Below are 115,343 nucleotides of genomic sequence, written 5' to 3'. Positions count from 1 at the left end.
CAAACGGTGTCTGATATGCGTTGTACGAATGTGGACGAACCTGCTTGTACCAGCCATATGCATATTCTGACACAGCATGATTATATTCTCATTTCTGGATATGAATTCAATATCTTAATAAGGCATAATGATACTCTTTTCTTCTATCTATTTTATGTACCTTGGATTATTTAAGCCCTGTTCAAAATAAAATTAAACAAGGCTTTTGGATCACTTTCACCTCTAATAAGTGAACAAGCTTAGGCTATATTTCTGTCATGAACATGCGTGCCACACTTAATTTCCAAGGTGTTTCTGCTGTATATTCCACCGTATTGCTGTCCGTTTGTTTTGCTCCTGGATACCAAGATGCTCTTCTGGCATTTTGATGCTCTTTGAAATTAATAATCATATTATATTCCTTTTCAATGGGCATTAATCCGATTCCGGCTTCCAATGCTTTTTCCACACCTTTTTCGATTTTTTCTATAGACTCTTCCGGATGAATATTCCATACAGCATTACCAATTCCCTTCTTTGTGGCTACGGTAAAGATTTCTGGATGGCTCTTTTGAGCCAAACGGCACATGCCGTCATCTCCCGAAAGAAACACAGAGGCAACCCCATGAGCTGTTGCCCAAAGTGCATTCAATAAAAACTCCGAAGCTAACTCTCCATTAATTTTTATCCAGTTGAATAAATCATGTTCCATGGTATGCGCTAATGGACTTGCATCGCTTCCTTCAGGAGAATGGTATCCAATGTAAACAGCTGCGGCAAAACTCTCATCCAGTCCACCCATCATAGATGCCGGAGTGGTCATCCATCCCCGAATTAACTGTACACCTTTTGGCAATTGTGTCAAATCGATATTTAAAGCATCTTCATGTCCATCCTTAACCACCACTTCGTATCCCAGTTTCATGGCTGCTCTACATGCCGCTGCCACCTCCAAAGTCATTTGCCTGCAGGCTGCTTCATACCCCTGTCCGCCATATCTCGTTTCACACCAACTGGTAACACCAGTTACGCCTTCTATATCAGCGCTGATAAATACTTTCATCTTTATCCTCTCATCCATCCTATAAAAATTCTTTTAAAGCAAATACTTCTTTATCTCTGATGCCCTTTACCGTCTCTGCATGATAAATCGAACTGATTACCGCTTCTTCCACCGCTTCTGCCGTTGCTTCAAATACTTTGTCTATCGCATCATCATGGAACATTTTAGTGTCAATAATATTTTTTTCACTGTAATGGGGCATTATATTAGTGTTGGAAAACGCAATTGCAATGTCTCCGCTGCCGTTTCCTAGGAAGGAACCGGTCCGGCTCAAAGATACAGTGGCTCGTTTTGCCACACGCTTCAACTGTCTCTCATTAAGGGGTATATCTGTTGCAATGATGATAATAACCGATCCCTGTTCAGCCTTGCATCTCGGCACCGTATGCTCTGTATCAATTCTTCGGCCATCTATCATCAGGTTTCCAGACATTCCAAAATTGGACATCAGAATAGTTCCGATAGTATACTCTTTATTGTCACAAGATACAAGTCTTGAAGCAGATCCTATTCCGCCTTTGATGCCCATGCAAATCATGCCGGTACCGGATCCCACTGCACCTTCTTCAAATACATCCCCACAATTGTCTAATGCCTGTAACACATTTTCCTCTGTGACATGCATTCCTCTGATGTCATTCAGTTCTCCGTCATTGCATTCTGTAACCACACAGTTTACTGTGCCTGTGGTCGTTCCTATATCCTCATTATCCTTTAACATATATTTTGTCAATGCATTCATGGCCGTTCCCACGCCAAAAGTATTTGTCATGATAATCGGTGTCTCAATATTTCCTAATTCTTCAATCTGAACCAACCCGACACTTTTACCAAAACCATTTATCACAGAACTTCCTGCTAACACTTTATCTTTAAAAAGATTTCCCGTATGGGGTAAAATAGCTGTAACCCCCGTATGTATATCTTTTTCATTATTTTTTAAAGTCACATGTCCTACTTTTACACCGGGAACATCTGTAATCAGATTTCGCTCTCCTTTTTTAAATCTGCTTCGAATGCTCACTTCACAATCTTTAGGTAAACCCATCTCTTATGTCTCCTCCTCTATACTCTGTTTTTTTCTGCTTTTAGCTTCCTGTCAAATATAAAATAAACCACTGCACCCATAGCCGGTACGATTAAACCAATTAAAGCGGTAAACGGGTCTTCCATCAGGGTATTGATCATCAACCCCGCAAACAGGGCAATGGAAATAATGACCGTGACCGGATATCCCCAGGCCTTGTACGGACGTTCAAGTGTTGGGAATTTCTTCCTGTACACAATAACAGCCACTACACATAATACATTGAACAGCATCCCCGCAAATACTACCAGAGAGGTCAGCTGATCCAAATTTCTTAAAAGAACTAATACCGTTGCGATAACTGCCTGCCAAATTAATGATGTGGTAGGAACATTATATTTAGGGTGCAATTTTGCATAACTCTTAAAGAAGTGTCCCTCTTTTGCCATAGCATAATAATTACGAGGAAAGGCAATAATCATCCCATTCAGAGCACTGAACATGGCAATGATCATGGTCACAAGCACCAGTCCTCCGCCGATGCCACCGAAAACACGCTTTGCTACTTCTGTTCCCAGATATAAATTTCCACTTTCAATCATACTCACAATCTCTCCATGGGGAAGAACTTTGTATAAAGCAAAGTTGAATAAAGTATAAATCACGGTGATAGCACCGATACCAATCAGTAATGCTCTTGGTAAGTTCTTAGCCGGATTTTTCATCTCTTCAGCAAGAGAATTCAGATTCGTCCAACCTTCATAGGCCCACAAAGTAGCTACTGTAGCAAAAGCAATCATACCGATTATGGCACTGAAGCTGACATCTCCGCTGCCGGTAGGGACTAGGCTTAAATCGGGATTTTGCTTACCTAGCACAATTGCTCCCAAGATAATGATAATAATAGGAATTAATTTTGCAACCATTGAGACATTCTGTAATATGGTTCCCTGCTTGATTCCCATTGAATTATATGCCGTCAATAGAATAATCAACGCGATAGCGATTCCTTTTATTGTAAAATCGGATAATGAGATGTAACCTCTCAATGCGGTAGGCAATGCAATGGCTAATGCCGCAATGGATCCTGCACCACTAAGAAGCCAGCTTGTAAAACCAAACATATAACCCACAACTGGGTGATAGGCTTCATCTAAATAAATAACCATTCCACCGGATTTCGGGCAAGATGCTCCCAATTCGGCAAAGCACAAACCTCCAAGCAGGGACACGATTCCTCCCACTATCCAACATAGCAAGGCCAATCCCATACTCATTTGAGTTCGTTCCAATACATATGAACCTAAATAAAAAATTCCCGAACCAATCATGATTCCGCCAATGATGCTTACACCGCCAAAGAGACCGATTTCCTTTTTAAATCCAACTTCATTGACTGTTGCATCAAAATTACTTTTTGAATTCATAATTTTTCCTCCTTAATATTTTGTAGTCTGCGACTATATATTAAGATATTGCAAAAACAGTGCCAATTAATAATTGTTGAAAAAAAGCAGAATCTGCAAGCATTTCAGGCTAAAATAACTTTTTTATCCTATTAAATCCAATTTAACACTATTTATATTATCATATGTGGTGTTACACTAATGTTTTAATTTCTCATTGGAGGATGAGTTTCCTATCTTATCCTTTCATTCAATAACAGAGTATGGCTGATGTATACCTTCTCTTTTGCCGTCCCATTTTATTGGTATAATAATTGCATTACTTTATCTTAATTATTATCAATTAGGAGGTACTAATCAATATGAAAAACAGGACTACTGTCAACGAACTACTTATTCAACGGGAAATGGATTTCTGGAATGTTCCAGGATTATCTTTGAGTATTGTAAAAAAAGGCCATGAACCTTATACGAAATCCTTTGGCTGGAGAGACAAGGAAAACAAACTGGAGGTAATGGACACTACACTTTTTGGTGTAGCCTCCTGCTCAAAATCCATGACCTCTGCAATAATTGCCATGTTGGTGGCTTCTGGGAAACTGGACTATGATATTCCCGTCATAAACTACATTCCTGGATTTGCAATGATGGATGAAGAAGCGACTGGCAGCATGACCCTTCGGGACATGCTGTGCCACAGAACAGGACTTGGCGGCCATGATGCCATTTGGCCCGTCCCAAAAACATTAAAAGAATTCTCCCAAGTTTTTCCATATCTTCTGCCCAGCGCCCCCTTCAGAAGCAGGCCGCAATACAGCAACATCATCTATGCTGTAATCGGTTATATTGCAGAAACCGTAACTGGACAATCATGGACCAATTTGATGCAAAATTATTTGTTTGATCCATTAGGTATGACCTCGGCCAATTGTCAGGCAAAGGCCATGATCGATTCTGACAATTTTGCTCATCCATACCAGGTATTAGACGGCAAACTTACCAAACTTCCCGTCTGGAATGTAGATGTAGTCGCCCCGGCAGCTTCCGTTAACTGTACCGCAATAGATATGTGCAAATGGCTGTCTTTCCTGATTAATAAAGGCCGCACAGCGGACGGCACTCAATTGATTCCAGAAAATATCTTCCAAGCCATGATTACCCCACAGGTAGATTTTTCAGATGATATAGGACCCGATGCGAAACTATATCCCTCAGACGGATATGCTATGGGGTGGAAAACCGGTAAATACAGAGAAAAATTAATTTGTAAGCATACGGGCAAAATCGAAGGATATACCTCTATCCAAGCCTTCATGCCAGATGATGATATTGGAATCTCCCTTATGATGAACCTTCATTCACCCACCGTTGCCATCATGCATACGATTCTTTATACTCTCATTGACTCATTGCTGAATCTTCCTTCGGTTGACTGGACCTGGAAATTCAGAGATGACAGGAAGCCTACGGCAGAAGATTATAAAGATTGCCACGTGGACATCTTTCATTCCATTTATCCAGATGCCATCCCTAATGAAATGCCGTCACAGCAACTTATGGCATCCTATAAGGCTCACTTATATGAAGGTACATACCATAATCCCGGATATGGTTTTTTAACAATAGTATCCAAGGGTGACAAGTTATATATGAAATATCGGGATATGTTTTTACCTGCAACACCTTATTGGACCGGTAATTTCCGAGTGGATAACGTAAAAGAAGATATATTCACGCTGTCCATCCCACTTACCTTTATCTGCGATGAGAAACATAAAAGCATTGGCTTAAGAGTCCGTTTTGAGCCCCTGATTGATGATATTGTATTTCTTAAGAAAGATTAACTTACACCTGTTTGATAAATTGGATACCCTTTTCCGTAATCTGTGCCCCACAGCGGCCGCGCTTTATAGATATAAAGCCCTGAGATTCCAGGTCAGACAATATTGTCCGCAGTTTGCCGTCACTGATTTTAATACCCTGCATATTCAGTTTTCCAATCATTGCACTGCGTCCAATCCCATGATAAGCCTGGGTAGCTTTGTAGATTTCTGTTAAAACCTTTTGGGAAACAGCATTTACGTCAACGGGTATTCTTTCATCAACAGAATTCTTTTCCTTAGCAGAACCTGCCGGTTCGAAAGAATCTGCGGTCGTTCTGCTTTTTATTTCATACAAATACTCAGGGAATTTTCCAAGTGTTTTATAGTACAGGCTGGCACTTTGAAGCTGTCTGATGTTCCCAGGCCATTGGTACTCTACCAGCAATGTTTTCTCGCTCTCAGTAACATTACTGTATGCTTTCCCGAGAAAAAACTTCAACAGGGGTAAAATATCATCTTTTCTCTGACTTATGGATTTTAAAAATACTGGAATCACGTTTAATCGATAAAATAAATCTGCACGGAATTTTCCCTTTTGCACCGCTTCTTCTAATTTTGAATTGGTTGCTGCTATAATTCTAATATCCACGTCGATTACCTTTTCACTGCCTATCCGCATAATCTGCTTTTCCTGAATCGCCCGCAGCAGTCTCGTTTGAAGATTGGCTGAAATATCTCCTATCTCATCTAAAAACAAAGTTCCCGTATGCGCTTTTTCAAAAAAACCAAGCTTTCCATTTTTTTGTGCTCCCGTAAAAGAACCTCCTTCATAGCCAAACAGTTCACTTTCAAGAAGAGTCTCTGGTATTGCTGCACAATTTACGGCAACAAAAGGCGCATTACTCCTATTAGAATAATTGTGTATGGACTGGGCCATTAATTCCTTTCCAGTCCCAGATTCTCCTCTTATCAATATTGTATAATCTGTTCTTGCTACCTGCTTTGCCACATCAATACATTCTGCCATGGAATCAGACTTAAAAATTATATCCTGAAAAGTATGTTTAGCAATCAGTCCCTTCTTCGCGTTATAATTTTTTAAATTGATCTCTATATCATGTAATATCTTTTCACTTTGCAAATTTAATAAATAGCCTATGGTCTCATCCATGAGCTTTATGGTAGTTTTTTCAAATATATAGTTTTCATCTGCGAGGACTAACGGATAATTTTTTAAATCTTCCCCTCGTATAAGTTCCGCATCAATATATTTAAAGGGAGCATTCACATTTGTCTCAAATAGTACATTCGCTTTCTCATTAAAATATACCACTTCCAGCTTTTCATTCAGCATAATGATAACTGCTAAAGAATTATCCACTACACGGTTTAACAATTTCCCTTTCAAATAACTGTTATAATAATTATCATGATAATCAGTATTCGGTTCGATGATTGTGTGTAAATGCCTGATCAGATTTCGATTTACCACATCATTTTCAAGATCAAGCTTTCTCATTAATTTCAGCAATGTATCAAAGCTTATTTCTCGATACCCTATATTTACTATTTTCTTAACTGTCTTGGGTACTAGACTCTCTTCATTAGGTGTAATAGCGTACTCTATCCCATTGTAATTTCCGCTTGCCGTCGATTCCTTGTCGTATGGAATTAAATTCAAATGACTAATACCGAGTTCATAAAGAGTATAGGTGGTTTGTATGGTCGTTTCATAGGAATCATTTACAACGAGCACGTCCGTATCTTTAGGAATCTCCAGCATGGCGTGCAGAAATTCTTTTCTTATACTTCTTCCAAGTAAAATCAATTTATAAAAATTTGATATATGATTTTTAAGCTGATAAATCATATCCTCATAAACCATCAGATATGCATCTGCTTCAATTTGTTCATTAGGTAACAATTCGCTGATAAAATAGCTTTTTATTTCTATATACGCTTCAAATATGTGATACAGAGCATTTTCCAAATAAGTAATAACTTCTTGATTTTCTCTATTTTTATAGATAAGTGCAATCTTTTTCATTGACATGACCTCCTAAACCGTATTCTCCATTCAATTTAACTATACAAGGCAAGAAAGAATAATACAACTAAAAAAGTAGCTGAGTTTGTATTACTCAGCCACCTCCATTAATTTTAAAGATATTTTGATATTAGTGATTTTCAGTCCATTCTTCTACATAACCTTCCATAACATCATGAAGAACTTTTCCTATTTTAGAATAGGATTCGTCACAGAGATTTGCCAGTGATATCCTTATAGACCATTCAGGACCATTGAAACCATTTCCGTCTAGGAGCACAATTGAGGACTGCTCTGCAAGCCTTATAAGTATATCTACAGTTTTATAGTTATCCTTTAGGTATTTTGTGAAATCCTCACTGTAGTTTTGGCTTGCCCACTCAATGAGATCGAATTGAGTATAATATGCTGCGCTATATTGATCTTTTTTCACATCAAGTCCCAACCCTTCAAACAATAGCTTCTGCCTACGGCGGCAGATATTCTTTGTAAGATTTTTGTACTTGTTCTCCCGATCCGTTATAGCGAACAAAGAAAAGAAAGCCATCTGCACCTGCTGAGGTGTTGAAAGTCCTGCAGTGTGGTTAAGAGCAACCTGTCTGCTATCCGCCACTATCCTGTCTACAAACTTTATGCTGTCTGGATTCGTTGAAAGCCCGGAGTATCTTCTTCTTGCCCTTTCCTTCTTGTCCTCATCCTGCTCCTTTAGAAGTTTATCAAATACATTGTCCTCATAGATAGCGATAGTTCCAAGCCTCCAGCCTGTGACTCCGAAGTATTTAGAGTAAGAGTAAACCCCTATAGTGTTATACGGCAGGTCAGCCATCAGAGATCTGAAGCCGTCCACAAAGGTACTGTATACATCATCTGATATGATCATAAGGTCTGGGTTATCCTTATGGACAATGTTTTTTAGGAGTTTAACTGATTCTGGCTTCATAGCAACCGAAGGAGGATTGCTTGGATTTACAATGCATAGGGCCTTTATTGATTTGTCACTAAGCTTATCTATTTCCGAATCAGGATACTGCCATGTCCTGTTACCTTGCTCATCCACTTCGTTTGCACAAATATTTACCACTTCAAAGTTATATCGCGGCAGATGCGGTATCTCTAGATATGGCGTAAACACTGGTGTCATGATAGCAATTTTATCCCCCTTTGAAAGCATGTTGTTTGCGATGAGGGAATCGAACACGTAGCACATCCCTGCTGTAGCTCCCTCTACTGCAAAGGTCCTGAAAATACCTTCAAGCGGTTCATTATAGCATAACTCCTGTATAAGATAGTCGTTCACTACCTTTTCTATATGCCAAAGCATCCTGTCAGGCATAGGATAGTTATCCCCGATTATACCGTCTGCCAGCTCGTATATCCATTCGTCCGGATTGAATCCTTTCATTGTTATTCCGTAGTTTATTATCCTCTTAAGTTGCTCTGCCCCTGGAGCGCTGCTGTTTTTGTTGATATATTGCTTGAAACGTTGTGCAATCCCTTCCTTTTTGGGCATTCCCCCTAAGTCCCCCTCGTTCCAGACCCTTCTGCTTTCCGCAACTGCGAACTGACCAAATGTGAAGAATGCTTCTCTAGGTGTTGCTGCTATCCAGTTAGGATTTCCCCTTCCCGCATCCAGCAGCGAGTGCGTTCCACTCTTGTTTGACTCTTCTGCAAGACTTATTAACTTGTCTTTGAGTTCGAATGGGCTGATTTTACCATATACTTTTTCTATTTCTTCTCTTTGAAGACTCATTTTATCCATTAATATTTACTCCCTATTATTTTTATGTAGTTTTATATATTCTAATTATCATTAATTATATTCTGCTTATACTATAGAGTTTAATCCATAGCTTTTCTTCCCACCATTTCAATTGCGCTCTGGGCTAATATTTTAGTTGGGTCAATAAAATTGCCTTTTATATTCATCATCTGGAAAGCTACAGGCAGTTCTGTGCAACCTAATATTACAGTATCTATGTTCTGCAATTCGAAATAAGAAATTATAGAATTGATATCGCCCGAGTTGTATTCTGTTCGTCCAGCTTTAATGCCATATATTAGATCACTAATTTTGTCCTGATCTGCACCATTTGGTTTTATAACTTTAATACCATACTTTTTTAATATCTTATCGTAAACTCCGGACTTGCAGGTTCCTGCTGTGGCTAACAATCCTATCTTACTGGCATCAGGTTTAACCTTTTTTATTTTTTTAGCAACTTCTTCAATCATATTAATAAAAGGTATACGAAGGTATTTTACTATTTCATCGTAAAAGTAATGGGCAGTATTGCATGGCATTATTATGACATCAGCACCCATCAATTGCAGTTTCATAGCTGCCTCTACCATGTATTTCGTCGGATCCTCCCCATAACCTAAAATATAACTAGTTCTATCAGGTATGGCAGTATAATTATCAATCAGTATATGGATATGTTCATTATCATTCTTAGCTTCTGTAAGAATAATAATTTTATGGAAAAGATCATCCGTTGCAAGTGGCCCCATGCCACCTAGTATTCCAATTGTTTTATTATTCAAATGCTCATTATTAAAATTTATATCAGACATTATTAAATCACCACCGAATTTATATTTATTTTTATTTTCAAATTATGTTAATAAGAATATGATATCGCGATTTTCAATTATTCTGATTTACAACATCATTATAGCACCGTATAATATATATGAAAAATACTATAAATATATCTTATTTATACTTTTTAAATATAAATCAAAGGAGTGATTTTCTTGGATATTAAACAACTTAATTATTTTCTTGCAATTATTGAGGAGGGCAGCATAACCAAAGCTGCTGAAAGACTGCACATAGCTCAGCCACCTCTTAGCCATCAATTGAAGCTTCTTGAGGAGGAACTTGAAATAAAACTAATAGAAAGGACTACTAAAAAACTCCAAATAACAGGTGCTGGGGAACTTTTACAATATCGCGCTGAGCAAATTTTGCAGTTAGTAGATACTACTATCAATGAATTAAAAAATTATAATAAAGAATTTTTAGGTGTATTATCAGTGGGTACTGTACCATCTTCAGGTGGAATACTTTTACCAGAATTGCTATATTCTTTTCATGAAAAATACCCTAGCTTGAATTTTCAAATACGGGAAGGCGATACCTATAGAATATTAGATATGCTGACTAAAGGAATAATAGATATTGGAATCGTTAGAACTCCATTTAATTCTGAGATTTTTGATTCAATTAGCTTACCATTTGATCCAATGATGGCTATAACCAAGAATGATTTGTACTTACAGGGAGAAAATGAATTCATATCGGTAACTAATCTTATCAACACCCCCCTAATAATAGATCGCAGATTTGAATTAATGATAGTTAGCTCATGTAAGAAGGCCGGATTTAAGCCTAGAATACTTTGTGAATGTGATGACGTTAGATCGATAATATCATGGGCAGAAACAGGGATGGGCGTTGGAATTGTGCCTAAACCAGCTACTGGGCTTATCTCAAATCCCAATATAATTTGTCGAGAGATCAATGAGTTATCTTTGGAAACAAGAACAACTCTGTTATGGCTAAAAGACAGACATTTATCATACATCGCCAAAGAATTTTTACAAGTTTTCGAAGCTGATATATAGACTATAGACACCAAGGTATGGAATAGTGTAATGGTATATTAAACTTGTGACGCTCCGATCTAATAGATTAAAATATTTATTAGAAAAGGAGTGTTTTATGAAAACAGTTAGTGAAGAAACGAAAAGAAAAAATGCCAAGAAAATGATGCCGCTAAATCCGAATATGAATTAATGCAGGGGTTCATAAGCTAAGGCAGGGCCTAGGATTCTCTAAAATTGAAAAATAAGAATATAACATAAGTGTTTTATTTGTATAGTCATACTCACTTACTCCTTGATAAATAAGTAATTCTGTAATCAACCTATTGCAATTACTCTGGAGACACATTGTGCTCTTTTCTATAATTAGATAAATAATATCATAGTCTTGATTTGGAGAGGTATGTATATATGATGAATAATATATAGAACTCCTATCATTTTTAATCATCTTATACACCAAAAAATCTAAATTTTCCGTTTTTTCTTTAATTCTCTCATTTCGTAAACTATGAATAACATTATAAATTGACCCAGATCTTATATTTTCAGGTAATATGTTAAAATTAATTTGTTCTATATCTACTTTATTTTTTAAAAAATCAATTATTTGATCTAATGATTTTTCACCAGGCAGCACCTGTTCTTTATACTTAGCGTACAGTTTGTCTTTATCCATTAGTTTAGCACTACATTTCTTACAACAGTACCAAAGTGGTCAATTTCTTGTTCAGACACATTTTCGCTAACCTCAATAATTTGTATATCAGTCGGTACATTCTCTACCAATATTTCTGTCGCAGATGTGACAGAAATAGAAGAAAATACAATCGTTAGCATTAGCAACATACTTAAAATCTTTCGTTTACTTGTTTTCATCTTTATTCCCCTTTCTTAAAAAACATAGCTACTAATTCCCAATTTAGTTTATTTTATATCAATATTATTAAAGATTCAATCTTTTTTATATTTCCAAAAAAACATCAAATATTTTATATTATCATTTTAAATATTGCTATTCTAAATCCGAAAGGGGGATTGATATCTTAGGCTTTTATCAATATATAAATACAAATCTACTTGTTTATTTTTTATTCTCATAATATTTTCTTAAAAAGGATTCTCTATGTAACGGACAGGCTCCGTAAAGGTCAAGACCTGCGTAATGTGCTTTTGTTCCATAGCCTTTATTTTTAGCAAATGCGTAGTAAGGGTATTCTTTCTCATATTCGCCCATCATACGGTCTCTTGTGACCTTTGCTAAAATGGATGCGGCAGCGATGGAAACGCTGGTGCTATCGCCGTGTACAATCCCAGTTTGTGGAATATCTATATTTTTTAGTGTCAATGCATCAATTAAAATATGCTCCGGCTTTTTCGACAGACCTTCAATTGCCTGTGACATTGCTTCTTTTGTCGCTTCTAAAATATTGATTTCATCAATTCGTTGATTGTCTATGAGCCCAATCGCATAGCAACTCGCTTCTTCTTTTATTCTCTCAAAGAGCTCTTCTCTTTTTTTCTCAGAAAGCTTCTTTGAGTCGTCTACGCCAAGTACAGAAAAATTCTCCGGTAAAATGACCGCGGCAGCTACTACAGGCCCGGCTAACGGGCCTCGTCCCACTTCATCTACTCCGGCAATGCTTCGAATTCCCTTCTCATAAAGCGCCGCCTCTACCCGTTTCATCTCAACAAGGCGCACCTTCAATGCTTCGAATCGTTCTTCCTTTGTCATATGCACTTCTCCAATGTAATATTTCCAATCTGTGCGCTGCGAAATTCATCCATGACGGTTCTTCCGGTTCTCTCATAATCAAAGCGGTTGCCTGATTGAATAAATCCACGCTTCTTTGCAATCGCTTCCATCGTCGCGAGAGGAGTTTCTTCGATTTGCTCCAGCTTATACCGTTCAACCAGCAGTTCCGGGTAATCCCTGCATAGGATTGTAATCAGCTCCAGTGCAAGCGTTGCAATATCTAAAACCTCATCTTTAATGGAACCGCAAAATGCCAGATCAAGTCCTGCCTTGGGATCTTCAAATTTGGGCCAGAGAATTCCGGGAGTGTCTAAAAGCTGCATATCGTTTCCTAGGTTCAGCCATTGTTTTCCTCTCGTTACGCCCGGCTTGTTTCCGGTTCTCGCGCTTTTCTTTCCCGTCAGGCGATTGATTAAGGAAGATTTTCCAACGTTCGGCACGCCGACAATCATCATTCGGAGTGGTTTTTTCCGGAGTGAGTCTTTATTCTTTTCATCCCTCAAAGAGGAGAGCAGCTTTAAAAGCTGAGAAACACCTCCGCCGCTCATGCAGTTCATCGTAAGCACATACGCCCCCTGCTCTTTAAAATGCCGAATCCAATTTTCTGTCGCCCTTTGATCTGCCAAATCGCTCTTATTTAAAATGATGATACGCTGCTTGCTTTTTACAAGCTCATCAATGATTGGATTTCGGCTGGATATCGGAATTCGTGCGTCGATTACCTCAATCACCGTATCGACTGCCTTTAAATTTTCCTGTATCAATTCTCTGGTTTTTTTCATATGCCCCGGATACCAGTTAATATGCTCCATCTCTATTCTCCTTCCTCTTTGAAAAAATCCCTTATTCCTCTTTTTTCTATATCATGCGAAACTGCAGTAAAGGTTCTCTTCGACGATAGCCAAAACCACTTGCAGTTTACAGCTTCTACTCCAATAAAAAAACAAGGGGTACCTAGCGGCCCCCTATCGTGTTTCTTATACTTATTTTGCTTCTTTCGTCTTGATTCTTGCTGCCTTACCGGTTCTCTGACGCATGTAGTTCAGCTTCGCACGTCTTACACTGCCCTTACGAATTACTTCGATCTTGGCAATCAACGGTGAGTGAATCGGGAAAGTTTTTTCTACACCAACACCGGAAGCGATTCTTCTTACCGTAAAAGTCTTAGATAATCCACCGTTTTGTTCTTTTAAAACAAAGCCTTCAAAAATCTGGATTCTTTCACGAGTTCCTTCCTTGATTTTGATGTGTACTTTTACTGTATCGCCCACTCCAAATTCAGGTACCTCTGCTTTTGCATAGTCCCGTGCAATTACATTCATAATATCCATTGCTGTATCCTCCTTCCTCCATAGACGTTCTTGGTATCCCAACGTGTATTCTCACACTTTATCCAGCGGACCGCCCGTAATACATCACTAGATAATATATCATGTCCTTTTATTATTTGCAAGAATTATTTATTTCATTCTAGCTGATTCTATGTAAAATTAGCATCAAATCCGGTCAAAAGTCACTACTTTGCTCAAGCTCTCGGGTGTGTCCGGTCATAAACGTCCTTAATGTGATTTTTCGCGACCGAAAGATAAATCTGCGTTGCCGCGATATCTTCATGTCCTAATAAATCCTGCAAGGACTTTAAATCCGCCCCGTTTTGTATCATATGCACCGCAAAGGAGTTTCTGAGAATCTGTGGTGTAAGTTTATGCTCAAGCCCTGCGCCTTTCGCATATTCTTTCATCAGTTTCCAAAGTCCCTGCCGCGTCATGCGTTCTCCATAATAGTTTAAAAACAAGGCCGTCTCTTCTTGTGATTTTTCTCTTAGAAATTTAGGACGCACTTCATAAATATACGTTTCCAAGGCTTGTCTTGCCGGTCTTCCAAGCGGAATAATTCTTGCTTTTCCATGCTCTCCTGTACAGGTGACAAAACCGATACGCAAATTGATATCTTCCACATTGGTTCCGGTAATTTCACTCACTCGAATCCCCGCTGCATAAAGCAACTCTAAAATTGCCTGATCTCTAAGTCCCTTCATGGAAGTATCCGGCTGGTTTAACAATCGCTCCACTTCCTCAATGCTTAAATATTCCACGCTCTTTCGTTCAATTTTCGGTGAGCGGATATGAAGCGTCGGGTCTTCCTTTATCACACCTTTCTCAAATAAAAACCGAAAGAAAGAACGCAACGACGCAATTTTACGATTGACGGTTGAACCTGATTTTCCCTCATTTTTTAATTTTAATAAATAAGAGACTATGTCTGTATTACTGGCTTCACAAATGTCGGTTGCGGCTCTTCCTTTAAAAAAAGTAAAAAATTCTTCCACATCCCTCCGATATGCAGTTAAGGAATTTTGGCTCAATTTTTTTTCCCCTTCAAGATAGCTCATAAAATCCATTAAATAATTTTCCATAAAAAACAACCCCTTCTTTTCCGCCTTATTCTCTAAAAAAAGTATATCTTACTGAAATGATGTTTACAATCATAACTTTTAAGTATATTCAGGACTGGCTGTTCATAAGTATAAATGTAAAGGAGTGATTCTCATGAAAAAAAACATGTATAGCAAATTGATTCCTCTTGCTATTGAAAGAAATACGACTATTTTTTCTGTCCTTTTTTTCTTTCTAGTGGGTATTTCTATTGGAACGTTTATGGAACTGATGCTTTCTGCTCAGGATAAAAATGAGCTGTCTCAATATCTAAATGCTAACCTTTTCGCAGAAAATATAACTTCTTTGCCACAGATATTTATAAATTCACTCGGAAACAATCTGGGGCTGTTAATTCTAATTGCACTTTCGGGAATTACTGTCATTGGGTTTCCGGTTGCCTTGCTTTCAGTAGCATACAAAGGCGTCACCCTTGGTTTTTCATCCGCTCTTCTCTTAGAGACCTTGTCTTTAAAAGGTATTGTTTTAATTTTGTTGACCATTGTTCCTCAAAATATCATTTTAATTCCGACTTTTTTATTAGCCGCAGCTTGTGCAATTAATTTTGCAGGAAATGCCATCTCCGCTCGCAAAACCGGAATTAAAAAGAACCTGACAAACAATGTCGGTTCTTATCTTGTATACTATATTCTTTTCTCAATCGTCCTGCTGGCAGGATGTCTGATTGAGTCTTTCATATGCCCAATCTTGCTGCAACTAATAGGATAGCATTGATCGTTTTTCCATCAATGATTTCCCCTTCAATTACCATTTTTTTTAGCTCTGCCACATCGTATTCAAATAAATCAATGGCTTCATGTTCATCAAAGTTTGTTTCCCCTGCGTTCAATCCAGTGGCAAGGTATAAATAAATGATCTCGGTAGAATATCCGATCGAGGAATAAAATGCAGATAAAAAGGTAACCTGATCCGCCGAATATCCCGTTTCTTCCTTTAATTCTCGAATGGCAGTAATCATGGGTTCTTCTCCCATTTCTTTTTTACCTGCGGGAATTTCAAGAACCACTTTTTCCGCAGGTTTTCGAAATTGTTTAATCATCAGCATTTTACCTTCGGAAGTAAGCGCAGCAATCCCAACACCACCATTATGTTCTACGATCTCACGATAAGAGGTTGCTTCCCCTTTCACTGTAACTTTATCCTTCCTTAAATTTAAAATAGCTCCCTTATATATCATTTCGGATGAAATGGTTTTTTCTTCATAGGTCATGACACAATCCCCTCTCTGTATTTTATTTACTCATGCTCCTCGACTTTTCTGCACAGGTATGTACCGCTTCTATAATAGAAGAACGAAATTTATTTTTCTCTAAGGAACGAACGGCTTCAATCGTCGTTCCTCCGGGTGAGCAAACCTGATCCTTCAGTTCCCCTGGATGCAATCCCGTTTCTAAAACCATTTTCGCCGCTCCTAATACCGCCTGTGCTGCAAAAATATAAGCCTGCTTCCTTTGCATACCCTCTAAAACGGCTCCGTCAGCCAAAGCCTCGATAAACATATAAGCATATGCAGGACTGCTACCACTGACTCCAACCACAGTATCAATCAAGGATTCCCCTATTTCCTGAACTCTTCCGATACTGGAGAACAAATCCATTACTTGTACAAATGCTTCTTCACAGACCGATTTATTTCGGCTGACAGAAGTCATTCCTTCACCAACCAAAGACGGCGTATTCGGCATAACTCGAATGACACCGACACCACGAAGCATAAAGCCTTCTAAATAAGAAATGGAAACACCTGCTGCAATGGAAACCAGAGTTTTTTGCACACTTACAGAAGCAGCAACCTGAGGCATTACCTGTTCAAATGCATTTGGCTTCACTGCCAGAACCACAATATCCGTATTTTCCACAAGTTCTTTTATGCTCTCCGTATTATGAACGCCCAGTTCTTGACTTAGGATTTGTGCCTTTTCTACGTGATGATTATAGACATAGATAGAATCCGCTTTTTCAGGGTTCACTGCCAAATATCCTTTTATAATCGCACCACCCATATTTCCCGTTCCAATAAAACCGATCTTCATCGTTCACCTCTATTTCTTGTTACTATTCTGATCCATAACCTAATACTCACGATTTCCCAAAAAAAACCGTGCCTTTTTCAGTATCCGCTGTAATTTTTCTAAGAATATCCATCTTCTTTCCGTTTACAAGCACCATCGGAATTCCATAGGCATTCACACGTCTTGCGGCTTCGATCTTCGTTAAGATACCGCCGGTTCCAAACTGGTTGGTTCCTCTTGTATCAATCTCCTGAAGCAGTCCATCGATGTCATAAATCTCTTCAATCAGCTCCGCTTTCGGATCTTCCTTTGGATTTTTTTCATACACACCGTCAATATCACTGAATAAAATTAAAAGATCCGCATTCCACAAGTTTGCAGTTAATGCGCTTAACGTATCATTATCCCCTATTTTTATTTCATCGACACTGACACTATCATTTTCATTGATAATCGGAACCACACCCTCATCGACCAAAGTAAACAGCGTGTTTCGTATGTGTAAATTTCTTTTAGGGTCTGCAAAATCGTCTCTGGTAAGCAAAAGCTGCCCTACATGGATACCATATTCTATAAAAAACTCCTTATATGCCATCATTAATTCCACCTGACCGATTGCGCACAATGCCTGCTTGTAATTAATATCTCCTTTTCGACTCCATTTATTTATCGCACCGATGCCACAAATTCCGGCACCTGACGAAACGATAATTACTTGTTTGCCTTTTTTAATCAATTCATCAATTTGCTCCACAATATTATGCAGTGTTTCGCGGTTTACTTCACCATGTTCATCCGATAATGTATTACTTCCCAGCTTGATTACAATTTTTCGGCTCTCCTCAATTAATTCTCCTATGGTACTCATTTCTTCTTAATGCGCCTTTCTACTGATTTTTTCATTCTCCTTAGGCTCGAATTAGACTCGAAGCTCTACCTCTTCGCCTAAGCAATCTTTTTCTTCCTTGAAAATAGGCTCTAAATATTCCGATACAAATTCCTCTGTCTGCTGAGAGGATCTTCCGATGTAATCCTCTGGTGTCAAAAGCGTCTCTACGTCCTCTAATGTAAGTCCAAATGCAGAGTCTTGAGCAATACGCCGCAGTAAATCATTGTCAAGGCCCTCCTCCTTCACACGGTTTCCGGCTTCCATGGAATGTTCCCGAATCTTTTCGTGCAGTTCTTGACGGTCACCGCCCTTTTTCACCGCTTCCATTAAAATATTCTCAGTTGCCATAAAGGGAATCTCACTGAGTATACGCTGGCGAATCACTTTCTCATGTACAACCAAGCCTGTTGAAATATTAATGCATATATCTAAAATTGCATCGCTTGCCATAAAGCTTTCCGGAATTGACATACGCCGATTTGCAGAATCATCTAACGTTCTTTCAAACCATTGTGTGCTTGCCGTGTCTGCGGGATTCTGTGCCAGATTCATTACATAACGAGCCAAAGAAGCCGCACGTTCACTTCTCATTGGGTTTCTCTTATATGCCATTGCTGATGAACCAATTTGATTTTTTTCAAATGGTTCCTCCACTTCCTTTAAATGCTGAAGCAGGCGGATATCATTTGTCATTTTATGCACACTTTGCGCAATGCCGGAAAGAACTGAAAGAACACGATAATCAAGTTTTCTCGTGTAGGTCTGCCCTGATACCGCAACTACTTTGGAAAAACCCATCTTTTCCACTACCATGCGGTCAAGCTTCTTTACTTTTTCCATATCCCCATCAAAGAGATCCACAAAACTAGCCTGCGTTCCAGTCGTTCCCTTTACACCTAACAGTGGTATTTCTTCAATCAAGCGATCTACTTCCAGATAATCATAATAGAAATCCTGCATCCATAAAGCCGCACGTTTTCCTACCGTCGTTAACTGTGCCGCTTGAAAATGCGTAAATCCAAGAGTCGGCATATCTTTATATTCCAATGCAAAACGACTTAATCGATAAAGCAGACGGATGAGCTTTTTGCGAAGTAAGCGCAAGCCGCTTCTCATTACAATGATATCGGTATTGTCACCTACATAAGCACTAGTTGCACCTAGGTGTATGATTGGCCGCGCCTTCGGGCATTGCAGTCCAAATGCATAAACATGAGACATAACGTCGTGGCGGGTCTCTTTCTCTCTCTTTATTGCATCTTCATAATTGATAGCAGACGCAAACGATTTCATTTCATCAATCTGTTGCTGATCAATCGGCAATCCCAATTCCATCTCCGCTTCTGCCAAAGCAATCCATAGACTTCTCCATGTAGAAAATTTTACATCAGAAGAAAAAATATGGGACATTTCTCTGCTTGTATACCGAGCAATTAAAGGGTTTTCGTAACGATCTGTACTCATGCTTACACTCCTTATCCATAAAACACTGGTGTTTATTTACTTCTATAATCTAAATAATATACTACATTTTTATAGATATTTCAATTGCTTTCCTATCAGAAACATTGAAAAATTCACCTATATATACAATTTTTCCAACTCTGATTTTTTAAAGAAGGCTTTCATTTTACTAGGTAAAATACATTTGAATACCTCATTTACAAAACCTTCATTTTATTTATATCAAACAAAAAAACTACCAAATCATGAAAAAAATGTAGAAAAATGTCGCCATAAGTGTTAGAATATAAAAAATATTCAGTATAATAACTCATGAAGATGGGGGAAAGGAATGATTCAATATCTTTAATGTCAAGAGATTCACTCAAGCTGGATAAGTAATAGAAAGGAAGGTAACTCTTATGAAGACAATCAAAAAAAGTATCCTAATAAAAATATTAATCGGAAGTGTCATTCCCGTTATATTATCGCTTTCCATCTTACTTGCTTTGATTTTAAATTTAGTAAAAAGTGAAATTGAAATTCTAACTACTGATTCATTAGCGGCAAACTCAAGGCAAGCAGCCTATCAAGTCAGTGAATTTTTTACGCAATATTTAAAGATGAATGAAACATTAGCACAAGACCCGGATTTAGAGAATTATTTTAAAGAAATTAAACCGGGAGTATCTATAAAAGACAGTCCTCAATTTGCAAACGTTAAAAGCAGTTTGGATCAAGTGGCTGCTCTTGATACCGACAACATTATGGCAACATGGATTGCAGATTTTGACTCAAGTCAGCTTACACAGTCCGATGGCTTCACAAGCAATGCCGACTGGGACGTCACATCAAGAGAATGGTACCAAAACGTAACGGATAAGCAAACGATTATTCTTTCTAATCCATACATAGACACAGCTACGCAAAAATTAATTGTCAGTACAGCGGCGCCTGTTTACGACCGTGCTACAAATAAAATGATTGGTGCTGTAGGCTTAGACTTAAACCTCGAAAAGCTCAGTCAGATTATGGCGGATTATAAACTGGGAAACGATGGGTCCTTTACATTCGTTTCTAATGATGGAACAATTGTTTTTGACCGTGACGAAGATAAAATTATGAAAAGCATTTCTGATATCGGCTTTTCCAATGAAATTTTAGACTTATATAATAACCGCACAGCAGGATATACGCCATATTCTCGGGGTGATTTGAAGGCATATGGATATTACAGCCTGATCGGTAATACTGGATGGAGTGTTTTGTCTTCTATCTCAAAGGCTGAGTATTATCATACCTTTAATAATACTATGAAGCTTTCTTTCTTCATTTGTATTATCATTATGCTCATCTTAGTCGGAATTATTATCCTGATATCAAGGAGCATCGTAAAACCTTTAAAGCACCTCTCCGATGTTGCAAACCGAATTGCGGATGGAGACTTGGATATCCAAATGGAATTTTCCTCAATTGACGAAACCGGTCAGGTCGCATCTTCGTTACAGCGAACTGTTCTCAGATTGAAGGACTATGTAAAATATATTGATGAGGTGTCCGAAATCTTAGATCAAATAGCAACTGGAAACATGCTATTTCATCTAAAATATGATTACATTGGAGAGTTTGCAAAAATCAAAATTTCTTTATTAAATATTCAAAAAACCTTTACGCAGACATTCTCTAACATTTCAATTTCCGCCGATCAGGTCGCAAGCGGTTCCGATCAAGTTGCCAGTGGAGCACAGGCTTTATCACAAGGTGCCACAGAGCAAGCCAGCTCCATTGAAGAGCTATCCGCAACAATTAATGAGATTTCTCAGCACATTAAAAATAACGCAGACAATGCAAATCACGTCAGAAGCGTCTCAAACCAAAATACAGAGCAAGTTTTAAATGCAAACCGCCAAATGAAAAATATGGTTTCGGCTATGGATGAAATCCGCAATGCTTCCAATGAAATTGGTAAAATTATTAAAACAATCGATGACATCGCATTCCAAACAAATATTCTTGCACTCAATGCCGCAGTGGAAGCAGCGAGAGCTGGGTCCGCCGGAAAAGGTTTTGCTGTTGTAGCCGATGAAGTACGTAACCTTGCCGGAAAAAGTGCCGAAGCTGCAAAAAATACAACTATCCTTATTGAAAGTGCAATCCAATCCGTAGAAAAGGGAACACAAATCGTCGATCAAACAGCAGGTGCACTGGAAAAAATAGTAGATGGCGGACAACAAACTTCACAGCTTATTAGTGAAATTTCCGATGCTACAAACGAACAAGCTTCTTCCATAAATCACGTAACCTTAGGTATGGATCAGATTTCTTCCGTTGTTCAAACGAACTCCGCTACCGCAGAAGAAAGTGCTGCCGCCAGTGAAGAGCTTTCCAGCCAAGCACAATTATTAAAAGAACTCGTTGCTCAATTTCGCCTGGCAGACGATGTCGATGATACGACTTTTATAGCAACACCATGTGAACCTGAATTACAAATGGAAAATGTAAAAAATACCACTCCAGACATTCCATCTTGTAAAGAAGATCTAAATTTAAAATATTAACCATTGCATATCCTTAAGATAATGCAAAAATGGCAGCTAGAAATTAGCTGCCATTTTATATTTCTTGTGTGATTATTTAATATTTTTATTTGACTGTGGAAATCATGCCTCCAAATCCTTATTTAATGCATATGTTTTAGCACTTTTCTTTTTATTTTTCAAGAGTATTTCATTCTGCTTTATTGTTCCTTCCGATACCTCCTATACCTAGATGCAGCTGACAAAATCAATATTGCAAGTATCATCAAAGCAAGGAGAACTGCTAATAGTGGATTTTCTTGTGCTGCTTTCTTTACAATTTCAAAGACATTCAATGCTTCTTTTTCCTCTTTTTTCTCCTCCTTTATACCTTCCCCTCCCTCGGTTGCGCCGCCAGAAGCTTTCATCGCTTCATCTTCTTTTTTTACTTCCTTTTGCTCATCAAGCTCAGCTGCCTGCAAGGATTCCGCTTTCTCACTTTGCGATTCGGAGAAAGTAGAATTCGGTTCTGTGGTTGTGGTCTTTTCTCCGGTATTGTAGTACCCGTCATGCTCACCGCTGTCGCTTCCGTCACCGATTCCGGTTCCCGTACCGCCGCCTTCGCCTTCTGTTCCGTGATCATCGCTTCCATCCCCATTGCCGTTTCCACTCCCGTTGCCAGATCCACCTCCGCCATCCGGCTTATGCGGTGGCTTTTCTTTTTCTTCTTCTTCTTTTGCCACAAGATCGAAAAGTGCACTTAAGTCTGCATTTCCTTCGCCTAAAGTAAAGCGTTTTGCAGCGGTAATGTCAGAATCAACTCCTTCATTGGTAACTTTCAGAGAAGACAGCTTGTATTCTTTTGCCGCATCGTCTGAAACAGGAGTGGATACCGTTACATCCACTGTACTTCCCGCATTCGCATAAGCTGTGGATTCTCCGTTCACAAAAATGTGCTCTCCCATTACAATTTTATAGCAGGAAGGCTCTCCAAGCTCCGGATACCGCGTTCCCTGTGTCCAGATTCCGCTATGTACCTCGTCACCGCCATCTAACAGGTAAGCAATCTTTCCTCCCGTAAAGGCCTTTTCAGGCTGCATCACAGGTTCAGAGGAAGCTGAGGATAAGGATGCAGACAGTTCTTCTTTGGATGCTTGCAAATCTGACGCACTGTTTCCCAGCATCCCAAGCAGTCCATTCATGCCAGACATACTGCTTTTCTCTGACTGCGAGCTGTAGTAATAGCTGTTTTTCACTGTTCTTTCTGTCACATGATCACTGAGTCCGTCCACGCTGCCGTCTTTATTGTACCAATAGCTGTTCTCTATGGTTGTGACATACTCAGTTCCTACTTGTATCGCTTTGCAGATTCCGTAGGAAGCGGTTCCGTTTACCTTTCCGGTGCTGTAAGAATTTTCGATTCTGTATCCCTCTCCTGCGACACCTCCGGCGACACCGCTGTCTCCGGTACAGGAAATTTCTCCAGTACTGCTGCACAAAGAAATTGTTCCTGCTGTTTCTCCATCGTTTAGTGAAGCAAGCTTTCCAATGATACCTCCGGCAAATCTTCCTGTCGAGCTTACCGTGCCACTATTTTCGCATTTTGAAAAGCTTACCATCTTCGTAATTGTCCCCATGATACCACCGGCCGCAGCAGCTGCTCCGTCAGCGGTCACCGCACCACTGTTTTTGCAACTTTCGATGACTCCCAAAATATTATCATTAGCCATTCCGGTAATACCGCCAACGCTTGTTTTCCCCGATACATCCCCAATATTTTCACACTCTAAAAACTCTATTCTTCCTGGATTTGTTGATAAATCAGAAAGACTCCCTAGAATGCCTCCGGCACTTCCTGCTTTCGACAGAATATTTCCTGTATTTTTGCAGTATTCCAAATTCAGAGGTTTTGTCATTTTTCCCAAAATACCTCCGGCATAACGCACGCCTTCTACCGGTCCCATATTTATGCATTCCTTAACCTGGCTTCTAGCCGCTGAGATACTGCCCTCATTTTCATCGGTTCCTGCAATGCCTCCGGCTGTATCCGAAGTGCTGGTTACGTGTGCCGCATTTTCACAATTTTTTATGGAAGCTACTGTCATATTGATATTCCCTGCAATACCGCCGACATTATTTTTGCCAGAAACATAGCTCTTACTGTCTGTCGTGCAATTCTGCAGATAACCTATGGTTTGTCCAACAATGCCACCCACTGCCTTTGCATCTTTTCCCTCTACACTCAATGATTTTGCATGGCAATTCTGAATGATTCCCCGATTCGTATTGACAAGTCCACCAAAGGTATCGCTTCCCTTCGCCTGCATCGTTCCGGAAACCGTTACATTTTTGAGACTGCCGCTCGATCCAATATGCCCAAACAGCGGTGTTGTACCATTCTCAACACTTATTACATGGCCGTTTCCATCAAAAGTTCCTTCAAAAGGAGTGGCTTCACTCCCAATGGATTGTGACCACCCCGACAGAGTAATATCATCCCCTAAAGATAGAATCTTCCCTATATATCGTTCTCCGTTTTTCACATTTTCAGCTAATTTTTTTAATATATCCTCATCTGTGATGTCCTCCAGCATCTCATCTGTAATCGCATAAGTAATCTTCCAGTGTGCATATAAAGTAATGATCTTTCCTGCGCCCTCTTCTTGTAATGGTTTTGTAAAATCCCATTCCAGCCACCTTTTCGAATCGGTTGACCATCCTATAAAGACATGCGTTTCTGTTATGCCGTTTTCCTCCGTCGCATTCCATGTCGGATTTTCCGGTCGGATTACCCGATCTCCCACAATCAGCTCCTGCTCCGCAGGAACCGTACTGCCTTCCTCTGCAGTCGGTCCATTCAGGTCAAAACGTACTGTTGCCTTTTCTTTATATTTTGCATAAATCGTCATATCACCTGTAATCAAGGTGTCAAAATTAAAGGCTTGGCTTAACGCCTCGTCTGCGTACCACCCAGAAAAGGCATACTCTCCTTCCGCTCCTTCTATCTTTTTCACCGGGTTTTCAGAAGGTTTCAAGTCAGACGCTTTTGTGCCAAACGGTACCTTCGTCCTCTCTATAGTTTCTTTCCCGTCAATTTTTCCACCTCTGAGATCAAAGGTTATGGTAAATTCTTCATTGTTTTTTTCTGCAAAGGTAACGTGAATACTCATAGAAGTGCTGGATGGCAGCTTGTACTGCAATGTATCCTTTCCGCTTCCGCTATACAGAACCGCACCGTCCGAATCCACTACCTCAAACAGGGCAGTGATAGAGCTTTCATCCGGTGTCACCTCAAACATACTTTCTTTTTTTATTGCTTTATAATTCAGCCCTTTCTGTAGATCTGCACCAGCAGCAGAGCCCTCTCCGCTCACGATCAGCTCTATTTCATATACCGAAGGATGTGTTTCATCTGCAAAAACAGGATGCCCTGCTCCCTGTCCCCATAAGTCTTTATGGGCCTTTGTACCGCCGTCCATCAAATAGGCGGCATACCCGCTTTCAAAATCCTCCTGTTTCATCGATTTTGAATACTCCGCATCCGCGAAAGAACGGTCTGAAAGCAGATGGTAACAGTTTTCATTCAGTTCATAACCAGCCCCGCATACCGCTCCGACATTTGAAGCTGATGAAGATTCTATGATACCGGCATTAAAGGAATCGGTGATCTTAGACAAAGCACCAGAACCTGAATTTTTCTGAAGCCCAATCATCCCTCCGATTCCTGATGCTTCAGAAGCCTCGGCTTTGATTCTTCCCGTATTATAGCAGACAGAAACAATACGCTTACCATTTTGCTTCGACATCGCATCCAAGACACCGAACAACCCTCCGACGAAATCTTCTCCTGATACGGCTCCTTCATTATAACTTTTCGATACCTTGTCGGTCATTTCACCATAGCCGGCCAAACCGCCGACATACATTCCTCCGCTCACCTCTGCAAAGTTTGAGCAGCTAGAAAATTGAGTTCCGTGCTTTGTATCCCACCGAGTATTCTTAAAATAACCGTTTTTTCCAGCCAAACCGCCAATGTGAGCTTCCCCTTTTATCGCTCCGTCCACTTCGGAATTCCCTAAAACTCCTCCGTAAAAACTTCCTGCAATCCCGCCAACCTGACTGTTTCCTTCTACTTCTGCACGAACTTTCAAACCTGAAAGAGTACTATTTACAATACTTCCTGCGATACCTCCTGATTCATTTTCTGACTTTACCGTTCCGTCAAACGACAGATTTGTAAGATAGCTATCCGTATTGTTTGAGATATCCGAATTCTGCTCGCCTGCTACGCCCACAATACCACCAACTTGATGCATTCCAGATACATTACCCTGAATGCTCAAATTTGAAAGATTGCTTTCATTAAGACTTCCTGCAACTGCACCGGTGTAGCTTCCACCTTCAACATTCACATCTTCCAACATCAGATTCTTGATTTCTCCGTTTTGCACCGCTCCGAACAAGCCTGAATAATTCGTCTTCCACTGAATTTTCAAATTTTGAATTGTCTTTTTATTTCCGTCAAAGTACCCGGAAAACGGTACCCCAGAGGTTCCAATCGGTATCCAGGAATCAATATTTCCTAAATCCAAATCCGATTCCAAGCGGAAATAGCAGTCTGCATAAGTATTCCCTTCATTGACACACTCTGCCAGATACTGCAGTTCTTCTGCAGAAGTAATCGGATAAGGATACTCTTTCGTCCCGGCTGACAGTGCATCCACTTCGCTCCAGTGCGCATACAAAACCGTGTCCTGTGCTACCGTAGCAAGATTAAAATTCCATTCGATACCACCTATTGGTTCGGTATACCAGCCTGCAAATTTATAAGCGGTGTGCTCGTCCTTATGTACCCACTGCGGATTTTTCTCCGGCTTCTTTATTATCCCGTCCTTCTCCACCTCCTGATCCCGAAACGCTTCCGGCAGCTCTTCCCCAGCCCAGCCTTCTCTGTTTAGATTGAAGGACACAAGGAACTTTCCGTTTGTACACCATTTCGCTTTTAAAACCAAATCCTCCGTTACCGCCTCTGTAAACAAGTATTTCTCATTTCCGGCATACCAGCCATGGAACGTAAAGCCGGTCTTTTGCGGCTCGGCAGACGGATGCTCCACTACGGTTCCAAAAGGAACACTCGCAGAAGGAGCAGGGACATCCCCCCAATTTCCGCCATCTAAATCATACGTTATCTTTACCTTTCCTTCCCCGTTCTGAACAAAGACCGGAACGACATACACATTTGCTTCCGGCATAATAAAGGTAACTTCCTCGGCCCCGCTTCCTGCGCCATCTGCTTTCACTGTATTACCACTTCTGACTTCTGTAACAGAAAGCTGCTTTAAAAACCAGCCTTCCTCCGCCTGCACCTTCACAATTGCCTTTGTGCCACTATTTGTATACGAGGCTCCATACTCATCCAAGCCTTCTATGGAAGCACTTCCACCCTCTCCCTGCTTCAAGAAAATCCGGAAAACCGACCCATTCTCCTCGTCTGCAAAAATCGGAAAGCCTTCGCCCTGACTCCAATCCTTTGTTCGGGAATAAGTTTCTCCATGATCGAAAGTGTAAGCGCCTTCTCCGCTTTCAAAGAAATCGGAAGACTTTGCTTCGACAACAGCACCATCTACTGGACTTTCAATACTCGAATCCAGATAGTAACACTCCTTACTTCTCTCATAACTGCTTCCGGCAATAGCCCCTACAGCGTTTCCGGAAATATCTCCCGTGTTATAGCAGCGACTGAAGGTTCCCTTTGTGTCAATTCCCCCTACAAGGCCGCCTGCATTTCCGACTGAAGCCGTTACCTCCGCTGTATTAAAAAGCATATAAAAATCATCATCCTGATTAAAGTTTTCCTTTGAAACACAACCGATGACACCGCCTGCATTTCCCTTTGCACTTACGTTTCCACCTATAACTCCCAAATGATGAAAACCTCCACAATTCAACATTTTACCTATGACTGCACCCACATTGTTTTCACCTCGCACTGAACTATTCTCCAAATACAAATTTGAAACAAAGCTATCTTCTCCCACATATCCAAAAAGGCCTTGATTGTCAAGCTCCGATGCATCAATCTTTAGGTTAGAAACAGTATGGTACGCTCCATTGAACTTTCCAAAAAATGGATGTTCTTCTGTACCAATCGGGCTCCATTGCTCAATTTTCTTTAAATCAATATCACTTCCCAATTCAAAGTATTTCCCCTTATATCCATTCTTTGCACTTCCTTCCGTTCCTTCGTTTACTTTTTTCGCCAGTGCCGCTAAAGTATCCGCGTCCGCAATAATACAAGGATTTTTGGTTGTTCCACTTTCAAACGAATCAATCAGCTCCCATGCGGCATACAGCGTCAATCTGCCTCGCTGCTCAATTGTTCTATCCTTTTCCCATTTTTCTCCCTTTCCGTCCTTTTCTGTGTACCACCCTAAAAACTTATATTGCATTCCCGGTGATGCGGTGCGGCTCACTTCCTTTGGCGTAAATTTTCCTTCAAACGAGAAACGCTGTGCTTCCTCCGGCTCGGTACCGTCACAAGGATCAAAGGTGATATACAGTGCATCCTCATTCCATATGGCAGTCAATATAAGGTCTGCAGTCAGTGCGGTTTCAAAATCATAAGGAATATCTCTTTGTGTATCCGGATTGTCTCCGGCAAACCAGTTCTCGAAAAAGTAGCCTTCTCGCTCAATTAAAGGCTTCGAAAGATACTTTCCATATTTTACCTTAGTCGGAATTTCTCCTTCTATAATGGTTCCTCCATCCAGATTCCATGTGACATCTATGGTCTCGGGCGCATCGTCTGCCTTCTTTTGAAAAATAGCTTCGGCAATTACGCTTCTGCCCGGATTTTCAAAGGTAAATACAATCTTGCCGTCAATTTGATCTTCTCTTGACTTTTCCAGCTTATTTCCATCTGTATCCGTCAGGTTCAACAGCTTCAAAATATACCCGTCCTCCGGCGTTACTGTCAAGTGTAAGGATTTCTCAATAAGGTAAGGCTTTGCTTCCGCATCTTTCCCAAAGACGATTGTCCCGCCTTTTTCCTCCCCTGCTTCATCCTTCACCTTACACGTAATTTTTCCCACTGCGAGAATATCTTCATCCGCAAAAACAAGATAACTATCTCCCTGTCCCCAGATTCCAGAAAAGGTTTTTTCTTCGTCTACTTCTACTGTATTTAAAAGAAAAGCTACCTCGCCATTTAAAAACGCAGTCTCCGGTTTAGCAATCGCCACCGAAGCGTCCTCAGGACTTTCCACGCTGCCTTCTAAGAAATAGCAATTTATCAGATTAGACGTACTGGTGCTAATTCCGCCTTTTTTCCCTAGGGAATCTACGTTTCCTAGATTATAGCAATTTGAAACAGGGCTGCTTGCAGTTTTTCCTAAAATGCCACCTGCTTCTTTTTTGCTTGCATTGACTTCACCAATATTATAATTGTCACTCAATTCACAGACTGATGAATACCCTATAATACCTCCTGCCGTTTCCGATGAATCTACATCTCCGCTGTTTTTGCTCCGCAGTATTTTACTCTGCTTTGCCTCTCCGGTAAGTCCACCTGCCCGTTTTGTCAACGCTTCTATTTTTCCTTCGTTGGAGCTATCTTGAATGCAAGACTTCTTACTTGCACTCCCTCCTAAATTTCCTACAAGCCCACCGACATACCATTCTCCCTTTATTCCTGCTGTATTTTTGCAGTCATTCATTTCTACTGATGTACCTTTTCCGGCTAACCCTCCTGCATACATTGCCTTCGTTCCTTTTACTTCAATTCCCCCATTGTTTTCACAGTTTGAAAGTATCATAGTCTTTTCAATTGATTCTGCATTTCCTATCATTCCACCAGCATAATAGCCTGTAATTGTTACCGCACCGCTGTTTATACAGCCGATAAGAGAAGTATCCATTGCATAGCCTAAAATTCCTCCCGAGGGATAGTCCTTTGCATTTGTTTCTGTCTTCCAGCCTCCGCTGATGCTTCCTTCGTTCGCACAGCCTTCAAAGTTTCCTTCCTCAGCAAAGCCAGCAATGCCTCCCATTCCTCCACTATGTGCCAAATTTTTCGTTGCCTCTGATTCGGAGGTAATGATGCCTTTGTTGCTGCAATCTGTCAAATCACTCTTCTTTACATAACCCGCAATTCCTCCTGTACAGATTTGATTCTTCTTGCCATCTTCCGATAAATTTAAAACACTTATATTGGTATCATTTCTGCAATTAATAAATTTACTCTCCTCTGCGTAAGCAGCAATGCCTCCCGCATAGATATTTTTTGCTTCTGCCGTTCCCTGTACCGTGCTTCCCTCACCAATCTCTGTATTTTTAATTTCCGCATTTTTTATATATCCAAACAACCCGATGTATTCCAGGCTTGAGGTTTCCATCTTTAAATTTCTTACCTTGCATCCGTCGCCGTCAAACACACCGCAAAAGGGATGTTCTTTTGTTCCGATCGGCGCCCATTCCTGAAGCTCTAAGTCAATATCCTGCGTCAGCTTCAGCGTTTTCCCCTTAAAATCAATACCGCTATTTACTAATCCCCCTAATTTTTTTATACCTTCCGCATCAGCAATAAAATAGATGGCACTCTGAGTCGTTGCTTCATACTCCATTATATTCGGCAATCCATTCTCAAAGGCAAGCTCCAGTGTTTCCATAACCGGCTCAGAAATCATTTCCTTCAGAGCCTCTTCTACCGGTTCTTCCCTATCCTCTTGATTTTTTATCACATCATCTGTTGTAGCCGAATCCTCCGAAAGAACATCTTCGCTTTCTTTTTCTGTTTTTTCCATTTCGCTAAATTCCTTTTCATCTGCGCCTTCTTCTGTTTCTTCCTTCTGATTATCAGACTCTTCTCCTGCCGTATTCTCATCTTCAAACATATTTTCCCCTACATCAATCCCCTCATCCTCCGATACTCCCACGGCAGAATCTGATTCTTTATCCTTGCTACCCCCGTCTTGTACAACGCTCTCCGTTCTCCCTGACAGCTCTGTACCCCTATCTTGTGCGTAGCTTGCTCCCACCGGTATGATCTGCCCCAAAATCAAAACCATGCACAGTGTCAAGCTTAAAAAATAGTTTCTTTTCTCATGCTTCATTCTTTCTACCGCCTTCTACTTTAAAATAAGGATGTGCCTATCATCCAAAAATGAAGACACATCCTTCTCCTCTCCTACTTCTTACTCAAAGCATCAAGCCTTCTATTATTTTACAACGTAAAAATGATCGTAATCATTTCCGAAGGTTAAGATGCCGTTGCTGGACGCCATTCCCTGCAACGCATACGTATCTCCTTGCGTCTGCCATACCTTAGTTCCGGTACTTGCGTTATAGCAGTAGCCTGCTCCGGTTGCGGAATTGGTATTGAAGTACAAATAGTTCACGCCTCCGTCCGTATTCACAAGTACTGAGCTTTGTACCGGTCCCGGTGTTGCAATTGTCGTAACTGCATGACTTGTCTTATCTATCTTCTGCACACCGCCTGCGCTAAATCCAGCGTAATAGCCTACATAAATATCATTTCCTACTACGGTCGGTGTCGACGTGGAGGTCGCTGCGAGCTCTGCCTTCCAATCCAAGGTCGGCGTACCGTTATTTGGTGTAAAACTCCAAATGTAACCGCCCTGGCTCGTGAAGTAAAGGTGCCCGTCTACGAGGGAAATCGTGCTGCGCACATTGCCCGGGCTCACACCGCCTGCCGTTGCTAGATTGATTACACTTCCCTGTGATACATCTTCAAAATCGTCGCCAACCGGACGGGCATACAGATAGCCGTTATCTCCGCCGAAGTATACGTAATCCTCGTCTACCACCGCACCGGCCCAGTAAAATCCGCCGTTACCCGGGTTGTATTCCAGTAACTCTTCTACACCCATATCATATTGATAATACGTGCCTGCGTGACCCGACCAGGTTCCGAAGTAAATGTAATCTCCGTCTTTTACAATTGGCGTATTGATCTGTGCGTTATTTGGCACAGCCAGTGACCAATCTGTAGTTGGTGTAGCGTCGATATCTACTACCTTTGTAATGGAAGTTTTTTGCTCATATAAGCTACAGTATTCGATTTCCACTGTGTTTCCTGTATTTCCGCTTATCTCATAAGTGAATTCAAGCGTATTCGCTCCGGTAAGCACTGCTGCTTCTGCCGCTGAAGATTGGTCATCAAAGTTTTTATTTAAGTAATAGTGACCGTCGATCAGATCTGCAGACGTGAAAGTCTTTTCTCCCACTACAGTTCCGTTCAGCTTTGCCGTAACGGTCATACCCACACCACTTCCGTTGATCTTCACGCCGGTAGCCGAACGGTGCTTCTTGCCGTTCTCTAAATCAATATTTGCCTGTGTCATTGTAACCGTCTCATCCCCGGATACAATCACCTTATTCGCTTCCATTGTGATTCCGGACCCAGATACGGTCCAATCCTTTGTTACTCCTGCTTCTAAAGCCAAATTATCGTTTGTTGCTTTCTGGTTGTAGCCGGAAGCGCCTACATAGATGCTTCTGTCTTCCACATCCAGATATGGGCTGGACAGCTGAAAGCCTGAGCTCTGCGTGATCTGCGCATCCCATACGACGTGCGGTGTCGATGCGGTGCAGTCGATCTTTGCAAGCCGCCCGCCACCACTTCCATCCTCTTTTACGGTGTACCCGTCATACAGCACATACGCATAGGTATCACCATCACCTGTCGTTTCCATGACAGCGGCGGAATCGACGCCGTCCCAGCCGGAGCCGTTATGCGGCAAAACAATCTGTGTAACGCTCGGACTTGTTGTCGTTGGCGCTCCATCCGTCAAGATTCCGTTGTGAATATCATTGCCTTGATACGTGGGCCAATCAGCCGCAAAGGCAGGGATTCCCATACTTGCTACCATAGCTGCTGTTACCAATGCAGCTATTGGCTTTCTTAATTTGAATTTCATCATTCGCTTCTTTCCTCCTTCTTTTTCTTAAATAATTGAGTTATGCTCCATACGGCGAGATTACCGTATTTTTTCAATCATGCTCACCCCCTTCCTCTTTTATTTCAACAAAAAAGACTGCGGCAAAATGCCGCAGTCCGTTTTCACTGCTCCTATTTATATCATGTGCTCTTTTTTTCCTTCAAAAAAATCCTGCAAGTCATTTACCTCGTGACTATCACTGCCTTCTATCCATGCAGGTCTTCTGACTTGCGCATCTTCGTTTCCAATCTCCTTCCCAAAGGGCTTATCACCCCTCAGTGGCAGTCTGCATTCCGCAAATATGATTCAGAAACTCCGCGCTTACAGCGGCGGGTCCGTGCCGGATTTTCACCGACTTCCCTCTTAGCTTCCGGCTTTACCCGGTAGAACATGAATATGTATTCAATTCGTTTTATACTTGTCAAACATTGTCGAAAATATTGTTTCTTTCTTAATATTTACAATTTTATAGATTTATACTACCATCTATTTTTCTATTTTTCAAGAGCAAAATTACTACCGGATTAAACCGGCAGAACATGAATTGTATTATTTTTTCTAATTTCATCTGATTTGAGTTTATGTTATCAGCTTTCATTATATTTTGCAAGTGAAAATCATGCTAAATATTTCCTAATTTGTAAGATAGATAATGTCCTGTTATGTGAATTTAAAGAAAAAGAAACTAACTGCTCTGTTCTTCCTCAGCAGTCAGCTTCTTTTTACTTATTTCTTCCTATCTCTAAGGTATGCAAGCTCTTTATTCATGCTACATCAACACTGTTTTTGGGTTCATAATATGATTCGGATCAAATACCTTTTTAATCCCCTTCATCAGTTCCAGCTCTACAGGTGATTTTTGCAAGGTTAAGTCCTCTGTCCTGATTTTCCCAATCCCATGCTCTCCTGTAATCGTTCCTCCGTAAGAAAAGCAGGCATCATACATTTTCTGCTTCAGTTCCTCTGCATACGGCGGAATGCTCCCGTCCTTCAAATACAAAATATCATTATGCACATTTCCATCTGCAATATGCGCAATCACATTCGTACTGGTATCATACTCTTTTACCAGTCTTTTTAAATCGCTGATAAAAGCTGGAATCTCTGAAACCGGCACTGCCATATCAAAGGAATCGCATATCGTTTCTTTAATGTACTCATAATGCTGGCTTCGAATTAATAAAAGCTCTTCCTGTTCCTTTGCTTTTCCGGCATACAAAGTTTCATAACAGTTGTTTTTCTCGCAAATTGCATTGATTTCCCTACATGCATCATACAGGCGCTCCTCATTTTTTTCCGAAAGAATAATCAGCAAATCTGCATTTCCTCTTTTCGCCTGCCATTCCAAACCAAGCATTTCTGCCGTTCCCACAAACAAATGCTTATCCATGTATTCTACTGCAAGAGGAATATTTCCGCTTTGTAAAATGTCCATTACTGCCTGACATGCATCCTCAAATCGTTCAAACGGTGCCACAATCGTTGCAGAACTGCGATCTTTTGGATAAATTTTCAATATAATTTTAGTAATAACAGCCAATGTGCCTTCGCTTCCAAGCAAAAGCTGCATTAGATTATATCCTGCATTATTTTTTACAAGCTTTCCTCCGAGCTCCAATATTTCACCGTTCGGGAGGACTGCCTCCACACCCATAATATGCTTTCGCATCACACCGTGACGTACCGCTCTGGCTCCGCCCGCATTGGTTACCGCCATGCCGCCCATCTGTGCACCTTCATCTCCGGGATGTACTGGGAAGCTTAAATCATTTGATTGATCCAGCTCTTCAAGCAAGTCCATCAGTGTAACACCAGCCTCTAAAACCGCTACCATATTGTTTCGGTCAATTTCTAAAATTGCATTCATTCGTTCCATCGTTAAAATAAAGCTTTCCTCTACCGGTGTGCATCCACCACAGAGTCCGGTTGCTCCACCACGTACGACTACGGGAATCTTCCATTCATTGGCCAGCTTCATAACAGCCGCTACTTCCTTTGAATTTGCTGGCTTTATTACGATTGAATCTATATTTGCCTTCGGGCGGTATGCTTCTTCTACTTCATCATAAAGGTAAGAGGCGGTCAGTTCTTTCTTTGTCAGAAGATAATCCTCTCCAACGATATCCTTTAATGCTTTTAAAATATTTTCCTTCATTATTCCGTCTCCTCCTTTCTCCATGCATGAATCAGCTGCGGTATCACTTCATACAGATCGCCTACGTATCCATAGTCGGCAACTTGAAAAATAGGGGCGGAAGGATCACTATTTATTGCGATGATCGTCTGAGAATCCTTCATACCTGCCAAATGCTGTGGTGCTCCTGAAATACCGCAGGCAATGTATACCTTTGGCTTTACACGATTACCGCTGTATCCTACCTGCATCGCACTCTCTGCCAAGCCGGCGTCGACCAGTGCTCTCGATGCGCCAACTTTTCCTCCTAAAGTACGCGCCAATTCCTCAAGCAGCAGCAGATCCTCTTTTTTTCGTAAGCCGCGCCCCGCTGCCACGATAACTTCTGCTTCTGTAATATCCATATCATCCATTGGAATGATTTCATCTATTTTACTCTTTGAACAGAGTGCCATATATGGTTTCATCATCACAATATTTTCAACTCTTGACGTATCTCTTTGTGCCTCTGCAAATTCCTTATACCGAACCGTTGCCATCTGCGGGTCTTTTACCGTTTTAATATGTGCAAACAAATGGTCACTGAATGCCGGTCGGATCTGAATCAGCCGCCCTTCTTCGTTTACTTGTAAGTCTGTGCAATCCGCAGTTAATCCCGTTCCTAGTGCCGCTGCAATTCGTGGTGCCAAGGAACGTCCAAAGTTCGTTGCTCCAATCAAAACAATTTCCGGTTCCCTTTCTTTTATAAAAGCAACGACATTTTCTTTATAGGAATTTTCTTCTGGTATTTTAAAAGAAGAGTCCTTTATATAATAAACGGTCTGTGCCCCTCGATAGTTTAATTCCTCTGCAGAAATTACTTCCCCACCTATTAAAAGGCAGGTTAGCGGAAGATCTCTTTTTTCCGCCAATTCTTTCCCTTTGTTCAGTAATTCATAGCTTACCTTGTGTATTTCACCGTTATTTTGTTCTGCGAGAACGAGAACACCTTTTTGCTTTTTATCACTCATAGTTCTACACAATCCCTTTCTCCGCCAAAACATCCGTAACAGACTTTAAAAAGTCTGTGAACTCTTCGCGGTATATGCGGTTACTCTTTTTTACTGCTTTTGGAATTTCTATTTTAGAAACCTTTGTTGGCGACCCCTTAAATCCAGTCTCTTCTTCGGTTAAATATCCGTTTAAATCCTGTAAGGTATATACTTTTACCGGTATTTCCAATGATTCTAATTTTCGCTTTACAGTCGGTAGCTCCGGACGACTGATATTTTTAGTTACGCCGATCAATGCAGGCAAGCGCATCGTTCGAATCTGTCTATTTCCACCCATATTTTCAACAGCTACTTGAACCGAATTCATATCTAATTTACGAATATCTTCTACATAATAGGCATGCGGAATGTTTAAAAATTCAGCAACCTCTGCCCCCACCTGTGCCGTATCACCATCCACAGATTTTTCTCCACATAAAATCAAATCAAAAGGTCCCGTTTTCTTAATTGCAGCCGCCAAGGTCTTTGCGGTCGCACAGGTATCAGAACCTCCAAATTTTCGGTCTGTCAGCAATACCGCCTGATCTGCTCCCCTCGCATATGCATCTCTCAGCATCTTTTCTGCTCTTTGCGGTCCCATTGTCATAACCGTTACAAAAACATCTGGATTCCCTTTCTTTTTTTGATCCACTGCGGCTTGTAGTGCATTTTCATCAAAAGGATTCATTTCTGCTTCTGCAGACGAACGGTCAACAACGCCTCTTTCTCTATCAAATTTTACTTTTTCCATATCAGGGACTTCTTTTACTAAAACAAGTATGTTCATGATATTCCCTCGTTTCTTCAGCATGCTCCAATTTTCAACTTATTTCATGGTCTTACCACTTAAATTGTACAACTTTTATTAAAATGATGCAATCACTTTTTTAATATTCTGATATTTTTTTAATTTGCAGTTTTTCTTTTATTCCTTTAAAATAAAATTATATGAATATCATCTATATTGGTACAAAGGAGTAAACCTCATGTTTATGGCAATAGAAAATAAAAAAATCTCCCAAATCGTCATCGAGCAAATTCAGGAAATGATTATGAAAGGTGAATTAAAAGACGGTGACCAGCTTCCGCCTGAACGCGTTATGACGGAGCAATTTCAAATCGGCCGCCCCGCATTGCGCGAAGCATTAAAAGCGTTAGAGGTACTTGGACTCGTTGAACGCCGCCACGGTTTAGGCAATTACATTGTAAATAATGTTGAGTCAAACTTTTTTAAGCCGCTCTCGCTTTCTTTTAAATTAAATAACGGGAATGTGCAAGAAGTCTTACAGCTTCGTTACCTGATTGAAACCTTCACTGTCCGAGAAGCTGCAAAATCTGCTACGCCCAACGACGTTGCATCCTTGAAACAAAAACAGTTACAAATGATGCAAGCAGAAACACCAGCTGAAAAATCAGAATGTGACAGAAATTTTCACTTTGAAATTGCCCGTATTTGCAACAACAGCTTAATTCTATTAACTTTTGAAAACGCATCTTATCTTTTGGAAAATTTTATAGATCAAACGGTACATCTATCTTATTTCACGAAAGAAGATTCTATTGAACTCATTTATGAAGAACACCAAAAAATTATAGATGCCATTGAAAAAAAAGATGAAGAGGCAGCTGTTTCCTTTATTGTAAGTCATTTGGATAACATTCGGCCAGATCTGCTTCACCAAATTTAGAATTCTCACAGCTTTAAGCAATTTATTAACTTACTGAAAACTCCCTATTTTTATAGGGAGCTTTTTTACATAAAGATCTTTTACAATTCTTTTCATCTTATCTGTCATAAAATAGAAAACCGCTGTGAAAGCAAAGATAAAGGGTGGTATATCTTTTTATTTTACAGCGGTTATTCTATAAAAACGAGCGATTTCCTTCTGCTATTTTTTTAAATCTGTTATTAAAACGATACGAATAATTTAGTCAATAATACAATAATTGGAATGGAAATGATCGTTTTCTCCAAGAAAATAATAATTAAATCTGTAATTTTAACAGGCATTTTAGAAGCCAGCATTATGGAACCAACCTCACTCATATAGATAATCTGTACTAAAGATAAGATACCTATAATAAATCTAGTTTCAATCGATGGTATGTTTGCACAAATTACAGCTGGAATGAACATGTCCGCAAAACCAACAACAGTACCCGGTGCAGCTGCAAATGCATCCTGCACACCTAAAACTTGAAGATAATATCCAAATGGCATGGAAATCCAGTCAAAAATAGGTGTATAAGTAGAAAGTACCAATGCCAAAGTACCTACACACATTGTAACTGGTACAAGCGTAAAAATAATACCTAAAAACATATCAATACCCTTATACATCAATTCTCCAAAATTCGGACCGCTTTCCGCTTTTGTAACTGCCTGCAGATAAGCCCAACGAGTTTTGCTGATTCCTTTCGGTTCCACTTCATTAATCTGTTTACCAGCTAACGCATAGTATTCATCAGGATATTTTTTAGCCAAAGGCCAAATACGTGACATAATTACAACACTGACGATACCGGTAACCGTCAAAATAAGATAAAATGGAATGAAATACTGCTCTACACCCATCATTGCTGCAATTACTAAGCAAAACGGCAGAGATACCGCAGAAAAGCAAGTTGCAATCAGTACGGATTCTCTTGCTGTGTAATAGCCCTGCTCGTATTGTGTACTCGTCAAGACGACACCTACATTGCAATTTCCAACCCAAGAAGCACAAAGATCGACTGCGGCTCTTCCCGGCAAGCGAAACAACGGCCATAATAAATTACGGATTAAAGTACCCGTATAATCCATAATCCCATAGTCCATAAGAAGCGGAATCAGAAACGATGCAGCAAAAAACCATGCAATCAGAGTTGACATCAATCCTATCATAGTTGAGCCTGTGTCTGCAGAATAGATCCATTCCGGTCCCACCTGGAAATAAACTAATGTTACAATGATTCCTCCAAGAACGCGGATAACAAGGTAAATCGGAGAAGCCACAAATAATTTAGAAAGTAGCTTTCCCTCCGTAAGTGCCTTTGGTTTAAAAACACTAGTAATAAAAGTCATAATAGCTGAAATAACAACAATCCCAAGTATTGCTTCGTGTGCCCATGGTTTGATAAAATTGGCCACCCATTCAGAGATAACGCCCAGAGGAATGTTCATATTCCCCTCATACCAAATCGGACATAAAAATAAAAAAACACCAATTGCAGAAGGAATTATAAATTTTAGTTTTTGTTTACCAGTCGGATTTTGTATCAATCCTCTTAAATCTTGCTGTTGCTCCGACCCAGATTCAGTGGTTTTAACTTGTTCTCCCATAAAACAGTCCTCCTTTACTTTTTAAAAATGGATACTTTTTCCAAACGATTAAAAGCTTCTTTTAGAGTATTTATACCGACGGTACAAGCCAATCGGATATAGCCTTCGCCGCATTCTCCAAACGAAATCCCCGGAATGGTTAAAACATGTGCCTCTTTAAGAATGCAGTCACTGACATCAACGGAATTTAATCCAGTCTCTTTAACATTTACAAATAGATAGAAGGTGCCTCGCGGCGGATAAATTACTGACATATGAGGAATCGCATTGATCCGCTCTGCCGCATAGAACATTCGCTTCCTATATTCTTCAATCATCGGCGGTTGTATTTTCTTTCGGTTTTGCAAAGCGTGAATCGCAGCTCTCTGAGAAATTGAAGGAGCCGTAAATACAACATTTTCATTAATCATTTGAATGGTCGCGATAATGTAATCCGGCGCAATGATATTTCCAATTCTCCATCCTGTCATGGTAAAGTTTTTTGAAAAGCTATTGATTATAATGGTCCGTTCTTTCATTCCATCTAAAGCAGCAATCGGAACAAATGGATGCTGATAGCTGAATGCTGTATAGATGTCATCCGCAATGACAATTAAGTCATGTTTTTTTGCAATTTCAGCAATTTTCTTCATGGTTTCCAATGTCAAGCAGCTTCCGGTCGGATTGCTGGGCGTATTAATAACCAATGCTTTCGTCCGCTCGTTAATCAACCCTTCTAAACGCTGCATATTAATTTGAAAATCCTCATTCTCATAAGTTGCAAGCTCTACCGGAACTCCACGTGCAAGCTCCACCTGCTGAGGATACGGTGTGAAAAACGGCGCCTGCAAAATAACCTCATCTCCGTCATCCAAAATCGCCTCTAATGCCAAATACATTGCAAGGCAGCCGCTGGCTGTAACAAATACTTCTTCATCAAGGACATCCATACCATATTCTTCTTTATAATACTTTACAATTTCACCCCGCAGCTGCGGATCACCCCGAAAATCCGTGTATTTTGTATGACCATTTCGTGCATCCTGAAACGCGTGGTTAATGATGATCTCCTCTGTAATCAAATCCGGATCACCTAGGCTAAGATTAATCACATCATCAAAACCCTTTGCAAGCTCGTCCACTTTTCCCATCGGTGTTGACTGATCTTTCCAATATCGTTTCGCTATAAATCTGTGTTTCAAAACAATTCACCTTCATCCTTTCTTATAATACTGTTTCATACTACCGCACAGTGGTAAGACCTCACATACAGTTAATCATATTTTTCTTTCTTTTTCAATAGTTTTGTCTGAATTATTCAAAGATTTCAATTTTTATAATATCGGCATTGCATTTGATAGTATATAGACTAGAGAAGACTTCTTTTCTAAGTTATCCTTTGTATAAAATTAACCGCTCTATTAAAATCGCTTTCCAAGTCTCATGAAACTTCTCTTATTCTATAAAATCTGATAGTGCGCAAGCTCGTCCAAAGAGATATTCTTATATGCCTCTACATATTTCATTTCGATCTCATCCACTTCCTCACTCAATGTTACTAAATATATTTAAGATTGCTTTATATATTATAGCACACTTTTCCCCTAATTTTAACACTAAATATCATAATTTTCGCAATTTTTTAATTTTGTCTGTGAAACCAAACAAAAGCCATACCGTTCCATTTACGGTAAAATTATTATTCTTACAATGAAAAACCCATGGACAAAGGTAAGAGTTGTCCATGGGTTAAGATAGATTCTTTATCTAGGTTCAATAATTAATTTAATTGCAGTTCTTTCTTCCCCATCGATTAAAATATCTGTAAACGCCGGAATGCATACTAGATCAATTCCGCTTGGCGCTACAAACCCTCTTGCAATGGCGACTGCTTTTACTGCTTGATTCAGTGCACCTGCTCCGATTGCCTGAATCTCAGCCCCTCCTTTTTCTCTCAAAACCCCTGCCAGAGCCCCTGCTACCGAGTTAGGATTTGACTTCGCTGATACTTTTAATACTTCCATTATTGTTTCCTCCCTAAAATGCTTCTTTTGAATTCCCTTTTGATTGGATTTCATTTTAATATTTTTATTAAATACTTCCTTTACAATATTCTCTTCCAAACATTGGATTCCTCTATTTTTTCAGAAAAACTCTTCGACATAAAACTCCTAAAAAAAATATTTTTTTAGAAGTTTTTGTCGAACGCTTGCATTTTTCATCGGAATTGTTTATAATATGGACGTGGTTATCCCCCTGATAACCTCATTAATCTCTAATCCCAATACCCCTTTTGAACAAAACAAACTGCTCCCCTGCAGTTTGTTTTGTTTTTTGTAACTTTTTTATTTAATATTTATTACAAAAAATCATTTTATTGAAGCAATTTTCTTTTAAAGATACATGTGATACTGAAGAAGGCGGTGATACTATGTTCACAAAAATAAAAACGGATCAATTGAATTCCTATACATCAAAATCATGGTCCCTGTACATGGAGGATTTTTCTTTGGGTTTCTTTGATATCGAAACAACCGGTCTTTCTCCCAAACAGGATACTTTTATATTAGGAGGTTTGCTCAATCAGAAGAAAATCTCTGGTGAGCAAACCTCTACCATCACGCAATGCTTTGCCCCGACAAAAGAAGAGGAAGCAGAGCAGCTGGAACAATATCTCAGCGAACTTTCAAAACAAGAAATATGGGTTTCTTATAACGGAGACTCCTTTGACAGCCCTTTTCTTGCAAAAAGAATGGCAAAGCTAGGCATTGGAGAAACACTCCCTTTTCACTATTCCTTCGATCTCTATCGTATTTTGCGCCAGTCTCCCTCCATCGCGGCATTACTCCCAAACCTGAAACAAAAAACGGTAGAGTCTTTTTTAGGTATTCAGTCACAACGCTTGGATCAAATATCCGGTAAAGAAAGTACTTTATTGTACGAGGAATACCAAAAGCGTCCCTCAGAGGAACTCAAACAAACTATACTACTGCATAACCGAGACGATGTGATCCAATTATCCGCTCTATTAAAAATTCTAGACAAACTAGATTTGCATCATATTATGTTTCAAAAAGGTTTTTTATGCACCGCAGAAGATAAAAAAGCAAAAATTGAACGCATTCATTTTGATAAAGGGTTTCTATCTATTAAAGGAACGAGTCAAAATATTACTCTACCTTACCAAAGCTACGAATTGACACATCATCTAAATTTTGACTCACAAATGCAGACCTTTGAAATAACCATCCCCTATCTTTATGAAAGCAACTTTTTATACATTGACCTAGAAGCGTTTTCAATGGATTTTACACCAGTTCAAAAATATAACGGTTATCAAAGCGGCTATCTGGTGCTTCATGACGGAAGCAATCCAAATTATTTAGAAATCAATCATACTTTAAAAATTCTATTAAAAGAAATATTAAAACAGCTCTGATTGAATCATACTAACCTTAGAAATATTTTTATGGTATACTAAAAAAAAGACCAAAGAAGAGGTGACCTACGTTGCAAACAAATAAACGTTTGGACCAAGTATTCAAATCCGCTTTTCCCGTTCCCTTCGACGATAACTCCCGCTTTGTATTTTTCAGTGATGTACACCGCGGAGATGACAGCTTGTCGGATGAGTTCGGGCGTAATCGGCATATATACGAGCATGCACTTGACCACTATTACCGTCACGACTATACTTATATTGAAGTGGGTGACGGCGATGAATTATGGGAACATCCAAAATATGAACATATTTTAAGCGCACATCGCAGCACTTTTGATCTTTTAAAAAAATATTATGATTCCGGCCGTCTTTTGATGCTTTTTGGAAACCATAATATTCAGCTCCGAGACCCAAATTACGTAAAGAAAAATCTATACTATACTTATGACGAACAATCGGACGAAATGGTTCCTTTATTTCCGGGAATAACTGTTCATGAAGCATTAATTCTGAAACACCGCATTACAAATCAAGAAATTTTTGTCGTTCACGGAAATCAGGGAGACATGCTGAATGACCAATTTTGGTGGGTATCACGTTTTATGATCCAACACGTTTGGCGTTTTTTACATTTAGTTGGTGTAAACTATGCTGCCAGCCCTTCAAAAAATAAGTACAAGCGTCATAAGGTCGAAATTAACTATAATAAATGGAATGAAAGGCACGGTATCATGCTAATCTGCGGGCATACACACCGGCCTAAATTTCCAAAACCTGATGAACCGGCTTATTTTAATACCGGCTGCTGTATGCATCCCCGCGGCATAACCTGCTTAGAACTGACAGATGGTGAAATCAGCTATGTTTCGTGGCGTGTACACAGCAAGCCAGACGGTACGATGTACATTCGAAAAACAGTCATTCAAGGACCAAAGCCGCTCTCTTGTTTTTATAAAAAAGAACCAAATAAGGAAGGACTTACAGGTGAATAAAATGTCAACAAGCACACAATCCATTCGGAATATTACATCCGCTATCAAAAAGGACAGCTTTCAGATGGCAGCGTTAACAAAGGAATCGAGAAATGAGGCCTTAAAAGCCATTTCCGAAAAGCTGTGGGAAAACCGTTTAAAAATTCAGATTGCAAACGAGCTTGATTTAAAGAATGCAGAAAAAAATCAAATACCTGCGCCAATCTTAAAACGGTTAAAATTTGACGAACAAAAACTTCAAGATGTTTTAAGTGGCATTGACAGTCTCATTTCACTGTCAGACCCTCTTTTTCAAACTTTACTGGAAAGAGAGCTGGATGAAAATTTAACCTTACAGAAAATAACGTGTCCGATCGGTGTAATCGGAGTTATATTTGAATCTCGTCCTGATGCGTTAGTTCAAATTGCAGCACTGTGTTTAAAAAGCGGCAACTGTGCTATTTTAAAGGGAGGAAGCGAAGCTGCTCACACAAACCGAATTCTTTTTGAGCTCATTCATGAAGCAGGTGTTGCATCCAACATACCAAACGGATTTTTGACATTAATTGAAAATAGAGCAGAAATCCAAGACTTATTGAAATGTAATGAATCCATTGACCTTCTAATACCGAGAGGCTCTAATTCATTTGTACAATATATTATGGAAAATACAAAGATTCCTGTTATGGGTCATGCCGACGGTGTCTGCCATATCTTTGTCGACCAAGATGCAGACTTTGAAAAGGCGCTCCCAATTATTTTAGATGCAAAAACACAATACGTCGTCGCCTGCAATACCGTAGAAACCCTATTAATTCACGAATCCATTGCGAAAGAATTCTTGCCGCAGCTTCAAAACATGCTCGAGAAAAACAAGGTTTCTCTCATTGGCTGTGAAAAAACGCGAGCCATGCTTTCTCTGAAAAACAATGCAGACCCGAATTTCAGAACAGAATATTCTGACTATGTCATTTCGGTTAAAATTGTATCAGGCCTAGATGCAGCAATTGCTCATATTAATTATTATGGCTCACACCATACCGACTGCATCCTCACAGAAGATTCCAAAACAGCAGAGCGTTTTATGCTTCTTGTTGACTCTGCCGGTGTCTATCAAAATTGCTCTACACGCTTTGCTGACGGATTCCGTTACGGATTCGGTGCAGAAGTCGGCATCAGTACCGGAAAATTACACGCTAGAGGTCCGGTCGGACTCGACGGATTAGTTACATACAAATATAAACTATTCGGAAACGGCCAAATTGTATCTGATTACGCACAAGGGCAAAAATCATTTCACTTTAAAGATATTGCCTCGAAGAAATGTTAAGGAGAAAATAAGAATGCATCATTTAACATCTAAATTACTTATTTACAGAAACATCGGTAATGATAGCATATTATTTCAATTATCCAATATCGTTCGACGATTCACAGAAGGAAAATATGAAAAAGAAAAACTGATTGCCGATATTTTGATTCAAGTCCATCGTCTTTTAGAAATTTCAACCAAATATGGCTTCGATAAAAATTTGTGGCATAATTATTTAGCATTTTTACTAGCTATGACAGAAAACCCATTTACCCTTGTCTCAGAAAAAATCGGAGCTGTCGAGGGTACGGTAAACGAATTTGCTGTAAATGATTTCTCTATCTTTAAACAGCTGTTTGACTATGATTTTACACGGCTGGAACAAGAACTGAATATCAATTGTTTTACGACGATTCAAAACTATAAAGCGGTCACTAAGAAAGAACAGATCTTTAATAAAAGCGTCAGTGAAAAGGTCCAAAAGCTCAGCCTTATGATGGAGCAGGCAGAAGATGAAAAAACAATGTATTCCATTGTTACGGACTTTTATAAAGCTTATGGCGTCGGTAAGTTTGGACTGAATAAAGCCTTCCGCATTTCGAATAGAGATGATTCGGATTTTCTAATCCCAATTACCACAACTGGAGAGGTGGTGCTTGATGATTTGATCGGCTATGAAAATCAGAAAAAACAATTGATACAAAACACCGAAGCTTTTGTGACAGGAAAAAAAGCAAACAATGTTCTCTTATACGGAGATGCAGGAACCGGAAAATCTACCAGCATTAAAGCGATATTAAATCAGTATTATGGCCAGGGACTTCGTATGATAGAGATATATAAGCATGAATTTAAAGATTTATCAAAAGTCATCAATGCAATAAAAGACCGCAACTATCGATTTATTATTTATATGGATGACCTTTCCTTTGAAGAGTTTGAAATTGAATACAAATATTTAAAAGCTGTAATTGAAGGTGGATTGGAAATAAAGCCGGAAAATATATTGATATATGCGACCTCCAATCGGCGCCATCTTATTCGAGAAACCTGGAGTGATCGTTCCGATATGTCACAGGATGAACTGCACCGCTCTGATACGATGCAGGAAAAATTATCCTTAGTCGGAAGATTTGGTATTACAATCGGATATTATAAGCCTTCACGAGATGAGTTTTACAAGATTGTCACAACACTGGCAAGAAAACATCCGGAAATTACACTAACCGATGAAGAACTGATCGACTCCGCACGGATGTGGGAAATGCGTCATGGCGGAATTTCAGGACGTACCGCTCAGCAGTTCATCAATTATTTGATTGGAATTTCCTCATAAACGAGTAAATAAAAAATCCAGAATCTATCTGGATTTTTTATTTTGCTATTCTTCTTCGTGTTATCTAAGCAACACGCTTATTCATTTCCACATTCATCGTGATGTGCATGCTCATGACAGATAGAACCGGTTGATTTTAGTTCACCCGCTAAATAGGATTTCGCTGCTTTTTTCGCATCGCCGCTTGCCCCTATAATTACTTCTACATTTCTTTCATTAAATATATCAACAGCTCCGCCGCCCATTCCGCCGGATATAATGACATCAACACCCCGATCTGCTAAAAAATTTGGTAAAAATCCAGGTTTATGCCCAGGGTTTGGCACCATTTCCTCTGCAATGATCTCATTATTCTTTTCATCGAAAATTATAAATCCTTCACAATGTCCAAAATGACCTGTAACCATACCTTTTTCACTTGCTACTGCGATTCTCATGTTTCATTCCTCCATTTTCACATCTTCATTTTTTTGTTTTACCAGAGTCTGTCTTTCTGACTCCCTGTTTCGCTTCTTTTTATTTTTCCTATATTTTATGCATTCTCTCTTCAATTATTATTGAAAAGTAAATGAACTGCATTCTGGTAAATCCCTTTAACTGCATCTCCCGATATACAATCTATATCCGCAATCGTTTTTCCGTGATTGATCGCCTCCACCGCCTTTGAATCAAAAGGTACTTTACCGATAAACGGAACCTGCTGCTCCTTGCAGAATTTTTCAATCTCTTTCGAATTCAACGGATTTGTATCGTATTTATTGATGCAAACAGCCGTTTTAACCTGAAAGATTTTTGCAGTTTCTAATATTCGTTTCATATCACTGATTCCTGAAATCGATGGTTCGGCCACAATCAACACCATGTCCACGCCGCTTAAGGATGCAATAACAGGGCAGCCAATACCCGGAGAACCATCTACAATTGCAAATTCTGCATTTTTAGCAGATGATTTCATTTGATTTTTTACTTCAGTGACTAATTTCCCAGAAGTTCCGCTTCCCATTTTTAATTGTGCCGTCGAGAACACATGCGTTTCATCCTTATACAAACTCAATTCCCCGGCAATGTGTGGTTTTAAAGAAATGGCCTCGACCGGACAAATTGCTTCACAAACACCACAGCCTTCACAGGCAAAAGGATCCACCTGATACGCTTGCTCCGATTTGATGGCATCAAAACGGCAGTTTTGTCTACACTGACCACACTGAATGCAAACTTCTGAATCAATTTCTGCTTTTGGCATTCCGTAATACTCTGTTTTAGTGGAAGGCATATCCTGATTCATAATCAAATGAAGGTTCGGGGCATCTACATCACAATCTGCATAAGCTTCCACCTCCGTTAAACGGATAAATGCACTCGCAATTGTCGTTTTCCCGGTTCCACCTTTTCCGCTTAGAATCAACAGTTGTTTCATTGTGCCACCTCCTTCATTATATTTTGAAGCAGCGATGAAAACAAGCTGTGGTATTTTTCACTTTCTCTGGATACTATCTTTGCATCTGAGTTTAAAGCACCGAGTTCTTTATCAAATGGGATACGTCCTAAAATTGGAATCCGATGTTCAAGACAATACGCCTCAGCCGGATTTTCTGCATCCATACATTTATTTAATATTACGCCATGTGGCTTTTTAAATAATTTCACCAATTCATATACCATACTTAAATTATGAACACCAAATACGGTTGGCTCAGCCACAAGTACACAAAAATCTACATCTTTTATGCTTTCCATTACAATACAGGCACTTCCCGGCGGGCAATCAATAAAAGTCATAGCATCTTTTGGCGTCAATGGATTTTCAAGCATTTCCTTTATAATCGGAACACCGGATACTTCGCCTGTTTTCATCGTTCCCGTATGAACATGTACCTGCTCTGACACGCCTGCTTCTAGCGTTCCAATTACTTTCTTTTTTTCTGAAACTGCATCTTCTGGACAAAGCAAGACACATCCTCCGCAAGAATGACAGACTTCTTCAAAGATAAATACACGATCCTTAATGTACGCTAATGCATTAAACTTACAAAAATCAACGCATTTGCGACAGCCGGTGCATTTTGTATTGTCAAAGACAGGAATACAAACCGATACCTTTTTTTCTTTAACCTCTTTCGGCTTAAAAAAGAAGTTCCCGTTTGGCTCTTCCACATCACAATCCATATAAGAACACGTATCCGCTACGGAAGCCAGATTAACCGATACTAATGTTTTTCCGGTCCCTCCTTTTCCGCTCAGTACAGCGATCTTCATATTATTTTCCTCCATGATTGTGAAAGCCTGGGTGAATTTCCGCTAACGGCGAAAGAGCCTTTGCCTGAAAAGCCGTAAGATTATCTTCAATGGAATCATTCATTGTCCGATACAACTTCACTTGAGCGGCCTGTAAAACGTCTGCGGCATTTTTTCCGCATCTTGGCGTCAAAACGGACTCTACCTGTTGATCTACTAATGTTTGTGCTGCTAGAATTCCTGCGCCGCCCTGGCTGGCTGCTGCACTGTTATTCAAGAAGCTGCTTTCTCTTGTTTCTGTATTATAAATGAGAAAATATGGCGTACGCCCAAAGGATGGACATACCGTCGTTTTTACATCATTCTCATTTACCGGTATTGCTATCTTCATTACATTCCTCCATGATTCTTTCACATCTGCGCCTATGGCAGCTGCCTCTTCCGCATGATGTCTGATCGCTGTTGCAGAGCTGATATTCACCGCCTTCGATTCGAAGTACTTTACCATTTACCAAGGATTCCGCAAGTTTTTTCCTTGCCTCATTATAAATTCCCTGAACTGTTGTACGTGCAATGTTCATTTGCTTTGCGCATTCCTCCTGGTTCATCCCTTCTAAATCAATCAATCGGATCGTTTCGTATTCGTCTACTGTCATATGAACAAAATTTTCTGCATTTGGCGGTAGATCAAGCGGTCCAAATCGGTTGCTTTCCGGTAAACAGCAAACCTTCCTCCATTTTCTTGGTCTTGGCATATTCTAAGTCCTCTCTGCTCTTTTTACTATTTCCTATTAATCATATTTCAATCGCTTCTCAATCTTTCAATCGCTTCTCAATCTTTCAATCGCTTCTCAATCTTTCAATCGCTTCTCAATCTTTCAATCGCTTCTCAATCGTTTTTAAATGATTTTGAAGGAATATTTTTCCTCCTTGAAACTTCTGTCTTTCTCCTTCTTTCAAATCTTGATTCAAACCAAACCCTCTTCCAGAGCCAAAAGCACATCCGAAACCTCTTCCAATCCCGTTTCCATATTTTCTTCGAATGCCCATTCCAATTCTACATCCGCTTCCGGGCATAACGCTGCAAGTAACTCCAGTTCCAAAAGGTCCGGTTCCATCTCTTTTTGGCATACCATTTACCTCCTTATTAGTTATTGACATATGTCATTTATATTTTTCATTATACGCCGTTTATGACATATGTCAATAATAAAATAAAAAAATTTCTAAATAAAAATTTGTAATCATCCTACGCAAAGAGATAGAACGAATGGAGCGATGCAGCATATTTCAATCCACGCCCTCCTTGCGGAGAGCGACGATAATTACGACCGCGTAAGTGTATTACTACCAATTTCAATCCACGCCCTCCTTGCGGAGAGCGACGTCCACCGTGTACGTTTAATCCATCAAGCGTATCAATTTCAATCCACGCCCTCCTTGCGGAGAGCGACCACCAAACAAGCCGCAAAACACAGAGCAAAAAAGCGATTTCAATCCACGCCCTCCTTGCGGAGAGCGACGGGGGGCAAATGACGATGAGGGAGACCGCAGAAATAATTTCAATCCACGCCCTCCTTGCGGAGAGCGACCACAATTGTGTATTGCAAACGTTTCTCTCACATAGAATTTCAATCCACGCCCTCCTTGCGGAGAGCGACCTCGAAATATATCTTTATTAGGTCAAAATAAACAATGATTTCAATCCACGCCCTCCTTGCGGAGAGCGACTTCTATCAATCCGTTACTTTTTAACCATGTTAGATTTCAATCCACGCCCTCCTTGCGGAGAGCGACCTTTGCAGGAGCAGATGAGAGATAATGCTATCACAATTTCAATCCACGCCCTCCTTGCGGAGAGCGACTATAAACTTCTTCAAAAGGTTTTGTTCCTTCGAGATTTCAATCCACGCCCTCCTTGCGGAGAGCGACGCAATTTGATTTAGCTGCTCAGCAACAATCAAAAATTTCAATCCACGCCCTCCTTGCGGAGAGCGACTTCGGTTCTAAGGTCGGAGGGCGGAAAGCGGCTTATTTCAATCCACGCCCTCCTTGCGGAGAGCGACTAAACAACCAAAACAAATAGCGGTAAAACAAATTGATTTCAATCCACGCCCTCCTTGCGGAGAGCGACTTTACTTGACAATTGTAGAGTAATTAGATATTATATTTCAATCCACGCCCTCCTTGCGGAGAGCGACAAAGCCGGGTGATCGTATTCTTGATACACACGCAGATTTCAATCCACGCCCTCCTTGCGGAGAGCGACATCGTGTGCAAGGAATATCAACCGTAAATATAAATTTCAATCCACGCCCTCCTTGCGGAGAGCGACCTCTTGTAAAGGGCGTTTGGAATAGCGCGCGTCAAAATTTCAATCCACGCCCTCCTTGCGGAGAGCGACTGCAAAATAAGGCAAAATTACGCTTTTATATTACATATATTTTATTATTAGTATATATATTCCAGTAATTTTTTACCTTATTTTTAATTATAAGTATCCTTTTACATTTAATCTTGGTGCGAATCTCCCGGGATTTTCTGTTAGCTTGGCATTCGCACCGCTTTTTAAAGCATGAGCACACCTTCTACATCATAAGACGGTTTTGCTCCTACATGCTCAATTTTTTCTTTATAATTTTTCCCTAAATAATAAAAGCGTAGGCTATCTTTTTCCGGATCGATGATACTTTCCAGCTTATATTGCAGGGCCTTCATTTTCGCAGGGTCAATCACGCATTCAAAAACGGAATTTTGAACACGCTGTCCATAGTTCACGCATTGCTTCGCCACTTTCCGAAGCCTAGTTTTTCCTGCGGCATCCTGTGTATTTACATCGTATGTAATCAGCACAAACAATTTTCTTCACCTACTTCCATAAAAATGGCGGATACTCCTCTAAATCTCCTCTGATATAACGAGCCAGCAGCATTGCCTGAACATATGGAACCAATCCCCACGGTATCTTTTCCGACAAAAATGGATGGGTAATCATTTCCTGTTTTCTGCTCTGCCACGCATTCAGGGCTTTCTTTCTCGCTTCATCGGTTAGTAAAATCGCACCATTTTCCTTTTTCATAAAATCTGTATCTGTAACTTGTTTTTTATTAATCAGAGAAATGACAAAACGATCGACCAAGACAGAACGCAGTTCTTCCATCATATCCAATGCTAGAGAAACACGTCCCGGCCTGTCCCTATGCAGAAATCCAATGTATGCGTCAAAACCAACCGCTTCCAAGGCGCTTGCTACATCGTGCGAAAGCAGGGTATAGAAAAAAGAGAGCAACGCATTTACATTGTCAAGGGGAGGTCTTTTATTTCGGTCCTTGAAGAAAAAAGCATCCTTCTGCTGTAAAATTAAATCATCCACAACAGAAAAATAGACGGTCGCTGATTTTCCTTCAAAGCCTCTCAGTTGCTCTAAATCTTCACAGGGAATCGCTTCCTCTTTTCCGCGAATGATATTTAGATACCGGCTCAATTGTTCCGACGCCCCTTTCAGCTTGTCGACATCAAGACGCATCGGATAATCACGCGCCGCACGCTCTAAAATCCATTTTGAATTATAAATTTTCCCGAAAATACAGTTTCTTGCAATAGTAAAACAAGCTTTTTCTTCCTCAGAAATTGCATATTGCATCTTCCGAAGCACTACATTTCCTTTACTCATTCCAACGACACGAGCGAGAAAGCGCCCATGCCTCGTCATAAAACAAAGACCGATGTTTCTATCTGCACAGGCGCCCATTAAGGCAGGACTTGCTCCTGTATAGCCAAATGTCACAATATTTTCTAAATTATGTAGAGGCACACGACCTATGGTTTCGCCTTCTTTTTGTACCATTACCGTTTCTCCGTCTAACGATAAATAGGCATCTAAAGTGGTAATATATAACGTATTCAGGAGTTTTTTCAATCCTTCACCCTCCCTTCAATGTAGCTTACGGCAGAAAGCTTTCCGCACAGCTTCGGCATACAGAGATTCTCAAGCGAACATGCCTTGCAGCCTTTCCCCATCTTTACTTTCGGCGTATACCGCCTCTCATATAATTCGTGCATTTCGAGCGAGATTTTTCTTATCTTCTGCCGATGCTCTTCGCTCAGCAAAACCTCCTGTCTGCGCTTCATCTCGTCATAATAGAGATACGCTTTCTCAATGGTACAAGCTAGCATTTCTTCTAAGCACATGCACTGTGCCACAAGTTGCAAAATGTCTGCATCATGTTCCTTTGGATGTCCTCGTTTATATTCAACCGGTACCGGAATAAACAAGCCTTCTCTTCCAAACAGAGAAATTCCGTTTTTATCCTTTCTGAATTCCACTATATCACAAACTCCACGCATTCCCAAAGTCCTCGAAAATACAGAAATACCTCTGGATACAATCAAATCACCACGTGATTCCTTTATCGATTCGTCATGCGCCCGTTTGTGCAGATGCTCTCCTTCCACAGTCCGCACATTTTCATCCCACTGCTGTTCAATGTGAATCAGTGCCCATTGCCGCCTGCAAAAGATAAAATGTTGGATTCCGGAAATAGAGAGAAAGTCCTCTTCGTTGTACTCTTTCATCAGTCTGTCCTAGAGCTTTCGAATGCAGGTCACTCCGTCAGGAATCATCTCTTCTTCAATCTTGACCTCATAATCCGCATAACGGCGTGCCAGCTCTCTATCTGGTTTTCTTTGCACAAGAACCGTATCAAATAGCTTATGCGACGGCGCATTTCCGAGCTCGCTGTCGTGTTTGAATACAATCAGTTCACGAACCGCCATTTTACCTCTTGCTGCAGAATGGTCATGTTCAAACATGTTAATGACAGCTTCCCAAAGCAGTTCTAAATCTTCCTCTGAAAATCCAGTTGATTTTTGTGCTAAATTAGCTGACACATATCCCTCTGCACGGTACAAAGCATACGGTACGATATGCTTTCTTCCCATCTCAGTTCCCTTCTTTTCCGCGTCCGCTTCTGTGGTAATAGCAACACGAGTAATTGTTACTTCCTGTGGGAGAATCGGGTCAATGCTCCTTGCAAATCCAAGCTGCACCGGTCCTCTCACCTGTCCGCAATTCAAGGCCGCTTTCACAAAGGTCGTCATCACGGCACCAAAGGTACGGATATCATAGAAGTTTCGGCACATAAAGTCTCTAATTTTACGATCCAAATCTGCATCTTTCTTCTTTGCTTCCTTCAGTCCATCCGCTATCTTTTTATCTTCGCCATCCGTTCCGATGCCCAGATACGTGCAGGCTGTTCTATCACTCCGATTAAGCGGTACTCTTTCCTTTATGTATATCTGATACCCTTCACTGCCGTCTTTTACCGTTTCAATGTAATTCCGAATCTTCCTTTTCAGGCAAACATCAGTCACAATCCCATACCCCGTTTCCGGATCAATGCGAGGCATATTTCCTGCATCCGGGTCCCCATTTGGGTTTCCATTTTCCACATCGAAAAGAACTACAAACTCATACCTGTTCTTAATTGCTTCGCTCATTTTATTTTTCCTCCTTCTTTTTCCCCTCAAAACGTTTTTGTGTCTGATGATAATACCCTAAAATAAAAACTCCCTGCTCCTCCAGCGATAGACGCTTCGGCAGCGGATTATTCCCCATTTCTATTAGGTTTGTCAATTCGCCAATCGACTGTTCAAAGTAAATACGCATCCCCGTATTGTCTACTTTGCGAATGTGATTGTTATACAGCTTTAGCAGCACCGGAAAGATAACAGCCGGTGTTGCACAAGCAGAATTAAAATATCGATCCTTGATTGTGCTGTTCAAGTTCCCGCCGGAAGCTTTCTGCTGTACACCTTCTAATACTGAAAATAATCTGCCTAACACATAAGGCAAGTATTTGCTGGATTCATTCAACCCCACGGTAAGTACCTCCTTCATTAATTGATCTGCACTGTTTCGCATTAAATACGCCTTTATAATTGCTGCTCTTCCTCTTGTAATTTTTTTTATTCTCCTGTCTGTATCATCCTGATCGGCACGGATACGCATCATCACCGCATTCAGTAGGCTTCTTGGATAGACCCCTCCGTTAAGGATTGCCCGCAGCACGGCACCGGCCATAACAGGAGAAGGGGTTTTTTCTCTTGAATTTTTATTGACTGTCTCCTGAAGCAGATTCCAAACGGATAAGTACTCCCTGCTGTCATATTCTGGTCTTATGATTTCTAAGCGCTGGTAATGCTCCTTCAAGTGACAAAGCAAGGTTCCAAAGCTGTCTCTTATAAAAAAGCGTACTGACAAACGCGCTGCATTGGGTGCCAGCCCTAGGACATAAAATGGTACAGCCAGGTTTAACTCGGCTCCTTCAAAATCCAAGAAATACCCGTTTGCAACTTTGTCAAACACTGATTTTAGCTGATTTTCCGTTTCTTCTTTTGGCTCCAATGACATTAAGAATACATCCTTATAAACAGGTTCGGCTTTCTCCGCCCAATACACAACTGTACTATCTCCTACAATCTGCATATGCTTCCGATCTTCTATCAGATGATTCAATGCGGTTCCATAAGCAAATGCGGCATATTCACTGACCGGAGCGTTCAGCCCCTGTCCATTCTTTTTTCCATGTCGTCCAAAGGATTCGTAAGCATCATCGTTAAACGATACGATTGAAGCACCGCTCGATTGTGCGTCCTTTACGCCCTTGATCGATGGATGAAGCTTGGCAACCGGCAGTTTTTCTCCCGTTACCAAACACTGCATAAGCAAACCACTTCCGTTATCCTTTTTATACTGCTTCCATGCTTCTTTTAAAGAACCTGCTTCTTGTGCAGGCTTTGTCCCATCAATTAAAAATATCAGATTTCCTTCCTTAACCAATTCATCCAGATAACCTTGCAGAACCTCACATTCCTCCGCCATTTCCGGATTCCAGCTCTCAAAAAAATTTTTGACAGCCAAGGCTTCTTCACTCTCTATATCCTGCAATATATTCAAATGAAGCTTCTTTGCACTTTCAAAGCATTCTCGGGCTCTCTTTGGTTTTCCTTTATCGTCCACTCCTAAAAAGTAGGAAGAAGTATCGCATAAAAAATTCGGTGCAACGCCGGACGAACGTTTTAACTGCTCGGGTACTTTTACACGCCTTGGCAGCAGTACCGTTTTTTTCCCTCTCTGCTCTGATACTTTCAACGTAATAATTCCCTTTAAAGTTCCCTCCATATCAATATGTAGTCCGTAAGAAACCTTTGCCATGCTAAAACCTAGTTCTGTTATTTCACCAATCTCAGCCAATGATTCATAATGCTTTGTCAATGCCTGCAATATCATCGAAACACCTCACAATCTGAAAAATCGATCACTCCGTTTTTCATCACAGTACGAACAAACATCGGCTGAATATCCTGTAAATTTGAATAATCCATATCGTAAAGAACAAAACCCAGATCTCTTTCCTCATTGGAATAAGCCGTCTCTATGTCCTCTGCTTCACAAAGCCGAAATTGTACCGGAAACTCTCTGCACCCGAAATAAGGCTGCGAATAGCATTGTCCATTCCTCAAGCGACGACTGGCAATTGCATAAAATTTTTCTCTGCTATCCCGTTCTCCTGCCTGATCCGTTAATTCAAAATGTGCTTCAATAACGTAATGTACATCTTTTAAAATCAGAGATGCCCGCTGTTGAATCTCCTCACTCGTGTACATAGCCAACTCATTTTTTGCACCATTCATTACGGTATGTGCATTTCTTGATGATAGCTTCGATTTCACTTCATTTCTCCGAATATTTGTAAATTGGATCTCTTTCAGTACATAAATTCGGTCAATAACCCATTTCAATCCTGGATGCCAATAAATCGATTCCAGAATTCCTCTGGCTGCCGAAGCAGTCATAACATCGTAGCTGACGCGCTCAGTTTTCATTTCTGGTCTTGTAAACAAGGCATAATCGCCCCATACTTCCACACGGACTCCGTAGCCCATACCATCCCTTCCTTTCTTTTTATAATTTTATAAAGCACTATATAAAAACACCTCGACCTTCGTCTAACAGAATCTGCAATCCGGTCTTTTTATCATAACTCTCCATATCATTCAGTATCGCCACCCCCTCGTCTAAAACATCAACTCTTCCAAGCTTTTGCAGCTCCTTAAAGTGATTTTCATAAATATTTACCGAATACATACCAATCTTTCGAAACAGCGTTCTCGTACGTTCTTTGCTGCGAAGACGATACTCTAGCTGAATTGCTTCCTCTTCCGATGGTTCAGGGATAAAGACGACTTTCGTATCCTGTTCAATCAGGTGAACCATTTTTGCCACTTCCTCAAAAGGCATCTCACTGCCGCAAAGTCCTTTTTCAAATGCCGAAAGCACCGCTTTCTTGTCCAATTCATCTTCCTTAATTTGATGCAGTAAATCAAAGTAAAATTGGATTGCCTGCGGTGATGCGATATCTTCAAATTTCTCTTCTGTTACAGAGGCAATTTCCAGTGGCTGCCGTAAACTATATGGCTGATTTTTTGAAAATTCCTCTTCTGCTGAAAAAAGGAAAACGATGCTGCCTTCACAAGGACGTTTTTTCTCCCTGTTACAACGTCCGGCAGCCTGTATCTCAGAGTCCAACCCAGCCTTTTCTCTATAAACGACCGGAAAGTCGACATCAACTCCTGCTTCAATTAAGCTAGTTGCAATCACTCTGCAAACTTGCCCGTTTTTCAGGTGATTCCGCACTTCGTCGAGAACTTGCCTTCGATGTTTAGGATACATAAGTGTTGATAAATGAAATACCCCGTCTTTCGGTAAATCCTTATAGATTGCCTGCGCAAACTTTCTTGTATTCACAATACAAAGTACCTGATCTTCTCTTCCGATTTTTTCTACAATTGCGTCCTTACTACATGCACCTAAATCTTGAAAACTTGTCCGCCGGAAAAATTGATATAATTTCTCTGTATCCGGACAAATCTCTTGACATTTTAGGTTTGGTGCCACATATTCAAACAATTTTCCCAATGAAGGCTGCGTTGCAGTGCACAGGACAGCCGTACATCCATAATTGCTTACCAATTCAGAGATAGCCGCTGTGCAAGGGAGCAAATATGGCAGTGGCAGCATCTGTGCTTCATCAAATATGATACTGCTGTTAGCGACATTATGTAACTTTCTGCACTTCGATGATTTATTTGAAAAGAAGGATTCAAAGAATTGTACATTTGTTGTCACAATCACAGGTACATCCCAATTTTCTGTTGCCAGCTTCTGCTTGGCTAAACGTGTGTCCACATCTTTCTCATCTTCGTCATAAACAATATTAGCATGGTGTTCCAATACATTTTCTTCCCCTAAAATTTCCCGAAAAACGTTCGCAGTCTGCTCAATGATGCTCGTATAGGGGATTACATAAATAATACGTTTGATTTTGTTTTTTTGCTCTGCTGCATGGTGTAATGCAAAAGCAAGCGACGATACAGTCTTTCCCCCTCCGGTCGGTACCGTTAAAGTAAAGAGTCCTTTCTCCCTTCTCCCCGCTTCTATACAATTTTTCAGAATGTCGCACCGTTTTTGATTCAGCTCATTTTTCGCATCCCACCATTGAGAAATATGAACGTCCAAGCGTTCTCTCAAACGATTCAGTGTATCGTAACCGTCACGCTGTACCTCTCCTTTTGACATAAATTTTTCCGTATCTAAAAAATCAGCGTCTACCAAGCACGAGTACAGCATTCGGATAAAAAAAGAAACACTAAACTGTGGATTTGCAAGAGGCGTTATACGCGGACGTCCGAAAGCTTTAACAATATCCCCTACTGTATATAATGGATTCAAGTTTGCTGTTTTTGACATGCATTCTGAATTTTTTACAAATAATTCATTTTTGTAATCTTCATAGCAGGGAAGATTCTTTCTTTTCAGTCTTGCGTATAAGGTTGGCTCCTGCTGTGTATCTGTTTTATTTCCTCCGTTTGGCAGTCCACTATGATGACCTGCAATACAATAGGAAGCAATCTTCCCGTATGGAGACAGCTTTGATGCTTCCTGTGCTCCTGCCGTAGAGTGATCCACCTTTTGGGTTTGAAAGCGAATCCTTTCCTGAAATTCTTGAGAATACTTCCCGATATCGTGCAGCATTCCCAAGCCTTTTCCCCAATCTCCGCTCCCAAATTCCGAGGCAAAAACTTCCGCTAAGCTTGCGGTCCCTTCCAAATGATCTATGAGAGACTGCTTCTCCCCATCTTCTCTGGTATGTGCGATAAACTCTGTATATTTTTTCATTACTTCCAAAATTCCCCCTATATCCCCATTTTATACGAAATATTTTAAAAATTCAATATTCAATTAATTCAAATAATAATTATAAAAAAACATATCAAAATCACATTTTTCATCGATTTTTTGCTTAATGCTCCCATTCTATCCACCTACTACTCATTGCATAATATCTTTCGAATCAATCACTTTTCATACCCTCTCGCAGCTTCTTTTTAAAAGAAATTTCTGTAAGCAGACTCTTCATTTTGTTCACTATCCTCTTTGCAAGCATCATCAGTTAGAGCCTCATTCTTTTGGCTTTCATTCCCTGGCTTCTCACAATCCCCTGTTTCTTCCTCTCTAATCTGAATTGCGCCAACTGTGACAGCGCCAACTACCACAATTTTAACAAGTTTTTTCACACCTCTTTTTACACGTTTCTTGTCTCGCATCCGTATACCTTCTGCAATTTCCCCTCCTTGTACCGCTACTGTCTTAATATTGTTTCCAACATTTCCGATTACCGACATGCCCGCTTCCTTTAATTCTTCTTTTCCGGAACAGATTCGCCCCGGTTTTTTCTGAACGGTACCGGAAAGAACTTTCGCAGTACCACTAGCAGCTCCCCCTGCAATCTTTCCAGTTAAAATCGTTGAATCAACAATGCTTTCTCCGATTTCATCTACAAGCTTTTTTCCAGTCATTTTTCCGATTAAAGAAACAGTCCCTCCGATCACGCCTCCAACTACAGCCCCTGTAATAATTCCCGCTTTTTTTATCTTGTTCATCCCGCTGTCCTCTCTCTCTTTATAAATAAACGCTAAATTTCGCTATTTTATTGCACCTTTCGCATATTTAAGAAAAAATTTACATTCTTTTTTATATTATACAACTTTTCCTCTTTACAAACTCATTATTTTTGTTGTATAATAATTCTTGCAGTGCGAAAGCATGCGCCCATAGCTCAATTGGATAGAGTAGCGCACTACGAATGCGAAGGTTGGGAGTTCGAGTCTCTTTGGGCGCACCAAAAGAGTGTCACGATTGTGGCACTTTTTTTATTTTCCGTTGAAAATTCAACGTTTAATTATCATTTTTATCTTTAAATTCCTTTTATTATTTTTTGTTCAATTTTTTTATTTTTTATTATCTTTCAGTACCTTTTGGGGGAAAAATCGGGGAACATGTTTTTTCTATATCTATTGAAATTCCAACATCTTTATATATTACTCAACACCAGTCATATTTATTAAATATTCTCCCATATAAACAAGCTTAATTTTATACCAAATCTATTTTCCTTATTAATTCGACCTATTTATCATGATAGAAAAAACGTCATGCTTAAATCGAAAAATTAAGCGTTATTTCAATTTTATTATAATAGGTGCTGCTTTCTGTTGATTAGCATAACGTTTTAAATGAGATCGAATAGTCGTGTCCGTTACCCCCATTCTTTTTGCAATCTGTCTAATGCTAACACCGTTTTCCTTCAATCTCAGAATCTCTTTAATATCAATACAAAGTTCTTTTCTCCCATTTTGATTTTTTTTAAACTTTTCATATTTCTCTTTGCTTTGTAATAATGAAATATATTCATCTCTTGATATGATGATCCACGGATAATCTAGTTGATTGAATTGCGCTCTAACCGTTTCATTTTCTAAGCTATGTAATATGTTATCTAGTTTCAAAATTGCCACCTCCTATTAAGTGCAATTTTAACGTATAGTTTCATTTTTAGCAATGCAATTTTAACGTTAATTTATGTATTATTATTTTAATTTTTTATAAACTATCCGAACGGAAAAATTTAAACGGATAGTTGGGTCGGATAGTTCCTTTTCTTTCCTGCTAGTAAAATTCAATGCCTACCGAGTTTTAGGAAAATAAAATTTGTTCGCGTAAAAGGACTTGACACCCACCCAAGCCACGCCCCAAAGGGGGCTGCACGGAAGGTAAACCTTCCGGCGGCTATGAGGGGTGTCACTGCCCTGAATAATTTTTATTTTTGCCACATTATAACTCAGCAAATAAAAATTTCTTCTTACTAGAAGAAAAAAAATCAATAAACCTAATATTGCTTTTCATAGTAAAAAATATATAATTGAATTAATTATAAGACAATGAAAGGACGGAAATACTTTGCAATTAATAAATGACTTTCTAAATAATACAGAACTCACTGCTAAAGATACCATTATATTAACCATTATAACTTCGATTATATCCGTATTAGTTATATATTTGTTACGTAAAATCACCTTTTTCTTAAAAAACATTTTTAATTTATTATTTAAATTTTGTGTTTCAAAATTAACTGTGCTTAAAAATAGAATTCTACAATTGATTAAAAGAATAATAAGGCGTTGCAAAGGCATAATACCAGGAAAAGAATATATACGTTTAGAACAAAAACGACTCGATGGTAAACTTCTCTCTAATAAGGAAGAAAGATCTCTTGAAAAATATAAAAATCATTATAAATTTCATCCTCTTGTATTGCCAACAAAAGAACAAGAAGAAACTAAAGAGAAAATTAAATATTTAATAAATAATCCTCCCCCTAATTATCATGATATTTATAAATATTAAAATATACTTTACATAAATTTACACCATGTAATTCAATTAGAATCACATGGTGTAAATTTATGTAGTAGCACAAAACAAAAAATAATCAGTTTATGGTCTTCTATCTACTGTAAAATCATCCTCATACATATTTCCATTGATAGTAATTGTCTTTGGAATAGTCTTACAGAAAGGTATACCATTAACACCCCCACCACTAATTACAATCGATATCGGATGTGCTACAGGCTTCTTTACTGTACCCTTTAAATCTACATTGGTATAGATCTTACGCTCCTTTATTTCACTAATACGATTTTTTGCACAAGTAAATTTTGATGTTGTCGCAGTGGATGATGATTTTTTAAGCTGAATGGTTTTAAACTGTGTTCCTAATCGATTTTTAACAAACCATCCCGTCTTTACTTCCGCTGCTGCCGGTGGTATCGGTTTCTTTTCATTGACCTTTGTCCTACTTTTACCGCACACTCCTTTGTTGCTGATTTGTCCGGTTGAAATACTATTGTTTACTATTACTTCAAAACCATATCCGGATTTCAACTCATCCGGTGAGACAATTGCATTAGTTTTTAATGCAGTCTGATAAGTATACACATGCCTGCAGGTATGTCCAGGACAACCGCCACCCATCAGACAACCACTACAATAATACGTATGAGCCTTTGTCTCTGACCATTTAATTACCGAACTGCAACCTTGTGTATCCGGTGGTGCTGTTGGCTGTTCCGGCTCTACAAATGGGGGACGATAACAACCACACTCCTTTGTACCCCATTTATCACAAGTCTCTGCAGAACATTTTGTACCATCGTGCAATGCACATTTTCCGCATACTGAGCATTTTGTTACATCCCATTCGATAATATAAGGTGTAAAATAAAGTTGTCCATTTGTATCATCAGCCAAAGTATTATTTCTTGCATAACTAAAGAATTTTTCCATTTCTGGCGAAACATAACCTAAAAGATCCCGTACTTCCTGTTCATTCTTTTTTCGTAATTGATTAGCAACATCATAAAGTCGTTTTGACTGAAGTTTAAATTGATACGAATATGTGATTTCACCATTTTCATCAGGCTTAGTTTTTAATCTTATATCAAGTTCCGAGCCAGCATATGGCATATATGCTTTATCATATGCAGTTCTTTCTCTTGCACCCTCCGTAGCTTTTTCTGGATCAAACGATTTCCTATTATAAGGATAAATTTTCACATTCTTCGCACCTTTTCCCAATTTGGCACTAGTGTTAATCGTATATAAATCCATCGGAGCTGCCGGATCCCATACTTTACCTTTACTACACCAAATAAAAGTAACTCCGGTGACAAACCTCGTATGTTTCTCTGTCTTTATAGGTTCTGCTGCAAACGCAGATATGTTTGATAATATAACCATGATAAAGCTTAACCATATGCAAAACATTCTTTTTATCATTTTTCCATCCTTTCTTTGCAAAAGAACATCGTTTGCTTTCACAGACGATGTTTCTCTTTCAAATAGTACTATTATTTTTTAAATGGATTCGGAATTAAAGTCAGCACCGGATTTACACTATCGTAGCTACCAATGTAGTCCACTTTTGTAATGTCTATCGGCAAACGTCCCTGCATATTTTCTTTGTGTAACAACAATTCATATTCCACTGCATAACGTCCATCCGTCATTTTAATGCAACCAAAAGAATCAACTACTTTTCCGTCTATTATAAAACAATCTAAACCCGGATCATTCATAATGACATGCTTTGAAAACTCATCTTCACCCAACTCCATATTCCAAAGCTTCGGATCAGAGATTACATAAGTGGTAAGATGATCTCCAAAGAAAATATCCTGTGGATTAGTAATAATGTCCTTAACTGCCCCTGTCTTATCTTTCTCTACCACTTTTCCCGTAGTACGGTCTTTCGGCTCAAGCATCCTTGTAAGCATGGAGCAAACCTCAGCTCTTGTTGCAGTCTTACTTCCCCCAAAGGTTCCATCCGGATAACCTGATATGATACCTTTTCCATAAGCTTGCAAAATATAAGGCTTGCAATAATCGCACATTTCTGCATAATCTTTTAGTTCAGATTGAAATTTATCTGCATCCGCAAGAAGCTCTTCTTTTAATACTTTTTCTGTTGTCCTTGCTATAACAACTGCCATCTTCTGACGTGTAATCGGTTTATTCCAGTCCGACTCCTGCATTTCATCACCAAGCAACATTTCATTTTTCTTAGCTGCTTTGAAATAACCACTTGCCCAATGTTTTGCTGTCTTTTCCTGTTTTCCAATTGTTGCTCCGACAATGGTGGTTATAAACTCAGCATTTGTCATAGTATTATTGGGTCGGAATGTATTATCCGGATATCCGGAAATACCCCCTCTATCAACCATTTTACTCATATATGGATAATACCAAGCATTTACCTTTGTATCTTTAAAATTTGGTTGTGCTGCAAACACTCCAATGCTACTTGATAACGCTAAAATAGCAGTAATTAAGAATATACTAATCTTCTTCAACATATCTATTCTCCTTTTTATCTATAACATAAAACTAATTTTCTATTATTACCAATTATATCATATTTTTTTCATATTCATTTCTAACCTTCAAGAACTATCAAATATCACAGTTTCACTCCATTCTTTATATATTCTTGATTAAAGATGCACCCATTAAAAAGCCTTTGTGAAAACCTATAAAACAAGCTTGAAATTCAATTTCTGAAACTAGATATTCAATTTCAATGTTAAGCTTATGGATATATTCTGTTGTTCTGCTATCTATATCCAATCTTTTAAAATTTTCAAAATGCTCGCCTATTTCACGAAGATTAAATTCTAATTTTCCATCTTCCAACAAATCAACACACTCTTCGTCTTCGAAAATTGCTTTGATTAATGCGTCTATCATACTAGTTTTCATATTAAGAACACTTTCCTTTCTCTGTGCCTTGCCTTGTATAACTAGATTGTCTATAATTAACATTGCAAGGCTTAACTGCTTTGTATAGTAATTGGGCTGTTTTCTTTCCGGAGAGTTGCCCAATTATTTTTATTTGGTAAAAAATGTATTTCGCTGACTACCAAGTAGTCATGCAAACATCTAATCTTGACTACTTGGTAGTCATGTTATTCAATTTTATTAATCTTACTTGACTACTAAGTATTCAAGTCAAATTTAATTGAAACGCTCATTTTTCAACGATTACGTATAATATTTTCACTACAAAAACACCGCTTTGCTTGACTACTAAGTAGTCACATATACTATATATAGCCATACCTATTGCTTTATTTGTTCACGCCATCGACAAGAAAATGAATAAATAGTAGGCATCCTTAAATGTGCTCTATTTACTCTGACATCAATAAAGCCTTTATCAATTAATTCTTTTAATGCCAATTGGAACCCCCTCTTAGATATAATGGTTTTATATTTACTGTATGGAAATTCAAAATCCTTCTTACCAGCACTTTCCAAATACATATAGACCAAAATATGAAAAGTAGCATGTGATAAATTTAGAACCGCTTCATTAAGTAATAATGAATTTCCTAATCTTATGTACCTTTGCTCAATACCATTATTCTTTGTTGTACTCCAAGGTGGAAAAGGCGTTTTCTTTGTCCTTGCCATAAATTATCACGCTCACTGCTCAGTGGGTTCACGTAAAAATCGCTCTAACAAGTCCATATTGATTAAAAATTTACTTCCCGACTTTTTTGACGGTATTTGACCAGTTGTTACCAGCGATCTAATATAATACTTTGTTATGCACGTATTCTGATCAGCTTTCTTTATCTCCTTTGCTGCTTGTTCAATTGTTCTCATTCTTACCATCTTTATACCTCATCTTTCTTTATTATTTCTTCTACTGGAACTTCTAATGCTCTTGCTATTTTCCCAATAGTTTGTGGACGAGTATTTCTTTTACCTTGAATAGCCAATGTAACAGAAGTGCGAGTTAACCCTGTTGCATCACAAACATCATTAATTAGAAGATTTTTATTTGCAAGGCATATTTCAAATCTTCGTTTATCAATTTTCATATTTCAACCTCCATTTAGATATTTATGTATCTGTTTTATGTTTATATTAGATAATATTTTATCTTTACTAAACATTATCAGATAATATTTTATCTGTCAATGATAATTATGAATACTTTTATATACATTTGAACTAAATTTGATATAATAAAAGATAACAATAATTAATTTACATTGATTAATAATGGAGGTTTTCTATGTCAATCAATAAAAAAAAATATGAGAAAGTAGGATTAATTTTAAGAGAATATAGAAAAAAAATCGGTATAACACAAAAAGAGTTAGCAGAAAGGATAAATCTTTCTGAAGCAAGTATTAAAAAATTTGAATATGGAGAAATATTACCAAAACTTGAATATATATTTCGCCTTTCTTCAATCTTAAATTTTAAATTAAATGATCTTTTTGTATTATTAGAACCATATACGGAAGATTATCCATCTCTGACGTCATTATTTTTTGAAAAAGATACAGATTTTATAAATTACCTAACGTCAATAGGAATTCATATAAGTGGATTAAGCAATACTACCGACACTGACCCTACGACTAATGTTACTATTGGCAAACCTACTAGTAATAGAGGTATTTACAATTACGAAAGTAGTCCGACTATGCAAATAAAAGTTACAGACTTTGAAAAAATTGAAAAGGAAACATCTAATTATATTAGAACACTTTTCCAACTACTGACAGAAAAAAAAGGAAATTAATATATGGCAAGTAAAACAAATTGTATCAAAAACGGCATTCCATACTTTCGCATCCGGCGTACAATTGGAAAAAAACTAAATAACAAGGGGCTTTGGGTTGATGATATTAAAGAGTTTTACGGTAAAAATAAAAAAGAAGCTGAGGCAAAGTATGAAGAGTTCAAGAAAAAACGACATGCAGGGCTTTCATCTGAGAAACAATTTTTTGGTATTATGTCAGATTTCTTTGTCTACAGTATCCTTATGAATGACAGCCGCTTTTCTTCTGGTACAAAAGAACGTTATGAGGAAGTATACCGAAACTACATTAAGCCTAGTAAAATTGCTGGATTACCTTTGACAGAAATCTTTAGCTTAGATTTGCAGAATTTATATAATGCTTTAGACTGTACCAATGCGACCCTTCGCAGTATTCACAACGTAATGAAACACTTTTATAAGTATCTAGAAAAAGAAGGCTATTGCAAAGACATTACTGCAAGTATCGTACTTCCAAAAAAGTCGACTGCAAAGAACAAGAAAAAGACAGGACCCCAGGAAGTCATAGTTTGGAGCGATACAGAAATTAGACAAATCGTTCAAGATCTCGGAAATAATCGAATCCGCTTTCTGATTATCCTGGCAATTAATACTGGCTGCCGGATCAGTGAGCTATTAGGATTAGAATATACCGATATCCATGACAGCAAGCTTTATATTACAAAGCAACTTCAGCGTGTGGCCACTATTACCCCAGAGGGAAAGCATCATGAATTAAAACTTGAAAAAACTAAAACAGAAAGTTCCATCCGCAGTATTCCATTAAGTAGTGCTGTACTTGTAGAACTAGAACGCCATAAAAACTGGCACACAAAAGAAATGCTTAAAAATGGGTACCAAACAACTTTTATCTTTACCACTAAAAGCGGAAATTTTTGTGATCGACACAATATTAATCGTGCCTGCAGTAGATATTATAGACTGATTGACATCGAAGATAAGAGTTTTCACACCTACCGTCATACATTTTGTACAAATTTATGTAAAAACGGCGTTCCTCTACAAATTGCTTATAAGCTAATGGGACATTCCAATATTAACGTTACTGCTAAATTTTATACCAATGTGGACGATGAACAGAAGCTGGCCGCTATTACCACTATAGCTCCCCTCATGTTCACAGAAGTCAAAGAAAGCCAATAAAAAATACACCGTTACTATCCTACAATGAGTCAAAACGTGGTGTACTAAGTATTAAATGAATAAAATATTATTTTACTCTATAAAAATTGCACAAAATAATATTTTATGATATAGTGTAAGTATAAAAGGATTACCGCCTGTGGTAGGGCGGCCAGTCCATAACAAGTGTGAACAAAACCGTCTAAACCAAAAGGATTAGGCGGTTTTCAATTATTCCTTACTGTGCAAGCACAGAGAAACAATAGCTACAATCAATAATCCAAGCTGAAATAGCTCTGAATATGTAATCATAACAATCACCCCCTTTGCAGAGAGTGACTAACCGCCGAAGCGGTAATCCTGCGAGCATTGTATCATAAAAGGTCAAATGATGTCTACACTTTGTTTACCCAAGGGGGAATTTTAGGGGAAATCAATTATTTTGCATTGCATATTCATTGAAATTCAAGGGAGTGCAAGCAATATTGTTCCATTGCGAAGGTTGGGAGTTCGAGTCTCTTTGGGCGCACCATAAGAAAAATACAGTTTAGTAGAATAACTTAAACTGTATTTTTCTTTTTTGTATGTTATTATATTAATAGTAAAATAATGATTTTTAATTATATATATTTTCAAAGGAGAATTCGAGTGAAAAAGATAAACTGGAAACTAATAAACGCAGCATTCTGGATAGAAATTATTTTATCCTACATTTTACCTTTTAAAGTAGTTGATGACTTTCAATATATGGTAGGTTTTCCCATACCTTTTCTCTCAGTTTATGATACGAAAATTGGTGTAAATCCTCTTATGTCAATGGCCCTCAATCCTTTCGGATTATTGCTCAACGGGGTTATTATCTATTTAATCCTTTCAATTTCTGTAAAAAAATACTGCAAATTTAAGCACAACAATGCTTATTCTGATATTCAAAGTAAGACAATTGTATCAAAAAAATAAATAGCCTGTGAGAAGCAGTTTTTTAGGACAAGCATACAAAAACAGAAAATTATGTTAATTGCTCGTCCACTTGTTTCTGCTGCATTTTCAGGCTATAATGGCACTATAATCCAATAAAGAATAAAGAAGGTTTACTAATATGAAAAAAGCACTCAAGGCAGCGTTCCCTCACACCGTTCCTATATTGTTAGGCTACCTGTCAATTGGCATTCCGTTTGGATTGCTTCTGCAAAATGCAGGCTACAATGCTCTCTGGGCATTTTTTATGAGTCTAGTTATCTTTTCAGGCTCTATGCAATATCTTGCAGTCGGTATGATGGCATCCGGTCTTGGACTCATTGAAGTTGCTATTATGTCCTTTTTGGTCAATGTACGCTACATGTTCTACGGTTTATCTTTCATTGAACGGTTTAGTAAAATGGGCTGGAAAAAGTATTATATGATTTTTTCTCTGACAGATGAAATCTATTCCCTGCTCTGTTCCGTAAAGGCGCCGAAAGGCGTAGATGAAGATAAATTTTTTGTATCCATTTCCGCTTTATGCCACTCTTATTGGATTGCAGGTTCCGTCATCGGTTCTTTAGCCGGTTCTTTAATCACCTTTAATTCCTCAGGAATGGATTTCGCAATGACTGCATTATTCTTGGTAATTTTCTTAGATCAATGGAGAGATTATCCAACTCACATTCCGGCACTTTTAGGGATCGCCGCAACACTCATCGCCCTCTTTGTTTTCGGAAGAGACAACCTGGCATTGCCAGCTATGCTGCTGATTTTAATCTTACTTTTTGCCGGTCGAACACCAATTCAAAAAAGACTCGTATTTCAGCCGCCAAAAGATGTATCCAATACACAAATTGAACAGGAGGAATTCTAATGACAGTTTCACCGGGCTATGCTTTTGTTATGGTTGCAGTTATGGCCGCAGTCATGCTGGGGCAGCGTGCGACACCCTTCGTTTTATTTAAAAAAGGCACACCAAAATCTATTGATTATATCGGACAGGCACTTCCACCCGCAGTTATGGCCATGCTCATTATATATTCTTTAAAAGCTGTATCCCTTTCTTCTTTTCCCCATGGACTTCCGGAATTGATTGCTCTTGCATTTATAAGCATCGTTCACATATGGAAGCATAACAATCTAATCAGTATTTTAGGCGGAACTATATTATATATGATTTTAATCCAGGTGGTATTTGTATAATACCATCTTTTTATTTGTTTATTTTCATTACGAATAACAACCAATAAGAAAGTACTATATCGTAATTTTATATAAAGGAAAGTGCGAACACACTTCTTCTATCACACAACCTTTTTTACATCGTAATTTTCCTCTATCACTTTCCAATTTTCAGGAAACGGCCAAACCAAATTCCAGTAAGCAACACCAGCAAGCCCATATTCATCTACAAGATTCAACTTTGCCTGAATGCTTCTTGCATCTTCGAACCAAACCTCATGTGGACGTCCTTGCTCGTCGGTATAAGTAAAATAAGGAGCCTGTGCAACCGGATCAAATTGTATCTGTGCTCCCTGCTGCCTTGCCAGTTCCTGGGCATCTACATTAGACAAAATCCTAGCCTTAGATTCGCCCTGTACAAATGGAAGCGTCCAGTCGTACCCATAATTAGGGATTCCCATAAGCAACTTTTCCGGAGGAATTTCAGTGACTGCATAATCCAATACCTCACGCACTTTATTCAATGGTGCAACGGCCATTGGCGGTCCATACGTATATCCCCATTCATAGGTCATCGCTAATACTAAATTTGCGGCTCTTCCAATTGCAGCATAATCATGACCTTCGTATAGAAGTCCTTTTTGATCTGCAAAAACTTTTGGTGCAACGGCAGCACTAACCTGATACCCCTCTTGATTTAAGCGTTCCCTAGTTTTTGCAATAAATGCTGCATATTTATCCTTATAAGGAGCCTCTACATATTCAAAATCAAAATCAACCCCATACAAACCTTTTGCGCGAAGCTCCTGCAATATCTGATCAATCAATTTATTTTGAAGGCTTTCATTATCAAGAATGAGCTCTAAAATATCCGTACGAAAGGTTCCTTCGTCAGTCAATGAAGTCAGTACCATAACCGGTGCTACATTATTTTCTTTTAAAACGCGAACTACTTCCCCGTCGTTCAGCGGCAGCAAATCTCCATTTTCTGTAATTCCATAACTAAATAGATTAATTGCAGTAAGGTCCGGACTTATTTCCCGCAATAGATCCAGATTTACGCTTGGATAAACATACCCATTTACAATAATCTCTCTTCTTGTATCCTGCTGTTTTTTTAATTCATTATGAGTATATGTTTTAGCTGTCACATCATTTTTCATTGCGCGTACCTCCATCAACAATTTATTCATAACATACAGATTTAATGCTAATATTTTTTATTGTGGTATGTGCTGAGAATATCTTACGGCATATATTGTTCAGAAATGCTCTGTACATATCCATCTTTCGTGACAACATGAAATGGAGGTGCCGAGCCACTGAATGACTTTAGATGTTTCAGAAATTCCTCTAATGTAACAGATTGGAGTGCAGTACTCCCCTGCTTTATAACATAATACGAGGTCTCCTCTGTTACTTGGCAAAACATTGGGTAATGATTTGGATTATAGATATAATAGCCGTTCGGTAAGTCCTGCGGATTAACACCCAATTTATTCAACCGTTCTGCATCATTATCAGCAGTCAGCCACTCAATCTGATCCAAATGAAAGGACGACTTGGAATATTTATTTATTTCAAATTTCGAAATATACCCGATATATTGACTTTCCGGCGTCTCAATAAAATCCTCTGCTTTCACAGAATACTGTGCTTTTAAATCATCAATTGAAACAAACTGTCTCAGTTCTCCATTGATAAAATGAAGTGCGACCTGCAATGGCTCGCTTAAATATGATAATTTTCCATTTTCTTTCTCTTGTTGCAGTTCTCGATAATACTCTTTTTGACTTTTTTCTGTACGCGGTGTTTCATAATACAGGTTTCCATTCCCATCCATCCAACGTTCAACACACCAGATTCCTGAATCCCCTTGAACAATCGGCTGAGACAGTAAAAGCTGACAAGTTTCTCCGGTTGATAAAGGGAACTTTACAATGATATGCTCCCCGCTATACGTTTCATAAGGTAAAAGTTTCATCTCTTCAAAAAAAATTTGTAGCGCCGTTTCCTGCCCTGCAATTGTAGTAAAATCAGATTCTCCGCTCCGCATACAGCCTAAATATTCTACGCTGTCACCTTTATGTTTAAATACGAGCATTGGTTTTCCCATACTGCTATCCTCTGTCAGCCAGCCATCAACCGCATTCATCCCCCCTGCCAATGAGACCTTGTCTATATCATCCGGTTTTAATCGATATTCAAGACTCCATATTTCAACTGGTTCAGAAAGAATTTCATCAAACTCTGCCAGTTTTTCAAGCTTTGTTATCTTCGTCTCCACAATCTTAAATTCAGACCACTCCGCACTCTCAAAAGCATCAACTTCTTCCTGAATATATTGTTCTGCATATTCCGTCACCGTCAGCGGTTTTACTTTCGGATTTGATAATAGACCAAAAAACAAAAGTGTAACTGCCAAGATTGCTACAATAACAATCCAAAATGCAGGCTTTTTATAATTTAAGATATTCATAATGCGCCCCTTTATATTATCTTCACCAAAAGCCAACGGATGCCCTCCTATGATCTTTTTCCCCACAGATAAAGACAAAAGTGAAATAGAATAATCCTTTTTTATTTCAGGCCCCATTTTCTTAAGAACACTTTCATCACAGGACAGCTCCATATCTTCGCTCATAAGCCAAAAAGCGATCCATACGAAAGGGTTGAACCAGTGGATACAAAGAATAAAAAATGCAGCTGCTTTGAAAATAGGATCATATCTTTTTATATGTATTTGCTCATGGATTAAAATATATTTTCTCTCTTTTTCTAATAAAGCAACAGGCAAATAAATTCTAGGTTTAAACCATCCTAAAACAAAAGGTGTTCTAATTGTATTGGATTCATAAATATTATCACTGACCCATTTTGCATCTTTTAATTGGGCATACAGTCTTCTCATGGAAACAATGCTGTAAACAAAGAGTGCCACGATCCCAATCATCCACATGACTGTAAAAATTGTAATCCATGTATCCATTAAAGAATGATTACTCACTGTGCCTGACTCCAAGATTCCATGAGAAACCAATGCCGCTTCATTTATCTGAACCCCTGTATGTATTCCTGCTTGATTTGAATATGTAATTTCTGCTTGCAGTCCCTGTATTCTTCTAGGGATTAGGCTAAAGATACTTTCAAATGAAAAAGGTATTATTAAGCGAAAAAAAACAACCGCCCAAAGTATATAAGAAAATATTTTTGATTGTTTCTTTAGAAGCATTCTTGCACAAATTACAACAATTATCACGTACGAGGACAGCAAACTCATATCCAAAATTTCAAGAAATAACTGATCCATTTTTACACCTCATCCTGTTCGTTAATCAGCTCAAATAAATCTCTTATTTCCGTTTCCGTTAATTTTTTGCTTCGAGTAAAAGCAGCAATAAATTTTGGAAGTGAACCGCCAAATGTTTCTTCTACAAATTCTCTGCTTTGTAATGAATAAAATTCTTCTTTCTTTATGCGAGCCGTTACCATGGTATCTTTATTTTGTAAAATTCCACGGTGACATAATTTCCGTAAAACCGTATAAGTTGTTGATTTTTTCCAGTCTAACTTTTCACTGCACAATTTGACCAGCTCACCCGAATGAATCGGTTCATTTTCCCATATCAATTCAACAAATTTACTTTCAATCTCCGCTAATTTATATTCAGTCATTTCCATACCTCCTCTTTTCGGTTTATATTCAATAAACCACATTTTCAGTTTACTGATTGTAAACCAAAAAGTCAATAAAAAAAGAATTTCTTCGGGTGTTCTGCTTGGTAAAGTGCCGGCGCACCGTCCCCACAACCACTTTTTTGGAGTGGCTTTTCTTGATTTACATCTGTTGTGCTATATGATAGAATGCTTATATCAAATCTTAAGAATTTTTAGTAATTTAATGATTTTTGCATAATTTTATTTATAACAAATAACGTGAACTAATTTAATTAGTAATTCTTAATATGCCCAATAAACACTGCGATCGAAAATGAGTAAAAAGGGTTACGCTAAAAGCATTAAGTGCTGGTTCTATTTACAATGATGCTCGGAATGAACACGCAAGCATTTGCAACAGATACAACAAAACAGCAAACTGTAATCTCAAACAGTAAAGTGTTTTAGTATAAGTGGGTACCTCTCTCGAGTCTGATTCAGAAATTAACCCCTGAGCACTTCCGCTTGTATGTTTATTTATGACCATAATATTTATATTGTGAAAAAGGAGCGAATTAATTATGAGAATACACTTAGCAAATGGTCAAAATATGTTCAGACTACAAATGCAAAGTCCACTTTCACAAAGAATAGCAGGACAAATGCAAAATTCAGGTTTTAAAAAAATAATTCAGCAAGTAAATGCCTATTATGGCAGCAAGAGAAGCCATGATACGGTTGAGCTGAGCAAAAAGGCTCTGGACTTACTCAATGCCAGCAAAACCAAGAAAACGGATGAAACTGAGAAGCCTGAAGCCGCTGCGGATTATCAGAAATATTCAGCCGGAATTACCAAAGAACAATGGGCTGAAAATGCCCTTTCGGAGCAGAGAAATGGCATAAAGACTGCTTCCGATATTATCGACCATGCAAAATCAAAATTAAAGTACACAATGTCAAAAATTCACGAGCTTGAAGAATATTTGAATGGCACTGGTACTCACAGTGATCCCAATATGACAAAAGAGCTTGCCGAAACATATTTGCATAACTACAAGCATAGTATTCAAACAGATTATACAGATATCCTGCAAAGTCATATTCATCCACACCAATCTGCAGTGGACGAGTATGATGAGCTGTCAGGTGGGCTGGCATCTAAGGTAATCGGAAACCAGCTTGACTCTATTACAGCTGAATCTTTAGGACTTTCCAATTTTTCTGGCGACCCTCAAGAAATTATGGAAGCGTTAGAAAATGCCTCCAAGATACTGAATGGAATGAACCAGAAAGTAGAAAGCGCCTATGCCGATATGACTGGTGGGAAAGTGTTTACTGAACACGCCAGCAGCACTTCTATCTTTGATGGTAATTCCAGTCTCAACTTCTTTGCGTCACAGATGGAAAGATCGCATAGAATAGTGGATACTCCATTGAAGTTTAATGGTCAAACATTAAACTTGAGGGGATACTTTTAGGCAGACAAAGTAGCAGTATTGGCAAACCAACCCTAGAATTTAGGGGGTAAGCATATTGTAGCAAGCAATACTTGTTGAGGGAAGCACCTTCATTCCCCTTGAACACAGAATTTCATTCTGTGGCTACGCCCTTCGGACGCTTTTTACACGGTCAGCTTACCGCTGACCGTTTTCTTTTTTCTGTTCTTGTTCAAGTTTCTCTCCCTCCTCCATGCAACCGCCATACCCGGAAGTAAATTATTCTTGAAATCATTAATGCTTGAGTAAAAAATAGATTCTTGACATAAAAAAAAAGAAGCTATCAAAAGATAACTTCTTTTTGTAAAACTGGCAACGTTCCGTGCTTTTCACGTCTCTCCGACTCGAAGCTTCCGCTTCTCCCTGCTGTCCTGTTTTACTTTAAATCCGTATAAAAAAGCGAACTTAGTTTTTCCAAGTTCGCTTTTTGTAAAACTGGCGACGTCCTACTCTCCCAGGCAACGTTCGCCTCCGGCTCTCTCCTACGCTCATTTCATTCGCTTCGCTGTCCCATTTTCCATTGCAGCTAAAGCTTGCGCAAAATGGGCACCTTCCCACCTATTAGAATTAGGTAGGTACTTGGCTGTTACCCTTTCAGTAAAAAATAGATTCCTGACATAAAAAAAAGAAGCTATCAAAAGATAACTTCTTTTTGTAAAACTGGCGACGTCCTACTCTCCCAGGCAGCTGCCCGCCAAGTACCATCAGCGCAAAGGAGCTTAACTACTGTGTTCGATATGGGAACAGGTGTGACCTCCTTGCTATAGTCACCAGATATGAAGGTTAGGCAATAAAATTCTAACAAACAAGTTTGTTGAATTTCTTGCACAAGTCTGTCATCCATTTAATTCTTAAATGGCACAGGCTCATGTACCCTCAAAACTAAACAATGTAATCTTTTCTTCGTTACTTTCTTGAAACCATTGGTCAAGCGTTCGACCTATTAGTATCGGTCAGCTGAATATGTTACCATACTTACACCTCCGACCTATCAACGTGATAGTCTCTCACGGGTCTTATCAGTAAACTGAAGGAAATCTATTCTTGTGGGGGGCTTCGCACTTAGATGCTTTCAGCGCTTATCCCTTCCATACTTAGCTACCCAGCCGTGCCCTTGGCAGAACAACTGGTACACCAGAGGTATGTCCATCCCGGTCCTCTCGTACTAAGGACAGCTCCACTCAAATTTCCGACGCCCACAGCGGATAGGGACCGAACTGTCTCACGACGTTCTGAACCCAGCTCGCGTACCTCTTTAATGGGCGAACAGCCCAACCCTTGGGACCTACTTCAGCCCCAGGATGAGACGAGCCGACATCGAGGTGCCAAACACCCCCGTCGATGTGGACTCTTGGGGGGTATAAGCCTGTTATCCCCGGGGTAGCTTTTATCCGTTGAGCGATGGCCCTTCCACTCGGTACCACCGGATCACTAAGCCCGACTTTCGTCCCTGCTCGACTTGTTGGTCTCGCAGTCAAGCTCCCTTTTGCCTTTACACTCTTCGCGCGATTTCCGACCGCGCTGAGGGAACCTTTGGGCGCCTCCGTTACTCTTTAGGAGGCGACCGCCCCAGTCAAACTGCCCGCCTGACACTGTCCCAGTACTGGTTCACAGCACGTGGTTAGAACTTCAATGTTACAAGGGTGGTATCCCAAAGGTGGCTCCTCTAATACTGGCGTACTAGATTCTTAGCCTCCCACCTATTCTGTACATGCAACACCGAAATCCAATATCAAGCTGCAGTAAAGCTCCACGGGGTCTTTCCGTCCTGCTGCGGGTAACCGGCATCTTTACCGGTACTACAATTTCACCGAGTCTATTGTTGAGACAGTGCCCAGATCGTTACGCCTTTCGTGCGGGTCGGAACTTACCCGACAAGGAATTTCGCTACCTTAGGACCGTTATAGTTACGGCCGCCGTTTACTGGGGCTTAAGTTCTGTGCTTCGATTGCTCTGACACTTCCCCTTAACCTTCCAGCACCGGGCAGGCGTCAGCCCCTATACTTCAGCTTTCGCTTTAGCAGAGACCTGTGTTTTTGGTAAACAGTCGCCTGGGCCTTTTCACTGCGACCACATTTCTGTGGTTCCCCTTCTCCCGAAGTTACGGGGTTATTTTGCCGAGTTCCTTAACAATAGTTCTCTCGCTCGCCTTAGGATTCTCTCCTCATCTACCTGTGTCGGTTTGCGGTACGGGCACCTACGATCTCGCTAGCGGCTTTTCTTGACAGTGTGAAATCAGTTGCTTCGGTACTTTATTTCCCTCCCCATCACGCCTCAGAATTGTTACGGCGGATTTGCCTACCATAACTCCCTTGACGCTTAGACACGCTCTACCAACGGCGTGCTCAACTTATCCTTCTGTGTCCCCACTTCGCTCAAACGATTTTCGGTGGTACAGGAATCTCAACCTGTTGTCCATCGCCTACAGCGTTCGCTCTCGGCTTAGGCCCCGACTAACCCTGAGTGGACGAACCTTCCTCAGGAAACCTTAGATTTTCGGCGGGTAGGATTCTCACCTACCTCTCGCTACTCATGCCAACATTCTCTCTTGTATACAGTCCAGCTCGCCTTACAGCTCACCTTCTGCCCGTATACAATGCTCCTCTACCAATTGCCTAAGCAATTCCAAAGCTTCGGTAGTAAGTTTTAGCCCCGTTTATCTTCGGCGCAGAGCCACTCGACTAGTGAGCTATTACGCACTCTTTAAATGAGTGGCTGCTTCTAAGCCAACATCCTAGTTGTCTATGCAGCTCCACATCCTTTTCCACTTAACTTACATTTTGGGACCTTAGCTGTTGGTCTGGGCTGTTTCCCTTTCGACTATGAAACTTATCTCACATAGTCTGACTCCCAAGTATAATACTGCGGCATTCGGAGTTTGATAGTCTTCGGTAACCGGTGAAGGCCCCTAGGACATTCAGTGCTCTACCTCCGCGTATCTTTCCTTGAGGCTAGCCCTAAAGCTATTTCGAGGAGAACCAGCTATCTCCGGGTTCGATTGGAATTTCACCGCTATCCACACGTCATCCCAGCCTTTTTCAACAGACATGGGTTCGGTCCTCCATATCCTTTTACGGATACTTCAACCTGCACATGGATAGGTCACCCGGTTTCGGGTCTACAGCATACAACTCATCGCCCTATTCAGACTCGCTTTCGCTTCGGCTCCGGTGCTGAACACCTTAACCTCGCTGCATACCATAACTCGTTGGCCCGTTCTACAAAAAGTACATGGTCACTTGCGCTCCCATTGCTTGTAAGCATAAGGTTTCAGGTTCTTTTTCACTCCCCTTCCGGGGTTCTTTTCACCTTTCCCTCACGGTACTATTCTCTATCGGTCACTAGGTAGTATTTAGCCTTGGGGGGTGGGCCCCCCTGCTTCCCACCAGGTTTCACGTGCCTGGTGGTACTCTGGTGCCACTCTTTACTCGATTCATTTCGTCTACAGGACTCTTACCTTCTACGGTCGGCCTTTCCATGCCGCTTCGACTATCAATCTTGTAAGTGATGAGTGGTCCACAACCCCGGATAAATCCGGTTTGGGCTCTTCCCCGTTCGCTCGCCGCTACTGAGGGAATCGATGTTTCTTTCTCTTCCTCCGGGTACTTAGATGTTTCAGTTCCCCGGGTTACCTTCTCTATACCTATTTGATTCAGTATAGGATACTTGCGCATTACCACAAGTGGGTTGCCCCATTCGGAAATCTACGGATTAACGGTTATTTGCACCTGCCCGTAGCTTATCGCAGCTTGTCACGTCCTTCTTCGGCTCCTAGTGCCAAGGCATCCGCCTTATGCTCTTATTCACTTGACCTAAGTGAATCGTCCACTGAGTAATGTGGACTTATTTTTTACTATGTTAAAAAACTTAGTAATTCTGGTTTCTCGGTTCAATTAATTTGAAATTGTAGTAAATACCCAGTCAGCTTCTCTTTCACTTCCTCTTTCGATTCCATGCTCGAAAAGACTGTCTTAGTTTTTACTTTATTTTTTTGCCTTTGTCTTACTTGCTTGACTATGTTCCGCCGTAGAATTCTACAAACTAAAGTTTGTGAATTCCTGACGAAGCACGTTCTAACATTTCCTACGGAAACGTAAGACAAGTGCACTTCGATTTCGTCTTAATTTGAATTTTAAGATTTACATTGTTCAGTTTTCAAGGTACGTTCGGTTACTTGCGCAACCTATTTCTCTGTATAACAATACAAAGTGGTGGGCTTGGGAGGACTCGAACCTCCGACCTCACGCTTATCAGGCGTGCGCTCTAACCACCTGAGCTACAAGCCCCTGCTAGTTTTATTGTAACCTAGCTATGACATCGTCGCTCCTGCTCGCTTACATACAATTGTATGCGCACTCCGCTTTCGCTTTCTCAGTCTACGCCATCTTACAATATTCCTGCGCAGCCTATTGCCCGCTAGTTTTATATAAACTCATAGTGTAGAAATTGTAGTCTCCTTAGAAAGGAGGTGATCCAGCCGCACCTTCCGATACGGCTACCTTGTTACGACTTCACCCCAGTCATTGATTTCGCCTTAGGTAATCTATTTCTCGACCAACTTCGGGCGCCCCCAACTTCCATGGTGTGACGGGCGGTGTGTACAAGACCCGGGAACGCATTCACCGCGGCATTCTGATCCGCGATTACTAGCAACTCCAACTTCATGTAGGCGAGTTTCAGCCTACAATCCGAACTGGGACCGGTTTTAGAGTTTTGCTCTTCCTCACGAATTTGCTTCTCTCTGTACCGGCCATTGTAGCACGTGTGTAGCCCAGAACATAAGGGGCATGATGATTTGACGTCATCCCCACCTTCCTCCGAGTTATCCCCGGCAGTCTCACTAGAGTGCCCAGCCGAACTGCTGGCAACTAATGACAAGGGTTGCGCTCGTTGCGGGACTTAACCCAACATCTCACGACACGAGCTGACGACAACCATGCACCACCTGTCTCCTCTGCCCCGAAGGGAAGCCTCGATTAAGAGACGGTCAGAGGGATGTCAAGTCCTGGTAAGGTTCTTCGCGTTGCTTCGAATTAAACCACATGCTCCGCTGCTTGTGCGGGTCCCCGTCAATTCCTTTGAGTTTCACACTTGCGTGCGTACTCCCCAGGCGGAGCACTTAATGCGTTAACTACGGCACCGAAGGATCGCTCCCCCGACACCTAGTGCTCATCGTTTACGGCGTGGACTACCAGGGTATCTAATCCTGTTTGCTCCCCACGCTTTCGTACCTCAGTGTCAGTTACAGTCCAGAAAGCCGCCTTCGCCACTGGTGTTCCTCCTAATATCTACGCATTTCACCGCTACACTAGGAATTCCGCTTTCCTCTCCTGCACTCAAGCCATGCAGTTCGTAAGGCTAACAATGGTTGAGCCATTGCCTTTCACCCCACGCTTACATAACCACCTACGTACTCTTTACGCCCAATAATTCCGGATAACGCTCGCCCCCTACGTATTACCGCGGCTGCTGGCACGTAGTTAGCCGGGGCTTCCTCCAAGGGTACCGTCATTTTTTTCTTCCCCTTGGACAGAGCTTTACGACCCGAAGGCCTTCCTCGCTCACGCGGCGTTGCTGCATCAGGCTTGCGCCCATTGTGCAATATTCCCCACTGCTGCCTCCCGTAGGAGTTTGGACCGTGTCTCAGTTCCAATGTGGCCGATTACCCTCTCAGGTCGGCTACTGATCGCTGCCTTGGTGAGCCGTTACCTCACCAACTAACTAATCAGACGCAGGCCCATCTCATACCGATAAATCTTTGACGAAAGTGTCATGTGACACTCACATGTTATGAGGTATTAATCCCGGTTTCCCGAGGCTATCCCTCTGTATGAGGCAGGTTGCCTACGCGTTACTCACCCGTCCGCCGCTTTCCTCTCACTCATTCGACCGAAGTTTCATTCGTGAGCTTCTCGCTCGACTTGCATGTGTTAGGCACGCCGCCAGCGTTCATCCTGAGCCAGGATCAAACTCTTAATCAATTTGGTATCTAAACGTTCCTTTCGGAACCTTCAAATCTAGCTCAGCTAAACGCATTGCGTTTTGCTTGGTTTCATTTTCATAATTGCTCGAACCCCTAACAAAATTCGTTTCACAAATTTTAGTAGGTGTCGTACAGAAATCTCATCAACTTTAGTTGATAGAGATTTTTCAGTTACGAATCTGAAATTATTGTTTTTAAGAAATTGTACGAAGATCCATTCAATTCATTGAATGTTTCTTACCAATCTTTTGCAGATTGTTTTTGTACTTAAGTCTTTTTCGTCTCTGTCAGTTTGCACTGTTTCGACGTTTGAGATTTATTTAAAAATCTCTTGACTCAATTTCTACACTATGGAGTTTTCAAGGTTCATCCCTTTCTTCTTTTATGCCGAGCATACTTTCCGAAAGGTCTCAGACTGAAAAATGTTTCAAATTCTTTTGTCCATCTTCTTCGTCCGATGCACTATTTTCAAGTGCTGCTCCGTATTGACGAAGCTTTTTTATTATAGCTTGCTGTGCTCATTTTGTCAACTGCTTTTTTCTGTTTTTCAACTTTTTTCGCAATTGCTTGATGTGCTTCGAATGTGATGTTTTCACATTTCATACAAGCTGTTTGTGTTATCTCATGTTCACGAGACAACTCATTCATAATACCAAGTTTTGGCATTACTGTCAACTACTTTTTTCGATTTTATTCGACTTTTTTTCGTTTGCACATCTGTTTATAAAAGAACCAGTCAAGGACTTCAAATATTCATCTGTGCGAGACAGCTTTAATAGAATAGCAAAGTATGCCTTCTCTGTCAACTACTTTTCTTATCTTTTCGCTTCTTTTTTGATATATTATTGAAATCGTTTTTTCCCTACCTATTTAATATAAAAAAACAAGGTCAACCTCATAATGTGTTGACCTTGTCTTGCGTCTCATTTTTCTCGATCTTGCATATTCTTCCATTCACGTATCAGAATGGGTATACAAGTCGCATACATGACAGCGGTTGCTATCACAAAGAAAATGGGCACGAAGGGCTGCTCTAGAAACATTTCATCACACTCCCAACTTTCAAGCCGTAACGCACGTTCCCCTTCGTAGTTGCAATCTTGAAATGTCTGACAGCTCTTTGCACAGTTTTCAGTGCTAATTCTATCACGTTCATGTTCCGTCCCCCTAATAGTAATTTGACGATTCATCTTTGAAAACTAAACGCACATTAATCTCTACTTCTTATTATTCACATTATCTACTTTTTCCGTTCAAAATAATGTCGAAAACACCCACTTCATTCTTTGTTTTTTCTACGAATATCTGACACAAAATTTAGGAACCAACCATATACTTCTCTTTTTTTATCATTATATACAAATAAATCTTTTTTTATTCTGATTTTATACTAACTTTTTAGAAATAAATAATAAATTATAATCCAACTGCTTGGGTATAATACGCATTTGTCCTCGTTGTAATGCCATTTACCTTATCTTCAAAAACCACTTTAACACGGAATGTGCCGCTGCTGCTCATTGTAAGAATGCGGCATTCAGACAGAACAGGCGTGTTCGTGTCCTTGATCTCAAAGGTCTCTCCAAAATCCACATACTTTTTGGTGGAAGTGTTCAGCTTCTGAACGGTGCACGTTGCCTTGATGTAATCTGCAATCACCGAAGAGCGGCAGTACACCTCCAACTCCGCTTTCTTATCTGCCATCCTGGTCAGCGAAAGGTCGCCGCTCGCCACCATACGCATGGACGGCAGCTCCCGAGCCTTCACCTCTGCGCCATACACAAATGTCGATGAAAATACCATCATCAACGCCAATACGAATAATACTGCTACCTGTTTTTTCTTTTTCATGAAATCCTCCTTTATTGGTCCCTATACTTAAACGCAAGAAAGGAGACAAAAATTGCACTTTTTTATTAAATTTCTACATAAAATAAAAAATTTTTTACTTAATGCTTAAGCTTTTCTTTGATTTTTAATAGCTCGTCTTTTTCTAAGGTACCAGAAATTGATATAGTATAATCATCATACACTATTAATAACACAGACACACCATTAAGATTTTGATCCTCTTGATAAAAAACTTTATCTTTTTCCAACTCTTCAAAGCCCTCAATCGCATTTGCAAAAACTGCACCTTGGTCATCATTGAACGCTCTCTGACTTAAAATCACTTTAGTATTTTCATCATCTTGATAAATATAAATCGCTTTAAAATTCTTATTGCCAGACTTTTTAACCGTCAATGATTCAAATGCATAATCCTCCGGAATATATCCAGGAACTACCAGCTGATCATACTTTTCATTCATGGCATCGATATATCTTTCATCTTCAACAATCTCTTCTATAGTCTGTGGTTCCTCTACTCCAACATGGCTGTCTTCTACAAATCCATTTTCTATCTCTTTTCCAAATAAGTTTAACTTTATTTTCCCTGCTATAGATGGCTCTATTTTAAAAAAAGAAGTTACAATTGTTGTGAGAAACAGAAAAAGAATCAGTGCTCCCGCAATTTTATAACATCTGTTTTTTCTTCCCCATTCAAAAAACTTTTCTTTTATTCCGGCATAAATAGGCTCATAGACCGAAGGATTCTGCTTCCGCTTTTCGATCTGATCCATCTCCTCCATAAAGGATTGCAATGTAGGTTTCTGTATAGAATTCAATTCCTGAAAGAAGTCTAATTCATTTATAGGGTCCTCCATTGCCTCTTTTATCAAGGTCTGGCTTAAATGCCTGTCCCTCTCATACACTTCATCTTTGATCTTTTTACACATGCTGAACTCCCCTCCTGTGGTCCTTGCAATATTCTGTTCCATCTACCTTTGCTCTCATGTACTCCAGTGCTCGCTTATGGTAGGAAGCTGCTGTATTATAATTCAAGCCTAAAAATTTTGCTACAATTTTTAAGGGCAGTTCATAGTAATCACACAAAAGAACAATTTGCAAATACTCATCGCGCATTTCATTAAATAAAAATTGAATATCACGAAGATTTCCTTCATGATTTACATAATCGTTAATATTTGATTCCACTCCAATGTTTTCAATCAGGTCAGCATTTTCCAAGCTGCGCAGCAGCTCACTGTTCTTACGGTAATGACTGCAAAGGGTATTCATTGCCATCCTTCGCAAAGCCGCAGACAAATGCCTGTAACCTTTTAGCTTTTCAATATTTTTCCATGCAGTAACCATCGTTTCCTGCGTAATTTCATTTGATAAAAAGACATCTAGAGTAATCGTATATAAAAACTTATTTATGTACTCATATTTAGGCCAAATAATATCTTCAAAAAATCGGCGATCGTTTAAACTTCTTTCCATTTGTATTTCATCTCCCACTCATTCATTATTATACAAAATCTGTAACAAGTCCATATTATGCCAAACCAAAATGATGCAATACATTTCTTACTATTAAATTATTCTCCTTTTTCTACTCTGTTTCTCCCTTTATCTTTTGCTCTATATAAGCCTCGATCTGCTTTTTGTACTAGCTCCAAAACCGTATCCGATGCTAGATTTGTAGCGATACCCAAGCAGCAAGTCACCTTGTCCTTCAAACGAAAGTCAAAATTCTCAATTCTAACTCTGATTTGTTCTGCAATCTGATAGATTGTATCAAATTCCGTCTCTGGGCAGATAACCAAAAACTCTTCTCCGCCCCAGCGTCCAACAGCGTCTTCTTTTCTCACGCTTTGCTTAATCAGCTCCGCTACTTCTACGAGCACGCGGTCTCCGACACTGTGGCCATATGTATCATTGATGGACTTAAAAAAATCTACATCCAACAGAATGAGTGAACATGTTTTTCCGGTTTTCTTACATTTTATAAATTCATCTTCTAATAATTGATTTAACCAGCGGCGATTATATAAGTTTGTTAAGGAATCCATAGTAGAATTGTAATGCAGCTCTTTATTTATCTTTTCAATCTCAATCGTTTTTTCCTGAAGCATTTCATTTTTCTTTCGAATCGTTTTCTGATTGACAAATTCTTTTCGAAAACGTTGAAAGCCAATACAGGATGCAATCCATGCAATGACGTTATTGGATATGATATCATATTTGTAGTTATGATAAAGAACCTCTGGTTTAAAGATAGGTAACAAAAGAATTGTACAAACACAGGTGATTGAATAAATCATAAAGCTCTTCGCCGGACGGAAATAAAAAAATACTGCAAAACCATATATGACTGCTATATATACTGTTGGTATCGCAAATATGGTACTTTTTATGGTCAGGGCACGTAAAATCGATGAAGCAAACCCATATAAGCCAAAACTTAATTCATATATCTTCAGCCATAGGCTGGCATACATTATGTTTCTCCCATAAAAATAAACAGCAAATATAAAATAAACTCCCATCACAAACGCAGAAAACAAATGAATGTCCTTTAATACATCGTCCTGGGCTAAAAAATACCCGTAACAGAATTGTTCAATTGCTAAATAAAAGGCTAATACCATAATACACACATTATTGTGCATAAAAAGATTTAAGGAAAAATCATCTTTGTTCTCCTCAAAATTTCGATCAAAAAAAGTTTGATTTATAAATTCCATATTAAACCTTCCAAACCAATAAAAAAACGGACCTGAAAAATTACATTCCAATCTCCTCTTTTAAATAATTCTTTTTAATCTATCTTAATATTAAATATTTATTTTAATTATATTCTAGCATTCAGCAATTTTCTAGATATTTTTTCAAATATCTGCTTATTTTTTAAAGTTTGCTATGTTTTTTTAATTTAAATTGGTAATTTGTAATTTGTATCAAAAAAAGACTCCCGTTTTACCCGCTATGTGAGAAGGAGGTATCACAGAAGTCTTTTATTCTTGATATTGCAAGTATCTTATTCTTTTACTTCATTCTATTTCAAGTACATTTGCATTGGGTAGGATAAGTATTCTACGTCATCCATTACGCTGAAAGCTTTGCAAGGTGCGCTCTATCGCTCTTTTTTGATAGTTCGACTTTCGTATTTGCTCATCAATTTGCAGACTTTTTTGATTCAATACACGTTCCATTAATGAATGATTTGGTTTCTCCAGATGTCTTTTAATATCCTTAAGCTCCATTCCGAGGGCTTTCATATATTGAATCATATTTAAATATGCATCCCTTGTAAATACACACATCTAATTTTCGAAATAAAGAAACTCCAATCCACCTAATTTCAATGGTTTTGGAGCTTTTATTCAGTATGTGGCACCCAGATTGAAACTAGGACTTCCTTACAAAATTTCTTTATTGAAATGGCCTCTCGTATCTGTTTCCTTATTAAAGGCAGATTTATCAGTTGCGCCATTTAGTTTGCTCAATGCCTTATGAATGGTTTTCACAACCTGCTCTTTTGATTCAACCGTAAAGTTTAATCGAAATGCCTCAATTCCTTTTATACAAGACATCTCGTCTAAAAGATTCAGTGTCTTCCCATTTAGAATTGTCGTTGTACAATCCTCATGAGAAAGGATGGGGAACGTTCCGTGCTCATCTTTTAATTCGTAGTGCTTCGTTTTGCAATCACCGCATTGATTCATTTTTTTCAGTGGACAATATTTTGTAAACAGCAAAGGAGCCTTACCGTATACGATCATTTCCAGTGCAGGATAGCCGTCATTTTCTTCAGAATAGGCATGGATTAAATCTTCAATTTGTCTCTTATTCAATTCATAAGATAAGGTGACTCGTTTTGCACCTAATCGATATAATTCATAACAGCTGGCAGAGTTCACAACATTGAGGGAATAGTCCGTAACAAAAGGATTTGTTTCTCTATAGTGATAGATTCCGCCGTATCCTCCGATTAGCAGCTGCCCTTCCTTTTCTTTGTACTCGTTTTGATTTCTTCGAACAATGTTTTCGAAATAGATTTCCTGAATACCGCAGCTCACGCAGGCATCATACTGCTCCGTCGTTGTGACAGAGGCTGTAAGGTATGGTTTTACAGATGGGAAGCTTATTTTCTCTTTTGCTTTCGGAGTCTTGGTTCTCTTCTCTTGGCTGTTAAGCTTTAAGTCATACAAGCCCTGTACAATCTCTCTTCTTGCTGCATTTAACAGTTTCGCTGGGACGAATGCATTTTGTTCCTCAAATTCTACAGAATGAAGCTGGAATATCGTATCATTCAATCTTGAAAATTGCTTGATTACCTGCTCTTTTGTCGTCGGACTATTCATTGCTTCGCTTAGTAGTTCTCCGCTCTCATATAAATAATGAAATCCTAATCCTTTTGCATCTACAATCAGCTTTGAACCTGGACATGCATACACTCTAATATCTAGGTCAAAACGCTTAAATTCTTTTTCCAGTGAGGCTTCTATCGCTTTATAGTAGGAAGAATCCTTCGTGATATAGACAAAGTCCCCCTTAGAGAGTTTTTCTTTTATCTTGATGTAACAGACATCCTCTGCTTTGTTAATTAAATTGCCGTCTTTGTCGTACAGTTTTACAACAGTTAAATTCACATCTTCATTGTTATGACTGATTCGGATGATATCGTTTTGATGCAAAGGCTTTGTGAGCGTTATTTCATACCTGTCTTTTACAACCTTGCTGATTGTTCCAATTTCATAACCAAAATTATTCGGTCTTAAAATGTTTGTAATCTCTTTCTTATCTTCGTGGAACAAATATCCTTTCGTAAAGGTTCGATTGAAGGTTTTTTTCAAATTTTCTTTCTCATCTTTGGTTATTTTATGGTCTAAGGCTGCACGATATTTTGATACAACATTTGCAACATAGGCAGGCTCTTTCATTCGACCTTCTATTTTTAAAGAATCAATCTCTTTTAAATCATCGATATAATCAATTGTGTTTAAGTCCTTCATAGATAGAATATAGTTTTTCCCTAAAGAAGTATTTGTTGTCTTATCGATGAGTTCGTACTCCTTACGACAGGAACCAACGCATCTTCCGCGATTGCCGCTTCGATAACCGATCAGGCCCGACATGAGACAGTTCCCGGAATAAGAGACACATAAGGCACCGTAAACAAAGATTTCCAAAGGTATTTTGGCAATTCTTTTGATTTCTTTTACTTTTTCAATCTCGACCTCACGAGACAGAACCACTCTTTTTGCACCGAGTTCTTTCAATAATAAAGTTCCGTCTAAATCGTCGATTCCCATTTGCGTTGAACAATGTGCTTCCATATCAAGAAAGTTTTTAACGAGGTAATCGAACACAGCAAGATCTTGGACGATAATTCCATCCACACCGATTTCATTTAACTCGTGCAACTGCTCTTTCATCGCTTCCATTTCATTTTCGAAAACGATGGTATTCATGGTTACATGGATTTTAACATTCCGCAGGTGTGCATACAGTACCGCCTCTTTTAACAACTCTAAATCAAAATTAGAGGAATAGGCCCGTGCGCCAAATTTCTGCGTTCCCAAGTATATCGCATCACAACCATTAGAAATTGCAGCTTTTAAAGCTTCCATATTTCCTGCCGGAGCTAATAATTCAGTCATTTTATCCTCCATACTACTCGCAGCTTAGCGAAGTTCTTCTAACTGACTGCAAAGTTTTTCTACCGTTATCAGATCGTTCTTTTTAAAGGCTGCCGTAATATCAGCTTCTAATTCTTGTTTTTTCTTGTCTATCTCTAAATACTTCTGATCGAAATATTTATCATATACCATTTTACGAAAAGAACGCGCGCGCAATCGCCGAATCGTGTTCCCTTCTATCAGTAAAACGTAATCCGCACAATTTGCGACAAGATAGAAATCATGACTTACCATCAGTACAGCCCCTTTATATTCGGAAATGGCTTTTTCCAGGGCCATTTGTGCATAAAGATCCAAATGACTGGTCGGTTCATCCAAAATTAGTAGTTCTGCATTTGTATTTGCAATCATCGCAATCTGGAGCAAATTCTTTTCCCCGCCGGATAGCTGTCCTATTTTTTGCTTTAAGGTATCTCCTTCCAAGCAATAGTTTTCTAAATACTCACGAATACTTTCCTTTGTCTCAAAACCTACGTTCTCCATAACCTCGTATACCGTTTTTGTTTCATCTAAATTCTCACCCTGAAGCTGAGATAAATAGGCATAGCTTATAGTTTCGTCGATATGAATGGAAGGATGGTTATTCTTTAAGATATCACGCATTAAAGTCGTTTTTCCTGTAGCATTTGCGCCAACAATGGCTGCTTTTTCGCCAGCGAGCAATTCAAAATTGACATTTTGAAGTAAAGTTTCATCAAACGACACATTATAATCTGAAATGTTTAAAACAGGTTGTTTTTCTTTAACTTCAATCGCCGGAAGTTCAATCTTCGGCTCACGAAGTTCAATAAAAGGTGCCTTAATTTGCCTTGCACGCAAACGGTCAAGCTGTGCTTGCTTTGCATTTGCAGTACTCCCAACAACAGGATTGTCATGCAGCGTGGCTCTTTTACGAAAAATATCAACCATATTCTTCGTACGCTCAATTTCTTCTTCTTCTTCTATACTCTGCAATTTCAGTTTTAGCTTTTCCTTTAGCTGCGCTGAACGATATCCTGTATAATTTCCATCAAATTCCTGAATGTCACCGTTTTCCAAATGTAAAATTTTGTTAAAGCAGTGATTCAGCAAATATCGATTATGGGTAATGACTAATACCGTCCCCTCATAGTCGTTAATTAACTGACAGAGTCGATTTAAGTTCCCAAAATCCAGAAATACATCCGGCTCGTCCAAAACGAGGAACTCTTGAGACAGTAACATTTCTCTCATAATCTGAAGTAGCTTGTACTCTCCGCCACTCAGTTGCGATAACTTTGTTTCTTCTAATTCACGCATACCGGCTGCATATAGCTGTTTGCGGATATTGTTTACATAGTGATCTCCGTCCATGGCCTCAAAGGCATCTAAAAGAGCCTGGTATTTCTCGAATAACGATGACGCATCTTCAGCTGCTGCCATTTCTTCACACACGGCAGCTGTCGCTTGCTGATTTTCCACAAATCTCTCACTTAAATATTCAAAAACCGTGCAGTCCTGTGTTTTATCTCTCACGGCAAACTGACTGGCATACCCAATACGGCAGTTTTCATCTTTTATAATCTTCCCATCGTACAAATACTGTTCCGGATGAATTATCATATCAACAAGCGTTGATTTCCCAGTACCATTGCTTCCGATAAAAGCTGCATGCTCTCCCATTTTTAATGTGAACGAAACTTCTTTATATAAATCTTTTGCAGGAAAACCAAAGGAAAGTTTTTCTACTTGAATCATTTTTCATCTCCATTCCTGCTATCGGGGCAAATGAATTGCTATTATTATGCCCGTATCAGCATTTTGTTTTAACTTCTCCCATGTGCAAAATGGCACATGACTGTTAGGTTGAACCTCTTCCAACCTTTTATGCTCTTTTCTGAAGAAATACTAAAATTGTAAATTTGCCACAGTAGATTATAACAATTCACACTGCATAACACAAGAAAAGTTGCTAAAACAATGACATCTGTTTATGGATAGTGCTTACGGTTTATATAATGAGCTTTCTGTTTCGTTTTCATTCCGACACGAGCTTCTTCACATACTAAATTACAATTTCAGATTATCTGTCTTTACATAATTTTCAAAGATAAGTTATCATAAAAATGACTTTAATTCGAAAGAGTCACTTATTTATGGAGAAACAGAAACTCAAAATACTTACTAATATCCTCTTCACAATTTAAAATCAAAATAAAAAACCCCAAATCCATTATCTACAATGAACTTGGAGCTCTCACTTTGGAGGCGACACCCAGATTTGAACTGGGGAATAAAGGTTTTGCAGACCTCTGCCTTACCACTTGGCTATGTCGCCCTAACAGCACTATTTTATGATTTAAAATGTACTTATATGATAGATTTTAAAAATTGGCTAGGGTAGGAGGATTCGAACCTCCGAGTGACGGAATCAGAATCCGTTGCCTTACCGCTTGGCGATACCCCAACGTCACTCTTGAATATTTTGGGGTGGGTAGTGGGGTTCGAACCCACGCATGCAGGAGCCACAACCCTGTGTCTTAACCACTTGACTATACCCACCATATGAAAACAAATTGCAAATTTAAATGGCGACCTGGATCGGGCTCGAACCGACGACCTCCAGCGTGACAGGCTGGCATTCTAACCAACTGAACTACCAGGCCGCAAAAATGGTGGGCGCTATAGGGCTCGAACCTATGACCCTCTGCTTGTAAGGCAGATGCTCTCCCAGCTGAGCTAAGCGCCCAAATTTGCGTTTACAGCTTTATATCGCTGTGTCTTAAATGTGGTAGCGGCGAGTGGAGTCGAACCACCGACCTTTCGGGTATGAACCGAACGCTCTAGCCAACTAAGCTACACCGCCACATTTGTTTTCAAAAGCGTCATGAACATGTCGCAAGAAAGATATTACCATTTCCATGATTTCCTGTCAATACATTTTTCGCCGAAAATTTATTTTTTATGCATATATTTGTTATATTGTTACCGCTTTCTTATTTTTAACGTTCTAATTTCAAGTTTTGAAATAAATGGAACTTCTTTTAATTTCTTTTCGCCATACTATGCAAAACAAAACTTTACACGATATTTTTTATTGTAACGTTACCCATTTTATCTTAGGTCAAAAAACAAATAATTATGCAAAAATAGGAGGAATTAAACTTGATTCCAAATTAGCGGCAATCTTCAAAATTAGCGGCAGTCCTCGATAAAACCGTACCGATAACTTAAGCCTTCCACAAAGTTTGATTGACTCGCCATAAATTACATAAAGAAGAGGTTGCTACACGACTAATCATTTCTTCGTCATGCAACAGCCTCTTTTATTTTAAAAAATAGATTCATTTTCTAACTAGTGAATGTATTATTCTAGTTTAATCTTAAATTTGAGGAAGCGCATCAAACCCTTTTTGTAAATCCTCATCTGTTGGAATATAGTCTTTCATGCTCCCATCCTTATAGGACGCATACGCAGTCATATCAAAATAACCCGTTCCGGTCAGACCAAACAGAATTGTCTTTTCTTCTCCGGTTTCTTTACAGCGCAACGCTTCTTCAACCGCTCCAAGGATGGCGTGTGCGGACTCCGGCGCCGGCAAAATGGTTTCATATTTCGCAAACAGATTCGCCACTTCAAATACCTTCGTCTGAGCTACTGATTTTGCCTTCATATAGCCATCATGATACAGCTTAGAAAGAATTGGAGACATCCCATGATAACGAAGTCCTCCGGCATGATCGGCAGAAGGAATAAAGCCGCATCCCAATGTATACATTTTTGCCATCGGCGTAATTTTACCTGTATCACAGAAGTCGTACGCATATTTTCCTCGGGTAAATGACGGGCAGGAAACTGGTTCAATCGCCAAAATTTCCGGATCTGCTTTACCCATAAGCTTATCCTGCATAAACGGTGCAATTAATCCTCCTAAGTTGGAGCCGCCACCTGCACAGCCTATTACAATATCCGGATACTCTCCCAAAAGTTCCATCGCTTGCTTGGTTTCTAAACCAATGATCGATTGGTGCAGCAAAACTTGGTTTAATACGGAACCTAATACATATCGATGCCCTTCGGTTGTAACCGCTTTTTCCACTGCTTCGGAAATGGCACAGCCTAGGCTTCCACTCGTATTCGGATTTGTTTCAAGAATTGCTCTTCCTGCATTTGTTGTCATACTTGGGCTTGGAATGACATCTGCATCAAAGGTCTGCATGATTGTTTTTCGAAATGGTTTCTGCTCATAAGAAGTTTTTACCATATATACGGTAAGCGGAATATCGAAATACGCACAGGCCTCTGACAATGCCGTGCCCCACTGTCCTGCTCCTGTTTCTGTGGTCAGCCCCTTTAATCCTTCCTCTTTTGCATAGTAAGCCTGTGCAATCGCAGAATTTAATTTATGACTGCCGGATGTATTATTTCCCTCAAACTTATAATAGATTTTAGCAGGGGTCCCCAATGCCCGTTCCAACTGATAAGCTCGAACCAGCGGAGACGGGCGGTAAATTTTATACATCTCCTGCACTTCCTCGGGAATGTCGATATAGCGTGTTTTCCCATCCATTTCCTGCTTTGCAAGCTTCTCACAAAACACCGGATAAAGATCTTCAGCCTGTGCAGGTTTACCAGTCGCCGGATTCAGCATCGGTTCTGGCTGTTCTTTCATATCTGCACGTAAATTATACCATTGTTTCGGCATCTGATCCTCTGTTAAATAAAATCTGTGCGGAATTTTTGATTGTTTCATTTTTTTCTCCTCTCTTTACCGAATTTTAACGGCAGATAAAAAACAGAATAAAGCAATGTTTTCTCTAAAATTGTAACAAAAAAACTCTTGTCTCAGTTTACACTGGGACAAGAGTCTATACTCCTGCGGTACCACCCAAATTGATGCAAAATGCATCCACTTTATGCATACTATCATATGCACTCCCTTGATAACGGATGGAGATTCCGTTAGGCGCTACTCAGTCATTTCTGCTTTTCGTCCTACCCTCATAAGTCCATTCAGCTATGGATTCTTTACTGCAATCACACCCTTTTGCAGCTCTCTGTAAAAAAACACTCATGGCCTACTCTTCTTAATCTACGGTTTGAAAAATTATCTTTTTTTCACTTTACCTTTTTTTAAATTGTATGTCAAGCTTTTTCTGATTTTATTTCTGCTTTATGATATTAACAAAATTTTAACATCTTCTATACAAAGACTAACAAAATACTAACTGTGTAAAATTCCTTTCATAACGTATACTATAAGTGAAAGCATACGTGCTTTACTCACCAAAATGACGCAGAATAATAAACTGTGAAACATTAAAATACCGAAGAAAAAATACCGAAGAAAAACGAGGACTTTTCATGTTTGGAACAAAAAATAAAAGTATATTAATTGCCGGATGCGGCCGGTTGGGCGGAAGTATCGCAGGATCACTGTCAGAACAGGGCTATAAGGTAACTGTAATCGACCCTGATAAAGAAGCATTTCGAAAGCTTCCTCCTGCATTTTCCGGCTTTCAGATAATTGGTGATGCGACAGATTTAGATACACTTGTAAAAGCCGGTATCAAAGATACCGATATTTTAATGGCGACAGCAGATCGAGATAATGTAAATCTGATGATTGCACAAATCGGCAATGTCATATATGAAGTCAAACAGGTCTATATCCGCCTTTATGATATGGAAAAACAACAGCTGGTAGAAGGCCTTCATATCTACCCTATTTTTCCCGCAAAGCTTTCGATTCAGGAATTTGAACGTCTCAGTACAATTGATATCAAGGAGGAACTTCTATGAAAATTGTCATTGCGGAGGGCAAAACCAAAGCAGATTTTTTAATTGGTTCCCTTCTGAAAAAAAAGCATTCGTTAATGGTCATCAATGAAGACCGCGCATTTTGTGATTATCTTGCACAAACCCATAAAATTCCTATTCTTCATGGGGATTCCAGTAAAATTTATACACTTGCCGATGCAAAGATTGAAAATTATGATATCTTAATTGCGCTGTCCGCTTATGACTCTGATAACCTTGCTATTTGCCAGGCTGCAAAGCGGCTTTTTCATATTAAAAAGACAGTGGCTGTTGTATCTAATCCAAAAAATGTCGATGTATTTAAGACGCTGGGGGTAAATACTGCAATCAGTGCAACTTATCTGCTGACACAGATTATTGAGCAAGCTTCTACTGTGGACATTCTTCTTCACACCATTTCAATTGAGCATAACAAGCTGGTATTGACAGAACTTTTAATGGACAAGCATTGTCCTTACCAATATCGGCAGCTTCAAGAAATACCACTGCCGGACCGAGCACTCATTTGCTGTGTCCTACGAGGAAACGATATGCTCCCTCCGCAGAACGAACTTCTTTTACTGCCAAATGACAAGCTTATTTTTTTATCTTCACCGTCGGCACAAGATACCATAATCGCAACTATGACTGGAAGGAAAACAAAATGAAACCAGATTCTAAAGTGACCGGAAGCCAGCTGATTCTTGGCTATTTGGGCATTATCTTAATATTGATCGGCATTTCTGTACTGCTTCCTCTTCTTGTACTCTTGGCTTATCCGGAGGAAATCGGTGATGCAAAATATTTTATTCTGCCAGGCGTCAGCTGTTTATTTTTTGGGTATCTTCTGAGCTTTTTAGTTAGAAGCGGTGAAAAAACACCCCTAAATCCCGGACAGAGTGCGTTTATCGTCACTTCGTCGTGGCTTTTGGCAATCTTAGCATCGGGAATGCCCTTTTTTATTACCGGCCAATACAATTTTACTCAGGCAATGTTTGAATCCACCAGTGGCTGGAGTACGACAGGGCTTTCTGTTGTTGATGTTGAAAATACTTCACATATCTTTCTGATGCATCGAAGTCTCATGCTCTTTTTCGGAGGTATCGGATTGGTATTAATTATGGTTTCTGTTTTAAAAGATGCATCGGGAATGCGATTGTATCAAGCAGAAGGCCATTCGGATAAACTGCTCCCTAACTTGATTCAATCTTCCAGATTAATCCTATCCATATACACCGGATATATTGCGGCAGGAACTGTTTTATATATGCTCTTTGGAATGGATTGGTTTGATGCTGTAAATCATGCAATTGCAGCCGTTGCAACAGGAGGGTTCTCCACCAAATCGGAAAGCATCGGCTATTTTAACAGCGTGCCGATTGAAATTGTCTCCATTATTTTAATGTTTTTAGGCTCTACTAATTTCGTTGCGAGCCTTTATATATTCCGTGGCAAGTTCCGCAATTTTTTTCGTTATTGTGAGCTTCGCTTTACCTTTTTTCTTTTTCTTTTTTCAACCTCGCTTTTCGCCTTCTTCCTTTGGAGAAAACAGGATTATCCGATCTTACAAAGTTTCAGAGTTGCCGCTTTTCAAGCCGTATCTGCTTTTAGTACGACTGGCTTTCAGACCGTTCCTTCTTTTGCAGTCTGGTCAAGTGCCTTATCGCTGCCTCTGATCCTGCTTATGATCATTGGCGGAGAAGCCGGATCAACCGCAGGCGGCGTGAAACAGTTCCGTATATGGGTCTTTCTAAAAGGAATCTATTGGAGTCTTCGCGACACCTTTTATAGTGATAGAATTGTTCGTGTTAATTACGTGAAAAAGCCGGATACCGATGAAGTGATCGGCAATAAGCAGCGAGCGGAAATTGGCAGCTTTTTGTTCCTCTATCTTCTAATCATGCTGACCGGAACATTAATCCTATGTGCTTACGGGTATCCTTTAAAGGAATCTCTGTTCGAAATTTCCTCTGCAATGGGAGGTGTCGGTCTTTCTTGTGGAATTACATCTTATTCCGCCAGCACTTCCATACTTTGGGTGTTAATGTGTGGTATGTTTATCGGCCGATTAGAAATTTATGTTGTCGCCATATCTGTCATACATTTGCTTACTGCTCCGAAAATCGCTTATACTAAGATGAACCGTAGAATCTGGAGGTAAAAAATGAACCAAAGCTCATATTATCATAATCTTATTGAATTATTAAAATGCATTCTTGCTCTTGTATTAGCCACTTCAGCCGCCTTATCCCTAGAATCCTTTGGCGTAAATGAAATTAACCTCATTCTAATCTATCTCATCGCTATTTTATTGACTACACTTGAGACAAAAGGTTATTTTTGGGGTACGATTACGTGCATTTCCAGTGTATTTTTATTTAATTTTTTCTTTACACAGCCTAAATACACGCTTGAAGTATCTGATCCAAATTATATATTGAGCTTGTTTCTTTTTCTCTGTGTTTCATTCATTGCAAGTACCTTGGTAAGCCGTCTTCAAACGCATGTCGGCATCTCACGCCGTAATGAGCACCAGACACATCTGCTTTATGAAATCAGTTTAGGCTATTTGAATATTTCAGGTACTGCAAACATCTTTGAATACACTGTTAAAAGTTTAAATGAACTACTGGACTATCCTTCTATTATTTATCCGGTAAAAAACACCTCTGAATTAAAGCGCCCGTACTGTCCAGAGATTCTTTCTTCAAAACACATTCCGGAGAATAATACGATCGCACTTTGGTGTCTTACAAATGTTGTTCCATGCGGTTTTGATACATCGTATTTTCCTGCTTCAAAGTGGAAATACATTCCGATAAAAAGTAATGATTCTGTCTTTGGCATCGCTTCTTTTTTATGTGGAAAAAAAGATATTACACATGAAGAAATGGTTGTGATTGAAACTATTTTGTCACAGATGGCTCTGACAATGGAACGAGAACAAATGCATAAAAATCAAGAGTCCATCCGGATGGAGATGGAAAAGGAACAGCTCCAGGGAAATATTCTTCGCTCCATTTCTCATGACCTGAGAACACCCTTGACCGGGATTGCCGGCTCTACTAATCTCATAATGGAAAGCTTTGATCAGTTAGATAAAAAGACTATTTTAAACCTGCTTGCTGATATCAATACCGACGCAAACCGATTGAATCAGTTGACAGAAAATCTTCTCAGCTCTACACGGATTCAGGAAGGTAAAATACAACTTTCTAAGCAGGAAGAAGTTGTAGATGATATCATTTACGAAGCTTTTCAGCGTGTTGAAAAAAATAAGAAAGAGCATGAAATTTCACTTCAAATTCCAGATACGGTAATCACCCTTTCCCTTGATGGAAAGCTCATCATTCAAGTATTGGTCAATCTCTTAAACAATGCACTGATTCACACCGCACCGACGTCAAAAATCGTGCTGTCGGTATATCGAGAAAATAACTATATCGTTTTCTCGGTTGCAGACAACGGAGGAGGGATTGATCAGATAACTCTGGATAATATTTTTGAACCTTTTACTACAACTCCGGGAAAAAATGCGGATTCTCAGCACGGCATGGGGCTTGGTCTTTCCATATGCAAATCCATCATCAATGCACATAACGGAACCCTCCTTGCATTTAACAATGAGGAAGGCGGCGCAACGTTCCGGTTTATGCTCCCTTATCAAGAGACAGTAAAAAATAGTTATAACGCATCTATCTTTCCTGTAAATAAAGAAAGCTACAATGAAAACACAGATATAACCAACAAATAAAATATACAGAAAGGAGTTCACTATGACTTCACAGAAAAAAAATTCAAATGCACTTTCTGATACCATTTTGATTATTGAAGATGATAAAAGTATTGCAAGATTTCTTACCGTTTCATTGGAGACAAATGGTTATAAGACACTTTGCGCTGATACAGGCATTTCTGGTATCTCTCATTATTTCTCTGCAAATCCCGCTTTAATCCTTCTTGATTTAGGTCTGCCTGACATCGACGGATTTGAAGTCTTATCACAGATTCGAGAAAAGTCTGATACCCCAGTTATCATCGTTTCAGCAAGAGATCAAGAATTTGATAAGGTCAACGCTTTGGACAACGGAGCAGACGATTATATCACAAAGCCGTTTTTCATTGGTGAACTTCTCGCAAGAGTCAGGGTTGCATTAAGAAAAAGGCAGCCAAAGGCTGCCGAAGATATCTTTCAGTTGGATGAATTTCAATTGGATTATAAACGAAGAAAGGTATTTGTCAACGGAAATGAGGTGCATTTGACTCCCATCGAATATCGATTGCTCCATCTGCTTGTATCACATTCCGGGCAGGTGCTGACACATGCCTATATCATAAAAAATATATGGGGATATGAAGAGCAGGAGGACTCACAGTCTCTCCGTGTATTTATGGCCAATCTCCGTCGTAAAATCGAAAAAAACACCGCCTCTCCCCGCTACCTTCTTACAGAAATGGGAGTAGGCTACCGTTTTGTAGATGAATGAAGACTCCTCACCCTGATCTATGCAGACTAAGCAATTTTTTTAGGAACATACACCGTTCTCACACAAAAACCCTTCTGGATAGGTATCCATCATAAGCGCCATCATTGCGAAGCTGTATCCGGATGGGTACCCTTCTATTTTCTGCTTGATAAACGACAGCTGGCGATCGCAGATTTCCTGTATTACTGTACTTCCAGTCATTTTCTTCAATTTTACCAAAACATAAGCAGCTACGGAATTTCCGGAAGGAATGGCTCCGTCATAGGTTTCCTTTGGTCTGTAGATTAAATCTTCTGCATCTTTCGCCGTTAAGAAAAAACCACCCGCCTTATCATCCCAAAACAGGTCAATCATACTGTGGCAAAGTTTGATCGCTCGGTCCAAGTAGTTGGTATCAAAGGTCACTTCATAAAAGCTAGTCAAAGCCCAGATATAAAAGGCATATTCTTCTAAAGTTCCTCTCCCAGCTGCATGTCCTTCTCGATACCGAATCAGCAGCTTATCTTCTTCCTGACCGATTAATTCTTTTTCTAAAAATTCCTGACACGCTTGCGCAGTTTTTAAATATTCATCTTTTCCAAGTACACCATATGCCTTAGTGAAAGCAACCAACATCAATGCATTCCACGAAGTTAAAATTTTATCATCTTTATGCAGATACGTCCGTTTCAGGCGATAACGGTATATTTTTTGTATATTTTCTTCCATTTTAGAGTCGAAGGATATATTATCATCTTCAAAAATTGGGTTTTGGATCAAATTGGGAATGTTCCCTTCTTCAAAATTCGGTTTTTCCCGAATGTCAAAAAAATGGTTAAATTGATTCCCCTCCGCCTCACCAAGAACTTTTCTCATTTCTCCCGGACTGAAAACGTAATATTTGCCTTCTACTCCTTCACTATCTGCATCCTGTGCAGAGTAAAATCCGCCGTCTGCGCTTGTCATTTCTCTCATTACATAACGTAGTACCTTTTCTGCAATTTGACGGTACAAATCAATTTTATAAACCTGATATGCTTCTAAATATGCAATTACAAGCAGAGCATTATCATACAGCATTTTTTCAAAATGCGGAACCAGCCATTGGTCATCGGTTGAGTAGCGCGCAAATCCATAACCGATATGGTCAAATATTCCGCCTAGATACATTTGTTTTAAAGTTTTTTGCACCATGTATAGAGCTGTTTCGTCTTTTTCGTAGTGATGGTACCGCAGCAGAAACATTAAATTATGGGGAGTCGGAAACTTAGGGCTATGACCAAAACCACCGTATTTTTCATCAAAGTTTTGAGCAAAAGTCGTTTTTCCACGCTGAAAAATTTCTTTTATCTTTTTTTCATCTGTTTTATGAATTACATTAAAACCTCGATGAAATGTAGGGGCACTATTTGATTCATCTTTGAGTGCTTTTACTATTTTCGATGCAGATTCCTCAACACTGTCTCTTCTTTCCTTCCAATGTTTCGTCAATTCTGTAAGAATTTCAAACAGCCCCATCATCTGATACCTCTGTTGCTTTGGGAAATAGGTACCTGCAAAAAACGGTTTTTGTTCCGGTGTCATCACAATGGTGAGCGGCCAACCTCCGCTTCCTGTCAATGCCTGACACACCGTCATATATACTGCATCCACATCCGGCCGTTCCTCTTTGTCCACTTTTATACAAATATAATCTCGGTTTAAAAGCTTAGCCACTTCCTCATCTTCGAAGGATTCATGCGCCATTACATGGCACCAGTGACAAGTCGAATAGCCGATGGATAAAAAAATGGGCTTATCTTCTTTCTTTGCTTTTTCAAACGCTTCATCGCACCACGGATACCAGTTTACCGGATTGTATGCGTGCTGAAGAAGGTAAGGAGATTTTTCATTTATCAATTGATTGGGATTATTATTAGTCATAGCATCACAACCTTTCTTTTGCTATTTTTAATTATTGTACCCTTTTTGTAAAAATGTAATAAAAAAGATTAGTTTTTACTAATCTTTTGTAATGACTTAATTTAATTTCGATATTGATGCACTGGTATAATTGAAGCTAAACTACTTTTCCCCAAATTGATTCATAAAAATTTTATATTTGGGCTTGAAATTCATTTTAATAATACTGCTTGGGCTGGTCATCATAATTTTGGACTCTTCTTTTTTATCAACTAATATTTCCATTGATTCAAGGTTATTTATCTCAATAAAAGATATTAATTCTTTACCTTCTGATAGGCATACCTCTACTTTTATTTCACGATACGACGGGCTTATACTTACTTTAAACAATTCATTATTTTTATTGGAAAAAATATATGTCGCTTGATTATAATAAAAAGGAACAACTTCATCTAACAAAATAGGTTCCGACTCAAAAAAAGATATTAATTCTACCTCATCTGGAATTTTCATTGCAAAGCCCCTCCTTGTACAATAAATTCATTTAATCATTTATCATCTTTGCATTAAATTATTTTTACTCAAATATTATACCAGATTTCTCCTATTTTTTTCTAATTAATTACAGATATAAAAAATTGTATCGTATTAATATTATCTTTTATGGAAAGTATGCTTGACATTTTTGCTTTTATGATTATACTTAAATATGTAAAGCACACTTTCCATATTTGCAAGAAAGGAGATTTTATATTTGAAGAATAGATTGGAAGAAATTCGAAAGCTAAGAGGAATTAAGCAAGAAGAGCTTGCAGCCGCTTTGGAAGTATCAAGGCAAACAATCGGTTCGCTTGAAAATGGTCGATACAATCCATCCATCGTCTTAGCATTTAAGATTGCCCGTTATTTTCAAATGCAAATTGAAGAGATATTTATTTATGAGGAGGAAGAATAAAAATGAAAAAAAATGCTTCAACATACTTACTGACGATCTCAGGATTATTACTACTGGGAATTGGCTTATATCTAATCAAGACACTTGTGGACCCGCAGGGTATTTTGCGAGCTTTACCTTATGTTTGTGTTGGCCTTGGCTGCGGAATTTTTGGCCATGGCATGGGAGAGCTCATCAGTCTGAAAGCCATGAAGGGACATCCCGACTTAGAAAAACAACTGAAAATTGATAAAAATGATGAGCGTAATATTGCAATTGCAAATCGTGCAAAGGCAAAAGCATATGATATGATGCTATTTGTATTTGGTGCACTAATGCTTTCTTTTGCTTTAATGGAAGTTGATTTAACGCTCATTCTTCTCTTGGTATTTTCCTATCTTTTCATCGCCGGTTACGGGATTTACTATCGCATCAAATATGATAAAGAAATGTAAAAAAACAAGTTATTAAAATCAGGTCAGCTGATTTTAATACCTTTCCACTACACGTGCTGTAACGATCATTTCCTCCAAGCTTGCAAATCAATAATCAGTTTTCCATTTGAATAGCTTATAATCTCTTTCTTTGAATTTGACAGTCTGACACTGTCTGAATGGGAAATCAGATTATCTCTGCGCCAAACGGAAAGGATAATGCCGACAAATGCCATATTCACAATATATCCCGTACCTCCATAAGAGACAAATGGCATATTGACTGCAGTTAAAGGGAACAAATTAAAATTTATTAAAATATTAATCAAAAATTGTGCGGATAAAATCATGCAAGCGGAGAAAGACAAATAAAACCCGTAATTATTTTTTATCTGCCTCGCAGTAAGAAACGATCGAATGATAAATGCACCAATTAGAATGATAAGAGCAACTCCAGCTACCCATCCAAATGTCGCAATTACATTGACAAGTATATACTCTCCTGTAATATTGGGCATCGTCCCATTCAGGCTTCCCCCCGAATAGGATATTTTTCCAAACCAATTGGAAAGAGTAAGCCAATGATCTGCCATGCGCTCTTGATATCCTTGTGATTTTTCTGTAAAAATATTCAGACGCATTAATAAATAGGGGTTTGCAATCACTCGATACAACAATAGGCTTGCAACGACACCGCCACCTGCAAATAATGAAATAAACTGCATCTTTTTATTACCGCCAAAGTGATTCCTTATAACAGCCATAATGATTCCTGCTGCATATACGATAAACAGTACAAAAGCAGTTGCTAAGCTTGGTAAAAGCATGATTAAAAATACCGAAATCATACACGTAAATAATATCTTTATAATCTGTATCGCACCTTTTCCCCTGTATTTTTCTAAAAATCCTACAAATGCAATTAAAAAAAGCAGACTGGCAACTTCCGGTATTACGACAGAAAACGGCCCGATCGAAATCCACCTTGTAGCACCATTCGCACTCGTCCCTATGAGCAGAGTTGCAACAAGTAACAAGATTCCGGAAAAATACAAGGCAGCCGAAAGATTTTTCAGTTTCGTATAGTCATAATAATAGAATGTTACCATCGTTCCGACTCCAATTGCAGCGATAAGTACATAGGTCGAAAAATTGATTGTTTCTCCACTTGTAAACTGGCTGCTCGTATACATCACGACCGCACCAATTACTGCAATTGCCATTGTTAAAAGCAAAATTGACCATTCCATCCGAGGCTTATGCTGACGATTTAATCGGACACCGATTTCTTCCGTACTTCCCATCGCACAAATCGCCAAATCCAGAGCTTCTTTTTCATCGTAACCATGATTCACATTTTCTTTTTTCAATTCGTTTATATGTTCAAAAAGCTCCTCACGAATATCCTTATGTACTGCTTTGCAATTGATATAAATACATACTTCATCTAAAAATGCTTTCACTTTTTTATCCAATGCAAACACCTCCGATTACAGTATTCACTGCTTTCGTATAAGTTTGCCACTCCGCCTTTTTATCTTTCAATAGTTTCATTCCATTTTTTGTGATCTTATAATATTTTCTGCGTTTTCCATTATCCGCATCAACCCAATAGGATTCAATCACTTTATCATTTTCCAAGCTGTGAAGCATTGGATAAAGCGTTCCTTCCTTAAGAACAAAAACACTATCTGATCGTTCTTTAAGCTGATGCGCAATTTGATACCCGTACATATCTTCTTTGCTCAAAAGTGAAAGCACTAAAATTGACGTACTTCCTTTCATAAGCTCCTTATTAATCTTCATACCGCCCTCCATACACAGATATTCTTTATACATAGTTTTTCTATGTATGTTACTATAGCATTAAAAAAATTCTCTGTCAATATTCCTTTGTAAAATCTGTAAAATGCTAAGTAAATATAAGCAGCATATCTTTTTTAAATATAAAAATAAAAAATTTTTGCTTATTTACAAGAAAACAGAGACTATTCTAAATTTTAGTCTCTGTTATTTATTAAAGTACCGCTTTAAATGCTTCTTCCAGATCTTCAATTATATCGTTAATATTTTCTGTTCCGATCGAAAGACGGATCGTATTCGGTTTGATACCAGAATTAAGAAGTTCTTCTTCGGTCATTTGAGAATGTGTTGTGGAAGCCGGATGAATCACCAGTGATTTCACATCTGCTACGTTAGCGAGCAGGGAGAACAATTCAAGCTGGTCGATGAAGTCTTTTGCTTTCTGCGCGTCACCTTTGATTTCAAAGGTGAAAATCGACCCGCCTCCATTTGGAAAATATTTTTTATATAATTCTTTTTGCAATTCGTCATCACTCACTGATGGGTGATGTACCTCCTGAACCTGCGGATGGTTTTTCAGATATTCCGCTACCTTCAAGCTGTTTTCAACGTGTCTTTCTACTCTCAAAGACAGGGTTTCCAAGCCTTGCAGAAATAAAAATGCATGAAACGGTGAGAGGGTTGCTCCGGTATCTCTTAAAAGAATTGCACGAATTTTTGTAACATATGCAGCCGCACCTACTGCCTTCGTAAAACTGATTCCATGATAACTTGGGTTTGGCTCGCTCAAGGCAGGAAATTTTCCGCTTTGCTCCCAATCAAACTTTCCGCTGTCTACAATCACGCCTCCAATCGCAGTGCCGTGTCCGCCGATAAATTTTGTTGCGGAATGTACGACGATGTCTGCTCCGTATGCAATTGGACGAACGAGATAGGGAGTTGCAAAGGTGTTGTCAATCACAAGCGGAATTTTATGCTTATGTGCAATCTCTGCAATCTTTTCAATATCTACCACGTCGGAGTTTGGATTTCCCAGTGTTTCAATGAATACCAGCTTTGTATTTTCCTGAATCGCCGCATCAAGTTCGTCATACCGGAATGGGTCTACAAATGTAGTTTCAATCCCATACTGTTTGTTGGTATGCTCCAAAAGATTATAAGTTCCTCCATAGATATTCTTTGCAGCTACAATATGATCTCCATGCTGTGCAATGTTTTGAATTGCGTAGGTTACAGCTGCTGCTCCGGAAGCCACTGCCAATGCTGCAACGCCCCCTTCCAATGCTGCAATTCTTCTCTCAAAGACATCTTCGGTCGGATTGGTCAACCTTCCATAGATATTTCCGGCATCTCTTAGTCCAAATCGCGCTGCTGCATGTTCACTGTTATGAAAAACGTAAGATGAAGTTTGGTAAATCGGGACTGCCCTTGCATCGGTTAGCGGATCTGCGTTCTCCTGTCCTACATGCAGCTGTAATGTTTCAAATCTAAATTCCCTGTTTTCTCTCGTTTTTTTACTCATAATCGTTTCCTCTCTTTCAAACTACTTTATTAAAAATACGTTACCTTTTTTATGTTTACATATTGATATCACATTCGTTTCTCTTCAATTGAATTACAGCTTTTATTTCTTTTTACAATCATGTTTCAAGATTACACATTCTGTGCTTTCTGTGATTTTATTATACCGCAGACATTTCCCACAGTGTTAATACCTATAACATGCAATTTGCTATAGGATAAGCTTATAAGCAACAGGCTTTGAATACCATATGAACAATATGAATCCGCACCACACGTTCAATGAAATTATAAAAAAATCAGAGTTCCTTAACACAACTCTGATTTTATGGCTTTCAAGCTAATCTATTGTTTCTCTTTGTCGTTTCTTTTTTCACCTAAACTTTCTTCAATCACTTTAATGCTCTTGTACATAGAAATGCATTTCTTGTACATAAAAATACATTTCCTGATAAGAAAACTTACAATCGGAACCACCGAGATAAAAAGAATGATTTTTATAGACAAGGCAATTATTTCTTGCATATATTATCCCTCAAAATTTCCTAAATATTTTTCGCATAAAAGTACGCGGAACCTTTTACGCTTTGCTTATCTGATTTTATCTTTACAATTTTTTCCACTACAGGTATTGGAATTATAATATAATGTTGTATCGTATATTCATATTTATGTTCAATCATAGATTGATCTTTTGAAATTTCTCCGACTGATTTCTACACAGAATCTAATCTTGAAAATTCTTCATGGGAATTTTCCTTTACGGTAGCACTTGATATACTTTTCCAATATTTTTTCCATTTTTATTGTCATATTTTCCAGTTACACTATGCTCTACTACTAAACCGTTCACAACATCAATTTGCTGCTTTAACGTTGCAACTGAAGAAGATTTAGTAGCAACAATATTTGAGAAAAGAGAAAAATTATTGTTTAAATCCATATATGTAGGTCTTAATTGAATAACATTTGGCATATCCTCCTTTTGACTCTTTATAGGTAGTGCCCTTTGATTAATCAATTATTTATTTAGAAATTTCTATAATCAAATCTTATCACTTTAAATTTAGAATTACAATATAAAGAAACCGAAATCATGTTTTTATATTTAAATGTGCAATTTTAATCTATTTTGATTTTAGATACATTTTTTAACCTCATCAGCATAATAAATTTATATTTTTTATAAATCTATTACCACTTTTTAGCATTACTTATTTCCGCAGTGCTTTCTGTGATTTTATTATACCGCAGACATTTCCCACAGTGTTAATACCTATAACATGCAATTTGCTATAGGATAAGCTTATAAGCAACCGGCTTTGAATCGCATATTAACAATGTGCATCAGCGTAATCCCTCGAATCCGGACCACCCGTCCAATGAAATTATAAAAAAAACAGAGCATCTTAACGCAATGCTCTGTTTTTATAGCTTTTAACCTTATATATTATTTTTACTTATCACCTTCTATTTTAATCAAGCTCTCTTCAATCGTTTTAATGCTCTTGTACATAGAAATCAATTTCCTGGTGAGAAAGCTGAAAGTGAAAATCATCGTCTGTCCGCTTTTTTATATATCTCTGAAAGATTTTGCAGTGCAAGCTGTAAGGTCTCATCCTTCTTTGCAAAGTGAAAACGAATAAAGGAGTGGGTTTGTTCTTTAAAAAAGGCAGAGCCGGGTACTGCCGCAACTTTTACCTCTTTTGCAAGCCACTCACAGAAAGCGACATCATTTTTACACCCAAATTCACTGATGTCGGTTAAAACATAGTACGCTCCCTGCGGTTTGATATAGGGAAGTCCAATCTCATCAAGCCCTTTTAAAAACAAATCCCGCATATGGGTATAATGCCTTTGCAGCTCCTTATAATATTTATCGTCAAACAGCAATCCGGTAACAGCCGCTTCCATCAGAGGCGCTGCTGCGCCCACTGTCAGAAAATCATGTACTTTTTTGATACGGTCTATGATTCTTTCCTCTGCAATGACATACCCGAGACGCCACCCGGTGATGGAATATGTCTTTGACAGGGAGCTGCAGGTGATTGTGCGTTCCCGCATTCCCGGAAAAGACGCTAGATAAAGGTGCTCATACGGCTCGTATAAAATATGCTCATACACCTCATCCGTAATAACATATGCATCATATTTTATCGCAAGCGCAGAAATGAGTTTCAGTTCTTCACGAGTGAAAACCTTTCCGCATGGATTGGAAGGATTGCATAAAATCAACGCCTTTGCTCCTTTTTTGAAGGCCGCTTCCAATACATCACCATCAAAGTGAAATGCAGGGGGTACAAGCGGAACATACAAGGGCTCAGCCCCGCAGAGAATGGCATCTGCCCCGTAGTTTTCATAAAACGGTGAAAATACAATCACCTGATCTCCCGGATTTGTAATCGCCATCATTGCGGCCATCATTGCTTCTGTACTTCCGCAGGTAACGGTAATTTCGGTATTCGGGTCAATTTTCATCCCTGAAAAGTGTTCCTGCTTGTGAGCCAGTGCTTCTCTAAAATTTTGTGCCCCCCATGTGACAGCATACTGATGCGGTCCTTTCATCGATGCTTCTTTTAAGCTCGTGAGAATTTCTTTCGGAGGGTCAAAATCCGGAAAACCCTGAGAAAGATTCACTGCTCCGTATTGATCTGAAATCCTTGTCATCTTTCGAATAATGGATTCCGTAAAGGATGCTGTACGCTTACTTAATTCCTGCATATTGTTTCACCTTATTTCTTATAAAGGAAGCTTTCTTCCTATCCCATTTTCTAATGCTTTATCAAATAAATCTCTTACTACATACATATCTTCGATGGCCATTCCGACATTGTTGCATACAATCAGCTCATCTTTTGTTACTCTGCCTTGTTTTTCGCCTCCGACAACCTCTCCGGTTTCGGCGTAAATTTCAGGGAGTCCATACGGATAATAGCCATATCCTTTTAACAGCTCATGCTGCTCAATACTATCCACCAAATATTTATCTGCTCTTTTCACTGTTTTATCTTCATAGAGAGAATGGCAGTCGCATAATAGGATTGTTTTTCCGCTTGTAATCCATTCATCTTTTATCTTTGGCTCCGGTTGTTCTGTGATAATGGTCGCCGAAGCAATGACTTCTGAATTTCTTACCAGTGTCTCAAGTGAATCCGCTTTTTTGATTACGGCACCTACCTCACCCTGTAATTCCTGTATCAGACAATTCTCTGCATCTTTCGAAATATCATAAACATAGATCTCTTTCAAGGAAGGAAGCACTTTTTCGATGTTTTTAACGTGCTGTCTGCCTTCCACTCCGCACCCAATCATACCGAAGGTCTTTGCATCACTCGATGCAAGCTTTTTAATGGACGCATACGTAACCGCCGCGGTACGGATTTCCGTTACATAGATACAGTCTAAAATAGCAATTGGGATACCGGATAAATGGTCATTGAAAAGAATGAGACCTTCCGCCTGTGGGTATCCGTATTTTTTCTGATTTTCAGGATAACAGGAGCCCCATTTGATTCCCGCTGCGAACGCTTCCGGTGCATAGGCAGGCATCGCGTGATAAAAAGTTCCGGGAAGCGGGTGAATCCCTATCTTCGCAGGCATATCTGCATTTTTTCGGCTGTAAGCTGCCAGAGATTTTTCCGTAAGCTCCAATATTTCTTCCGGGCTGATCGGAATGCTCCGAACGTCCTCTTGCGTCAGGTAGAGAAGCTCTTTTCCGATGGGCAGCCTTGTTTCAATCCACGCTCTGTATTCTTCTGCCTTCTTGTATTCTTCTTTACTTAAGTTCAAACTCATACTATTCCTCCCATGCTGCGATATAAGCGCCCTTGAAAGTTGTTGCAAAAACTTCTTTTACTGCTTCGGACTGGTATGCTTTTACAATTTTTTGATAAATTTCATTTTCTGCATCTTCTGTTCTTGCGGCAATTAAGTTTACATAGTCCTTGCCGGAGTAAAACGCTACATTATCGGAGAAAATTGCATCCTCTCCCGGGTTCAAACCACTGTCCAGTGCATAGTTGCAATTAATTACGCCTGCAGCAACGTCCGGGAGCAGAGAATACACATTTGCAGCATCCACTTCTACCAACTCCAGCTTCAACGGATTTTCTGTAATATCAGATACTTCAGGACTGTCTCCTGCACTCTGATCCAGCTGGATCAATCCAGCCGCTTCCAATACCTTTAATGCTCTGCCTTCATTCGTCGCATCGTTTGGCACGGCAATTTTTGAACCTTCTTTAATTTCCTTTACGTCAGAAATCGAATCGGAGTAAATATTCATTGCGGAAATAAAGGTATCTCCGATTGCAGTAATTTTATAACCATTGTTCTTAATCTCTTCGTTCAGATACGCATAGTGCTGAAATGCATTCAGATCAATGTCTCCGGTGTCAAGTGCACTATTCGGAATCGGATAGTCCGTAAAGCTTACAAGTTCTATTTTGATCCCTTCCTTTTCTAATTCTGCAATGACCGGCTCCCACATCTCGTTGGATTCTCCCACTACGCCTACCTTTACGATGGTTTCTTCATTTTCTTCACTCTTTCCCTCTTTATTTCCGCAGCCGGCAAATGATAACGCCAGCACCCCCACTAAAATAAGTAATGCGATTCTCCTTTTTGTCATTGTCCTATCCTCCTTTAAATGTTTGTTTATAGATTGCATGCAAGCTGATAATTTTCTCGCATGATTTCACAAGATAAGTGAAACCTTTGTTTTTCTTCTTCCGTCATATTAAGCTCTATAATTTCTTCTATTCCTTTATTTCCGACCACCGCCGGAACAGATGCATACACACCTCTCTGCCCGTATTCTCCATCTAGAAAGACCGAAACGGGAAGGATCCTCTTTTCATCAGAGAAAATCGCCCTTGTAACCTCTGCCGCCGCGGTCCCGATTCCAAATTCGGTTGAGCCTTTTCCCCCAAGAATGTGCCACCCTGCAGCTCTTCCTTTTTCCGCCAGCTCCTGTAAATTCAAATTACCATACTTCTCAGGCTTTTGCTTTATCAGCTCCAAAATCGGTTTTCCGGCAATCATTACCGTAGACCATGCAACCATTTGGCTTTCTCCATGTTCTCCGAGCGCATACGCATAAATGGATTTCGGATCCACGCCTATTTCCTGAGAAATTGCTCTTCGAAGCCTTGCAGAATCCAGTACAGTACTGGTAGAAAGTACTTTTTCCTTCGGGTACTCCAGCTTTGTTTGAATATAATGTGCAATGACATCTGCCGGATTGGATATGCTCACTAGGATGCCGTGAAAACCGGACTTTTTTATGTTCTCGACGATGTCCTTTACTACTTCTACCGTCTGTCTCAAGGTGTCCATTCTCGTCTGCCCTTTACTCATATCCGGAAGCGGCCCTGCCGCCACAATCAATAAATCTGCATCGGAAGCGTCTTCATACGTCCCTGCCGTGACGACTACACGGTGCGGAAGATACACGGCGGAATCAGCAATATCAAGTGCCTGTGCTTCTGCTTTTTTCTGATCTACGTCGATATATACAATTTCCTCTGCAAGTCCCTGTGCCGCTAACGCATAGCCTGCATGTGACCCTACATGACCGGCCCCTATAATTACTACTTTTCGTGTTCTCAGACTCATAAAATGCCCTCCTCATTCGTGTGTGTTTTTCTTTGCAATCAGGTTTCCTACAATCTGGATTACGCTGACAAGAAGCACCAGTACCAAGACCGTAGCATACGTAACATCCGCCTGTTTTCTCTGGTAACCGAAACGAATTGCGAAATCCCCGAGTCCGCCGGCTCCGATTGCTCCTGCCATCGCGGTCAGCCCAATCAAGCTAATTGCTGTGATGGTGGTCGCCCGGACAATTCCGGGAATACTTTCTTTTAAATAAACGCTTAAAATAATGCGCATCGGTCCGTTTCCCATAGATTTTGCTGCTTCTAACAAGCCGGGACTCAATTCGGCAAGCACCGATTCAATCTGTCTTGCGAAAAACGGAACCGTTCCAAAGACGAGCGGTAGAATCGCTCCCTCTACCCCGATTGCCGTACCGGAAATCAATCTTGTAAAAGGAATCAAGGCTGCCAGTAAAATGACAAAGGGAATGGAGCGAAAAAAGTTAATGGCTTTATCAAGAACCTGAAATACCACCTTATTCTGCAAAATCCCACCCTTCTGCGTCACGGTGAGCAGAATTCCTAAAAAGAGTCCAATGACAAAGGACATCCATCCTGATTGAAGAAGCATCTGCATCGTTTCTGCGATGCTTCTATAAAAGATAGGAAGCTTCGCCATTACATTTGGAAAGTATGTGTTAAGAAGCTCTTGCATCTAAAATCACCTCCACTCCTACGTTTTTTTCTTTTAAATAGTGAATTGCTGCATCAATATCTTCTTCTTTTCCTTTTACTATGGAAACCAAGCCTCCGATCGGTGTGTCTCCAATCAATTCGACGTTTCCGAAAATAATGTTCACATCAAGCTGGAACTGCCTTGAAATCTGTGATACCAGTGCTTCTGATGTATTTCTCTGTAAATATTTGAATTTCAAGATGCATTCATCCTTGCCCAACTTTTTGATAAAAGCATTGTTTTCGGTCAGCTCTTCGATTTTTGTCAGGTTGGATGTACTTGCCACAAATTCCTTTGTGATCGGTTTTTGCGGATTGGAGAAGATCTGAAACACATCTCCCTCTTCCACAATTTCACCATTTTCCATCACAACGACTTTATCGCAGATTTCTTTTACGACCTCCATCTCGTGTGTAATGACAACAATCGTGATACCAAGACTCTCATTCAACTTTTTTAAAAGCTTCAAAATCGACTTTGTCGTCTGCGGGTCCAGCGCACTCGTCGATTCATCGCTTAAAAGAATCTCCGGGTCATTTGCAAGTGCTCTTGCAATGGCCACCCGTTGCTTCTGCCCTCCGGAAAGCTCTGCAGGATACATCGAGGCTTTCTCCTCTAATCCGACAAGCTTAAGAAGGGAATCTACTTTTTTGTTTATCTCCTTTTGCGTCATTCCCTGATATTTCAGAGGGTACGCAACATTCTGACGAACTGTCCTTGATGAAAACAGCTGAAACTGCTGAAAAATCATGCCTATTTTCTTTCGCTCTTTTCGCAACTGTCTTTCTGTCAATGCGGTTAATTCCGTTTTTCCTAAAAATACCTCTCCTGCTGTTGGTTTTTCCAGCAAATTGATACACCGCACCAGTGTGGATTTCCCGGCTCCCGAAAAGCCGATTATCCCGCATATTCTGCCTTTCTCTATTGTTAAATTTACATCCTTTACTGCTTCGACTTTTTTCTCTCCGATGTAAAAAGTTTTACTTACATTCTGAAACGTAATCAATGGCCTTCCTCCTTTCTGCTCTATCTTTTATATAAAAAACTTCCTGCTAAACTTCATTGTCTCTAAACAGCATGTTCTATGCTTTTCGTGATTTTTATTATACCCCAAGCATTTATCACAGTGTTAATACCTATAACATACAGCTTGTTATAGGTTGAACTTATAAACTAGTTTTAACTTATCGTATTATCCAGTATCTTTTATAAAATTGTTCTCATATACTGTAAAAGCATATTTTTATGATTAATTGGGAGGGTAAAAATGAAGTGTCCGATTTGCGGGGGCAGCACCATAGAACAGCTGTATGTTATGAATGGATTTGAACTGGTAAAATGTTTGGACTGCAATCTTGTTTTTCAGAGTAAAATTGATTTACTGGACGGCAACGATATGATTGATGTGATATATGATGAAAATTGGACGAAGATGAAGGAGCAGACAGGTGTGGAAGATTTGTACAATCATTATCTGTTTTCCTCTCATTTTGTAAACAGTTACAGTAATCCCGGCGACAGCTTGCTTGAAATCGGCTGTGGAACCGGTGAATTTCTACATCTGATGCAGCTGACGGGAAAACAGGTTACAGGAATGGAACCATCCAAAGAGTCCTGTGCTTTTGCCAAGAGTAAATATCAGCTGGATTTCATCCACTCCATGTGGGATGTTTCTCTATTCGACAACAAAAAGAGGTTCGACAATATCGCATTCTGGCACGTACTGGAACATATAGCAAACCCAATAGTGTTTTTAACTGAAGCTTCATCTATTTTAAAGGAGAACGGAAAAATCTTTTTTTCTATTCCCAATCAGGATTGTCTCTATAATCTAGTGATGAGAAACGCTTCTCCTCTTTATACTGAACGAGATCACCTTTTCCATTATTCTACAAAAAACTTACCAATTCTCTTATCAAAGTCGGGGCTTGTCCCAGAAAAGATATTTCTTTGGGAAGGTCCGGGTAGGCTTAAAACAGACTGGTCGCTATATAAAAAAATACTTTCATCCACAGCAATTACAGGAGTTAATGATGAATATTCCTTCTTGGCGTGGCTGAGAAATACCAACAGGAGCTATGAACTGTTCTGTGTTGCCAAAAAAGCGGATTAGACAGTAGAGATATAAAGACTCCCTGACAAAAAAAAAAGCAGATGCACTTCTTCCTGTGTATCTGCTGATAAATTCATCTCCTATTTTAAGCTTTTTTATAATATCAACTCTTGATACTTAACCAACTCTTCCAAATATTTTTTGGCTTCCACGCTCAAAGGAAGACGTTTATGCTTGATATATCCAATATGCATCACTTCATCGGAATCCAGCTTAACTGCCTGATAATTGCTGCCGTTCAGTTCCTCACAGATGATTCCTGAGCACAAGGTATATCCGTTTAATCCAACCATTAAGTTTAGCATCGTTGCTCTGTCATTGGCCTTAATAATTCGTTTATATTCATAAGTACTTAATACTTCCTCTGCAAAATAAAAGGAATTATTATTTCCCTGCTCAAAAGATAGGCAAGGATATTCTTGCAGTTGCTCTATACGAATCACTTCTCTTCCCGCAAGGGGATGCCCTTTCCATATATATACATACGTGCTGCATGAAAACAGCTCGACAAACTCTAATGAATTTTCATGAAACAACTTTCTTAATACCTTTTCATTAAAAGCATCTAAATAGAGAATCCCTAGGTCACTTTTAAAATTTTTTACGTCATCAATTACATCGTATGTTTTGGTTTCATGTACCGCAAATTCGTATTCATCCATGTCAAACTGCTTCACCATCTCTACAAATGCTTTTACCGCAAAGGAATAGTGCTGTGTTGAAACGCTGAAATACTTTTTCCTGACTTTCTTTTCAATATACTGCTCTTCCATCAATTTGTATTGCTCTACTACCTGTCTGGCATAACCTAAAAATTCACTCCCCTCCGGCGTAATCGTAATGCCTCGATTTGTGCGCATAAAAATTTCAATACCGATTTCATCCTCTAATTCTTTAATCGTCCCCGATAAGCTCGGCTGTGAAATAAACAAGGACTTTGCCGCAAGGTTAATAGAGCCTTTATCTGCTATTTCTATGGCATATTTCATTTGCTGAAGCGTCATTTTTATTCCTTCTTTCCTCTCATTGTATCAAAGCCTTTCTTTTTGATATTCTTACCTTATTTTTATATTTATAACCTACTTACAATCGTTATTCATATTAAACAAGTGTGATTTATATGATATTATCTCTTGCCCTGCTTTCTGTCAAGTTTTTTCCTTAAGCGAAACCGATGGACTTCTTTTTGAAAATAAAAGAACGGTTCGACAAAGGGCTACTCTGTAAAACCATTCTTATACTAGAAAGTTGGATAAATTCATTTGATTGTCTATATAGGAAATCATCTTTCGATCCGTTATTCTATCTTCTGCTCCTAATTCGCCGAATAACAAAGGGGAATCCGTTTTGTGCAAGGAAATATTTTTTCTCACTATACTGTCACTAAAATTAGCATAGCAGTAACGGCATCCATGCTTACAGGTGTTATAGGCCCCTATATCAATGCTTTTTACACACCCGCAGGATTTTCTTTGATTTGGATCTTTTTCTATCCGGATCTTCTTTCCCCAAATTTGTGAAAGAAGTCGATCATCAATGCATCTGGAAGGAAATATATTATATTTTTCAAGGTTAAATGGTTCCGCACAGCTTTCCAAAATCAGTCCATATTGTGAAGCGATGCGGGAGAACTCAACCGCCATCTCCTCTATATCCGTTTTTGTAATCGGAAAAAGCCGCACCCCATGCAGATTTTTCTCCGTATTTTTATATTGATCCAAAAAACTTATGATACATTTATCGGTATAGGGCGATAGTTTTTGTGCCAGTTTATCGAACCATTTATAATGAT

Annotated in this window: 96 protein-coding genes, 8 tRNA genes, 3 rRNA genes, 1 CRISPR repeat array, 1 riboswitch and 1 other annotated feature (1 of these 110 only partly in view); of the genes, 25 read left to right on the top strand and 82 right to left on the bottom strand. The window is 39.3% G+C overall.

Annotated features, from left to right (window positions below):
• Window positions 1-244 precede the first annotated feature (244 nt).
• Genes U5921_RS10730 through U5921_RS10720 form a run of 3 tightly spaced genes read right to left on the bottom strand, consistent with a single transcriptional unit; the run spans window position 245 to window position 3,496 of the window.
• Window positions 245-1,042, bottom strand: a complete 798-nt coding sequence (locus tag U5921_RS10730) for a M55 family metallopeptidase (protein WP_324823203.1) — start codon at window positions 1,040-1,042, stop codon at window positions 245-247.
• 19 nt (window positions 1,043-1,061) lie between these two features.
• Complete coding sequence (locus U5921_RS10725; protein WP_324823201.1) at window positions 1,062-2,090, bottom strand: P1 family peptidase; 1,029 nt, start codon at window positions 2,088-2,090, stop codon at window positions 1,062-1,064.
• A 17-nt stretch (window positions 2,091-2,107) separates the two neighbouring features.
• A complete protein-coding gene (locus tag U5921_RS10720) occupies window positions 2,108-3,496 on the bottom strand; it encodes an APC family permease (protein WP_324823199.1) in 1,389 nt (462 codons plus the stop codon).
• Between the two features lie 341 nt (window positions 3,497-3,837).
• Between U5921_RS10720 and U5921_RS10715 the strand changes: the two genes are divergently transcribed.
• Window positions 3,838-5,319, top strand: coding sequence for a serine hydrolase (locus U5921_RS10715; RefSeq protein ID WP_324823197.1), 1,482 nt, complete (start codon window positions 3,838-3,840; stop codon window positions 5,317-5,319).
• A gap of 1 nt (window position 5,320) precedes the next feature.
• Here the strand turns inward: U5921_RS10715 and U5921_RS10710 are convergent, their stop codons facing one another.
• The 3 genes from U5921_RS10710 to U5921_RS10700 form a co-directional block, all read right to left on the bottom strand.
• Window positions 5,321-7,345 carry a sigma-54 interaction domain-containing protein gene (locus U5921_RS10710; protein ID WP_324823195.1) on the bottom strand — a complete coding sequence of 675 codons (2,025 nt, stop codon included), beginning with the start codon at window positions 7,343-7,345 and terminating at the stop codon, window positions 5,321-5,323.
• Between the two features lie 130 nt (window positions 7,346-7,475).
• Complete coding sequence (gene aspD, locus U5921_RS10705) at window positions 7,476-9,104, bottom strand: aspartate 4-decarboxylase (protein WP_324823194.1); 1,629 nt, start codon at window positions 9,102-9,104, stop codon at window positions 7,476-7,478.
• Between the two features lie 80 nt (window positions 9,105-9,184).
• Window positions 9,185-9,919: an aspartate/glutamate racemase family protein gene (locus U5921_RS10700; protein ID WP_324823192.1), complete on the bottom strand. Its 735-nt coding sequence runs from the start codon at window positions 9,917-9,919 to the stop codon at window positions 9,185-9,187.
• 183 nt (window positions 9,920-10,102) lie between these two features.
• Here U5921_RS10700 and U5921_RS10695 point away from each other — a divergent pair, with 183 nt between their 5' ends.
• A complete protein-coding gene (locus U5921_RS10695) occupies window positions 10,103-10,975 on the top strand; it encodes a LysR family transcriptional regulator (RefSeq protein ID WP_324823190.1) in 873 nt (290 codons plus the stop codon).
• Between the two features lie 181 nt (window positions 10,976-11,156).
• Here U5921_RS10695 and U5921_RS10690 read toward each other — a convergent pair whose 3' ends face one another.
• From U5921_RS10690 to xerD, 6 genes are all read right to left on the bottom strand, one after another.
• Window positions 11,157-11,633 (bottom strand): hypothetical protein, encoded by a 477-nt coding sequence (locus U5921_RS10690; RefSeq protein ID WP_324823188.1) that lies wholly within the window; start codon window positions 11,631-11,633, stop codon window positions 11,157-11,159.
• The gene (locus U5921_RS10685) at window positions 11,633-11,833 is read right to left on the bottom strand and encodes a hypothetical protein (protein ID WP_324823186.1); all 201 of its coding nucleotides are present in this window, start codon (window positions 11,831-11,833) and stop codon (window positions 11,633-11,635) included. The genes U5921_RS10690 and U5921_RS10685 overlap by 1 nt, the downstream gene beginning before the upstream one ends.
• Window positions 11,834-12,038: 205 nt before the next feature.
• Window positions 12,039-12,689, bottom strand: a complete 651-nt coding sequence (locus U5921_RS10680; protein ID WP_324823184.1) for a ribonuclease HII — start codon at window positions 12,687-12,689, stop codon at window positions 12,039-12,041.
• Complete coding sequence (ylqF, locus tag U5921_RS10675) at window positions 12,686-13,522, bottom strand: ribosome biogenesis GTPase YlqF (RefSeq protein WP_324823182.1); 837 nt, start codon at window positions 13,520-13,522, stop codon at window positions 12,686-12,688. Before ylqF ends, U5921_RS10680 begins: the two co-directional genes overlap by 4 nt.
• Before the next feature lie 171 nt (window positions 13,523-13,693).
• Window positions 13,694-14,041 carry a 50S ribosomal protein L19 gene (gene rplS, locus U5921_RS10670; RefSeq protein WP_324823180.1) on the bottom strand — a complete coding sequence of 116 codons (348 nt, stop codon included), beginning with the start codon at window positions 14,039-14,041 and terminating at the stop codon, window positions 13,694-13,696.
• Window positions 14,042-14,235: 194 nt separating this feature from the next.
• Window positions 14,236-15,126 (bottom strand): site-specific tyrosine recombinase XerD, encoded by an 891-nt coding sequence (xerD, locus tag U5921_RS10665; RefSeq protein WP_324823178.1) that lies wholly within the window; start codon window positions 15,124-15,126, stop codon window positions 14,236-14,238.
• Window positions 15,127-15,259: 133 nt separating this feature from the next.
• On the opposite strand from xerD, the gene spoIIM reads away from it, so the two are divergent.
• Window positions 15,260-15,874 carry a stage II sporulation protein M gene (gene spoIIM, locus U5921_RS10660; protein WP_324823177.1) on the top strand — a complete coding sequence of 205 codons (615 nt, stop codon included), beginning with the start codon at window positions 15,260-15,262 and terminating at the stop codon, window positions 15,872-15,874.
• Here the strand turns inward: spoIIM and U5921_RS10655 are convergent.
• From U5921_RS10655 to purB, 4 genes are read right to left on the bottom strand one after another with little or no spacing between them, the layout of a single operon-like run.
• Window positions 15,840-16,376, bottom strand: a complete 537-nt coding sequence (locus U5921_RS10655; protein ID WP_324823175.1) for an NUDIX hydrolase — start codon at window positions 16,374-16,376, stop codon at window positions 15,840-15,842. The two genes, spoIIM and U5921_RS10655, sit on opposite strands and share 35 nt — an antisense overlap.
• 22 nt (window positions 16,377-16,398) lie before the next feature.
• Window positions 16,399-17,199 (bottom strand): pyrroline-5-carboxylate reductase, encoded by an 801-nt coding sequence (proC, locus tag U5921_RS10650; protein ID WP_324823173.1) that lies wholly within the window; start codon window positions 17,197-17,199, stop codon window positions 16,399-16,401.
• A gap of 46 nt (window positions 17,200-17,245) precedes the next feature.
• Complete coding sequence (proB, locus tag U5921_RS10645; protein WP_324823171.1) at window positions 17,246-18,046, bottom strand: glutamate 5-kinase; 801 nt, start codon at window positions 18,044-18,046, stop codon at window positions 17,246-17,248.
• A 51-nt stretch (window positions 18,047-18,097) separates the two neighbouring features.
• Entirely contained in the window at window positions 18,098-19,531 is a 1,434-nt protein-coding gene (gene purB, locus U5921_RS10640) for an adenylosuccinate lyase (protein WP_324823169.1), read from the bottom strand.
• 401 nt (window positions 19,532-19,932) lie between these two features.
• Between purB and U5921_RS10635 the strand changes: the two genes are divergently transcribed.
• A complete protein-coding gene (locus U5921_RS10635; RefSeq protein WP_324823167.1) occupies window positions 19,933-22,068 on the top strand; it encodes a methyl-accepting chemotaxis protein in 2,136 nt (711 codons plus the stop codon).
• A 179-nt stretch (window positions 22,069-22,247) separates the two neighbouring features.
• Here the strand turns inward: U5921_RS10635 and U5921_RS10630 are convergent, their stop codons facing one another.
• The 5 genes from U5921_RS10630 to U5921_RS10610 all read right to left on the bottom strand — a co-directional run bounded on the left by U5921_RS10630 (window position 22,248) and on the right by U5921_RS10610 (window position 36,936).
• Window positions 22,248-31,136 carry an InlB B-repeat-containing protein gene (locus U5921_RS10630; RefSeq protein WP_324823165.1) on the bottom strand — a complete coding sequence of 2,963 codons (8,889 nt, stop codon included), beginning with the start codon at window positions 31,134-31,136 and terminating at the stop codon, window positions 22,248-22,250.
• Between the two features lie 105 nt (window positions 31,137-31,241).
• Window positions 31,242-32,966 carry a hypothetical protein gene (locus U5921_RS10625; protein ID WP_324823163.1) on the bottom strand — a complete coding sequence of 575 codons (1,725 nt, stop codon included), beginning with the start codon at window positions 32,964-32,966 and terminating at the stop codon, window positions 31,242-31,244.
• A 213-nt stretch (window positions 32,967-33,179) separates the two neighbouring features.
• Window positions 33,180-33,393: riboswitch (cobalamin riboswitch) on the bottom strand.
• Between the two features lie 360 nt (window positions 33,394-33,753).
• Window positions 33,754-35,139, bottom strand: a complete 1,386-nt coding sequence (locus tag U5921_RS10620) for an FAD-binding oxidoreductase (protein WP_324823161.1) — start codon at window positions 35,137-35,139, stop codon at window positions 33,754-33,756.
• Complete coding sequence (locus tag U5921_RS10615) at window positions 35,139-36,128, bottom strand: electron transfer flavoprotein subunit alpha/FixB family protein (RefSeq protein WP_324823159.1); 990 nt, start codon at window positions 36,126-36,128, stop codon at window positions 35,139-35,141. The genes U5921_RS10620 and U5921_RS10615 overlap by 1 nt, the downstream gene beginning before the upstream one ends.
• A gap of 4 nt (window positions 36,129-36,132) precedes the next feature.
• On the bottom strand, window positions 36,133-36,936 hold the full coding sequence (locus tag U5921_RS10610; RefSeq protein ID WP_324823157.1) for an electron transfer flavoprotein subunit beta/FixA family protein: 804 nt from the start codon (window positions 36,934-36,936) through the stop codon (window positions 36,133-36,135).
• Window positions 36,937-37,135: 199 nt separating this feature from the next.
• Here U5921_RS10610 and U5921_RS10605 point away from each other — a divergent pair, with 199 nt between their 5' ends.
• Window positions 37,136-37,837, top strand: coding sequence for a FadR/GntR family transcriptional regulator (locus U5921_RS10605; RefSeq protein ID WP_324823156.1), 702 nt, complete (start codon window positions 37,136-37,138; stop codon window positions 37,835-37,837).
• Window positions 37,838-38,058: 221 nt separating this feature from the next.
• Here the strand turns inward: U5921_RS10605 and U5921_RS10600 are convergent, their stop codons facing one another.
• The 3 genes from U5921_RS10600 to U5921_RS10590 form a co-directional block, all read right to left on the bottom strand.
• On the bottom strand, window positions 38,059-39,471 hold the full coding sequence (locus U5921_RS10600; RefSeq protein ID WP_324823154.1) for a YjiH family protein: 1,413 nt from the start codon (window positions 39,469-39,471) through the stop codon (window positions 38,059-38,061).
• 14 nt (window positions 39,472-39,485) lie between these two features.
• Window positions 39,486-40,652 (bottom strand): pyridoxal phosphate-dependent aminotransferase, encoded by a 1,167-nt coding sequence (locus tag U5921_RS10595; protein WP_324823152.1) that lies wholly within the window; start codon window positions 40,650-40,652, stop codon window positions 39,486-39,488.
• 561 nt (window positions 40,653-41,213) lie between these two features.
• Window positions 41,214-41,474: a stage V sporulation protein S gene (locus tag U5921_RS10590; protein ID WP_206460825.1), complete on the bottom strand. Its 261-nt coding sequence runs from the start codon at window positions 41,472-41,474 to the stop codon at window positions 41,214-41,216.
• Between the two features lie 407 nt (window positions 41,475-41,881).
• Between U5921_RS10590 and U5921_RS10585 the strand changes: the two genes are divergently transcribed.
• From U5921_RS10585 to U5921_RS10570, 4 genes are all read left to right on the top strand, one after another.
• On the top strand, window positions 41,882-42,889 hold the full coding sequence (locus tag U5921_RS10585; RefSeq protein WP_324823148.1) for a ribonuclease H-like domain-containing protein: 1,008 nt from the start codon (window positions 41,882-41,884) through the stop codon (window positions 42,887-42,889).
• Window positions 42,890-42,960: 71 nt separating this feature from the next.
• On the top strand, window positions 42,961-43,884 hold the full coding sequence (locus tag U5921_RS10580) for a serine/threonine protein phosphatase (RefSeq protein ID WP_324823146.1): 924 nt from the start codon (window positions 42,961-42,963) through the stop codon (window positions 43,882-43,884).
• Window position 43,885: 1 nt separating this feature from the next.
• Window positions 43,886-45,193 (top strand): glutamate-5-semialdehyde dehydrogenase, encoded by a 1,308-nt coding sequence (locus tag U5921_RS10575; RefSeq protein WP_324823144.1) that lies wholly within the window; start codon window positions 43,886-43,888, stop codon window positions 45,191-45,193.
• Window positions 45,194-45,206: 13 nt separating this feature from the next.
• Window positions 45,207-46,511, top strand: a complete 1,305-nt coding sequence (locus U5921_RS10570; RefSeq protein WP_324823143.1) for an ATP-binding protein — start codon at window positions 45,207-45,209, stop codon at window positions 46,509-46,511.
• 77 nt (window positions 46,512-46,588) lie between these two features.
• Here the strand turns inward: U5921_RS10570 and U5921_RS10565 are convergent, their stop codons facing one another.
• From U5921_RS10565 to U5921_RS10500, 14 genes are all read right to left on the bottom strand, one after another.
• Entirely contained in the window at window positions 46,589-46,948 is a 360-nt protein-coding gene (locus tag U5921_RS10565) for a NifB/NifX family molybdenum-iron cluster-binding protein (protein WP_324823141.1), read from the bottom strand.
• Between the two features lie 110 nt (window positions 46,949-47,058).
• Complete coding sequence (locus U5921_RS10560; RefSeq protein ID WP_324823139.1) at window positions 47,059-47,928, bottom strand: ATP-binding protein; 870 nt, start codon at window positions 47,926-47,928, stop codon at window positions 47,059-47,061.
• Complete coding sequence (locus tag U5921_RS10555) at window positions 47,925-48,767, bottom strand: 4Fe-4S binding protein (protein ID WP_324823137.1); 843 nt, start codon at window positions 48,765-48,767, stop codon at window positions 47,925-47,927. Before U5921_RS10555 ends, U5921_RS10560 begins: the two co-directional genes overlap by 4 nt.
• Before the next feature lies 1 nt (window position 48,768).
• Window positions 48,769-49,137, bottom strand: coding sequence for a NifB/NifX family molybdenum-iron cluster-binding protein (locus tag U5921_RS10550; protein ID WP_324823135.1), 369 nt, complete (start codon window positions 49,135-49,137; stop codon window positions 48,769-48,771).
• Window positions 49,112-49,501: a DUF134 domain-containing protein gene (locus U5921_RS10545; RefSeq protein WP_324823134.1), complete on the bottom strand. Its 390-nt coding sequence runs from the start codon at window positions 49,499-49,501 to the stop codon at window positions 49,112-49,114. The genes U5921_RS10550 and U5921_RS10545 overlap by 26 nt, the downstream gene beginning before the upstream one ends.
• Window positions 49,502-49,616: 115 nt before the next feature.
• The gene (locus U5921_RS10540; RefSeq protein WP_324823132.1) at window positions 49,617-49,877 is read right to left on the bottom strand and encodes a DUF5320 domain-containing protein; all 261 of its coding nucleotides are present in this window, start codon (window positions 49,875-49,877) and stop codon (window positions 49,617-49,619) included.
• A 156-nt stretch (window positions 49,878-50,033) separates the two neighbouring features.
• A CRISPR array of direct repeats spans window positions 50,034-51,150; the repeat unit is 33 nt; unit sequence ATTTCAATCCACGCCCTCCTTGCGGAGAGCGAC.
• Between the two features lie 164 nt (window positions 51,151-51,314).
• On the bottom strand, window positions 51,315-51,605 hold the full coding sequence (cas2, locus tag U5921_RS10535) for a CRISPR-associated endonuclease Cas2 (protein WP_324823130.1): 291 nt from the start codon (window positions 51,603-51,605) through the stop codon (window positions 51,315-51,317).
• Window positions 51,606-51,615: 10 nt separating this feature from the next.
• Window positions 51,616-52,665, bottom strand: a complete 1,050-nt coding sequence (gene cas1c / locus U5921_RS10530; protein WP_324823128.1) for a type I-C CRISPR-associated endonuclease Cas1c — start codon at window positions 52,663-52,665, stop codon at window positions 51,616-51,618.
• The gene (gene cas4 / locus U5921_RS10525) at window positions 52,662-53,321 is read right to left on the bottom strand and encodes a CRISPR-associated protein Cas4 (RefSeq protein ID WP_324823126.1); all 660 of its coding nucleotides are present in this window, start codon (window positions 53,319-53,321) and stop codon (window positions 52,662-52,664) included. Before cas4 ends, cas1c begins: the two co-directional genes overlap by 4 nt.
• Before the next feature lie 9 nt (window positions 53,322-53,330).
• Entirely contained in the window at window positions 53,331-54,245 is a 915-nt protein-coding gene (gene cas7c, locus U5921_RS10520) for a type I-C CRISPR-associated protein Cas7/Csd2 (RefSeq protein ID WP_324823124.1), read from the bottom strand.
• Between the two features lies 1 nt (window position 54,246).
• The gene (cas8c, locus tag U5921_RS10515) at window positions 54,247-56,037 is read right to left on the bottom strand and encodes a type I-C CRISPR-associated protein Cas8c/Csd1 (RefSeq protein ID WP_324823122.1); all 1,791 of its coding nucleotides are present in this window, start codon (window positions 56,035-56,037) and stop codon (window positions 54,247-54,249) included.
• Window positions 56,034-56,693, bottom strand: a complete 660-nt coding sequence (gene cas5c, locus U5921_RS10510) for a type I-C CRISPR-associated protein Cas5c (RefSeq protein WP_324823120.1) — start codon at window positions 56,691-56,693, stop codon at window positions 56,034-56,036. The genes cas8c and cas5c overlap by 4 nt, the downstream gene beginning before the upstream one ends.
• A gap of 37 nt (window positions 56,694-56,730) precedes the next feature.
• The gene (gene cas3, locus U5921_RS10505) at window positions 56,731-58,986 is read right to left on the bottom strand and encodes a CRISPR-associated helicase Cas3' (protein ID WP_324825986.1); all 2,256 of its coding nucleotides are present in this window, start codon (window positions 58,984-58,986) and stop codon (window positions 56,731-56,733) included.
• Window positions 58,987-59,195: 209 nt separating this feature from the next.
• Window positions 59,196-59,750, bottom strand: coding sequence for a hypothetical protein (locus tag U5921_RS10500; protein ID WP_324823118.1), 555 nt, complete (start codon window positions 59,748-59,750; stop codon window positions 59,196-59,198).
• Between the two features lie 165 nt (window positions 59,751-59,915).
• Between U5921_RS10500 and U5921_RS10495 the strand changes: the two genes are divergently transcribed.
• Window positions 59,916-59,992: transfer RNA gene (locus U5921_RS10495), tRNA-Arg, on the top strand.
• 334 nt (window positions 59,993-60,326) lie between these two features.
• Here U5921_RS10495 and U5921_RS10490 read toward each other — a convergent pair.
• Window positions 60,327-60,656 (bottom strand): helix-turn-helix domain-containing protein, encoded by a 330-nt coding sequence (locus tag U5921_RS10490; protein WP_324823116.1) that lies wholly within the window; start codon window positions 60,654-60,656, stop codon window positions 60,327-60,329.
• A gap of 451 nt (window positions 60,657-61,107) precedes the next feature.
• Here U5921_RS10490 and U5921_RS10485 point away from each other — a divergent pair, with 451 nt between their 5' ends.
• On the top strand, window positions 61,108-61,557 hold the full coding sequence (locus tag U5921_RS10485; RefSeq protein ID WP_324823114.1) for a hypothetical protein: 450 nt from the start codon (window positions 61,108-61,110) through the stop codon (window positions 61,555-61,557).
• 90 nt (window positions 61,558-61,647) lie between these two features.
• On the opposite strand, the gene U5921_RS10480 is transcribed toward U5921_RS10485, so the two are convergent.
• From U5921_RS10480 to U5921_RS10455, 6 genes are all read right to left on the bottom strand, one after another.
• The gene (locus tag U5921_RS10480; RefSeq protein ID WP_324823112.1) at window positions 61,648-62,991 is read right to left on the bottom strand and encodes a hypothetical protein; all 1,344 of its coding nucleotides are present in this window, start codon (window positions 62,989-62,991) and stop codon (window positions 61,648-61,650) included.
• Between the two features lie 71 nt (window positions 62,992-63,062).
• Window positions 63,063-64,067 carry an S-layer homology domain-containing protein gene (locus U5921_RS10475; protein ID WP_324823110.1) on the bottom strand — a complete coding sequence of 335 codons (1,005 nt, stop codon included), beginning with the start codon at window positions 64,065-64,067 and terminating at the stop codon, window positions 63,063-63,065.
• Between the two features lie 124 nt (window positions 64,068-64,191).
• The gene (locus U5921_RS10470) at window positions 64,192-64,470 is read right to left on the bottom strand and encodes a hypothetical protein (protein ID WP_324823108.1); all 279 of its coding nucleotides are present in this window, start codon (window positions 64,468-64,470) and stop codon (window positions 64,192-64,194) included.
• 360 nt (window positions 64,471-64,830) lie between these two features.
• Complete coding sequence (locus U5921_RS10465; protein WP_324823106.1) at window positions 64,831-65,184, bottom strand: hypothetical protein; 354 nt, start codon at window positions 65,182-65,184, stop codon at window positions 64,831-64,833.
• Between the two features lie 12 nt (window positions 65,185-65,196).
• On the bottom strand, window positions 65,197-65,388 hold the full coding sequence (locus U5921_RS10460) for a hypothetical protein (RefSeq protein ID WP_324823104.1): 192 nt from the start codon (window positions 65,386-65,388) through the stop codon (window positions 65,197-65,199).
• Between the two features lie 2 nt (window positions 65,389-65,390).
• Entirely contained in the window at window positions 65,391-65,597 is a 207-nt protein-coding gene (locus U5921_RS10455) for a helix-turn-helix transcriptional regulator (protein ID WP_324823102.1), read from the bottom strand.
• 197 nt (window positions 65,598-65,794) lie between these two features.
• Between U5921_RS10455 and U5921_RS10450 the strand changes: the two genes are divergently transcribed.
• From U5921_RS10450 to U5921_RS10430, 5 genes are all read left to right on the top strand, one after another.
• Window positions 65,795-66,310 (top strand): helix-turn-helix transcriptional regulator, encoded by a 516-nt coding sequence (locus U5921_RS10450; RefSeq protein WP_324823100.1) that lies wholly within the window; start codon window positions 65,795-65,797, stop codon window positions 66,308-66,310.
• Between the two features lie 3 nt (window positions 66,311-66,313).
• Window positions 66,314-67,492, top strand: coding sequence for a site-specific integrase (locus tag U5921_RS10445; protein WP_324823098.1), 1,179 nt, complete (start codon window positions 66,314-66,316; stop codon window positions 67,490-67,492).
• A 627-nt stretch (window positions 67,493-68,119) separates the two neighbouring features.
• Window positions 68,120-68,431, top strand: a complete 312-nt coding sequence (locus U5921_RS10440; protein ID WP_324823096.1) for a hypothetical protein — start codon at window positions 68,120-68,122, stop codon at window positions 68,429-68,431.
• Between the two features lie 139 nt (window positions 68,432-68,570).
• Complete coding sequence (locus U5921_RS10435) at window positions 68,571-69,308, top strand: AzlC family ABC transporter permease (RefSeq protein WP_324823094.1); 738 nt, start codon at window positions 68,571-68,573, stop codon at window positions 69,306-69,308.
• Window positions 69,308-69,637, top strand: a complete 330-nt coding sequence (locus tag U5921_RS10430) for a branched-chain amino acid transporter permease (protein ID WP_324823092.1) — start codon at window positions 69,308-69,310, stop codon at window positions 69,635-69,637. The genes U5921_RS10435 and U5921_RS10430 overlap by 1 nt, the downstream gene beginning before the upstream one ends.
• A gap of 101 nt (window positions 69,638-69,738) precedes the next feature.
• On the opposite strand, the gene U5921_RS10425 is transcribed toward U5921_RS10430, so the two are convergent.
• From U5921_RS10425 to U5921_RS10415, 3 genes are all read right to left on the bottom strand, one after another.
• Entirely contained in the window at window positions 69,739-70,779 is a 1,041-nt protein-coding gene (locus U5921_RS10425) for a glycosyl hydrolase family 18 protein (protein ID WP_324823090.1), read from the bottom strand.
• An 83-nt stretch (window positions 70,780-70,862) separates the two neighbouring features.
• Entirely contained in the window at window positions 70,863-72,926 is a 2,064-nt protein-coding gene (locus U5921_RS10420; RefSeq protein ID WP_324823088.1) for a M56 family metallopeptidase, read from the bottom strand.
• A gap of 2 nt (window positions 72,927-72,928) precedes the next feature.
• Window positions 72,929-73,291, bottom strand: coding sequence for a BlaI/MecI/CopY family transcriptional regulator (locus U5921_RS10415; RefSeq protein WP_324823086.1), 363 nt, complete (start codon window positions 73,289-73,291; stop codon window positions 72,929-72,931).
• 563 nt (window positions 73,292-73,854) lie between these two features.
• Between U5921_RS10415 and U5921_RS10410 the strand changes: the two genes are divergently transcribed.
• Window positions 73,855-74,751 carry a hypothetical protein gene (locus U5921_RS10410; protein WP_324823084.1) on the top strand — a complete coding sequence of 299 codons (897 nt, stop codon included), beginning with the start codon at window positions 73,855-73,857 and terminating at the stop codon, window positions 74,749-74,751.
• Between the two features lie 676 nt (window positions 74,752-75,427).
• Here the strand turns inward: U5921_RS10410 and rrf are convergent.
• The 20 genes from rrf to U5921_RS10310 all read right to left on the bottom strand — a co-directional run bounded on the left by rrf (window position 75,428) and on the right by U5921_RS10310 (window position 92,996).
• Window positions 75,428-75,544, bottom strand: a 5S ribosomal RNA gene (gene rrf, locus U5921_RS10405).
• A gap of 148 nt (window positions 75,545-75,692) precedes the next feature.
• Window positions 75,693-78,582, bottom strand: a 23S ribosomal RNA gene (locus tag U5921_RS10400).
• 396 nt (window positions 78,583-78,978) lie between these two features.
• Window positions 78,979-79,055: transfer RNA gene (locus tag U5921_RS10395), tRNA-Ile, on the bottom strand.
• A gap of 175 nt (window positions 79,056-79,230) precedes the next feature.
• Window positions 79,231-80,750 (bottom strand): 16S ribosomal RNA (locus tag U5921_RS10390).
• Together the 16S, 23S and 5S rRNA genes with 1 tRNA gene alongside form the textbook arrangement of a ribosomal RNA operon.
• Window positions 80,751-81,220: 470 nt before the next feature.
• On the bottom strand, window positions 81,221-81,418 hold the full coding sequence (locus U5921_RS10385; RefSeq protein WP_324823082.1) for a hypothetical protein: 198 nt from the start codon (window positions 81,416-81,418) through the stop codon (window positions 81,221-81,223).
• Window positions 81,419-81,785: 367 nt separating this feature from the next.
• Window positions 81,786-81,908: a hypothetical protein gene (locus U5921_RS10380; RefSeq protein ID WP_324823080.1), complete on the bottom strand. Its 123-nt coding sequence runs from the start codon at window positions 81,906-81,908 to the stop codon at window positions 81,786-81,788.
• 260 nt (window positions 81,909-82,168) lie between these two features.
• Window positions 82,169-82,603 carry a hypothetical protein gene (locus U5921_RS10375; RefSeq protein WP_324823078.1) on the bottom strand — a complete coding sequence of 145 codons (435 nt, stop codon included), beginning with the start codon at window positions 82,601-82,603 and terminating at the stop codon, window positions 82,169-82,171.
• A gap of 98 nt (window positions 82,604-82,701) precedes the next feature.
• A complete protein-coding gene (locus U5921_RS10370; protein ID WP_324823076.1) occupies window positions 82,702-83,532 on the bottom strand; it encodes a DUF4367 domain-containing protein in 831 nt (276 codons plus the stop codon).
• Entirely contained in the window at window positions 83,525-84,079 is a 555-nt protein-coding gene (locus U5921_RS10365) for a sigma-70 family RNA polymerase sigma factor (RefSeq protein WP_324823074.1), read from the bottom strand. Before U5921_RS10365 ends, U5921_RS10370 begins: the two co-directional genes overlap by 8 nt.
• A gap of 98 nt (window positions 84,080-84,177) precedes the next feature.
• A complete protein-coding gene (locus U5921_RS10360) occupies window positions 84,178-85,326 on the bottom strand; it encodes a GGDEF domain-containing protein (RefSeq protein ID WP_324823072.1) in 1,149 nt (382 codons plus the stop codon).
• Window positions 85,327-85,680: 354 nt separating this feature from the next.
• Window positions 85,681-85,872, bottom strand: coding sequence for a hypothetical protein (locus U5921_RS10355; protein ID WP_324823069.1), 192 nt, complete (start codon window positions 85,870-85,872; stop codon window positions 85,681-85,683).
• 129 nt (window positions 85,873-86,001) lie between these two features.
• Entirely contained in the window at window positions 86,002-88,245 is a 2,244-nt protein-coding gene (locus U5921_RS10350) for a U32 family peptidase (protein WP_324823067.1), read from the bottom strand.
• Between the two features lie 24 nt (window positions 88,246-88,269).
• Window positions 88,270-90,000: an ABC-F family ATP-binding cassette domain-containing protein gene (locus U5921_RS10345; protein WP_324823065.1), complete on the bottom strand. Its 1,731-nt coding sequence runs from the start codon at window positions 89,998-90,000 to the stop codon at window positions 88,270-88,272.
• Between the two features lie 505 nt (window positions 90,001-90,505).
• Window positions 90,506-90,580: transfer RNA gene (locus tag U5921_RS10340), tRNA-Cys, on the bottom strand.
• Window positions 90,581-90,634: 54 nt separating this feature from the next.
• Window positions 90,635-90,709: transfer RNA gene (locus tag U5921_RS10335), tRNA-Gln, on the bottom strand.
• Window positions 90,710-90,728: 19 nt separating this feature from the next.
• Window positions 90,729-90,804 (bottom strand) — tRNA-His (locus U5921_RS10330).
• Window positions 90,805-90,831: 27 nt separating this feature from the next.
• A tRNA-Asp gene (locus U5921_RS10325) sits at window positions 90,832-90,908 on the bottom strand.
• Window positions 90,909-90,915: 7 nt separating this feature from the next.
• Window positions 90,916-90,991: transfer RNA gene (locus tag U5921_RS10320), tRNA-Val, on the bottom strand.
• 40 nt (window positions 90,992-91,031) lie between these two features.
• Window positions 91,032-91,108, bottom strand: a tRNA-Met gene (locus U5921_RS10315).
• A gap of 517 nt (window positions 91,109-91,625) precedes the next feature.
• A complete protein-coding gene (locus U5921_RS10310) occupies window positions 91,626-92,996 on the bottom strand; it encodes a TrpB-like pyridoxal phosphate-dependent enzyme (RefSeq protein WP_324823063.1) in 1,371 nt (456 codons plus the stop codon).
• A 100-nt stretch (window positions 92,997-93,096) separates the two neighbouring features.
• Window positions 93,097-93,347, bottom strand: a binding site (T-box leader).
• Between the two features lie 260 nt (window positions 93,348-93,607).
• Between U5921_RS10310 and U5921_RS10305 the strand changes: the two genes are divergently transcribed.
• From U5921_RS10305 to U5921_RS10285, 5 genes are read left to right on the top strand one after another with little or no spacing between them, the layout of a single operon-like run.
• Entirely contained in the window at window positions 93,608-94,045 is a 438-nt protein-coding gene (locus U5921_RS10305; RefSeq protein WP_324823061.1) for a potassium channel family protein, read from the top strand.
• Window positions 94,042-94,710, top strand: coding sequence for a TrkA family potassium uptake protein (locus U5921_RS10300; protein ID WP_324823059.1), 669 nt, complete (start codon window positions 94,042-94,044; stop codon window positions 94,708-94,710). Before U5921_RS10305 ends, U5921_RS10300 begins: the two co-directional genes overlap by 4 nt.
• Window positions 94,707-96,203 carry a TrkH family potassium uptake protein gene (locus tag U5921_RS10295; RefSeq protein ID WP_324823057.1) on the top strand — a complete coding sequence of 499 codons (1,497 nt, stop codon included), beginning with the start codon at window positions 94,707-94,709 and terminating at the stop codon, window positions 96,201-96,203. Before U5921_RS10300 ends, U5921_RS10295 begins: the two co-directional genes overlap by 4 nt.
• Window positions 96,204-96,206: 3 nt before the next feature.
• Window positions 96,207-97,796 (top strand): sensor histidine kinase, encoded by a 1,590-nt coding sequence (locus U5921_RS10290; protein ID WP_324823055.1) that lies wholly within the window; start codon window positions 96,207-96,209, stop codon window positions 97,794-97,796.
• Window positions 97,797-97,818: 22 nt separating this feature from the next.
• On the top strand, window positions 97,819-98,529 hold the full coding sequence (locus U5921_RS10285) for a response regulator transcription factor (RefSeq protein ID WP_324823053.1): 711 nt from the start codon (window positions 97,819-97,821) through the stop codon (window positions 98,527-98,529).
• 39 nt (window positions 98,530-98,568) lie between these two features.
• On the opposite strand, the gene U5921_RS10280 is transcribed toward U5921_RS10285, so the two are convergent.
• Window positions 98,569-100,431 (bottom strand): thioredoxin domain-containing protein, encoded by a 1,863-nt coding sequence (locus U5921_RS10280; RefSeq protein WP_324823051.1) that lies wholly within the window; start codon window positions 100,429-100,431, stop codon window positions 98,569-98,571.
• Between the two features lie 141 nt (window positions 100,432-100,572).
• Complete coding sequence (locus tag U5921_RS10275; protein WP_324823049.1) at window positions 100,573-100,926, bottom strand: hypothetical protein; 354 nt, start codon at window positions 100,924-100,926, stop codon at window positions 100,573-100,575.
• A 241-nt stretch (window positions 100,927-101,167) separates the two neighbouring features.
• Here U5921_RS10275 and U5921_RS10270 point away from each other — a divergent pair, with 241 nt between their 5' ends.
• Both U5921_RS10270 and U5921_RS10265 read left to right on the top strand, forming a co-directional pair.
• Window positions 101,168-101,368 carry a helix-turn-helix transcriptional regulator gene (locus U5921_RS10270; protein ID WP_324823047.1) on the top strand — a complete coding sequence of 67 codons (201 nt, stop codon included), beginning with the start codon at window positions 101,168-101,170 and terminating at the stop codon, window positions 101,366-101,368.
• 2 nt (window positions 101,369-101,370) lie between these two features.
• The gene (locus U5921_RS10265) at window positions 101,371-101,802 is read left to right on the top strand and encodes a DUF6442 family protein (RefSeq protein WP_324823045.1); all 432 of its coding nucleotides are present in this window, start codon (window positions 101,371-101,373) and stop codon (window positions 101,800-101,802) included.
• A gap of 65 nt (window positions 101,803-101,867) precedes the next feature.
• Here U5921_RS10265 and U5921_RS10260 read toward each other — a convergent pair whose 3' ends face one another.
• The 10 genes from U5921_RS10260 to U5921_RS10215 form a co-directional block, all read right to left on the bottom strand.
• Window positions 101,868-103,256, bottom strand: coding sequence for an FtsW/RodA/SpoVE family cell cycle protein (locus U5921_RS10260; protein WP_324823043.1), 1,389 nt, complete (start codon window positions 103,254-103,256; stop codon window positions 101,868-101,870).
• On the bottom strand, window positions 103,249-103,587 hold the full coding sequence (locus U5921_RS10255; protein ID WP_324823041.1) for a PadR family transcriptional regulator: 339 nt from the start codon (window positions 103,585-103,587) through the stop codon (window positions 103,249-103,251). Before U5921_RS10255 ends, U5921_RS10260 begins: the two co-directional genes overlap by 8 nt.
• A 211-nt stretch (window positions 103,588-103,798) precedes the next feature.
• Complete coding sequence (locus U5921_RS10250; protein WP_324823040.1) at window positions 103,799-105,106, bottom strand: O-acetylhomoserine aminocarboxypropyltransferase/cysteine synthase family protein; 1,308 nt, start codon at window positions 105,104-105,106, stop codon at window positions 103,799-103,801.
• Window positions 105,107-105,865: 759 nt separating this feature from the next.
• A complete protein-coding gene (locus U5921_RS10245; protein WP_324823038.1) occupies window positions 105,866-106,081 on the bottom strand; it encodes a hypothetical protein in 216 nt (71 codons plus the stop codon).
• Between the two features lie 578 nt (window positions 106,082-106,659).
• On the bottom strand, window positions 106,660-107,826 hold the full coding sequence (locus tag U5921_RS10240) for a pyridoxal phosphate-dependent aminotransferase (protein ID WP_324823036.1): 1,167 nt from the start codon (window positions 107,824-107,826) through the stop codon (window positions 106,660-106,662).
• Between the two features lie 18 nt (window positions 107,827-107,844).
• Window positions 107,845-108,900 (bottom strand): ornithine cyclodeaminase family protein, encoded by a 1,056-nt coding sequence (locus U5921_RS10235; protein ID WP_324823033.1) that lies wholly within the window; start codon window positions 108,898-108,900, stop codon window positions 107,845-107,847.
• 1 nt (window position 108,901) lies between these two features.
• Complete coding sequence (locus tag U5921_RS10230; RefSeq protein WP_324823031.1) at window positions 108,902-109,735, bottom strand: MetQ/NlpA family ABC transporter substrate-binding protein; 834 nt, start codon at window positions 109,733-109,735, stop codon at window positions 108,902-108,904.
• 26 nt (window positions 109,736-109,761) lie between these two features.
• Window positions 109,762-110,721: an L-lactate dehydrogenase gene (locus U5921_RS10225; protein WP_324823029.1), complete on the bottom strand. Its 960-nt coding sequence runs from the start codon at window positions 110,719-110,721 to the stop codon at window positions 109,762-109,764.
• A 12-nt stretch (window positions 110,722-110,733) separates the two neighbouring features.
• Window positions 110,734-111,417 carry a methionine ABC transporter permease gene (locus tag U5921_RS10220; protein ID WP_324823027.1) on the bottom strand — a complete coding sequence of 228 codons (684 nt, stop codon included), beginning with the start codon at window positions 111,415-111,417 and terminating at the stop codon, window positions 110,734-110,736.
• Window positions 111,401-112,444 (bottom strand): methionine ABC transporter ATP-binding protein, encoded by a 1,044-nt coding sequence (locus U5921_RS10215; RefSeq protein ID WP_324823025.1) that lies wholly within the window; start codon window positions 112,442-112,444, stop codon window positions 111,401-111,403. The genes U5921_RS10220 and U5921_RS10215 overlap by 17 nt, the downstream gene beginning before the upstream one ends.
• 261 nt (window positions 112,445-112,705) lie before the next feature.
• On the opposite strand from U5921_RS10215, the gene U5921_RS10210 reads away from it, so the two are divergent.
• A complete protein-coding gene (locus U5921_RS10210; RefSeq protein ID WP_324823023.1) occupies window positions 112,706-113,551 on the top strand; it encodes a class I SAM-dependent methyltransferase in 846 nt (281 codons plus the stop codon).
• A 95-nt stretch (window positions 113,552-113,646) separates the two neighbouring features.
• Here U5921_RS10210 and U5921_RS10205 read toward each other — a convergent pair whose 3' ends face one another.
• Both U5921_RS10205 and U5921_RS10200 read right to left on the bottom strand, forming a co-directional pair.
• Window positions 113,647-114,555 (bottom strand): LysR family transcriptional regulator, encoded by a 909-nt coding sequence (locus tag U5921_RS10205; protein ID WP_324823021.1) that lies wholly within the window; start codon window positions 114,553-114,555, stop codon window positions 113,647-113,649.
• A 231-nt stretch (window positions 114,556-114,786) separates the two neighbouring features.
• On the bottom strand, window positions 114,787-115,343 hold the 3' portion of the coding sequence (locus U5921_RS10200) for a DUF1848 domain-containing protein (RefSeq protein ID WP_324823019.1). It continues 388 nt past the right edge of the window; 557 of the gene's 945 nt are visible here — the last part of the coding sequence; its start codon lies off the right edge, out of view; it ends in the stop codon at window positions 114,787-114,789.

It is taken from the genome of Sinanaerobacter sp. ZZT-01 (genome assembly GCF_035621135.1).
GTDB lineage: Bacteria > Bacillota > Clostridia > Peptostreptococcales > Anaerovoracaceae > IOR16.
The sequence above is the reverse complement of the archived record's forward strand: the minus strand, read 5'-3'. Positions and strand labels throughout refer to the sequence as shown.

Bases quoted from the DNA above. Each gene is read 5' to 3' on its own strand.
- U5921_RS10730 (WP_324823203.1), bottom strand. From the start codon at position 1,042: ATGAAAGTATTTATCAGCGCTGATATAGAAGGCGTAACTGGTGTTACC.
- U5921_RS10725 (WP_324823201.1), bottom strand. From the start codon at position 2,090: ATGGGTTTACCTAAAGATTGTGAAGTGAGCATTCGAAGCAGATTTAAA.
- U5921_RS10720 (WP_324823199.1), bottom strand. From the start codon at position 3,496: ATGAATTCAAAAAGTAATTTTGATGCAACAGTCAATGAAGTTGGATTT.
- U5921_RS10715 (WP_324823197.1), top strand. From the start codon at position 3,838: ATGAAAAACAGGACTACTGTCAACGAACTACTTATTCAACGGGAAATG.
- U5921_RS10710 (WP_324823195.1), bottom strand. From the start codon at position 7,345: ATGAAAAAGATTGCACTTATCTATAAAAATAGAGAAAATCAAGAAGTT.
- aspD (WP_324823194.1), bottom strand. From the start codon at position 9,104: ATGGATAAAATGAGTCTTCAAAGAGAAGAAATAGAAAAAGTATATGGT.
- U5921_RS10700 (WP_324823192.1), bottom strand. From the start codon at position 9,919: ATGTCTGATATAAATTTTAATAATGAGCATTTGAATAATAAAACAATT.
- U5921_RS10690 (WP_324823188.1), bottom strand. From the start codon at position 11,633: ATGGATAAAGACAAACTGTACGCTAAGTATAAAGAACAGGTGCTGCCT.
- U5921_RS10685 (WP_324823186.1), bottom strand. From the start codon at position 11,833: ATGAAAACAAGTAAACGAAAGATTTTAAGTATGTTGCTAATGCTAACG.
- U5921_RS10680 (WP_324823184.1), bottom strand. From the start codon at position 12,689: ATGACAAAGGAAGAACGATTCGAAGCATTGAAGGTGCGCCTTGTTGAG.
- ylqF (WP_324823182.1), bottom strand. From the start codon at position 13,522: ATGGAGCATATTAACTGGTATCCGGGGCATATGAAAAAAACCAGAGAA.
- rplS (WP_324823180.1), bottom strand. From the start codon at position 14,041: ATGGATATTATGAATGTAATTGCACGGGACTATGCAAAAGCAGAGGTA.
- xerD (WP_324823178.1), bottom strand. From the start codon at position 15,126: ATGGAAAATTATTTAATGGATTTTATGAGCTATCTTGAAGGGGAAAAA.
- spoIIM (WP_324823177.1), top strand. From the start codon at position 15,260: ATGAAAAAAAACATGTATAGCAAATTGATTCCTCTTGCTATTGAAAGA.
- U5921_RS10655 (WP_324823175.1), bottom strand. From the start codon at position 16,376: ATGACCTATGAAGAAAAAACCATTTCATCCGAAATGATATATAAGGGA.
- proC (WP_324823173.1), bottom strand. From the start codon at position 17,199: ATGAAGATCGGTTTTATTGGAACGGGAAATATGGGTGGTGCGATTATA.
- proB (WP_324823171.1), bottom strand. From the start codon at position 18,046: ATGAGTACCATAGGAGAATTAATTGAGGAGAGCCGAAAAATTGTAATC.
- purB (WP_324823169.1), bottom strand. From the start codon at position 19,531: ATGAGTACAGATCGTTACGAAAACCCTTTAATTGCTCGGTATACAAGC.
- U5921_RS10635 (WP_324823167.1), top strand. From the start codon at position 19,933: ATGAAGACAATCAAAAAAAGTATCCTAATAAAAATATTAATCGGAAGT.
- U5921_RS10630 (WP_324823165.1), bottom strand. From the start codon at position 31,136: ATGAAGCATGAGAAAAGAAACTATTTTTTAAGCTTGACACTGTGCATG.
- U5921_RS10625 (WP_324823163.1), bottom strand. From the start codon at position 32,966: ATGATGAAATTCAAATTAAGAAAGCCAATAGCTGCATTGGTAACAGCA.
- U5921_RS10620 (WP_324823161.1), bottom strand. From the start codon at position 35,139: ATGAAGGAAAATATTTTAAAAGCATTAAAGGATATCGTTGGAGAGGAT.
- U5921_RS10615 (WP_324823159.1), bottom strand. From the start codon at position 36,128: ATGAGTGATAAAAAGCAAAAAGGTGTTCTCGTTCTCGCAGAACAAAAT.
- U5921_RS10610 (WP_324823157.1), bottom strand. From the start codon at position 36,936: ATGAACATACTTGTTTTAGTAAAAGAAGTCCCTGATATGGAAAAAGTA.
- U5921_RS10605 (WP_324823156.1), top strand. From the start codon at position 37,136: ATGTTTATGGCAATAGAAAATAAAAAAATCTCCCAAATCGTCATCGAG.
- U5921_RS10600 (WP_324823154.1), bottom strand. From the start codon at position 39,471: ATGGGAGAACAAGTTAAAACCACTGAATCTGGGTCGGAGCAACAGCAA.
- U5921_RS10590 (WP_206460825.1), bottom strand. From the start codon at position 41,474: ATGGAAGTATTAAAAGTATCAGCGAAGTCAAATCCTAACTCGGTAGCA.
- U5921_RS10585 (WP_324823148.1), top strand. From the start codon at position 41,882: ATGTTCACAAAAATAAAAACGGATCAATTGAATTCCTATACATCAAAA.
- U5921_RS10575 (WP_324823144.1), top strand. From the start codon at position 43,886: ATGTCAACAAGCACACAATCCATTCGGAATATTACATCCGCTATCAAA.
- U5921_RS10570 (WP_324823143.1), top strand. From the start codon at position 45,207: ATGCATCATTTAACATCTAAATTACTTATTTACAGAAACATCGGTAAT.
- U5921_RS10565 (WP_324823141.1), bottom strand. From the start codon at position 46,948: ATGAGAATCGCAGTAGCAAGTGAAAAAGGTATGGTTACAGGTCATTTT.
- U5921_RS10560 (WP_324823139.1), bottom strand. From the start codon at position 47,928: ATGAAACAACTGTTGATTCTAAGCGGAAAAGGTGGAACCGGGAAAACG.
- U5921_RS10555 (WP_324823137.1), bottom strand. From the start codon at position 48,767: ATGAAGATCGCTGTACTGAGCGGAAAAGGAGGGACCGGAAAAACATTA.
- U5921_RS10550 (WP_324823135.1), bottom strand. From the start codon at position 49,137: ATGAAGATAGCAATACCGGTAAATGAGAATGATGTAAAAACGACGGTA.
- U5921_RS10545 (WP_324823134.1), bottom strand. From the start codon at position 49,501: ATGCCAAGACCAAGAAAATGGAGGAAGGTTTGCTGTTTACCGGAAAGC.
- U5921_RS10540 (WP_324823132.1), bottom strand. From the start codon at position 49,877: ATGCCAAAAAGAGATGGAACCGGACCTTTTGGAACTGGAGTTACTTGC.
- cas4 (WP_324823126.1), bottom strand. From the start codon at position 53,321: ATGAAAGAGTACAACGAAGAGGACTTTCTCTCTATTTCCGGAATCCAA.
- cas7c (WP_324823124.1), bottom strand. From the start codon at position 54,245: ATGAGCGAAGCAATTAAGAACAGGTATGAGTTTGTAGTTCTTTTCGAT.
- cas8c (WP_324823122.1), bottom strand. From the start codon at position 56,037: ATGATATTGCAGGCATTGACAAAGCATTATGAATCATTGGCTGAGATT.
- cas5c (WP_324823120.1), bottom strand. From the start codon at position 56,693: ATGGGCTACGGAGTCCGTGTGGAAGTATGGGGCGATTATGCCTTGTTT.
- cas3 (WP_324825986.1), bottom strand. From the start codon at position 58,986: ATGAAAAAATATACAGAGTTTATCGCACATACCAGAGAAGATGGGGAG.
- U5921_RS10500 (WP_324823118.1), bottom strand. From the start codon at position 59,750: ATGAACAAGATAAAAAAAGCGGGAATTATTACAGGGGCTGTAGTTGGA.
- U5921_RS10480 (WP_324823112.1), bottom strand. From the start codon at position 62,991: ATGATAAAAAGAATGTTTTGCATATGGTTAAGCTTTATCATGGTTATA.
- U5921_RS10475 (WP_324823110.1), bottom strand. From the start codon at position 64,067: ATGTTGAAGAAGATTAGTATATTCTTAATTACTGCTATTTTAGCGTTA.
- U5921_RS10470 (WP_324823108.1), bottom strand. From the start codon at position 64,470: ATGAAAACTAGTATGATAGACGCATTAATCAAAGCAATTTTCGAAGAC.
- U5921_RS10465 (WP_324823106.1), bottom strand. From the start codon at position 65,184: ATGGCAAGGACAAAGAAAACGCCTTTTCCACCTTGGAGTACAACAAAG.
- U5921_RS10460 (WP_324823104.1), bottom strand. From the start codon at position 65,388: ATGGTAAGAATGAGAACAATTGAACAAGCAGCAAAGGAGATAAAGAAA.
- U5921_RS10455 (WP_324823102.1), bottom strand. From the start codon at position 65,597: ATGAAAATTGATAAACGAAGATTTGAAATATGCCTTGCAAATAAAAAT.
- U5921_RS10450 (WP_324823100.1), top strand. From the start codon at position 65,795: ATGTCAATCAATAAAAAAAAATATGAGAAAGTAGGATTAATTTTAAGA.
- U5921_RS10445 (WP_324823098.1), top strand. From the start codon at position 66,314: ATGGCAAGTAAAACAAATTGTATCAAAAACGGCATTCCATACTTTCGC.
- U5921_RS10435 (WP_324823094.1), top strand. From the start codon at position 68,571: ATGAAAAAAGCACTCAAGGCAGCGTTCCCTCACACCGTTCCTATATTG.
- U5921_RS10430 (WP_324823092.1), top strand. From the start codon at position 69,308: ATGACAGTTTCACCGGGCTATGCTTTTGTTATGGTTGCAGTTATGGCC.
- U5921_RS10425 (WP_324823090.1), bottom strand. From the start codon at position 70,779: ATGAAAAATGATGTGACAGCTAAAACATATACTCATAATGAATTAAAA.
- U5921_RS10420 (WP_324823088.1), bottom strand. From the start codon at position 72,926: ATGGATCAGTTATTTCTTGAAATTTTGGATATGAGTTTGCTGTCCTCG.
- U5921_RS10415 (WP_324823086.1), bottom strand. From the start codon at position 73,291: ATGACTGAATATAAATTAGCGGAGATTGAAAGTAAATTTGTTGAATTG.
- U5921_RS10410 (WP_324823084.1), top strand. From the start codon at position 73,855: ATGAGAATACACTTAGCAAATGGTCAAAATATGTTCAGACTACAAATG.
- U5921_RS10385 (WP_324823082.1), bottom strand. From the start codon at position 81,418: ATGCCAAAACTTGGTATTATGAATGAGTTGTCTCGTGAACATGAGATA.
- U5921_RS10380 (WP_324823080.1), bottom strand. From the start codon at position 81,908: ATGAACGTGATAGAATTAGCACTGAAAACTGTGCAAAGAGCTGTCAGA.
- U5921_RS10375 (WP_324823078.1), bottom strand. From the start codon at position 82,603: ATGAAAAAGAAAAAACAGGTAGCAGTATTATTCGTATTGGCGTTGATG.
- U5921_RS10370 (WP_324823076.1), bottom strand. From the start codon at position 83,532: ATGTGTAAAAAGATCAAAGATGAAGTGTATGAGAGGGACAGGCATTTA.
- U5921_RS10365 (WP_324823074.1), bottom strand. From the start codon at position 84,079: ATGGAAAGAAGTTTAAACGATCGCCGATTTTTTGAAGATATTATTTGG.
- U5921_RS10360 (WP_324823072.1), bottom strand. From the start codon at position 85,326: ATGGAATTTATAAATCAAACTTTTTTTGATCGAAATTTTGAGGAGAAC.
- U5921_RS10355 (WP_324823069.1), bottom strand. From the start codon at position 85,872: ATGATTCAATATATGAAAGCCCTCGGAATGGAGCTTAAGGATATTAAA.
- U5921_RS10350 (WP_324823067.1), bottom strand. From the start codon at position 88,245: ATGACTGAATTATTAGCTCCGGCAGGAAATATGGAAGCTTTAAAAGCT.
- U5921_RS10345 (WP_324823065.1), bottom strand. From the start codon at position 90,000: ATGATTCAAGTAGAAAAACTTTCCTTTGGTTTTCCTGCAAAAGATTTA.
- U5921_RS10310 (WP_324823063.1), bottom strand. From the start codon at position 92,996: ATGAAACAATCAAAAATTCCGCACAGATTTTATTTAACAGAGGATCAG.
- U5921_RS10305 (WP_324823061.1), top strand. From the start codon at position 93,608: ATGTTTGGAACAAAAAATAAAAGTATATTAATTGCCGGATGCGGCCGG.
- U5921_RS10300 (WP_324823059.1), top strand. From the start codon at position 94,042: ATGAAAATTGTCATTGCGGAGGGCAAAACCAAAGCAGATTTTTTAATT.
- U5921_RS10295 (WP_324823057.1), top strand. From the start codon at position 94,707: ATGAAACCAGATTCTAAAGTGACCGGAAGCCAGCTGATTCTTGGCTAT.
- U5921_RS10290 (WP_324823055.1), top strand. From the start codon at position 96,207: ATGAACCAAAGCTCATATTATCATAATCTTATTGAATTATTAAAATGC.
- U5921_RS10285 (WP_324823053.1), top strand. From the start codon at position 97,819: ATGACTTCACAGAAAAAAAATTCAAATGCACTTTCTGATACCATTTTG.
- U5921_RS10280 (WP_324823051.1), bottom strand. From the start codon at position 100,431: ATGACTAATAATAATCCCAATCAATTGATAAATGAAAAATCTCCTTAC.
- U5921_RS10275 (WP_324823049.1), bottom strand. From the start codon at position 100,926: ATGAAAATTCCAGATGAGGTAGAATTAATATCTTTTTTTGAGTCGGAA.
- U5921_RS10265 (WP_324823045.1), top strand. From the start codon at position 101,371: ATGAAAAAAAATGCTTCAACATACTTACTGACGATCTCAGGATTATTA.
- U5921_RS10255 (WP_324823041.1), bottom strand. From the start codon at position 103,587: ATGAAGATTAATAAGGAGCTTATGAAAGGAAGTACGTCAATTTTAGTG.
- U5921_RS10250 (WP_324823040.1), bottom strand. From the start codon at position 105,106: ATGAGTAAAAAAACGAGAGAAAACAGGGAATTTAGATTTGAAACATTA.
- U5921_RS10245 (WP_324823038.1), bottom strand. From the start codon at position 106,081: ATGCCAAATGTTATTCAATTAAGACCTACATATATGGATTTAAACAAT.
- U5921_RS10240 (WP_324823036.1), bottom strand. From the start codon at position 107,826: ATGCAGGAATTAAGTAAGCGTACAGCATCCTTTACGGAATCCATTATT.
- U5921_RS10235 (WP_324823033.1), bottom strand. From the start codon at position 108,900: ATGAGTTTGAACTTAAGTAAAGAAGAATACAAGAAGGCAGAAGAATAC.
- U5921_RS10230 (WP_324823031.1), bottom strand. From the start codon at position 109,735: ATGACAAAAAGGAGAATCGCATTACTTATTTTAGTGGGGGTGCTGGCG.
- U5921_RS10225 (WP_324823029.1), bottom strand. From the start codon at position 110,721: ATGAGTCTGAGAACACGAAAAGTAGTAATTATAGGGGCCGGTCATGTA.
- U5921_RS10220 (WP_324823027.1), bottom strand. From the start codon at position 111,417: ATGCAAGAGCTTCTTAACACATACTTTCCAAATGTAATGGCGAAGCTT.
- U5921_RS10210 (WP_324823023.1), top strand. From the start codon at position 112,706: ATGAAGTGTCCGATTTGCGGGGGCAGCACCATAGAACAGCTGTATGTT.
- U5921_RS10205 (WP_324823021.1), bottom strand. From the start codon at position 114,555: ATGACGCTTCAGCAAATGAAATATGCCATAGAAATAGCAGATAAAGGC.